The 109764-nt window shown below is 67.7% G+C and carries 105 protein-coding genes, 4 tRNA genes and 1 pseudogene (1 of these 110 only partly in view); 55 read left to right on the forward strand and 55 right to left on the reverse strand.

From position 1 onward, the window contains the following. The first annotated feature begins 124 nt into the window (after positions 1-124). Together AC3WOE_RS02500 and AC3WOE_RS02505 are read left to right on the forward strand one after the other, a co-directional pair. Positions 125-200 (forward strand) — tRNA-Glu (locus tag AC3WOE_RS02500). A gap of 136 nt (positions 201-336) precedes the next feature. Continuing rightward, positions 337-413, forward strand: a tRNA-Asp gene (locus tag AC3WOE_RS02505). Between the two features lie 52 nt (positions 414-465). On the opposite strand, the gene AC3WOE_RS02510 is transcribed toward AC3WOE_RS02505, so the two are convergent. The 3 genes from AC3WOE_RS02510 to AC3WOE_RS02520 all read right to left on the reverse strand — a co-directional run bounded on the left by AC3WOE_RS02510 (position 466) and on the right by AC3WOE_RS02520 (position 1411). After that, the gene (locus AC3WOE_RS02510) at positions 466-723 is read right to left on the reverse strand and encodes a hypothetical protein (RefSeq protein WP_492688009.1); all 258 of its coding nucleotides are present in this window, start codon (positions 721-723) and stop codon (positions 466-468) included. A gap of 171 nt (positions 724-894) precedes the next feature. Then, positions 895-985, reverse strand: a tRNA-Ser gene (locus AC3WOE_RS02515). A 51-nt stretch (positions 986-1036) separates the two neighbouring features. Continuing rightward, positions 1037-1411 carry a DUF4902 domain-containing protein gene (locus tag AC3WOE_RS02520; RefSeq protein ID WP_492688011.1) on the reverse strand — a complete coding sequence of 125 codons (375 nt, stop codon included), beginning with the start codon at positions 1409-1411 and terminating at the stop codon, positions 1037-1039. Between the two features lie 77 nt (positions 1412-1488). On the opposite strand from AC3WOE_RS02520, the gene AC3WOE_RS02525 reads away from it, so the two are divergent. After that, the gene (locus AC3WOE_RS02525; protein WP_492688013.1) at positions 1489-2205 is read left to right on the forward strand and encodes a helix-turn-helix transcriptional regulator; all 717 of its coding nucleotides are present in this window, start codon (positions 1489-1491) and stop codon (positions 2203-2205) included. A gap of 274 nt (positions 2206-2479) precedes the next feature. On the opposite strand, the gene AC3WOE_RS02530 is transcribed toward AC3WOE_RS02525, so the two are convergent. Beyond that, positions 2480-3391 (reverse strand): SPFH domain-containing protein, encoded by a 912-nt coding sequence (locus tag AC3WOE_RS02530; protein WP_492688014.1) that lies wholly within the window; start codon positions 3389-3391, stop codon positions 2480-2482. Between the two features lie 47 nt (positions 3392-3438). Beyond that, positions 3439-3867, reverse strand: coding sequence for an NfeD family protein (locus tag AC3WOE_RS02535; protein ID WP_492688015.1), 429 nt, complete (start codon positions 3865-3867; stop codon positions 3439-3441). Positions 3868-3983: 116 nt separating this feature from the next. On the opposite strand from AC3WOE_RS02535, the gene AC3WOE_RS02540 reads away from it, so the two are divergent. After that, the gene (locus AC3WOE_RS02540; RefSeq protein WP_492688016.1) at positions 3984-6251 is read left to right on the forward strand and encodes an Orn/Lys/Arg family decarboxylase; all 2268 of its coding nucleotides are present in this window, start codon (positions 3984-3986) and stop codon (positions 6249-6251) included. 9 nt (positions 6252-6260) lie between these two features. On the opposite strand, the gene AC3WOE_RS02545 is transcribed toward AC3WOE_RS02540, so the two are convergent. The 4 genes from AC3WOE_RS02545 to fabI all read right to left on the reverse strand — a co-directional run bounded on the left by AC3WOE_RS02545 (position 6261) and on the right by fabI (position 11576). Beyond that, positions 6261-7085 carry an AraC family transcriptional regulator gene (locus tag AC3WOE_RS02545; protein WP_492688017.1) on the reverse strand — a complete coding sequence of 275 codons (825 nt, stop codon included), beginning with the start codon at positions 7083-7085 and terminating at the stop codon, positions 6261-6263. Further along, on the reverse strand, positions 7085-8416 hold the full coding sequence (locus tag AC3WOE_RS02550; RefSeq protein WP_492688018.1) for a DUF1501 domain-containing protein: 1332 nt from the start codon (positions 8414-8416) through the stop codon (positions 7085-7087). The genes AC3WOE_RS02545 and AC3WOE_RS02550 overlap by 1 nt, the downstream gene beginning before the upstream one ends. 13 nt (positions 8417-8429) lie before the next feature. Next, positions 8430-10577: a DUF1800 domain-containing protein gene (locus AC3WOE_RS02555; RefSeq protein ID WP_492688020.1), complete on the reverse strand. Its 2148-nt coding sequence runs from the start codon at positions 10575-10577 to the stop codon at positions 8430-8432. A 219-nt stretch (positions 10578-10796) separates the two neighbouring features. Further along, positions 10797-11576 (reverse strand): enoyl-ACP reductase FabI, encoded by a 780-nt coding sequence (gene fabI / locus AC3WOE_RS02560; RefSeq protein ID WP_492688022.1) that lies wholly within the window; start codon positions 11574-11576, stop codon positions 10797-10799. Positions 11577-11826: 250 nt separating this feature from the next. Here fabI and rimP point away from each other — a divergent pair. The 10 genes and pseudogenes from rimP to AC3WOE_RS02610 all read left to right on the forward strand — a co-directional run. Continuing rightward, positions 11827-12333: pseudogene (gene rimP / locus AC3WOE_RS02565) on the forward strand (ribosome maturation factor RimP); the annotation flags it as partial. Between the two features lie 113 nt (positions 12334-12446). Continuing rightward, positions 12447-13925 (forward strand): transcription termination factor NusA, encoded by a 1479-nt coding sequence (gene nusA, locus AC3WOE_RS02570; protein ID WP_492688024.1) that lies wholly within the window; start codon positions 12447-12449, stop codon positions 13923-13925. A 47-nt stretch (positions 13926-13972) separates the two neighbouring features. Further along, a complete protein-coding gene (infB, locus tag AC3WOE_RS02575) occupies positions 13973-16996 on the forward strand; it encodes a translation initiation factor IF-2 (RefSeq protein ID WP_492688026.1) in 3024 nt (1007 codons plus the stop codon). Positions 16997-17058: 62 nt separating this feature from the next. Next, positions 17059-17439, forward strand: coding sequence for a 30S ribosome-binding factor RbfA (rbfA, locus tag AC3WOE_RS02580; protein ID WP_492688028.1), 381 nt, complete (start codon positions 17059-17061; stop codon positions 17437-17439). Next, positions 17432-18388, forward strand: a complete 957-nt coding sequence (truB, locus tag AC3WOE_RS02585; RefSeq protein ID WP_492688030.1) for a tRNA pseudouridine(55) synthase TruB — start codon at positions 17432-17434, stop codon at positions 18386-18388. The genes rbfA and truB overlap by 8 nt, the downstream gene beginning before the upstream one ends. A 24-nt stretch (positions 18389-18412) precedes the next feature. Further along, on the forward strand, positions 18413-20236 hold the full coding sequence (typA, locus tag AC3WOE_RS02590; protein ID WP_492688031.1) for a translational GTPase TypA: 1824 nt from the start codon (positions 18413-18415) through the stop codon (positions 20234-20236). A gap of 133 nt (positions 20237-20369) precedes the next feature. Next, positions 20370-21245, forward strand: a complete 876-nt coding sequence (locus AC3WOE_RS02595; protein WP_492688033.1) for a DMT family transporter — start codon at positions 20370-20372, stop codon at positions 21243-21245. Then, the gene (locus tag AC3WOE_RS02600; RefSeq protein WP_492688035.1) at positions 21242-22360 is read left to right on the forward strand and encodes an enoyl-CoA hydratase/isomerase family protein; all 1119 of its coding nucleotides are present in this window, start codon (positions 21242-21244) and stop codon (positions 22358-22360) included. The genes AC3WOE_RS02595 and AC3WOE_RS02600 overlap by 4 nt, the downstream gene beginning before the upstream one ends. 86 nt (positions 22361-22446) lie before the next feature. Further along, entirely contained in the window at positions 22447-23025 is a 579-nt protein-coding gene (locus tag AC3WOE_RS02605) for a lectin-like protein (protein WP_492688037.1), read from the forward strand. Between the two features lie 262 nt (positions 23026-23287). Further along, positions 23288-23788, forward strand: a complete 501-nt coding sequence (locus AC3WOE_RS02610; protein ID WP_492688039.1) for a hypothetical protein — start codon at positions 23288-23290, stop codon at positions 23786-23788. A 68-nt stretch (positions 23789-23856) separates the two neighbouring features. Here AC3WOE_RS02610 and AC3WOE_RS02615 read toward each other — a convergent pair whose 3' ends face one another. Continuing rightward, entirely contained in the window at positions 23857-24195 is a 339-nt protein-coding gene (locus tag AC3WOE_RS02615) for a pyocin activator PrtN family protein (RefSeq protein ID WP_492688041.1), read from the reverse strand. A gap of 177 nt (positions 24196-24372) precedes the next feature. On the opposite strand from AC3WOE_RS02615, the gene AC3WOE_RS02620 reads away from it, so the two are divergent. From AC3WOE_RS02620 to AC3WOE_RS02655, 8 genes are all read left to right on the forward strand, one after another. Beyond that, the gene (locus tag AC3WOE_RS02620) at positions 24373-24636 is read left to right on the forward strand and encodes a hypothetical protein (RefSeq protein WP_492688043.1); all 264 of its coding nucleotides are present in this window, start codon (positions 24373-24375) and stop codon (positions 24634-24636) included. A gap of 287 nt (positions 24637-24923) precedes the next feature. After that, positions 24924-25877 (forward strand): tRNA dihydrouridine(20/20a) synthase DusA, encoded by a 954-nt coding sequence (gene dusA / locus AC3WOE_RS02625; RefSeq protein ID WP_492688045.1) that lies wholly within the window; start codon positions 24924-24926, stop codon positions 25875-25877. A gap of 39 nt (positions 25878-25916) precedes the next feature. Continuing rightward, complete coding sequence (locus tag AC3WOE_RS02630) at positions 25917-26858, forward strand: MBL fold metallo-hydrolase (RefSeq protein WP_492688047.1); 942 nt, start codon at positions 25917-25919, stop codon at positions 26856-26858. Beyond that, positions 26833-27423: a methylated-DNA--[protein]-cysteine S-methyltransferase gene (locus AC3WOE_RS02635; RefSeq protein WP_492688049.1), complete on the forward strand. Its 591-nt coding sequence runs from the start codon at positions 26833-26835 to the stop codon at positions 27421-27423. Before AC3WOE_RS02630 ends, AC3WOE_RS02635 begins: the two co-directional genes overlap by 26 nt. A 26-nt stretch (positions 27424-27449) precedes the next feature. After that, entirely contained in the window at positions 27450-28697 is a 1248-nt protein-coding gene (locus tag AC3WOE_RS02640; RefSeq protein ID WP_492688051.1) for a DEAD/DEAH box helicase, read from the forward strand. Beyond that, on the forward strand, positions 28687-29151 hold the full coding sequence (locus AC3WOE_RS02645) for a CYTH domain-containing protein (protein ID WP_492688053.1): 465 nt from the start codon (positions 28687-28689) through the stop codon (positions 29149-29151). The genes AC3WOE_RS02640 and AC3WOE_RS02645 overlap by 11 nt, the downstream gene beginning before the upstream one ends. 87 nt (positions 29152-29238) lie before the next feature. Beyond that, positions 29239-29709, forward strand: a complete 471-nt coding sequence (locus tag AC3WOE_RS02650; protein WP_492688055.1) for a hypothetical protein — start codon at positions 29239-29241, stop codon at positions 29707-29709. Positions 29710-29798: 89 nt separating this feature from the next. Then, positions 29799-31874 (forward strand): TonB-dependent receptor, encoded by a 2076-nt coding sequence (locus tag AC3WOE_RS02655; protein WP_492688057.1) that lies wholly within the window; start codon positions 29799-29801, stop codon positions 31872-31874. A gap of 4 nt (positions 31875-31878) precedes the next feature. Here AC3WOE_RS02655 and AC3WOE_RS02660 read toward each other — a convergent pair whose 3' ends face one another. Both AC3WOE_RS02660 and AC3WOE_RS02665 read right to left on the reverse strand, forming a co-directional pair. Beyond that, complete coding sequence (locus AC3WOE_RS02660) at positions 31879-32850, reverse strand: recombination-associated protein RdgC (protein ID WP_492688058.1); 972 nt, start codon at positions 32848-32850, stop codon at positions 31879-31881. 80 nt (positions 32851-32930) lie between these two features. Further along, positions 32931-33581, reverse strand: a complete 651-nt coding sequence (locus tag AC3WOE_RS02665) for a DsbA family oxidoreductase (protein WP_492688059.1) — start codon at positions 33579-33581, stop codon at positions 32931-32933. A gap of 88 nt (positions 33582-33669) precedes the next feature. Between AC3WOE_RS02665 and yghU the strand changes: the two genes are divergently transcribed. Further along, entirely contained in the window at positions 33670-34533 is an 864-nt protein-coding gene (yghU, locus tag AC3WOE_RS02670) for a glutathione-dependent disulfide-bond oxidoreductase (protein ID WP_492688061.1), read from the forward strand. A gap of 50 nt (positions 34534-34583) precedes the next feature. Here yghU and AC3WOE_RS02675 read toward each other — a convergent pair whose 3' ends face one another. From AC3WOE_RS02675 to AC3WOE_RS02725, 11 genes are all read right to left on the reverse strand, one after another. Next, entirely contained in the window at positions 34584-35000 is a 417-nt protein-coding gene (locus tag AC3WOE_RS02675) for a ribosomal maturation YjgA family protein (protein ID WP_492688062.1), read from the reverse strand. A gap of 9 nt (positions 35001-35009) precedes the next feature. Next, positions 35010-35408: a VOC family protein gene (locus AC3WOE_RS02680; RefSeq protein WP_492688064.1), complete on the reverse strand. Its 399-nt coding sequence runs from the start codon at positions 35406-35408 to the stop codon at positions 35010-35012. 101 nt (positions 35409-35509) lie between these two features. Further along, positions 35510-36490 (reverse strand): succinylglutamate desuccinylase/aspartoacylase family protein, encoded by a 981-nt coding sequence (locus tag AC3WOE_RS02685; protein WP_492688066.1) that lies wholly within the window; start codon positions 36488-36490, stop codon positions 35510-35512. Then, positions 36487-37323 (reverse strand): PIG-L deacetylase family protein, encoded by an 837-nt coding sequence (locus tag AC3WOE_RS02690; protein WP_492688068.1) that lies wholly within the window; start codon positions 37321-37323, stop codon positions 36487-36489. Before AC3WOE_RS02690 ends, AC3WOE_RS02685 begins: the two co-directional genes overlap by 4 nt. 9 nt (positions 37324-37332) lie before the next feature. Further along, the gene (locus AC3WOE_RS02695) at positions 37333-38220 is read right to left on the reverse strand and encodes a DMT family transporter (protein WP_492688069.1); all 888 of its coding nucleotides are present in this window, start codon (positions 38218-38220) and stop codon (positions 37333-37335) included. Next, positions 38220-39401: an esterase-like activity of phytase family protein gene (locus AC3WOE_RS02700; protein WP_492688070.1), complete on the reverse strand. Its 1182-nt coding sequence runs from the start codon at positions 39399-39401 to the stop codon at positions 38220-38222. Before AC3WOE_RS02700 ends, AC3WOE_RS02695 begins: the two co-directional genes overlap by 1 nt. A gap of 61 nt (positions 39402-39462) precedes the next feature. Continuing rightward, entirely contained in the window at positions 39463-40779 is a 1317-nt protein-coding gene (gene aptA, locus AC3WOE_RS02705) for an omega-aminotransferase AptA (RefSeq protein WP_492688072.1), read from the reverse strand. 36 nt (positions 40780-40815) lie between these two features. Continuing rightward, a complete protein-coding gene (locus AC3WOE_RS02710) occupies positions 40816-41733 on the reverse strand; it encodes a DMT family transporter (RefSeq protein WP_492688073.1) in 918 nt (305 codons plus the stop codon). After that, the gene (locus tag AC3WOE_RS02715) at positions 41730-43859 is read right to left on the reverse strand and encodes a prolyl oligopeptidase family serine peptidase (protein ID WP_492688075.1); all 2130 of its coding nucleotides are present in this window, start codon (positions 43857-43859) and stop codon (positions 41730-41732) included. Before AC3WOE_RS02715 ends, AC3WOE_RS02710 begins: the two co-directional genes overlap by 4 nt. Next, on the reverse strand, positions 43856-44665 hold the full coding sequence (locus AC3WOE_RS02720; protein WP_492688077.1) for a ferritin-like domain-containing protein: 810 nt from the start codon (positions 44663-44665) through the stop codon (positions 43856-43858). The genes AC3WOE_RS02715 and AC3WOE_RS02720 overlap by 4 nt, the downstream gene beginning before the upstream one ends. A 19-nt stretch (positions 44666-44684) precedes the next feature. Beyond that, positions 44685-45566 (reverse strand): hypothetical protein, encoded by an 882-nt coding sequence (locus AC3WOE_RS02725; RefSeq protein ID WP_492688078.1) that lies wholly within the window; start codon positions 45564-45566, stop codon positions 44685-44687. 81 nt (positions 45567-45647) lie between these two features. Here AC3WOE_RS02725 and AC3WOE_RS02730 point away from each other — a divergent pair, with 81 nt between their 5' ends. From AC3WOE_RS02730 to AC3WOE_RS02745, 4 genes are all read left to right on the forward strand, one after another. Beyond that, entirely contained in the window at positions 45648-46172 is a 525-nt protein-coding gene (locus AC3WOE_RS02730; protein WP_492688080.1) for a gamma carbonic anhydrase family protein, read from the forward strand. Next, positions 46169-47125: an Hsp33 family molecular chaperone HslO gene (gene hslO, locus AC3WOE_RS02735; RefSeq protein WP_492688082.1), complete on the forward strand. Its 957-nt coding sequence runs from the start codon at positions 46169-46171 to the stop codon at positions 47123-47125. Before AC3WOE_RS02730 ends, hslO begins: the two co-directional genes overlap by 4 nt. A gap of 118 nt (positions 47126-47243) precedes the next feature. Next, complete coding sequence (locus tag AC3WOE_RS02740) at positions 47244-50744, forward strand: acyl carrier protein (RefSeq protein WP_492688083.1); 3501 nt, start codon at positions 47244-47246, stop codon at positions 50742-50744. A 178-nt stretch (positions 50745-50922) separates the two neighbouring features. Further along, a complete protein-coding gene (locus AC3WOE_RS02745; RefSeq protein ID WP_492688085.1) occupies positions 50923-51393 on the forward strand; it encodes a hypothetical protein in 471 nt (156 codons plus the stop codon). Between the two features lie 6 nt (positions 51394-51399). Here AC3WOE_RS02745 and AC3WOE_RS02750 read toward each other — a convergent pair whose 3' ends face one another. The 13 genes from AC3WOE_RS02750 to AC3WOE_RS02810 all read right to left on the reverse strand — a co-directional run bounded on the left by AC3WOE_RS02750 (position 51400) and on the right by AC3WOE_RS02810 (position 66259). After that, positions 51400-51918, reverse strand: coding sequence for an AAA family ATPase (locus tag AC3WOE_RS02750; RefSeq protein WP_492688087.1), 519 nt, complete (start codon positions 51916-51918; stop codon positions 51400-51402). After that, complete coding sequence (gene pnuC, locus AC3WOE_RS02755) at positions 51915-52526, reverse strand: nicotinamide riboside transporter PnuC (protein WP_492688089.1); 612 nt, start codon at positions 52524-52526, stop codon at positions 51915-51917. Before pnuC ends, AC3WOE_RS02750 begins: the two co-directional genes overlap by 4 nt. Beyond that, complete coding sequence (locus tag AC3WOE_RS02760; protein WP_492688090.1) at positions 52526-52810, reverse strand: septum formation initiator family protein; 285 nt, start codon at positions 52808-52810, stop codon at positions 52526-52528. The genes pnuC and AC3WOE_RS02760 overlap by 1 nt, the downstream gene beginning before the upstream one ends. A 3-nt stretch (positions 52811-52813) precedes the next feature. Beyond that, on the reverse strand, positions 52814-54100 hold the full coding sequence (gene eno, locus AC3WOE_RS02765) for a phosphopyruvate hydratase (RefSeq protein WP_492688091.1): 1287 nt from the start codon (positions 54098-54100) through the stop codon (positions 52814-52816). A 94-nt stretch (positions 54101-54194) separates the two neighbouring features. Further along, positions 54195-55466 (reverse strand): DUF3999 family protein, encoded by a 1272-nt coding sequence (locus AC3WOE_RS02770; RefSeq protein WP_492688093.1) that lies wholly within the window; start codon positions 55464-55466, stop codon positions 54195-54197. Beyond that, entirely contained in the window at positions 55444-58125 is a 2682-nt protein-coding gene (locus tag AC3WOE_RS02775; RefSeq protein WP_492688095.1) for a DUF2339 domain-containing protein, read from the reverse strand. The genes AC3WOE_RS02770 and AC3WOE_RS02775 overlap by 23 nt, the downstream gene beginning before the upstream one ends. A 4-nt stretch (positions 58126-58129) precedes the next feature. Beyond that, on the reverse strand, positions 58130-58417 hold the full coding sequence (locus tag AC3WOE_RS02780) for a DUF1330 domain-containing protein (protein WP_492688097.1): 288 nt from the start codon (positions 58415-58417) through the stop codon (positions 58130-58132). Between the two features lie 5 nt (positions 58418-58422). Continuing rightward, on the reverse strand, positions 58423-59280 hold the full coding sequence (gene kdsA, locus AC3WOE_RS02785) for a 3-deoxy-8-phosphooctulonate synthase (RefSeq protein WP_492688098.1): 858 nt from the start codon (positions 59278-59280) through the stop codon (positions 58423-58425). Between the two features lie 2 nt (positions 59281-59282). Beyond that, positions 59283-60926, reverse strand: a complete 1644-nt coding sequence (gene pyrG, locus AC3WOE_RS02790) for a CTP synthase (RefSeq protein WP_492688099.1) — start codon at positions 60924-60926, stop codon at positions 59283-59285. 58 nt (positions 60927-60984) lie between these two features. After that, a complete protein-coding gene (locus tag AC3WOE_RS02795) occupies positions 60985-61791 on the reverse strand; it encodes an alpha/beta fold hydrolase (protein ID WP_492688101.1) in 807 nt (268 codons plus the stop codon). Beyond that, positions 61788-64358 (reverse strand): DNA mismatch repair protein MutS, encoded by a 2571-nt coding sequence (gene mutS, locus AC3WOE_RS02800; RefSeq protein ID WP_492688103.1) that lies wholly within the window; start codon positions 64356-64358, stop codon positions 61788-61790. Before mutS ends, AC3WOE_RS02795 begins: the two co-directional genes overlap by 4 nt. Positions 64359-64380: 22 nt before the next feature. After that, the gene (locus AC3WOE_RS02805; protein WP_492688105.1) at positions 64381-65346 is read right to left on the reverse strand and encodes a Bug family tripartite tricarboxylate transporter substrate binding protein; all 966 of its coding nucleotides are present in this window, start codon (positions 65344-65346) and stop codon (positions 64381-64383) included. Then, the gene (locus tag AC3WOE_RS02810; protein WP_492688106.1) at positions 65339-66259 is read right to left on the reverse strand and encodes a LysR family transcriptional regulator; all 921 of its coding nucleotides are present in this window, start codon (positions 66257-66259) and stop codon (positions 65339-65341) included. The genes AC3WOE_RS02805 and AC3WOE_RS02810 overlap by 8 nt, the downstream gene beginning before the upstream one ends. Before the next feature lie 81 nt (positions 66260-66340). On the opposite strand from AC3WOE_RS02810, the gene AC3WOE_RS02815 reads away from it, so the two are divergent. After that, positions 66341-67675, forward strand: a complete 1335-nt coding sequence (locus AC3WOE_RS02815; protein WP_492688107.1) for a hypothetical protein — start codon at positions 66341-66343, stop codon at positions 67673-67675. Between the two features lie 114 nt (positions 67676-67789). On the opposite strand, the gene AC3WOE_RS02820 is transcribed toward AC3WOE_RS02815, so the two are convergent. Both AC3WOE_RS02820 and AC3WOE_RS02825 read right to left on the reverse strand, forming a co-directional pair. Beyond that, the gene (locus AC3WOE_RS02820) at positions 67790-68104 is read right to left on the reverse strand and encodes an energy transducer TonB (RefSeq protein WP_492688109.1); all 315 of its coding nucleotides are present in this window, start codon (positions 68102-68104) and stop codon (positions 67790-67792) included. 226 nt (positions 68105-68330) lie between these two features. Further along, positions 68331-69263 carry an inositol monophosphatase family protein gene (locus tag AC3WOE_RS02825; protein WP_492688111.1) on the reverse strand — a complete coding sequence of 311 codons (933 nt, stop codon included), beginning with the start codon at positions 69261-69263 and terminating at the stop codon, positions 68331-68333. A gap of 108 nt (positions 69264-69371) precedes the next feature. Between AC3WOE_RS02825 and AC3WOE_RS02830 the strand changes: the two genes are divergently transcribed. The 3 genes from AC3WOE_RS02830 to AC3WOE_RS02840 all read left to right on the forward strand — a co-directional run bounded on the left by AC3WOE_RS02830 (position 69372) and on the right by AC3WOE_RS02840 (position 74306). Then, positions 69372-70118 (forward strand): RNA methyltransferase, encoded by a 747-nt coding sequence (locus AC3WOE_RS02830; RefSeq protein WP_492688113.1) that lies wholly within the window; start codon positions 69372-69374, stop codon positions 70116-70118. A 10-nt stretch (positions 70119-70128) separates the two neighbouring features. Continuing rightward, entirely contained in the window at positions 70129-70905 is a 777-nt protein-coding gene (gene cysE / locus AC3WOE_RS02835; RefSeq protein ID WP_492688115.1) for a serine O-acetyltransferase, read from the forward strand. Between the two features lie 191 nt (positions 70906-71096). After that, complete coding sequence (locus AC3WOE_RS02840; RefSeq protein WP_492688116.1) at positions 71097-74306, forward strand: two-component regulator propeller domain-containing protein; 3210 nt, start codon at positions 71097-71099, stop codon at positions 74304-74306. Here the strand turns inward: AC3WOE_RS02840 and mog are convergent. Next, a complete protein-coding gene (gene mog, locus AC3WOE_RS02845; RefSeq protein ID WP_492688118.1) occupies positions 74303-74887 on the reverse strand; it encodes a molybdopterin adenylyltransferase in 585 nt (194 codons plus the stop codon). The two genes, AC3WOE_RS02840 and mog, sit on opposite strands and share 4 nt — an antisense overlap. Continuing rightward, on the reverse strand, positions 74880-75440 hold the full coding sequence (gene yjgA / locus AC3WOE_RS02850; protein ID WP_492688120.1) for a ribosome biogenesis factor YjgA: 561 nt from the start codon (positions 75438-75440) through the stop codon (positions 74880-74882). Before yjgA ends, mog begins: the two co-directional genes overlap by 8 nt. Before the next feature lie 58 nt (positions 75441-75498). Between yjgA and pmbA the strand changes: the two genes are divergently transcribed. Continuing rightward, positions 75499-76866 (forward strand): metalloprotease PmbA, encoded by a 1368-nt coding sequence (gene pmbA, locus AC3WOE_RS02855; protein WP_492688121.1) that lies wholly within the window; start codon positions 75499-75501, stop codon positions 76864-76866. A 108-nt stretch (positions 76867-76974) separates the two neighbouring features. Next, positions 76975-78057: a TRAP transporter substrate-binding protein gene (locus AC3WOE_RS02860; protein ID WP_492688123.1), complete on the forward strand. Its 1083-nt coding sequence runs from the start codon at positions 76975-76977 to the stop codon at positions 78055-78057. Between the two features lie 60 nt (positions 78058-78117). Here AC3WOE_RS02860 and AC3WOE_RS02865 read toward each other — a convergent pair whose 3' ends face one another. From AC3WOE_RS02865 to AC3WOE_RS02890, 6 genes are all read right to left on the reverse strand, one after another. Further along, positions 78118-79680 (reverse strand): TRAP transporter large permease, encoded by a 1563-nt coding sequence (locus tag AC3WOE_RS02865; protein ID WP_492688471.1) that lies wholly within the window; start codon positions 79678-79680, stop codon positions 78118-78120. Next, entirely contained in the window at positions 79680-80288 is a 609-nt protein-coding gene (locus AC3WOE_RS02870; protein ID WP_492688125.1) for a TRAP transporter small permease subunit, read from the reverse strand. Before AC3WOE_RS02870 ends, AC3WOE_RS02865 begins: the two co-directional genes overlap by 1 nt. A gap of 365 nt (positions 80289-80653) precedes the next feature. After that, positions 80654-80998, reverse strand: a complete 345-nt coding sequence (locus AC3WOE_RS02875) for a protein tyrosine phosphatase family protein (protein WP_492688126.1) — start codon at positions 80996-80998, stop codon at positions 80654-80656. Positions 80999-81007: 9 nt separating this feature from the next. Beyond that, positions 81008-81454: a GatB/YqeY domain-containing protein gene (locus AC3WOE_RS02880; protein ID WP_492688127.1), complete on the reverse strand. Its 447-nt coding sequence runs from the start codon at positions 81452-81454 to the stop codon at positions 81008-81010. Positions 81455-81562: 108 nt separating this feature from the next. After that, positions 81563-81775, reverse strand: a complete 213-nt coding sequence (gene rpsU / locus AC3WOE_RS02885; protein WP_012346814.1) for a 30S ribosomal protein S21 — start codon at positions 81773-81775, stop codon at positions 81563-81565. 153 nt (positions 81776-81928) lie between these two features. Beyond that, complete coding sequence (locus AC3WOE_RS02890; protein WP_492688129.1) at positions 81929-83149, reverse strand: BaiN/RdsA family NAD(P)/FAD-dependent oxidoreductase; 1221 nt, start codon at positions 83147-83149, stop codon at positions 81929-81931. A 215-nt stretch (positions 83150-83364) separates the two neighbouring features. On the opposite strand from AC3WOE_RS02890, the gene AC3WOE_RS02895 reads away from it, so the two are divergent. Further along, complete coding sequence (locus tag AC3WOE_RS02895; RefSeq protein WP_492688131.1) at positions 83365-84378, forward strand: GGDEF domain-containing protein; 1014 nt, start codon at positions 83365-83367, stop codon at positions 84376-84378. On the opposite strand, the gene AC3WOE_RS02900 is transcribed toward AC3WOE_RS02895, so the two are convergent. From AC3WOE_RS02900 to AC3WOE_RS02935, 8 genes are all read right to left on the reverse strand, one after another. Further along, the gene (locus AC3WOE_RS02900) at positions 84375-85187 is read right to left on the reverse strand and encodes a sulfite exporter TauE/SafE family protein (protein ID WP_492688133.1); all 813 of its coding nucleotides are present in this window, start codon (positions 85185-85187) and stop codon (positions 84375-84377) included. The genes AC3WOE_RS02895 and AC3WOE_RS02900 overlap by 4 nt on opposite strands. Then, on the reverse strand, positions 85184-85642 hold the full coding sequence (locus AC3WOE_RS02905) for an EVE domain-containing protein (protein ID WP_492688134.1): 459 nt from the start codon (positions 85640-85642) through the stop codon (positions 85184-85186). Before AC3WOE_RS02905 ends, AC3WOE_RS02900 begins: the two co-directional genes overlap by 4 nt. Positions 85643-85872: 230 nt before the next feature. Then, on the reverse strand, positions 85873-86172 hold the full coding sequence (locus tag AC3WOE_RS02910; RefSeq protein WP_492688136.1) for a cell division protein ZapA: 300 nt from the start codon (positions 86170-86172) through the stop codon (positions 85873-85875). Then, positions 86169-86378 (reverse strand): hypothetical protein, encoded by a 210-nt coding sequence (locus tag AC3WOE_RS02915; protein WP_025563979.1) that lies wholly within the window; start codon positions 86376-86378, stop codon positions 86169-86171. Before AC3WOE_RS02915 ends, AC3WOE_RS02910 begins: the two co-directional genes overlap by 4 nt. Positions 86379-86391: 13 nt before the next feature. After that, entirely contained in the window at positions 86392-87036 is a 645-nt protein-coding gene (gene nth, locus AC3WOE_RS02920; RefSeq protein ID WP_492688138.1) for an endonuclease III, read from the reverse strand. Positions 87037-87047: 11 nt separating this feature from the next. Continuing rightward, positions 87048-87692 carry an electron transport complex subunit RsxB gene (gene rsxB / locus AC3WOE_RS02925; RefSeq protein WP_492688139.1) on the reverse strand — a complete coding sequence of 215 codons (645 nt, stop codon included), beginning with the start codon at positions 87690-87692 and terminating at the stop codon, positions 87048-87050. Continuing rightward, positions 87689-89020 carry a polyhydroxyalkanoate depolymerase gene (locus AC3WOE_RS02930; RefSeq protein WP_492688140.1) on the reverse strand — a complete coding sequence of 444 codons (1332 nt, stop codon included), beginning with the start codon at positions 89018-89020 and terminating at the stop codon, positions 87689-87691. Before AC3WOE_RS02930 ends, rsxB begins: the two co-directional genes overlap by 4 nt. A 306-nt stretch (positions 89021-89326) precedes the next feature. Then, positions 89327-90517, reverse strand: a complete 1191-nt coding sequence (locus AC3WOE_RS02935) for an amino acid aminotransferase (protein WP_492688142.1) — start codon at positions 90515-90517, stop codon at positions 89327-89329. Between the two features lie 113 nt (positions 90518-90630). Here AC3WOE_RS02935 and uvrB point away from each other — a divergent pair, with 113 nt between their 5' ends. From uvrB to tsaD, 9 genes are all read left to right on the forward strand, one after another. Next, complete coding sequence (gene uvrB, locus AC3WOE_RS02940) at positions 90631-92760, forward strand: excinuclease ABC subunit UvrB (RefSeq protein ID WP_492688144.1); 2130 nt, start codon at positions 90631-90633, stop codon at positions 92758-92760. Positions 92761-92946: 186 nt separating this feature from the next. Beyond that, positions 92947-93492 carry a Fe-S cluster assembly transcriptional regulator IscR gene (iscR, locus tag AC3WOE_RS02945; RefSeq protein ID WP_394488015.1) on the forward strand — a complete coding sequence of 182 codons (546 nt, stop codon included), beginning with the start codon at positions 92947-92949 and terminating at the stop codon, positions 93490-93492. A gap of 34 nt (positions 93493-93526) precedes the next feature. Then, positions 93527-94747: an IscS subfamily cysteine desulfurase gene (locus tag AC3WOE_RS02950; RefSeq protein WP_492688146.1), complete on the forward strand. Its 1221-nt coding sequence runs from the start codon at positions 93527-93529 to the stop codon at positions 94745-94747. A 20-nt stretch (positions 94748-94767) separates the two neighbouring features. Beyond that, positions 94768-95157 carry a Fe-S cluster assembly scaffold IscU gene (iscU, locus tag AC3WOE_RS02955; protein WP_492688148.1) on the forward strand — a complete coding sequence of 130 codons (390 nt, stop codon included), beginning with the start codon at positions 94768-94770 and terminating at the stop codon, positions 95155-95157. A 1-nt stretch (position 95158) separates the two neighbouring features. Continuing rightward, on the forward strand, positions 95159-95482 hold the full coding sequence (iscA, locus tag AC3WOE_RS02960; protein WP_310270377.1) for an iron-sulfur cluster assembly protein IscA: 324 nt from the start codon (positions 95159-95161) through the stop codon (positions 95480-95482). 63 nt (positions 95483-95545) lie between these two features. Continuing rightward, positions 95546-96064: a Fe-S protein assembly co-chaperone HscB gene (gene hscB, locus AC3WOE_RS02965; protein ID WP_492688150.1), complete on the forward strand. Its 519-nt coding sequence runs from the start codon at positions 95546-95548 to the stop codon at positions 96062-96064. Positions 96065-96066: 2 nt separating this feature from the next. After that, positions 96067-97911: a Fe-S protein assembly chaperone HscA gene (gene hscA / locus AC3WOE_RS02970; RefSeq protein ID WP_492688152.1), complete on the forward strand. Its 1845-nt coding sequence runs from the start codon at positions 96067-96069 to the stop codon at positions 97909-97911. Between the two features lie 9 nt (positions 97912-97920). After that, complete coding sequence (gene fdx, locus AC3WOE_RS02975) at positions 97921-98259, forward strand: ISC system 2Fe-2S type ferredoxin (protein WP_056876582.1); 339 nt, start codon at positions 97921-97923, stop codon at positions 98257-98259. A gap of 92 nt (positions 98260-98351) precedes the next feature. Next, positions 98352-99383, forward strand: coding sequence for a tRNA (adenosine(37)-N6)-threonylcarbamoyltransferase complex transferase subunit TsaD (gene tsaD / locus AC3WOE_RS02980; RefSeq protein WP_492688153.1), 1032 nt, complete (start codon positions 98352-98354; stop codon positions 99381-99383). Here the strand turns inward: tsaD and AC3WOE_RS02985 are convergent. Continuing rightward, positions 99380-99769: an Hsp20/alpha crystallin family protein gene (locus tag AC3WOE_RS02985; RefSeq protein WP_492688154.1), complete on the reverse strand. Its 390-nt coding sequence runs from the start codon at positions 99767-99769 to the stop codon at positions 99380-99382. The two genes, tsaD and AC3WOE_RS02985, sit on opposite strands and share 4 nt — an antisense overlap. Positions 99770-100155: 386 nt before the next feature. Here AC3WOE_RS02985 and rpsO point away from each other — a divergent pair, with 386 nt between their 5' ends. From rpsO to nuoF, 12 genes are all read left to right on the forward strand, one after another. Continuing rightward, entirely contained in the window at positions 100156-100422 is a 267-nt protein-coding gene (gene rpsO, locus AC3WOE_RS02990; protein ID WP_057299620.1) for a 30S ribosomal protein S15, read from the forward strand. A gap of 202 nt (positions 100423-100624) precedes the next feature. Further along, positions 100625-102787: a polyribonucleotide nucleotidyltransferase gene (gene pnp, locus AC3WOE_RS02995; RefSeq protein ID WP_492688155.1), complete on the forward strand. Its 2163-nt coding sequence runs from the start codon at positions 100625-100627 to the stop codon at positions 102785-102787. A gap of 11 nt (positions 102788-102798) precedes the next feature. Then, a complete protein-coding gene (locus AC3WOE_RS03000) occupies positions 102799-103785 on the forward strand; it encodes an NAD(P)H-quinone oxidoreductase (RefSeq protein ID WP_492688156.1) in 987 nt (328 codons plus the stop codon). A gap of 10 nt (positions 103786-103795) precedes the next feature. Further along, positions 103796-104539 carry a triose-phosphate isomerase gene (gene tpiA, locus AC3WOE_RS03005; RefSeq protein ID WP_492688157.1) on the forward strand — a complete coding sequence of 248 codons (744 nt, stop codon included), beginning with the start codon at positions 103796-103798 and terminating at the stop codon, positions 104537-104539. A 57-nt stretch (positions 104540-104596) separates the two neighbouring features. Next, complete coding sequence (gene secG / locus AC3WOE_RS03010; RefSeq protein ID WP_492688159.1) at positions 104597-104968, forward strand: preprotein translocase subunit SecG; 372 nt, start codon at positions 104597-104599, stop codon at positions 104966-104968. 112 nt (positions 104969-105080) lie between these two features. Then, positions 105081-105165: transfer RNA gene (locus tag AC3WOE_RS03015), tRNA-Leu, on the forward strand. A 186-nt stretch (positions 105166-105351) separates the two neighbouring features. Then, positions 105352-105711: an NADH-quinone oxidoreductase subunit A gene (locus AC3WOE_RS03020; RefSeq protein ID WP_492688472.1), complete on the forward strand. Its 360-nt coding sequence runs from the start codon at positions 105352-105354 to the stop codon at positions 105709-105711. A gap of 33 nt (positions 105712-105744) precedes the next feature. Continuing rightward, positions 105745-106221 (forward strand): NuoB/complex I 20 kDa subunit family protein, encoded by a 477-nt coding sequence (locus AC3WOE_RS03025; protein WP_046113908.1) that lies wholly within the window; start codon positions 105745-105747, stop codon positions 106219-106221. Between the two features lie 20 nt (positions 106222-106241). Next, entirely contained in the window at positions 106242-106838 is a 597-nt protein-coding gene (locus AC3WOE_RS03030) for an NADH-quinone oxidoreductase subunit C (RefSeq protein ID WP_492688161.1), read from the forward strand. A gap of 3 nt (positions 106839-106841) precedes the next feature. Further along, a complete protein-coding gene (locus tag AC3WOE_RS03035; RefSeq protein ID WP_492688162.1) occupies positions 106842-108098 on the forward strand; it encodes an NADH-quinone oxidoreductase subunit D in 1257 nt (418 codons plus the stop codon). Between the two features lie 10 nt (positions 108099-108108). Then, the gene (locus AC3WOE_RS03040) at positions 108109-108621 is read left to right on the forward strand and encodes an NADH-quinone oxidoreductase subunit NuoE family protein (RefSeq protein ID WP_492688164.1); all 513 of its coding nucleotides are present in this window, start codon (positions 108109-108111) and stop codon (positions 108619-108621) included. 8 nt (positions 108622-108629) lie between these two features. Further along, positions 108630-109764, forward strand: the 5' portion of a protein-coding gene (gene nuoF / locus AC3WOE_RS03045; RefSeq protein WP_492688166.1) for an NADH-quinone oxidoreductase subunit NuoF. It continues 206 nt past the right edge of the window; the window shows 1135 of its 1341 coding nt (coding positions 1-1135); its start codon is at positions 108630-108632; the stop codon falls past the right edge of the window.

Below are 109764 nucleotides of genomic sequence, written 5' to 3' on the forward strand. Positions count from 1 at the left end.
GGGTATAGCTCAGCTGGGAGAGCGCTTGCATGGCATGCAAGAGGTCAGCGGTTCGATCCCGCTTACCTCCACCAAATATTCTTTGAATATTTAGTGGTTCGCAGCAGTAGGTTTGAAAAGTTCAGTCCCCTTCGTCTAGAGGCCTAGGACACCACCCTTTCACGGTGATTACAGGGGTTCGAATCCCCTAGGGGACGCCAAAGTTGCTTTGGCAATCTCGTTGTCAGACGAGAATGCTTTTGGCAATCCCGTCGCAAGACGGAAAACCTGTCGCAAGACGGGCGAGTTTGATGAGCTTGGATATTGTCGAAAGACGGTATCGAATTCATCCCACGCGGAGTGGTAGTTCAGTTGGTTAGAATACCGGCCTGTCACGCCGGGGGTCGCGGGTTCGAGCCCCGTCCACTCCGCCAAAAATAATAAAGCGCCGAAACCATCAGGTTTCGGCGCTTTTTCTTTGTCTGTTCAGGAAACGAGGCCGCGTGCGGGGGCAGGTGCTGTGCCGGCGTCGTCATTGCCGCCGTTGCCGTGGGCCTGAGGGGCCGCGGGAGCTTGCCGCTGCTCGGTCGGAGCGGCGGCCTTGGGGGCTTCGGTCGTGCCGCGTTTGCCGCTGACAACCAGGCGAGCCAGCTTGACGACTTCGCTGGCTCCAGCGGGCAGGCTGCCAACCAGCAGACCTAGCGTCAGGCTGAGGCACCACCATCCCTTTTTCACTCTTGGCATCTCCGACTCCATCCTCGCATTGGGCAAGGCGCGGATTGAAGTGTTGAACAAGCCCGGGTAGCGGGCCAGCGCGGCGCGACGAACTGCGCTTTCCGTGGGGTGAACTGCGACCGAGGGTCGCTCAATGCCGGGCCCGGAAAGCAAAACGGGCCCAGAGGGCCCGATCGTGCTTGGCGGAGAGGGCGGGATTCGAACCCGCGGTGGGCTATTAACCCACACACGCTTTCCAGGCGTGCGACTTAAACCGCTCATCCACCTCTCCTGCAAGCCCGCCATCATAACGCATTGGCGAGCGCTGCGGAGAGTCAATCGGTCAGTTCGCGCTGCGCCAGTCGAGCGCGCCGCGCCAGTCGAGTTGGTGCACGACGTTGTTGAGGTGCAGCATGCGCCGCGAGCGGGCGAGTTCATGGCCGGTGCCGTCGATCAGCGCGACGTTGCACAGGATGTTCATCGGGTCGAAGAGGGCCACGACGTCGGGCTGGATCTCGGTCCACTCCCAGGCGATCTGGATGGCTTCGCCATCGGCCAGCGCTGCCCAGACCTCCTGTCCGCTTCTCAGCCCGGAGCGTGCATCATGCACTCTGACACTGCTGCCGACTTGTCGCAGGTCATGAGTCACCTTTTCAAACTCGTTTACAGTCTTAACGACCGTATCGCAGGCCATCAGTTGCCATGCTGCCATCTGCATTCGGATCTCCCCGTCATTGGATGGCTCGCAGTTTGCGTTCGTCGACGCTGTGCTGCTCCTACCAACCCTAGTAGCGCATGAACCTCCAGCGGTACGAACAAGTCAGTCAAGCGGCAGATTTCGCATCTTTCAGGCAAGGACTGATCGATGCTGCGCACGACTTGGGCTTCGGGTTGATCTCAGGTGTCATGGTCATTGAGCGACCAACGCCGGGCGCCAAGAAGCAGTACGTTCCGATTGGCAATACGCCAGCTGAGTTCCTGGCCGCGTCCGGCGATCTGGAGAACGTGAAGCGGGATCCCGTACATCGCCACGTGGCACGGGCTCACACGCCCTTGATCTATGACCAGAGGCTTTATGCCGACGCGGACGCCGGCGATCTCTGGGAAATGCAAGCACCTTACGGCTACCGTACCGGGATAGCCGTCAGTGTGTTGATGCCGACCTATCGGCGGTTCCTGTTGGGCGTTGATCGTGATGAGGCTTTGCCTCGCGACCCCAAAAAGCTGAATCGCATGGTTGCCGACCTGCAGTTGCTCGCAATCCATGCACAAGACGCTGCTGGACGCGTCCTTGTACCGCGCACCGGTCGATCCGACGCGCCTCAGCTGAAGCCGCGCCAGCTTGAAATTCTGAAGCTGACGATGGAAGGTAAGAGTGCCTGGGTTGTCGGCAGCCTTCTCGGCATCAGCGAGAACACTGTCAACTACCACATGAAGCAGCTGTTCGAGCAACTGGACGTGTCGAGCAAGGGCCATGCGGTATTGAAGGCCATGGAGCTTGGCCTCTTGTAGTGCCCGAGGCGCGCCCTACAAGGGTTTGTAGTTCCCCGCGTTCTTGCCGTCCTACAAACTCCGCCCCATCTTGAATTCGGCCCAGGTGGCCAGATGGAGCGGAACATGTGGAACCTGATTGCTGAAATCTTCGGTTTGCCCTACACCGGCAGCTAAAGCCCGTAGGAAGTAGGAAAAGCGACACCTCCATCGCTTTCGTTCGGCGCCCCCCGAACGTCTTGCGCCCGCGACCGCCCTGACTAGGGGCCCTCGCGGGCTTTTTTGTATTCAAAGGTCAGGGTCGCGCGCCGCCCTTGAGCAGCGCCATCGCCGTGCCAATCAGGCCTCCGACCTCGCTCATGTTGCCCGGCACGATCATGGTGTTGGTCTTCTGCGCGAGCTGGGCATAGGCCTCGACGGCCTTCTCAGCGACCTTGAGCTGCACGGCCTGGTCGCCACCCGGCTGCTGAATGGCTGCGGCGATCTTGCGGATGGCGTCCGAGGTGGCGTCGGCCACCGCCGTGATGGCCGCCGCCTCGCCCTGGGCCTTGTTGATCTCGGCCTGTTTCTGGCCTTCCGACTTGGCGATGGCCGCCTCGCGCTCGCCGGTGGCGATATTGATCTGCTCCTGGCGGCGCCCCTCGGAGGCCGCGATCAGGGCGCGCTTCTCGCGTTCTGCCGTGATCTGGGCCTGCATGGAGTGCAGGATGGCCGGTGGCGGCGTCAGGTCCTTGATCTCGTAGCGCAGCACCTTGACGCCCCAGTTCAGCGCCGCCTCGTCCAGGGCCTCGACGACGGAGGTGTTGATGAGGGCGCGCTCCTCGAAGGTGCGGTCCAGCTCCATGCGGCCGATGACGGAGCGCAGCGTCGTCTGGGCGAGTTGGGTGATGGCCACGACATAGTTGCTGGCACCGTAGCTGGCGCGCATCGGGTCGGTGACCTGGAAGTAGAGGATGCCGTCGACAGTCAGCTGGGTGTTGTCCTTGGTGATGCAGACCTGGCTGGGCACGTCCAGAGGAATCTCCTTCAGCGAGTGGCGGTAGGCCAGGCGATCGACAAAGGGCACCAGGAAGTTCAGGCCCGGCGTCAACGTGGCGTGATAGCGGCCCAGTCGCTCGACGACCCAGGCATGCTGCTGGGGCACGACCTTGATCGAGCGGACCACGAAGATGGCGGCGATGACGAGGATGACGAGTGCGATTTCCATGAGGCCTCTCAGGCGGAGTTCTGCAGAAACATGGGAGGAGATGACGCTCAGCGGTCCAGCAGCAGGCAACTGCCTTCCATGGCGCGGATGATGTGCCGGCCGCTCTGGGCAGGCGGGTTGCCGATGAAGCGGGCCTGCCAGGCCGCGCCACGGTACTGGACCTGGGTCCGCCCTTCGGATGACCAGGTGTCCACCTGCACGCTCTGGCCGATGTCGAGGTTGACGTCGGGGTTGCTGGCGGCCGGCGCCGCCTCGGGCGCCTTGTCGCGACGCCGGTGAAGCACGAAAACGGCCGCTCCGCCCACGACGGCCGAGGCCAGCATCTGCCCCGCGGGGCCCAGATTCAGATGAGCCGCCACCGCGCCGGCCGCGGCTCCCACCGCCAGCATCAGCAGATAGAACGTCCCGCTGGCCAGTTCGGCCGCCACCAGCACACCCGCTGCAATCCACCAGACGGTGGCCCAGTTCCAATCCATCTCGCCTCCCAAGGCTGTGGTATCGATCCAGTTTAGACCCGCGACATGGGTGAGACACGCTGCGGCCCTACACTTCGCCGCTTCGTTTTTTTGATGCCCGCCCGCTGGAGGCCGCCATGATCCGTTTCCATTTCCCCGTTGTCATCATTGACGAGGATTACCGTTCAGAAAATACCTCGGGACTGGGCATCCGCGCGCTGGCCGAGGCCATCCAGAAAGAAGGCATGGAAGTCCTGGGCGTGACGAGCTACGGCGACCTGTCGCAGTTCGCCCAGCAGCAAAGCCGCGCTTCCGCCTTCATCCTGTCCATCGACGACGAGGAGTTCACCTCCGGTCCCGACCTGGATCCGGCCGTGCTGAATCTGCGCAAGTTCATCCAGGAGATCCGCAACCGCAACCCGGACATCCCGATCTACGTCTACGGCGAGACGCGCACCAGCCAGCACTTGCCCAATGACGTGCTGCGCGAACTGCACGGCTTCATCCACATGTTCGAGGACACGCCGGAGTTCGTGGCCCGCCACATCATCCGCGAGGCCAAGAGCTATCTCGACGGCCTGGCGCCGCCTTTCTTCAAGGCGCTGATGGACTACGCCCAGGACGGTTCCTACTCCTGGCATTGCCCCGGCCATTCCGGCGGCGTGGCCTTTCTCAAGAGTCCGGTCGGCCAGATGTTCCACCAGTTCTTCGGCGAGAACATGCTGCGCGCCGACGTCTGCAATGCCGTGGAAGAACTCGGCCAGCTGCTGGATCACACCGGCCCGGTCGCCGCGTCGGAGAAGAATGCCGCGCGCATCTTCAATGCCGACCATTGCTTCTTCGTCACCAACGGCACCAGCACGTCCAACAAGATGGTCTGGCACCACACGGTGGCGCCGGGCGACGTCGTCGTCATCGACCGCAACTGCCACAAGAGCAATCTGCACGCCATCATCATGTGCGGCGCGATCCCGGTGTTCCTGACGCCGACGCGCAACCACTACGGCATCATCGGCCCCATCCCCGAGAGCGAGTTCAGCCCGGAGACCATCCGCGCCAAGATCGCCGCCAACCCGCTGCTGGCCCACATTGACCCGGACACGGTCAAGCCTTCCATCGTCACGCTGACGCAGAGCACCTACGACGGCGTGCTCTACAACACCGAGACCATCAAGAAGAAGCTGGACGGCTACATCCCGACGCTGCATTTCGACGAGGCCTGGTTGCCGCACGCGGCCTTCCACGACTTCTATGGCCAGTTCCACGCGATGGGCAAGAACCGCCCGCGCCCCAAGGAGGCCATGGTCTACGCGACCCAGTCCACGCACAAGCTGCTGGCCGGCATCTCGCAGGCCTCGCAGGTGCTTGTGCAGGACTCGCAGAGCGTCAAGCTCGACAAGCACCTCTTCAACGAGGCGTACTTGATGCACACCAGCACCAGCCCGCAGTACTCCATCATCGCGAGCTGCGACGTGGCCGCGGCCATGATGGAACCTCCGGGTGGCACGGCGCTGGTGGAAGAAAGCATCCGCGAATCGCTGGACTTCCGCCGCGCCATGCGCAAGGTGGATGGCGAGTATGGCGACGACTGGTGGTTCAAGGTCTGGGGGCCGGACTTCCTGCGTGCCGAGGAAGGCAGCGAGCCGATGTCGGCCGACTGGATGCTGCATGCCGACGAGGACTGGCATGGCTTCGGCGGCCTGGCCGAAGGCTTCAACATGCTGGACCCGATCAAGTCCACCATCATCACGCCCGGGCTGGACATGGAAGGCCGCTTTGCCTCCACCGGCATCCCGGCGTCCGTCGTCACCAAGTTCCTGGTCGAGCACGGCGTGGTGGTCGAGAAGACGGGTCTGTACTCCTTCTTCATCATGTTCACCATCGGCATCACCAAGGGCCGCTGGAACACGCTGCTGACCGCGCTGCAGCAGTTCAAGGACGACTACGACAAGAACGCGCCGCTGTGGCGAATCCTGCCGGAGTTCTGCGCCCAGTTCCCCAAGTACGAGCGCATGGGGCTGCGCGACCTCTGCCAGAGCATCCACCAGGCCTATGCCGAGGGCGACATTGCGCGCCTGACGACGGACATGTACTTGTCCAACCTGCAGCCGGCCATGACGCCGACGGACGCCTACGCCCACATCGCCCAGCGCAAGACCGAGCGCGTCGGCATCGACGATCTCGAAGGCCGCATCACGACCTCGCTGCTGACGCCTTACCCGCCCGGCATCCCGCTGCTGATTCCTGGCGAGCGCTTCAACAAGAAGATCTGCGACTACCTGAAGTTCACGCGCAGCTTCAACGCCAAGTTCCCGGGCTTTGCGACCGATGTGCACGGCCTCGTGCACGAGGTGGACGAAGAGACCGGCCGCGGTCGCTACTACGTGGACTGCGTGAAGGCCTGATCGGCAGGCCTAGGCTGAGGCGAGGGCGTCGCCGAGACGCCAGGGCAGGCCCTCGTGACGGGCCAGGTCGCGGCGTACGCCGGCCGGGCTCAGGCCCGTCAGAGCGCGGAACTCACGCACCATGTGGGCGCCATGGCTGAAGCCGCATTGCGTTGCCACGTCGGCCAGCGCCGCGCCATCGGCGAGGCGACGCAGCCCCTCGTGCAGGCGTTCGATGCGCAGCAGCGCCTTGGGTGACAGCCCCAGGGCGTCGCCGACGCGGCGCTGCAGCTGGCGGGCACTTGACGTGGCCTCGTCGGCCCAGTCATTGACGCTCAGGGCTGCGGCGGGTACGCGTGGCGGCGGTTGCCAGGCGCGGCGCGCCTGGGCCTTTTCCACCCAGCAATGCAACTGCTGCTCGATGATCCAGACCTGGGCCGCGGTGCTGTGGGCGCGCCGCAGTTGCGACAGCAACAGCTCGGCCTTTGGCCAGCCTATGACTTCGGCCGCCGGTCCGCGTCGGTTGACCCATTCCGCGGCCGGCAGGTCGAACAGCCAGCTCAGCACGCCGGGGCGCAGCAGCACCGTCGTGATGGCCGGGTCGTTCGCGTACACACGCCGCGCAGGAACGAGGCGAGGGCCGGCCAGCTCCAGGTCGGCCAGCGAAAGCCCCGAGTCGCCGTCGACCCAGTCGCCGCGGTGCAGCACGGTGAGGGCACCCTGCACGTTGGCGGGAAAGCATTGCACTGCGGGCAATGCCGGCCCGTCAGCACTTGGCCGCCTCACTGCGATGGCTTGCACATAGGCTGTCAGCGTCGGACTGGGCGGCAGCAGTTGCGTGCGGCTCGAGGGCATCAGCTCATGAATCCCAGGTCCTGTGGCGAGAAGGCGGCCAGCGCCGGGAAGGCCGTGTTGAGGGCCGTCGCGTCGAGGCCGAACCAGCGTGCCAGTGTCGCGCCGAACTGCTCCAGCGAGGTGCTGGGTATGAGGGCGCCACGGCTGCCGGAATCGTCCGCGCCGCCCAGGGCCGGATAGGGGAAGCGGCCGTAGACCTGGCCGCCCTTGACGGCGCCGCCGAGGATGAGGTGATGGTTGCCCCAGCCGTGGTCGGTGCCGGAGCCGCTGGGCTGCAGGGAGCGGCCGAATTCGCTCTGCGTGAAGCTGGTGACCATCTGCGAGACGCCGAGCTCGACGGTGGCGTTGTAGAAGGCGCCCATGGCGTCGCCCAACTGGCGCAGCAGGTCCCATTGCTGCCAGCTCTGGCCGCTGTGGGTGTCGAAGCCGCCGAGCTGCACGAAGAAGACCTGGCGCTTGACGCCGACGGTGTTGCGCAGCGCGATGACACGGGCGACCTGCTGCAGTTGCTGGCCCAGATCGGTGCCGGGAAAGACGGTGCTCACGGTGCCGGCGCCGCTGCTGCGCAGCAGCATGCCCAGACTGAGCGCGTCGCGCCTGACCTGGTTGGCGGCCTGGATCAGCTTGACGCCGCCGTCCAGAGCCAGGATCTCGCTCAGAGCCTGGCTGCGTGCGGCCGTTGCGGACGCCGGCCAGGTGCTCATGCCGCTGACATCGAGGTTGAAGCCCGGCACCAGGCTGGCGCTGGGCACCTGGGCGCCGTTGGAGAACAGCGCGCCGCCGGCCATGGAGACCGCGGCGGGGAAGCGTGAAGTGCCGTTGCGCGCGACGAGGGCATCGGCCGTGCGCCCGCCCCAGCCGGTGCCGCCGCCGCTGCCGTTGCCGGCCTGGGTCTGCTGCATCTGGTCGGAATGGGAGAACAGGTTGGCTGGCAGGGTCGCCGCGCCGGCCAAGATCTGGGCGCGCGTCGTCGGTGCCAGCAGCGGGCCGACGTTGGCGATGGCCGCCAGCCTGCCCTGGGCCCACAGCGGATGGACGGTCTGCAGGCCGGAGTTCAGCGCATAGGCCACGCCATCGGTCGTGGTGATGGGCAGCAGGGCTGTGTTCTGGTCGGGCAGGGCCAGGCCGCCGCGCAGGTTCTTGTAGGCCGCGTAGGCGGCCGCGCCCTGCGGCACCAGCACGTTGTGGCCGTCGCAGCCACCGGCGAGGAAGACGCAGACCAGGGCGCGGTAGTCCTCGGTCGTCTGCGCATGGCTGGAGAAGGCCGGTGCAGCCGTGAGGGCGCAGGCGGCACGCAGCAGGGCGCGGCGGGTGGTGTTGTGGGCGGTCATGGCGCGTCCTTCCTCAATGTTGGATGGCGTGCTGGCCGGACAGCAGCGTCAGATAGAGAGCCACCTGCACGCGCTGCGTGGCGTCGTACTGGGCATTGATGGCGTTGGCCAGGCTTTGGCGCATGGCTGCCGGCATGCGGCCCCACAGCAGGGCCTGATCGACGGCGTTGATCAGGGCCGTCGTGTCGTTGGCCACCGCGGTGAAGGGCTGGAGATTGATGCGCATATTCCCGCCCGGCTGGGTCAGCAAGGCCCACAGGAAGTTGCCGCGCAGCGTGGCCTCGGTCGGCGTGTAGATCTGGAACTCGGGCGCGTTCAGCGTCGTCTGCGGCAGGCGGAAGACCTGCGAGTAGTGGCCGAAAACCGAGGGCGGCGTCAGCGGCGTCTGGCCGGTGCGGCCGATCTCCCAGCTGAGCTGGTTGCCGGGCTGGAAACCACCGTTCAGCGCTCGCAGGGTGGCCGCGATGTGCTGCATCGGGTCGCGCAGCCGGCCGTCGTTGGTGCCGGCCGTGTCGTTGCGGGCTTCGGCATCGAGCAGGATGGCGCGCACGACGGCCTTCAGGTCACCGCGCACGCCGCTGCCGTTGTTGGTGAACACGGCGGCGACGCGCTGCACATAGGCCGGGCTGGGGTTGCTCTTGACGAGCTGGCGGATCAGCCGCAGCGACACGAAGGGCGGCGTGTTGGGATGCTGGAAGAGGCAGTCCAGCGTCGCCTTCAGGTCGGCATCGGTGCCCTGGCTGGCGGCCAGGCTGCAGCCGAGGAAGCTCTTGGCGCGCTGGTCATGGTTGACCTCGCGCAGCACCATCGGACCGCTGAAGTTCTCCCAGTTGTTGCTGCCGGTGCCGACATAGGTCCAGCCCGTCAGCGCCAGGGCCACCTGCTGGATGGTCGACTGGTCATAGGTCGGGATGGTGCGACCGGACAGGTCCAGCTGCGGCGTGCCGTCGGCGTTCAGCTTCACGAGGCCGATGGTGAAGAGCTGCATCAGCTCGCGGGCGAAGTTCTCGTTGGCCGCCGAGCCGCCCAGCGGCTTGTTGCTGTTGGCGAGGTCCAGGTATTTGCCCATCTGCGGGCTGCGCGCGACTTCCTCCAGCAGCGTGCGGTAGTTGCCGAAGGCGTTCTTGCTCAGCGTGCGCAGATGCGGCGCGATTTCCTCGGCATAGATGTTCTTGTTGGCCGAGATGACGATGACCTGGGCCAGCGCATAGGCCACGCGCTGGCGCAGCTGGTCGGGGGCGTCGGTCAGCCGGTTTAGCATCTGGGCCGCCACCGTCGACGTGCTGCCGTCGGTGGGCGTCGCGACGGCCGTCTCGGCCATGGCGAACTGCTCGGCCAGCCATGCGTCCTGGCCCAGGCTCTGCACGCGGGCGACGGCGCCGGCGTTGGGGCCGAAGCTGGCCTGCTCCAGGAAACGCGCGGCGGCCAGATTCGCCGTGCCTTGGCCGGGGCCGGGGACCGGTGAAGGCGCCGGTGCCGGAGCGGGCGAGGGGGCCGGACTGGGCGATGGAGAGGGCGACGGCGCAGGCGTGGGCGCTGGAGCCGGCGCCGCGGTGGAGATGGACAGATTGACGATGTCCGAGCCTATGGTGCCCAGGCCCGTCGCCCAGACCTGCACCGGCTGCGTCTTGCCCAGCCAGGTGCTGGGAGCGGTCGCCGAGGCCAGCAGCTGCGTGGCCGAAACGCGAGTGACGGTCGCGCTCAGGTCGCCGATCTTCACGGCCACATTGGTCGGGAAGGCGGCGCCGTTCAACTTGAGCGTGAAGGCGCCGGCGGGCACCGCCGCCGGGCTGATGCTCCACAGCCGCGGCTGGACCTGGGTGATGCTCAGCGTGATGCTGCCGGATTTGGCCGGGTAGGCCGTGCTGGTGGCCGCGACGGTGACGTCACTCTGCATCGGCACCGTGGCGGGCGCCGTGTACAGGCCGCGGTCGCTGACCGTGCCGATGGTGGTGTTGCCGCCGGCAATGCCGTTGACCGTCCAGGTGACGGTGTTGGGCGACAGCGGCACATAGGCCGTCAGCTGCCGGGTGGTGGCGATGGGCAGGTTGCCGCTGCTGTAGACCGTGATGGTCTGGGCGAGCAGAGGGCCGGCGCCCAGTCCGCCGGCGACGGCCAGCGCGGCGATGCGGACAAGACGTGGCGGGAGAGGGCAGGGCATGGCGTCGCTCCGAAAGAAGGCGACTTTCCGGCGCAAAGCTCATGCCATGCCTGGCGGGCCTCAAAACTGACGTCGTGCGTCGGTTATGAGGCTTGGGGCCCCGATCGAACTGACGATTTCTGTTCGTTGCTGACCAAGGATGTCAGTCTTGTAAGGACTTGCGTGGCTGATTTGTGCAAATGTCACGAGTTGTGCGTGACCTGGTCAGCCCGCGCAAGCTCACTCCATGGCCATCGCGGTATGGCTGAAACCACCGTCGACATAGGTGATTTCGGCGCTGATGCCGGCCGCAAGGTCGGACAGCAGGAAGGCGGCGGTGTTGCCGACGTCCTCGATGGTCACGTTGCGACGGATGGGTGCCTGGGCCGCGAACTGGCCCAGCAGCTTGCCGAAGTCCTTGATGCCCGAGGCCGCCAGCGTCTTGATCGGGCCGGCCGAGATGCCGTTGACCCGCACGCCCTTGGAGCCCATCGCCTGCGCCAGGTAGCGCACGCTGGCTTCCAGGCTGGCCTTGGCCAGGCCCATGGTGTTGTAGTTGGGCACGACGCGGATGGCGCCCAGGTAGCTCAGCGTCAGCAGGGCGGCGCCCTCGCGCAGGCGCGGTGCCGCCAGCTTGGCCATGGCCGGGAAGCTGTAGGCCGAGATGTCGTGGGCGATGCGGAAGTTCTCGCGCGTCATGCCCTCGAGGAAATTGCCGGCAATCGCCTCGCGCGGCGCGAAACCGATGGAATGGACGAAACCGTCGAACTCCGGCCAGGCCTCGCCCAACTGGTTGAACAAGGCTTCCATCTGCTCGTCGCTGGTCACGTCGCAGTCGAAAACCAGCTGGGAGCCGAATTCGGCGGCGAACTCGGTGATGCGGTCCTTGAAGCGCTCGCCTTGATAGCTGAAAGCCAGCTCGGCGCCTTCGCGGTGGCAGGCACGGGCAATGCCGTAGGCGATGGAGCGGTTGGACAGCACGCCCGTGATCAACAGCCGCTTGCCGGCGAGAAAGCCCATTCTTGTCTCCTGTGAGGTCTCAAACAGCCTCAGATTCTGGCATGCGCAGGGCGTAGCAGCTTGCCGGCACGGGACTTGCACAGTACAATCCGAGCTTCACCAGACTTGAGGGAACTCTGAAAAGAGGCTCTCAACGAGCACCGGACGACATCCCCCGGTGCGCGATATCAGGTGAACGAGTGGGCGGATTCATCCAGCCCATTTTTTTTGCTTTTTCGATTTTCTCTCGCTAGACCCCCGCATACCCCGAATGAGTTGGCAAACCGCTGTGGAAACGACCGTGACCGGACTCGGTTACGAACTCGTGGACTGCGATCGCAGTGCCAGTGGTGGGACTGTGCGCGTCACGATCGACAAGCTGCCGGCGCAGGCCGACGCCGGCGAGTTGATCACGGTGGACGATTGCGAGAAGGTCACGCGCCAGTTGCAGTATGTGCTGGAAGTCGAAGCGTTTGAATACAGCCGGCTCGAGGTGTCCTCGCCGGGTCTGGACCGCCCGCTGCGCCATGCTGCGCACTTTGCGCGCTTCGCCGGCCGGGAAATCGACATCACGCTGAAGATGCCCTTCCAGGGGCGGAAGAAATACCGCGGCGTCGTCAGTTCGCAGCCGGACAGCGCGGACGACCAGGCCTGGCGCCTGGTTTTCGACGACGGCGAGGCCGAGCAGGCGTTGGACTTCACCCTCGACGAGGTGCGTGAAGCCCGCCTGGTGCCGACATTCAGTTTCAAGGGGCGCGGCGGTGAGCCGGCGCCCGATCGAAAGCCCGGCCAGCGGGGCGTCATCAAGCCGAAGAAAGCTTCGGCCAAGAAACAAGCGGGCGAGCCTCAGGCGGCGCCCGGCCAAGACAAGGTTGACGGAGGTCTCAAGCAATGAACCGCGAAATGTTGATGCTGGTGGACGCGATCTCGCGCGAGAAGAGCGTGGAGCGCGATGTCGTGTTCGGTGCGGTCGAAGCCGCGCTGGCCTCGGCCACCAAGAAGATTTACGGCGGTGAGGCCGACATCCGCGTCAGCGTGGACCGTGACTCTGGCGAGTACGAGACCTTCCGCCGCTGGCATGTGGTGCCGAACGAGGCCGGCCTGCAGAACGCCGACGCCGAAATCCTGCTGTTCGAAGCGCAGGAACAGATCGCTGACATCGAGGTGGACGACCACATCGAGGAGCCCGTCGAGTCCGTGCCCATCGGCCGTATCGGCGCGCAGGCCGCCAAGCAGGTCATCCTGCAGAAGATCCGCGACGCCGAGCGCGAGCAGCTGCTGAACGACTTCATGTCGCGCGGCGAGAAGATCTTCGTCGGCACCGTCAAGCGCCTGGACAAGGGCGACATCATTGTCGAGAGCGGCCGGGTGGAAGGCCGCCTGAAGCGCAGCGAGATGATCTCGAAAGAGAACCTGCGCACCGGTGACCGTGTGCGCGCCGTCATCCTCGGCGTGGACCCGACCCAGCGCGGCCCGCAGATCATGCTGTCGCGCTCGGCGCCTGAGTTCATGAAGGAACTCTTCGCCCAGGAAGTGCCGGAAATCGAGCAGGGTCTGCTGGAGATCAAGAGCTGCGCCCGCGACAGCGGCAGCCGCGCCAAGATCGCCGTCGTCAGCCACGACCGCCGCGTCGACCCCATCGGCACCTGCGTCGGCGTGCGCGGTTCGCGCGTCAATGGCGTGACGACCGAACTGGCCGGCGAGCGCGTGGACATCGTGCTGTGGAGCGAAGACCCCGCCCAGTTCGTCATCGGCGCCCTGGCCCCGGCCAATGTGCAGTCCATCGTCGTGGATGAAGAGCGCCACGCCATGGACGTCGTCGTCGACGAGGAAAATCTCGCCATCGCCATCGGCCGTGGTGGCCAGAACGTGCGCCTGGCGTCCGAGCTGACCGGCTGGCGCATCAACATCATGTCGGCCGAGGAATCGGCCGCCAAGCACGAGCTGGAAGCCGAAAGCGTCCGCAAGCTCTTCGTCGAGAAGCTCGACGTCGATGCCGAAGTCGCCGACATCCTGATCGCCGAGGGTTTCACCAGCCTGGAAGAAGTCGCCTACGTCCCGATGCAGGAAATGCTCGAGATCGAAGCCTTCGACGAAGACACCGTCACCGAGCTGCGCACCCGTGCCAAGGATGCGCTGCTGACGATGGAAATCGCCAAGGAAGAGAAGGTCGAGGAGGTCTCGCAGGACCTGCGTGACCTCGAGGGCGTTTCGCCCGAGCTGCTGAGCAAGCTCGCCGAAGGCGGCATCAACACCCGTGACGACCTGGCCGATCTGGCCGTCGATGAATTGGTCGAGCTGACCGGCCAGGATGAGGCCGCTGCGCGCGCTCTGATCATGAAGGCCCGCGAACATTGGTTCAACGCCTGATCAACAACACGCCGCGCCGCACCGAAAGTAATTTGAAGGATCCCCACATGGCCGTGACTACCGTCGCCCAATTTGCCGCCGAGCTGAACAAGCCGGCGGGCACGCTGCTGGAGCAGCTGCAAGCCGCGGGCGTCAAGAAGTCTTCCGTTGACGACTCGCTGAGCGAGACCGACAAGGAAAGCCTGCTCGACCACCTGCGTACCTCCCATGGCACTGCCGGTGGTGAGCGCAAGAAGATCACCCTCGTCAAGAAGTCGACGACCGAGATCAAGCAGGCTGATGCCTCTGGCAAGGCTCGCACCATCCAGGTCGAAGTGCGCAAGAAGCGCACCTTCGTCAAGCGTGACGACGCCTCCGACGAGTCCTCCGCCGGCGCTGAGGAAGCCGATCTGGCCCGCCGCGAGGAAGAGGCCCAGGCCCAGGCCGCCGCATTGCGCGCCCAGGAAGAGGAACTCGCCGCCAAGGTCAAGGCCCGCGAGGAAGCCGAACGCACCGCCCGGGAAGCCGCCGCCAAGGCTGCAGCCGAAGCCGCTGCCGCTGAAGCTGCCGCGAAGGCTGCTGCCGAAGCCGCTGCCGCTGAAGCTGCCAAGGTCGAAGCCAAATCCGAAGACAAGGCCGACGACCAGGCTGAGGCCCGCGCACGCAACGCTGCTGCTGCCGCCGCCGAAGCCGCTGCCATCAACAAGGCCGCCTCCAAGCGGGGTGCCAAGGCTGCTGCGCCCGCGCCGGCTCCGGAACCCGAAGTCGTCGCCCCGCCGCCGCCCGCACCCGCTCCCGAAGTGGTCGCTCCGCCGCCGCCGGCCCCCGAGGCCGCCAAGCCGGCGCTGCGCGTCGTCAAGGCCGTCGATGCCGCTGCCGAAGAGAAGCAGAAGCAGGACGACCTGGCTCGCCGCCGCAAGGCCGCCGAGGACGAGGCCGCCAAGATCCGCGCCATGATGAATGCACCCAAGAAGGTGCTGGTCGCGGCCAAGAAGGAAGAACCCAAGCCGGTCGAAGCCGCTGCGGGCATCAAGGGCACCATCCACAAGAAGGCCGGTGCTCCTGGCGCGGCACCGGCCGCTGCAGGCGCTGGTGCAGGCGCCGGCAAGCCGGGCGACAAGAAGTCGGTCAAGTCCGAGAAGCTGTCGTCGAGCTGGGCCGATGACGCCGCCAAGAAGCGTGGCCTCAAGACCATTGGTGCCGGCCCCGCCGGCGCGAATCGCCCGGGTGGCGGTGGCAACTGGCGTGCTCCGGCGCGCGGTGGTGCCGGCGGCCGTCGAGGCGACCGTGGTGGCAATGGCCAGTCCAACTTCCAGGCACCTGCAGAAATGCAGATCCAAGAGGTGCACGTCCCCGAGACCATCTCGGTGGCCGATCTCGCCCACAAGATGTCGGTCAAGGCCGCCGAGGTCATCAAGCAGTTGATGAAGCTGGGCCAGATGGTCACCATCAACCAGCAGCTCGACCAAGAGACGGCCATGATCCTGGTCGAGGAAATGGGCCACAAGGCCTTCGCCGCCAAGCTGGACGATCCGGACGCCTTCCTCGAAGAAGAGGGCACCACCGAGCAGCAGCACGAATCGCTGTCGCGCGCCCCGGTGGTCACCGTCATGGGTCACGTCGACCACGGCAAGACCTCGCTGCTGGACTACATCCGTCGTTCGCGTGTCGCGGCTGGCGAAGCCGGCGGCATCACGCAGCACATCGGCGCCTACCACGTCGAAACGCCGCGCGGCATGATCACCTTCCTGGACACCCCGGGTCACGCGGCCTTCACGGCCATGCGTGCTCGCGGTGCCAAGGCCACCGACATCGTCATCCTGGTTTGTGCCGCGGATGACGGCGTCATGCCCCAGACCAAGGAAGCCATCCACCACGCGAAGGCCGCTGGCGTGCCCATCGTGGTCGCCATGACCAAGATCGACAAGCCCGACGCCAACGCCGAGCGCGTCAAGAGCGAGCTGGTGGCCGAGCAGGTCGTGCCGGAAGAGTTCGGTGGTGATTCGCCCTTCATCGGCGTGTCTTCCAAGACGGGCCAGGGCATCGACGATCTGCTGGAGCAGGTGCTGCTGCAGGCCGAAGTGCTGGAACTGAAGGCCCCGGTCGAATCCATGGCCAAGGGCCTGGTCATCGAAGCCAAGCTGGACAAGGGCCGCGGCCCGGTCGCCACCGTCCTGGTGCAGAGCGGCACGCTCAAGCGCGGCGACGTCGTGCTGGCCGGCTCCACCTTCGGCCGCGTGCGCGCCATGCTGGACGAAGACGGCAAGGCCACCAACGAGGCTGGCCCGTCCATCCCCGTCGAGATCCAGGGCCTGACCGAAGTGCCGCAGGCCGGTGACGAGTTCATGGTGCTGGGCGACGAACGCCGTGCCCGTGAAGTGGCCACCTTCCGCCAGGGCAAGTACCGCGACGTCAAGCTGGCCAAGCAGCAGGCCGCCAAGCTCGAGAACATGTTCAGCGAAATGGGTGCCGGCGACGTGCAGACCCTGCCGCTGATTATCAAGAGCGACGTGCAGGGCTCGCAGGAAGCGCTGGCCGCCTCGCTGCTCAAGCTCAGCAATGCCGAGGTCAAGGTGCAGATCGTCCACGCGGCGGTCGGCGGCATCAGCGAAAGCGACATCAACCTCGCCATCGCCTCCAAGGCCGTCATCATCGGCTTCAATGTGCGTGCCGACGCCGGCGCGCGCAAGCTGGCCGAGGGCAATGCCGTGGACCTGCGTTACTACAGCATCATCTACGACGCTGTGGACGACGTGACCAAGGCCATGTCCGGCATGCTGGCGCCCGAGCAGCGCGAAGAGGCCCTCGGTACCGCCGAGATCCGCGTCGTGTTCGTCGCTTCCAAGATCGGCACGGTGGCCGGTTCCATGGTCACCAGCGGCCTGGTCCGTCGTGGTGCCAAGTTCCGCCTGCTGCGCGACAACACCGTGGTCTACACGGGTGAAGTCGAGTCGGTGCGCCGCGAGAAGGACGACGTCCGCGAAGTCAAGGAAGGCTTCGAGTGCGGTATCAAGCTCAAGAACTACAGCGACATCAAGGAAGGTGATCAGCTCGAGTTCTTCGAAATCAAGGAAGTGGCCCGCACGCTCTGACCTCCAGACCCGAGGGTTAACCCCGCCCCTCGGGGCGGGGTTTGTTCTTTCAGGAAACCGCCATGAGACACAAACGCGCCATCCCCAACCGAGCTTTTCGCGTCGCCGACCAGATCCAGCGTGATCTGGCCGAGCTGATCCGTGAGCTGAAGGATCCGCGCATTGGCATGGCGACCATCAGCGCGGTCGAAGTCACACCCGACTACGCCCACGCCAAGGTCTTCTTCTCGGTGCTGATCGGCGATGCCGCCGAGACCCAGGTCGCGCTGAACGAGGCCGCCGGCTTCCTGCGCAACGGCCTGTTCAAGCGCCTGCAGATCCACACCGTGCCCACCTTGCATTTCCAGTTCGACCGCACCACCGAGCGCGCGGCCGAGATGACGGCGCTGATCCACAAGGCCAATGCCACGCGAGCGATCGAGGACGAGGAGCCGAATGACTGAAGCTGCGGTCGCCGCGAAGCCTCAACGGGTACGCATCCAGCGTCGCCCGCTGCACGGCGTGTTGTTGCTCGACAAGCCGCTGGGCCTGTCGAGCAACGACGCGTTGCAGAAGGCCAAATGGCTGCTGCGCGCCGAGAAGGCCGGTCACACCGGCACGCTGGACCCGCTGGCCACCGGCCTGCTGCCGCTGTGCTTCGGCGCGGCCACCAAGTTCAGCCAGGCCAGCCTGGATGCCGACAAGCGTTATCTCGCGACCCTGGCCCTGGGCATCCGCACGACAACCGGTGACGCCGAGGGTGAGGTGCTGGAGCGCCACGACGTCGACGGCATCACCCGCGAGCAGGTCGAAGCCGCCTGCGCCGCCTTCACCGGCGAGATAGCCCAGACGCCGCCGATGTACTCGGCGCTGAAGCACGAAGGCAAGGCCCTCTACGAATACGCCCGTGCCGGCGTCGAGATCGAGCGCAAGAGCCGTCGCGTGACGATTCATGCCATCGACATCGTCGCCATGCAGGCTGGCACCGTGACCCTCGACGTCCGTTGCACCAAAGGCACCTATATCCGCACGCTGGCCGAAGACATCGGCGCGAAGCTGGGCGTCGGCGCCTCGCTGGCGGCCCTGCGCCGCACGGGCTCCGGCGGCCTGACGCTGGACGGCGCCGTGACGCTCAGCGCAATCGAAGCCATGCCTGACGAGGCCCGCGCCGCGCTGCTCACGTCCCCCGATCGCCTGCTGGCCGAATCCCCCGAGCTGCGCCTGGACGCTTCGGAAGCTGCCCGCTTCCTGTCCGGCCTGCGCCGCCGCGTGAATGCGCCCGACGCCGAGCGCGTGCGCGTCTACGGCCCCGAATCGCGCGCCTTCCTCGGCAGCGCCCACATCACTTCTGGCGAACTGATCGCCGATCGCCTGTTGACCCCACCGGAGGTCCAGGCTCTGCTTTCCGCCTGATCCGGTTTTTTTCGAAGCATCACCATGACCACCCCGATCCGCAACATCGCCATCATTGCCCACGTTGACCACGGCAAGACCACCATGGTCGACCAGCTGCTGCGCCAGAGCGGCACCTTCGCCGACCATGAAAAGGTCGTCGACACCGTCATGGACAGCAACGCCATCGAACGCGAGCGCGGCATCACCATCCTGGCCAAGAACTGCGCGGTCAGCTGGGGCGGCACCCACATCAACATCGTCGACACGCCCGGACACGCGGACTTCGGCGGCGAAGTCGAACGCGCCCTGTCCATGGTGGACGGCGTCGTGCTGCTGATCGACGCCCAGGAAGGCCCGATGCCGCAGACCCGTTTCGTCACGAAGAAGGCGCTGGCCCTGGGCCTGAAGCCCATCGTCGTCGTCAACAAGGTCGACAAGCCCGGTGCCAAGCCCGACGCCGTCATCAATGCCGCCTTCGACCTGTTCGACAAGCTCGGCGCCACCGATGAGCAGCTCGACTTCCCCGTCGTCTATGCCTCGGGCATCAACGGCTGGACCTCGCTGACCGAAGGCGCGCCCGGCGAGCAGTGGGGCCCCGACATGTCGGCCCTGTTCGACACCGTGCTCAAGCATGTGCCCGCCCAGTCGGGTGACCCGGCTGCCCCGCTGCAGCTGCAGATCTCGGCCCTGGACTTCTCCACCTTCGTCGGCCGCATCGGCGTGGGCCGCATCAGCCAGGGCACCATCAAGCCCGGCATGCAGGTCGCCGTCATGGAAGGCCCGGACGGCAAGAGCGTCAACGGCCGCATCAACCAGGTGCTGACCTTCCACGGCCTGGACCGCGTGCAAGTGACCGAAGCCGGCCCCGGCAACATCGTGCTGGTCAACGGCATTGAAGAGATCGGCATCGGCGTCACCGTGACCGACCCGGCCAACCCCACGCCGCTGCCCATGCTGAAGGTGGACGAGCCGACGCTGACGATGAACTTCTGCGTCAACACCAGCCCCCTGGCCGGCCGTGAAGGCAAGTACGTCACCAGCCGCCAGATCTGGGACCGCCTGCAGAAGGAACTGCAGCACAACGTGGCCCTGCGCGTCAGCGAGACCGACGAAGACGGCATCTTCGAGGTCTGCGGCCGCGGCGAACTGCACCTGACCATCCTGCTGGAAAACATGCGCCGCGAAGGCTACGAGCTGGCCGTCTCCAAGCCGCGCGTGATGTTCAAGGACGTGGACGGCCAGAAGCAGGAACCGATGGAGCTGGTCACCGCCGACGTCGAAGAGACCCATCAGGGCGGCGTCATGCAGGCTCTGGGCCTGCGCAAGGGCGAGATGCTGAACATGGAGCCGGACGGCCATGGCCGCGTGCGCCTGGAGTACCGCATCCCCGCGCGTGGCCTGATCGGCTTCGCCAACGAGTTCATGAACCTGACCCGCGGCTCGGGCCTGATCTCGTCCATCTTCGATGGCTACGAAAACCACAAGGGCGACATCGGCGGCCGCAAGAACGGCGTGCTGATCTCCATGGACGACGGCGAGATCTTCACCTACGCCCTGGGCAAGCTGGACGACCGCGGCCGCATGTTCGTCAAGCCCAATGACCCGGTCTACGAAGGCATGATCGTCGGCATCCACAGCCGCGACAACGACCTCGTCGTCAACGCCACTCGCACCAAGCAGCTGACCAACTTCCGCGTCAGCGGCAAGGAAGATGCCATCAAGATCACGCCGCCCATCGACCTGACGCTGGAATACGGCGTGGACTTCATCGATGACGACGAGCTGGTCGAGATCACACCCAAGAGCGTGCGCCTGCGCAAGCGCCACCTGTCGGAGAACGAGCGGAAGCGTGCGTCCCGCGCCTAAGCGCGGACCACCCACTCCCGCTCGCCCTCCGCGCGTGCCGCGGTTGAACGTTTGGCTCCCCCCAGCCCCCCTCCAAGAGGGTGGCTCTAGCTAGAGATTTGCCCGCGCCCCGTTTACGGGGCGCTCTTGTTTGATGACGCACCGTTCGGCCGTTTTGCTGATGCTGCTGGTCACGCTGCTGTGGAGTTCGGCGGGCGTGGTCACGCGGCATCTGGATGCGGCGCGGGGTTTCGAGATCACCTTCTGGCGCAGCAGCTTCAATGCCCTGGCCCTGGTGGTCATCCTCGGCTTCATGCGGGGCAGGGCGCTGCTGGGCAGCCTCAAGGGGCGCGCGGTCTGGGCCTCTGGCGTCTGCTGGGCCGTCATGTTCACGGCCTTCATGGTGGCGCTGTCGCTGACGACGGTGGCCAATGTGCTGGTGACGATGTCGCTGTCGCCGCTGTTCACGGCGGTGTTCGCTCGGGTCTTTCTGCATCAGCCGGTGCCGACGCGCACCTGGTGGGCCATCGCGATTGCCGGCGCCGGCATCGCCTGGATGTTCGGCGGCCAGCTGGGTGGACCTTTGCTCGGTGTCTTCGTCGCCCTGGGCGTGCCGCTGGCGGCCGCCAGCAACTGGTGCCTGCTGCAGAAGGTGGGGCAGGGCAGCGGGACCGACATGCTGCCGGCCGTGTTGATCGGTGCGCTGATCTCCATGGCCGCCATGCTGCCGCTGGCCTGGCCGCTGCAGGCCGGTGCGCACGACCTGGAGTTGCTTGCGCTGCTCGGCGTTTTCCAGCTTGCCGTGCCCTGCCTGCTGGCGGTGCGCATCGCTCGCGAGCTGCCCAGCCATGAAATTGCGCTGCTCGGCCAGGCCGAAACCCTGCTTGGCGTGCTCTGGGCCTGGCTCTTTGCGGGCGAACACCCAGGCAGCGCGGCCCTGATCGGCGGTAGCCTCGTGCTTGCCGCGCTGATTGCCAACGAGGCCCTGGCGCCGCCCTCCGTCAAAACCGTTTCCCTGAAGAAAGCATGAGCGACCTGATGCCGACCCTCGTGTCCGATGGCCAGATCTTGGCCGAGGTCAATGGCTGCCTCGGCCTGATCACGCTGAACCGTCCGCAGGCCCTGAATGCGCTGTCGCTGGCCATGATCCGCGACATGACGACGCTGCTGCGCCACTGGGCGTCGCGCCCCGAGATCCAGGCCGTGGCCGTGCTGGGCGCGAGCCGCGGTGAAGGCAAGCCGCCGGCCTTCTGCGCCGGTGGCGACATCCGCTTCTTCCATCAGGCCGCCCATGCCGGCGACCCGGCCCTGGGCGACTTCTTCACCGAGGAATACCGCCTCAACCATCTCATCCACCACTACCCCAAGCCCTATATCGCGCTGATGGACGGCATCGTCATGGGCGGTGGCATGGGCATCAGCCAGGGCGCCAAACTGCGCGTGTTGTCCGAGCGCTCCAAGCTCGCCATGCCCGAGACCGGCATCGGCCTCTTTCCCGACGTCGGTGGCGGCTACTTCCTCGCGCAATGCCCGGGCCATGTCGGCGAATGGCTGGCCCTGACCGGTCACGCCATCGCGGCCGGTGATGCCATCGAATGGGGCCTGGGCGACGTCTACGTGCCGGCTTCGCAGTGGACGGACCTGGTCCAGGCGCTGCGGGTCAGCCCCCAGCCCAGTGCCGAGCATGTGGTGGCGACGGTCATGGAGCGCGTCGACCTCGCACCCACGGCCGACCCCAAGGCCGCCGCCGAGCGCATCGACCGCCACTTCGGCGAGCCGACGCTGGCGGGCATCCTCGACTCCCTGGCGGCGGCCAGCGACGACTGGGCACGCCAGACCCACGCCACCCTGCTGACGCGTTCGCCGACCATGATGGCGGTGACGCTGGAACTGGTGCGCCGCGGCCGCAAGCTCAGCCTGGCCGACGACCTGCGCCTGGAACGCGACCTGGTGCACCACGCCTTCCAGTCGCGCGGCGCCGCGCGCAGCGAGACTGTCGAGGGCATCCGGGCACTGGCCGTGGACAAGGATCACGCGCCGCGCTGGAACCCTGCCGCCGTGGCCGACATCGACGCAGCCGAGGTGGCCGCCTTCTTTGTCAGCCCGTGGAGCCCGGCCGACCATCCGCTGCGCGACCTGAGCTGAAGCTGTCGCCCCCCGGATCGGGGGTTGGCCGGCTACACGCGTCTCCAGACACTCGCGGAAATTTTTCACGAACCACGGAGACATTGATGCGCAAGCTGCTCACGACCGCCCTGCTGGCCGCCGGTTTCATTGGCCAGGCCGCCCAAGCCGCGCCGGTGCAGTGGACTGTTGCCTCCGGCGGCAATGACCATTACTACGAGTTCATCGACAGCAATGTCACCTGGGCCGACGCCTTCAAGGCCGCCCAGAGCATGAGCTTCATGGGCATGACGGGCTATCTGGCCACCGTCACCAGCGCCGGCGAGAACCGCTTCGCCTCGGTCACCGTGGCCGGTAGCGTGCTGGCCTGGCTGGGCGCTTCTGACGACGGCCACGAAGGCACGTTCACCTGGCGTGACGGCCCCGAGAACGGCCAGGCCCTGACCTATACCAACTGGAACCCGAACGAGCCGAACAACTGCTGCGGTGGCGAGAACTATCTGCAGACCAACTGGGCCACTCCCATGGGCTGGAACGACCATGGTGGCCCGGGCAATGCCGGCCAGGTCAACGGCTTCCTGGTCGAGTTCAGCGCCAACACGGTGCCCGAGCCCGCCAGCCTGGCTCTCGTGATGACGGCCGCTCTGGCCGGTGTCGGCGTGGCCCGCCGCCGCGGCCGCCGCTAAGCCCTCCAGCTCCAGCATTTCTCAACGCCCGCGTCGGCCCGACGCGGGCGTTGCCATTTGCGGCCCGGGATAATCGGGCCCGTGACTGCTGCCCTTTCTTCCCGGTTCTCTCCCTGGCGCCTGTCCGTCGCACCGTGATGGATGGCACCGACAAAGGATGAAAGGCCCCGTCAAATCAAGTCTTCAGGTGAAGTCGGCGCCGGTCGTGTTGCACTTCTGTTCCTCCGAGAAGCGGGCCGACGCGCACTAGAGGGAGATCCGGATGGCTGACGCTGACCCATTTCAGATGCACGAAGACAAGCTCAAGGCCGATGCGTTGATCAAGGTCAACGACCGGCTGGACACGGTGCGCACTGAGATCGCCAAAGCGACGATTTTGCTCAACAGTGGCGCTATCGTTGCTACGCTGGGTTTCATGCAGGCCTTGGCGGGCAAAGGCGTCGGCTCAGCGTTTCTTACATCTGGCATTGCCGCCTGTGCATGCTTCGCCGTGGGCTCGATAGCTGCGGTCTACAGCTTCTTCGCGCGTCACGACAGCATCTGGTGGCACAAGGCTGGCCAGATCAAGCTGGCTGCCAAAGCTGCGGGGCGCACGGAGCGGCGGCTCAACGCTTCCGTTTTTCTATTCGGCGGTGGAGTGCTGCTGGTGCTTTGGGGCGCCAACGCTGCCCTGCGGGAGCCCGCCCCATCCGCGCCGTTAATAGCGCCAGGCACGGGCTCGGCACCCGTGGCTCATGTGGCGGCCAGTTCGGCCAGCAAATAGAGGCGTCATCAACTGGCGCTGGCCAGTTGCTGGGCCTCTTTTATGGCCGCCGCGCGGGGATCGTCGAGTTACTTGGCCAAGTCGGTCAGGTGTACCCCCTTGTCGCTCTTCTGGCTGCTGGGGTCGATGCGGACCACCGGCAGCGTTATCTCCCCCAGCGTGGCCTTGCGCAGGAACTTGTCGGCGCTGAGATGTGGGAAGTAGTCGTTCGCGACGACGTCGACGGGGATGACGGCCTTGCCGTCGTACTGGGCCATCAGCAGGAACCTGAGGCCGCCTATGCGCTCCACGCCACGATCTGCCCGCCAGCGGGTCCCCTCGGCCGGCCGCTTGAGCTGGGCGATGTGCCTGTGCCTCGCGTGTGGCTTGACCGGTTGCGCGACGCCAGCGCCGACATCGCGGGTCATTGACCCGCCGCCCGCCGGACTGGCGGCAGTCTGCGCGGCAGGCGCTGACTACCCGGCTGGGGCTTCCGCGCCCCTTGGCCTGGCCCTCGACGTCGTCGCCCGTGAAGCCGCGGCAGCCGACTGCCGTGCGCGCCACGGGGGCATTGGTGAGCGCCTGGCCCAAATGTCACCCAAGCGATGCCTAGCGAAGTGAGAGCGGCTCTTGATGCACTAATTCAAACGCTGCAACAGGCCCCTGGCGTGCCTCATGAGCAGAGAGTCGAGGTTATTGAAGTGCTGGAGCAGGTCAAGGCTGAGGCAGCGAAGGAGAAACCGAACAAGCTCAAGCTCGGTGGGCTGCTGAGCGGCGTCGGCGGCACGATTCAAGCTATCGGAGCTGCGCCAGACGCATGGGCTGCTGTCACGGGCTGGGCAGACACGCTCAAGGCGTTCGTCTCTTAGCGACAAACCAGTAAGACCCGGGTGTCGATCTCGGGTGGCTTTGCTCCGGGCCATTCACGACAGCGCATTGAGACGCCCGAACTCTCGTCCGTAGCACTGCAATTGCTGATTGTGATCCGCTGGCGGTGCTACAGAAGTGGCGTCTACTCGTTCTCGGCTACGCGCGCCGCGTGCTCGCGTGGACAATAGGTGCTGTGAGCGAGCAGAGCATGAAGAGTGGAACTGAGCGAATGGAAGTTGGCGAAAATTGCCGCTACCACAATCCTTGGCGGTTGTCAATTGCGCCGATGATGGACTGGACCGATCGCCACTGCCGCTATTTCCACCGGCTCATCACCCGCCAGACCCTGCTCTACACCGAGATGGTGACGACCGGGGCGCTGCTGCATGGGGATCAACCGCGCCACCTCGACTTCAATGCCGAGGAGCATCCCGTTGCCTTGCAGCTCGGCGGCAGCGAGCCCGAGGACCTGGCCGCCTGTGCCCGGCTGGCCGAGCGCTGGGGCTATGACGAGGTCAACCTGAACTGCGGCTGCCCCAGTCCCCGCGTGCAGAAGGGGGCCTTTGGTGCCTGCCTGATGGGCGAGCCTCAACTGGTGGCCGATTGCGTCAAGGCCATGCGCGACGCGACCTCGCTGCCGGTGACCGTCAAGCACCGCATCGGCATCGACAGAAACGAGAGCTATGACTTCGTGCGCGACTTCGTCGCCACCGTCGCCGAGGCCGGCTGCGAGGTCTTCATCGTGCACGCCCGCAATGCCTGGCTGCAGGGCCTGTCGCCCAAGGAAAACCGCGAGATCCCGCCGCTGCGCTATGAACTGGTGGAGCAGCTCAAGCGCGAGTTCCCGCACTTGACCATCGCCATCAACGGCGGCCTGAAGACGCCCGACCAGATCGCCGAGCAACTCGCCGTGCTGGACGGCGTCATGATCGGCCGGGAGGCCTATCACGAGCCCTGGAGCATGGCCCAGTGGGACTCGCGCTTCTTCGGCCAGCCCGACCCGGCGGCGTCGCGCGAACAGGTCGAGGAGGCCTGGCTGGACTATCTCGAGCGCGTGCATGCCAAGGGCCGCTCCTGGGCCCATGCCATGCGCCATGCCCTGGGGCTGTGGAATGGCACGTCGGGTGCACGCCGTTGGCGCCAGGTCTGGAGCGATCACCGCCTGAAGATGCTGGCGCCGCGCGAAGTAGCGAAGCAGGCCACGGCCGCACGACTGTCGGGCGCCGCCGTCGCGGCATGACGACCGGCCGCAAGGCCGGCTTGTCGCGAACATCGGGGCATGCGCTTGCTGCTTCTCGCCCTCTTCGCCGTCTGCGGTGCCGCCCAGGCCCAGCAGATGCTGGCGCCTGGCGTCGTTCTCGTGCCCGGCGGCTTCGAGGCCGGCCGCCAGCCCGACGGCAACAGCCTGCTGCTCCAGGGCAGCGAGGGCTGGCTGCTGATCGACAGCGGCCGCCACCGGGCCCACACCGAGGCGGCGTTCAAGGCAGCGGACGGGCACGTGAGGGCGGTGCTGAACACACACTGGCATCTCGACCACCTGGGTGGCAATGCCTGGCTGCGTGCGAAACGGCCGGACCTCGAGGTCTGGGCTTCGCCCGCCGTCGCGCAGGCCTTGGCGGCTGACGGCTGGCTGAATCGCTATCGCCGCCAGCTCGCCGAGGCCCTGCCGACGGCGCCGGCCGAGCAGGCCACCGTCATGCGCGTGGACCAGGACCTGCTGAATGAGGCCGCGGCGCTGAAGCCCGACCATGAGGTGAAAACCGCATCGACGTTGAACTTGGTCGGCCGTCGACTGCAGATTGGCGTCGAGACGGCCGTCAGCGGTGGTGACCTGTGGGTGTTGGACACCGCATCGGGCACCCTGGCCGCGGGCGATCTCGTCACGCTGCCCGTGCCCTTCATGGACACCGCCTGCCCGCCGGCATGGCGTGAGGCCCTGGCGCGTGTCTCGGCCCAGCCTTTCAAGCAGGTCGTGCCCGGCCACGGCCCCGTCATGAGCCGTGCCGACTTCGAACGCTGGCGTGATGGCTTCGAAGCCCTGCTGGACTGCGCCGACCAGGGCCTGCACCCGGCCGCCTGCGCCGCCGTCTGGCGCCTGCGCGTCGACGCCTGGCTGGACGATGCCGGCCGTGCCCGCGTCAACGGCATGGTTGGCTACTATTTCAAGACCCTGCTGCAGGCTTCCACCGAACAACGTGAACGATTTTGTCGACGACCCTGACATCGGCCCGGTGCTGCCGCCGGACGAGCCGCTGTGGAGCCACGGCTTCGAGACGGCCCTGGGCCGCTGCGGCCTGGTGTGGAGCGAGCGAGGGATCGTTGCTTCATTGCTGCCCGATGCGACTGCGGCGCGGCTGAGGCGGCGCCATCCGACCGCGCAGCCAACTACCGAGCTGCCACCCCATATCGCCCATGCCGTCGCAGCCATCCGCGCCCTGCTGGCCGGCGAGGTGCGCGACTTGAGCGACATCGTTCTCGACGAGCGCGGCATCCCCGAGTTCCGCCGCCAGGTCCATGCGCTGACGCGCGCCATCCCGCCCGGCCAGACGCGCACCTACGGCGAAATCGCCAATGCCCTCGGGCAACCCGGTGCCGCCCGCGCTGTCGGCCGCGCCGAGGGCGACAACCCGTTTCCGCCCATCGTGCCCTGCCACCGCGTGATCGGGGCGGGCGGCGAACCGACGGGCTTCTCGGCGCCCGGTGGTGTCGAGACCAAGCGGCGCATGCTGCTGATCGAGGCGCGCGCGGCCGGGCAATTGGCCGGTGATCAGCAAAAGCTCTTCTGACCCGGCAGCCCCGACAATCGGGCCCTATGTCCTTTGCTTCCCTGGGCCTTGCGCCCGCCCTGCTGCGCGCCGTGCGCGAACAGGGCTATCACGCGCCCACCGCCGTGCAGGCTGCGGCGCTGCCGCCCATCCTGGCCGGTTCCGACGTGCTGGCCCTGGCCCAGACTGGCTCCGGCAAGACCGCCGCCTTCGCGCTGCCGCTGCTGCAGCGCCTGGTCGCATCGCCGCCGCGACCGGGCCCGCGTGCCCTGGTGCTGGCGCCCACCCGTGAGCTGGCGGCGCAGACGGCCGAACTGCTGCGCGAACTGGCGGCCCTGCTGATGCACCGCCCCAAGGTGGCCCTGGCCTTTGGCGGCGTCTCCATCAACCCGCAGCTGATGGCGCTGCGCGGCGGCTGCGACGTCATGGTCGCCACGCCGGGCCGCTTGCTGGACCTGCTGGACCACAACGGCCTGACGCTGCACGGCGTCGATTGCCTGGTGCTGGACGAGGCCGACCGCCTGCTCGGCCAGGGCTTTGCCGAGGAGCTGCAGCGCGTTTTGAGCCTGCTGCCGGCGCGCCGCCAGTCCCTGCTGTTCTCGGCCACCTTCCCGCCCGTCGTGCAGGCCCTGGCCGACCAGTTGCTGCGCGACCCGGTGCGCATCCAGATCGAGGAAGCGCCGCCGCGCATCAGCCAGCGCGCCATCCAGCTCGACCGCGCCCAGCGCCTGCCTGCGCTGCGCCAGCTGCTGCGCGATGCGGGCTGGGAGCGCACCCTGGTCTTTGTCGCCAGCCGCTACACGGCCGACCTGGTGTCGGACAAGCTCCACGCCCACGGCTTCAAGGCCGGCGTGCTGCATGGCGAGCTGAGCCAGGGCGCGCGCCACGATGTGCTGGCGGCGCTGAAGGCCGGCAGCGTCAAGGTGCTGGTGGCCACCGACGTGGCCGCACGCGGCCTGCATGTGGACGCGCTGGATGCCGTCGTCAACTACGAGCTGCCGCGCTCGGCCGCCGACTACACCCACCGCATCGGCCGCACCGGCCGGGCCGGAGCCGAGGGGCAGGCCGTCAGCTTCATCTGCGCGGACAGCCCCGAGAACGCCGAGAGCCATTTCCGCCTCATCGAAAAGCGCCAGGGTCAGCGCGTGCCGCGCGAGCGCCTGGCTGGCTTCGAGCCCGAGGTCGTGGCCACCGAAGCCCAGGCCACCGGCGGCATCAAGAGCACGACGCGCAAGAGCAAGAAGGACAAGCTGCGCGAGGCCGCAGCCAAGGCAGGCCAAGACCATGGGCATTGAGATCGAGCACAAATTCCTCGTCCGCGACGAGGGCTGGCGGCAGGCTGCGACGCAGCACACCCGCTTCAGTCAGGGCTATCTGAGCCGCGACCCGGCCCGCACAGTGCGCGTGCGCATTGCCGGCGAGCAAGCCTTCCTGACCATCAAGGGCGAGACCCGCGGTGCCTCGCGGGCCGAGTTCGAATACGCCATTCCCGTTGCCGACGCCCAGCAGCTGCTGGCCCTCAGCGACGGCCCCGTCGTCGAGAAGATCCGTCATCTCTGCCCTCATGAGGGCATGACCTGGGAGGTGGATGAATTCCTCGGCGCCAATGCCGGCCTCGTCGTCGCCGAGATCGAGCTGGCGGCCGAGGGCCAGGCCTTCGCCCGCCCGGCCTGGCTGGGGGCCGAGGTGACCGGCGACGCCCGCTTCGTCAACGCCAATCTGGCGGTGAAGCCCTTCACGAGCTGGTGAGGCGATGCGTCCGTTTGGGCGGCGGCTGCGTAGACAGGGCAAGCCCATGTCACACGCAGGCAATGCCCGCGACCGACCATGCACGCCGTGCCTGTTTTCCTGTCATCACTGCTGAGCAAGACCCGCGTTGGCGTGCTGATGCTGCTGATCGTCGTGCTGCCGCTGCACAGCGTGACCCAGCTCGTCGCCGGCGTGCAGGGCCATCGCCATGTGCACACGGGCTCGATGCTGTCTGGGCTCATGCAACCGCTGCAGGCCGTGTTGGATCGCCTGCATGCTGCTCAGGACCCGCGCCTGGCCGGCGTGAGCCGCCAGGCCGCCGATGGCTGGCACGAGCATGGCGGCGTGCTGCACAAGCATTCTCGGGACACGCATGACGCCGTCGATGTCGGCGATGCGGGCGACGAGGCCCAGCAGGCCGGCGCCACCGTTTTCATCGCCTGGTTGCCGACCTCCTGGAGCTGGGCGGACGGCCAGGGGGGCGAACGTCCCGCCGAGCCGGCGGTCAACTGGCGTGACCGCGTCGTCGCGCCCCCGCTGACGCCGCCCCGCGGCTGACCCTTCTCCATCCGTCTTCTTCCGATGGTGGCCTGTCCGCTTGCGACAGGCCGCGGCTGTGCGCGTCCGCGCGCCGTTCGAGAACACCCATGTCCCCACGATTCAAGCCGACCTTGTTGGCGCCCGCCTGCCTGTTTCTGGCAGCGGCGGCCCAGGGCCAATCCGAGAACGTCGCGATGCTGGAGCGCGTGCAGGTCGCCGGCCGCCACTACGACAACGCGGTCGGCAGCTCCGATGCCGCGTCCGAGGGTGTCATCCGTGCCGAGCTGCTGAAAAGTCGGCCCGCGCTGCGCCCAGGCGAGGTGCTGGAATTCGTGCCCGGCCTCATCGTCACCCAGCACTCCGGCGACGGCAAAGCCAACCAGTACTTCCTGCGCGGCTTCAACCTCGACCATGGCACCGACTTCGCCACCACCGTCAACGGCATGCCGGTCAATATGCCGACGCACGGCCACGGCCAGGGCTATTCGGACCTGAACTTCCTCATCCCCGAACTGGTCGACCGCATCGACTACCGCAAGGGGCCCTACTTCGCCCGCAACGGTGACTTCGCTGCCGCAGGCTCGGCCGATATCGCCTACCGCAACATGCTGGACGAGAGCTTTGCCGCGCTGACCCTGGGCCAGCGCCACTTCCAGCGCTTTGTCGGCGCGGGCTCCACGGCCATTGGCGCTGAGCTGAAGCTGCTGGGGGCCGTCGAGGTGCAGCACAACGACGGGCCCTGGACCCTGCCCGAGCATCTGCGCAAGAGCAATGGCGTGCTGACGCTGTCGGCCGGCACGCGGGCCGAGGGCTGGAGCGCCAGCCTGATGGGCTATGACGCCCGCTGGACGTCGACCGACCAGGTGCCCGAGCGCCTGCTGGCGGGCACGTTCAACGGCCAGCCTGGCTTCGAAAATTTTGGCCGCTTCGATGCCATCGACAAGAGCGACGGTGGCGAGACCCGGCGCAGCAGCCTGTCCGGGGAATGGCATCGCGTCACCGACAGCGAGACCACTCACGTCGCGGCCTATGCGATGGACTACCGCCTGCAGCTCTTCTCCAACTTCACGTATGCGATGGAGAGGCCCGCCGACGGCGACCAGTTCTCGCAGCAGGACCGTCGCAAGGTCTATGGCTTCACGGCCAGCCATGCCGTCGATCACCGTCTCGGAGAGCTGCCGGCTCGCAGCGAGATCGGCCTGCAACTGCGCCAGGACCGCATCCGCGTCGGCCTCTTCGATACCGTGGAGCGCCGCGTCACCGCGACGACGCGCGACGACGAGGTGCGCCAGACCCAGCTCGGCGTCTATGGTCAGACCTCGATCGAGCTGACGCCCTGGTTGCGCAGCGTCGTCGGCCTGCGCGCCGATCAGGCCCGCTTCCGGGTCGATGCGCTGACCAACGCCGCCAACGCCGGCAGCGCCTCGGCCCATCTGCTCTCACCCAAGCTGTCGTTGATTGCCGGCCCCTGGAGCAAGACCGAGTTCTTCTTCAATGCCGGCCGCGGCTTTCACAGCAACGATGCGCGCGGGACGACGGCGACGGTGGATCCCAAGACCGGCGCTGCCGTCGACAAGGTGCCGGGCCTGGTCGCGGCGCGCGGCCTGGAGCTGGGGGCGCGTACGGAGTGGGTACCGGGCCTGCAGAGTTCGCTGGCCCTGTGGAAGCTCGACTTCGACTCCGAGCTCGTCTACGTCGGCGACGCGGGTGCCACCGAGGCCAACGCGCCCAGCAAGCGCCATGGCGTCGAGTGGAACAACCGCTATGTGCCGGTGCCGTGGCTGCTGGTTGACGCCGACCTGGCGTGGACGCATGCGCGCTTTGCCAGCGGCGATCGCGTTCCGAATGCCGTCGACAAGGTGGCGTCGCTGGCCGTCACGCTGCGTGAGCTCGGGCCCTGGTCGGCCAGCCTGCACTGGCGTTATCTGGGCTCGGGTGCGCTGGTCGAGGACAACAGCGTGCGTTCGCGGTCCTCGCTGACGACCAATCTGCGCTTCAGCCGCAAGCTGTGGGGCAGCGGCGAGCTGACCTTCGATGTCTTCAACCTGGGCAACCGCAGGGTCAACGACATCGAGTATTTCTACGAATCCCAGCTGCCCGGCGAGGCCGCGCCGGTCGCCGACCGGCACGTCCATCCCGCCGAGCCACGCACGCTGCGCGTGACGCTCAAGCTCGGCTTTTGAAGGCTCACCAGGGAGCAGCTTCCTCAGCCAGCGGCTCGGTCGACAAGGCGGCCGGCGCGGCGGGGGCCGTGCCTGCGGCCGCGAAGTCATGCTCGCCGCCCAGGCCGGCGATCAGCGCCGGGATCAGGCGGCCCAGCTCGCCGGTGGCCAGGGCCAGGTCGGCGTCGAAGGCTTCGTCGCCGCTGGCTTCGGCCCGGCCCTCGAAGGCCAGGTCCAGAAAGCTGATCTTCTTGATCGTGAAGCCCTCGGTCAGCGTGAAGGCGACGCGTTCGTTCCAGCTCAGGGCCAGTCGGGTCGGCATCTTGCCGCTGGTCAGATGGGCGCGCACTTCCTCGATGTCCAGCGGGTGGCGGGCGTAGCGCACGACGGGCTTCTGCTCGTCGCTGCCCTTGAGCTCGCACTCGCGTTCGATCTGGAAGCCTTCGGGCGTCACGCCGTCTAGCAGCCAGGCGGCCATGCAGGCGGCGGGGCTCTCGGCGGTCTGCACCAGCTGCAGGCTGAGGCCGGCGCTGGCCTGGATCAGCAGCGTGACGACTTCGTCGGCGCGGCTGCTGGAGCCGGCGTCAACGAAGAGCAGGCCCTGCTTGGGCGCGATCCAGACCTGGGTGGCCGAGGTCTTGGTGAAGGCGCGCGGCAGCAGCTCGTGCGTGGCCTGTTCCTTCAGGTCCTTCTTGGCCTTCTTGCCAGGCTTGCGGCCCGTCGTGGCTTCGATGTGCTCGGCCAGCTCGTCGATGCGTTCCTGCACGACGGAGGAGGGCAGCAGGCGCTGCTCGCGCTTGAGCTTGATGAGCCAATGGCCGTCGACGACCTCGACGAGGGGGGCGTGCTCGATGCCGCGCGGCGGCGCCCAGCCGACGGCCAGGGGCTGGGTGGGGGCGCAGGCGAGGAAGGGTTCCTTGGCGAGCTGTTCCGCGAGCAGCTGGGCGTCGGCCGTCCAGCCTTCGCCGATGCGGTAGGTGATCAGGTTCTTGAACATGGGCGCTGGAGAAACGAGAAGCCCGCCAGCGGCGGGCTTCGAAAACTGAGCGCCTATTGTCTCAGGTCCGGTGGCAGCGCTTAGGCCAGCCGCGGCTCGTCCATGACCTGGCGCAGCAATTTTTCGAACACTTCGACCGACTGGCCGCCCTGGATCAGGTGGCGCTGGTTGACGATGATGGCCGGCACCGCGTGGATGCCCTGGGCATGCGCCTCGGCCTCGGCCGCGCCCACCTCGGCGTCGTACTGGCGGCTGTCCAGCACGTCCCTGGCACCCGCTTCGGGCAGGCCGGCGGCGACGGCCAGTTCCAGCAGCACGGCACGGTCGGAGACGTCGCGACCCTCCGTGAAATACGCCTTCAGCATCGCCACCTTCAGCTGGCGCTGCACGGCCCCGCCGAAAGCCTCGTCGGCCCAGTGCAGCAGGCGGTGTGCGTCACGCGTGTTGTAGATGCGGCTGCGCGCTTCCGAGCGGAAATCGAAGCCCAGGGTGGCGCCGCGTTCGCGGATGGCCTGGCGCGTGCCGGCCAGTTGGGCCGGGCTGGCACCGTACTTCTCGGCCAGATGCTCGCCGATGTCCTGGCCTTCGGGGCCCATGCCGGGGTTCAACTCGAAGGGATGGAAGTGCAGGTCCAGTTCCAGTCCGGGAATGCGCGCGGCCGCGGCTTCCAGGGAATACAGGCCGATGGCGCACCACGGGCAGACGATGTCGGAGATGAAGTCGATACGCATGCGCCGGATTGTCCCAGGCAACGCCAAGACCGCACGGCGGCCGGGTGCTTGAACAAGCGTTACCGTCGCGCCTCGAAAGGATTGCCTGATGACCGATGCCTACGCCCCGCCCAAGGTCTGGACCTGGAACAAGGACAACGGCGGCCAGTTCGCCAGCATCAACCGCCCGGTTGCCGGGTCGACGCACGACAAGGCGCTGCCCGTCGGTCGCCATCCGCTGCAGCTCTATTCACTGGCCACGCCCAATGGCGTCAAGGTGACCATTCTGCTGGAGGAGTTGCTGGCCCTGGGCCACAGCGGCGCCGAGTACGACGCCTGGCTGATCCGTATCAACCAGGGCGAGCAGTTCGGCAGCGGCTTCGTCGAGGCCAATCCCAATTCCAAGATTCCTGCCCTGGTGGACCACAGCGGACCTGAGCCGGTGCGGGTCTTCGAATCGGCTGCCATCCTGATGTACCTGTCCGAGAAGTTCGGCGGCGCCTTCATGCCGCGAGGTGCGGCCCGCGCCGAGGCCTTGAGCTGGCTGTTCTGGCAGATGGGCAGCGCGCCATTTCTGGGGGGCGGCTTCGGGCATTTCTATGCCTATGCACCGACCAAGCAGGAATACCCCATCGACCGCTATGCCATGGAGGTCAAGCGCCAGCTCGATGTGCTGGACCGGCTGCTGGCCGGGCGCTGCTATCTGGCGGGCGACGAGTACAGCCTGGCGGACATGGCCACCTGGCCCTGGTATGGCGCCCTGGTCAAGGGCCAGCTCTATGGGGCCGGTGAGTTCCTGTCGGTGCAGGAGTACACCCACGTCATCCGCTGGGCCGACGAGATTGCCCAGCGCCCGGCGGTGCAGCGCGGCCGCATGGTCAACCGCACCTGGGGGGAAGCCAACACCCAGTTGCATGAACGGCATGAGGCCAGCGACTTCGAGACCCGGACCCAGGACAAACTCGCGCCCTGATCAGCGAAGGGCATGGGATGGGATCGGATCATTGATTGCCCTCTACGGCATCACGTTCGAGCTGCCCCCTGGCGCCGACGCAGCAGCAGCTCGGCCGCCGCACCCAGGGCCACTCCGACGGTATAGGCCAGCAGGTCCAGGGCATGGAAGCCCGAGCCCAGCACCAGATGGCCGAGGGTCGTATGGCGGATCGCGTTGATCCAGTCGGCCTGGTAGAGCTGGCTGAACTCGACGGCGAACGATGTGGCCAATGCAGCGGCTGCGGTATGGGCGACGGGCCAACTGGGGCGGGCCAGTCCAAAGAGCAGCATCACCATCAGCGCCCAGAGCGCGTCACCGGGATACTTGCCGAGGGCGGCCGGCAGCAGGCCGGGATAGCGGCGCGAGGCCAGGCCGGCGGCGATGACCACCAGCACCAGCGCGGCGTAGGTAAGACGGTTGCGATGGCGCGGCGTGCGGGGCGGCATCAGGGCGGACTATCGCGAGCCGAAGCGTGCCTTGGCGGCTTCGGTGACGGGGCTGAAGAGCGCCACGAGGCTGCCTTCAGGGTCGCGCAGCTGCGCCGACTTGTTTCCCCAGGGCATCATCTTCGGCTCGTGGACCCAGCTCGCCTTGTCCTGGAGGCGCGCGTACTCCGCATCGACGTCGGCGACCATGAATTCGAGGATGGCCGTCCGATTGGCCGCCGGCTCGGCACTGCCTTCCTTGAACAAGGCGACGGTGTCGGCGCTGCCAATGGCCAGCGTCGCAGACGGCGTCACGATTTCCGCGAACACGGGCGCCAGCCATTCGGCCTTCCGGTCGGTCAGGAGTTCGTAGAAGGCGACCATGGCCTGGATGTCGGCGGCAATCAGTCGGGTGGAGGCGAATTTCATCTTCAATGCTCAGGTCGGCTGCCGGTGTGCAGCGGGCTGTGCATCTTGCGAGACCCGTGCTGACAGTCGATGTCAGCACAAGGCAACAGACCTCCGGCCGATCAACCCAGCTTTCTATCGCTAGGCCGCGCCAGATAGAACCACTCGGTGCCCGGCTGCGACTTCACGTTGGGAAAGACGATGCGGCCTTCGCTGGGTGCCAGCACGGCCTCGCCGCTGGCGCGGGTGCCGATCTTCTGGCCTTGCTCGATGGCATCGAAGCTGGCCCATTCGCGCTCGAAGCCGTCGCCCAGGTCTTCGCGATCGATGACGTCGTAGAGCTGCAGCAGCTCGGGCGCCTGCGCGGGGCGATGCGGCTCGACGGCGCTCTCGTCCAGCATGCCCAGGAAGACCAGGGTGCGCAGGATGGCCAGGCGGGCGACCGCGGGGCCGTTGGGGTCCAGGTGCTGGCCGCATTCCAGCGTGATGGCCCAGCCGCCGGTGGAGCGCATGTATTCGGTGGTGCCGACGCCGTAATGCGGATCGGAGATCAGCGCGGCGCGGCGCGAGCCGTCGTGCTCGCGCTGCTGGCGTCGCTGCAGGCCCAGGGCATAGGTGGACAGCCAGCCCTCGACGATGCGGCTCACGCCCAGGCGCGCGGCCAGGGCCGATTCGGTGGTCTCCTGCGAGAAGGGCTCCAGTTCGCCCGTGTTGTTGCGCGGGCCGATCATGGCGAAGGCCGGGCCGTTGCCCTGGAAGCTGTGCAGATCCAGGATGCCGTCATGCTGGGCGATCAGCGGGCACAGCACGCGCGCCACGCGGTCCTCGAAATCATGGGCGATGACGGGCGGGCGCAGGTTGCGGTTGAGGTTGCGGTCACCCTCGCGGCGGTTCAGCTGGTGGGCCAGCGGGTTGACGATGGGCACCAGGGTCAGGGTGCCGCGCCTGAGCACCAGCTCGCCGGCGTCCAGCTGGCGAATGATCTCGGCCATGGCTTTCGTGCCGTGGATCTCGTTGCCATGCACGGCGCCGGTGACGAGCAGGCGCGGGCCGGTCTGCAGGCCGGCGAACTGGTGGACGCGAATATGGGTCGGTGAAGTCATGGCTTGAGCAGGTCGGAAGACAGGGCCTGGCCGGCGGGGAAGACGCGGCGGGGCAAATCGGACACCGGCTGGCCGGCGCGGCAGGCGACCAGGCGGTAAAGGGTGGCGAAGGCGAAGTCGGGCACTTCCTCGCCGGCGCCCAGCACCAGCTCGCCGCCACGGCGCACGGCGTCGGCCAGGAAGGAGGGCAGACGCAGGTGATAGGGGTTGCGGGCGATCTCGCCGGTGTGACGCTCCAGCGCGGCGATCAATCGGGCCGTGTCGGCCACGTTGGTCTGCACCAGGGCGTTGGGCTGCTCCTGCGTGGACCAGAACTCGGTCAGGGCGAGCACCGTGTCCAGGCGGGCGGCGGCGATGGCTGCGACGACGACGCGGTGTACGCCGCGATGGCTGGGGTTGTCGTCCAGCGCATGCGGGGCCAGCACCAGGGCAGGGCGGTGCTCGGTGAGGATGGCGGCCAGGGCCTGCACATGCTCGTCATTCACCGAGTCGGCGCGGACGTCGGACAGGCCGTCCTCGCCGACGCGGATGCAGTCGAAGCCCAGCACCTCGCAGGCATCCACCAGCTCGGCCCAGCGGGCTTCGCGACGCTCGGGATTGCTGCCCAGGGTCACCGCGACATTGCTGATGCGCCAGCCGGCCTCCTGCTGCAGGCGCAGCGGCAGGGCGCCGACGATGCATTCGTCGTCGGGGTGGGGCGCAAAGACCAGGCAATGGCCGGGGAGGGCCTCAGGCGCAGGCGGGGTGCTGCGGTCGGGCGGGTTGCCCAGCAGGGCAGCGAAACGCTTCAGGTGCTCGCGCCAGCGGGCGAGATCGGCTTCCAGGGACGACATCCCGGCATCCTACCGAGTGCCGGCTTTGGCCGGCCATGTCGCCAGCAGCACACCCAATAAGGCCATGCCATAGGCCAGGACCTGCAAGGCGGAAATGGATTCGCCCAGCGCCAGGCCGATCAGCGCCGTGCTGATGGGCAGGAAGACCATGAAGACCCCCGCCTGGGCCGCGGGCAGCCCTTTCAGGCCGGCCATCCACAGCCAGACGGTGATGACGCTGGCCGTGGCGGCGTAATAGGCCAGCAAGGCCCAGTCCAGCACCCGCGGCGCGCTGAAATCGAAGCTCAGGGCCTGCCAGATCGCCAGTGGCGAGACCAGGGCCAGGCCCCAGAGATTGATCAGGGCGCTGATGCGCTTGGGGCCGAGGCCGGCCGTCAGCTTCTTGCCGATGACGACATAGCAGGCCTCGCAGAACACGGCGGCCAGCAGCAGCAGGGCGCCCACGGGCGTGGTGTCGGCGCCCCCCTGTTTGCCCGTTGCCACCAACGCGATGCCGCCTACCGCGCAGCCAATGCCGGCCAGCACGCGACCGCCCAGGCGCTCGCGCAGCACCACCCAGCTCAGCAGGGCCACGGCCGCCGGGATGCCGGCCATGATGACGCCCGCGACCACGGCCGAGCTCTGTCGCAGGCCGAACAGCATGCAGATGGAAAACAGGAAGTTGCCGAGGAAGGATTCGAGGAAGAGCAGCCAGCGCGAACGCGCGTCCAGCGGCGCTTCGCTGGCGGGCTTCTTCAGCCAGGGCAGCATCAGCAGGGCCGCGAAGCCGAAGCGCAGCCCGGCCAGCAGAAAGACCGGGAAGGCCGCCACCAGCAGCTTGGACAGGCCCACATAGCTACCGACCAGGCTGGTGCTGGCCGCGAGCAGCGCATAGGCGCGCCAGGGAACCGGGTGCATCAATTCAGGTTGCCATCAACCGTGAAGGCAATGAACTGCGTGAACTGGGCCGGATTGAAGTTGTTGTCCGAGACGAGGATGAGGGTGCGCTTGCCCTCGAACATCGGGCCGAAGGTGATGCCCTCGATGTTGTCCAGGGCCAGCACGCTGCCGTCGTCGTTCTTCAGCGAGGACAGGTCCAGCAGCATGGCGCGCTTGACGGGCACGACCTCGCGGCCCTTGATGCTGGGCCAGCCCGACACGTCGGTGGCGCCACGGGTGTCGATGAGATACAGCTTGATGGTGTTGCTGGTGGGCTGCTTGGTCAGCGCGGCGATGCCCGGCGTCTGCGCGCCGACGGCAAAGGCGCGCTCGATGACGATGAACTCGTGGGCCGACAGGGCCAGCATGTCAGGCACGCCGTTGGTGGCGAAGTCGCCCTGGCGCGCCGGCGGGAAGGGCACGGGGCCGACGTCGTAGATGTACTCGGCGCCGGCCTTGCCGCTGTCCAGGTCGAAGGACAGCATGCGGGCACGGCTGCCGCGGCCAACCGCCGTGGGCAGGCTGTCCTGGGCCAGGCCGTTCTCGCTCATGGTCCACAGCGTCTTGCCGTCGGGGGTGATGGCGATGCTCTCGAAGGCCAGGTTGTTGTAGACGCCGACGTCCCCGGCCGCGATGCCGCTGGCGCTGCCCGAGGGGTTGTAGTAGCTCGGCACGGGGAATTCACCGGCCGGCTTGCCTTCGATGGTCATGCGCCGGACGGTCGGGTTCTGCATGGCGTTGGAGACGCGCTGACCCTCGTTGGACCAGTAGATGAGATTGCGTTTGGTATCCAGGCGCAGGCTCTCGGGATCGACCATGTTGCGGCCGAAGGGCTGGCCGTCGAGGTCGAGGATGGTCGTCACGTTGACCCAGGTCACGCCGGCATCGCCGGGGCTGGCGCTGCGGCGGAACTTGGACAGGTCCAGGCTCAGCTCGTAGAAGCGCGCCGGGCCGCGGTCGCTGCGGTCATCGGAGATGGCCAGGTAGCGGCCGGTCGCGGCCACGTAGTCGATGCTGGACAGGCCGCCCACCGGCGCGCCGCGAAAGTTCGGGCTGCCCTGCACGATCTGCTGGCCGAGATAGGTCAGGTTCTGGGCAAGGGCCGGCAGGGCCAGCAGCAGGGAGGCTGCGGCGGCGGCGCAGCGGGCAATCAACTTCATCAACTCAATCCTTAGGCAGCGGCATCGCACCGCTGCGGGCGGCGCAGTCTAGTACACGGGTTCAGGCGGCTCGCCGGAGAGCACCACGCAGCGTGTCGACGATGCGTTCGATATGGCCGCTCTCGATGATGAGCGGCGGCGACAGCGCAATCGTGTCGCCCGTCGTGCGGATCAAGAGGCCCTTGTCCCAGCAATCCAGGAAGACATTGAAGGCGCGCTTGGCGGGCTGGCCGTCCAGAGGCTTCAACTCGATGCCGCCGACCAGGCCGATATTGCGCACGTCGATGACATTGGGTTCCTCGCGCAGCGAATGCAGGGCTTTCGCAAACTCGTCCTGCATGCGCGCCGCGCGCGTCAGCAGGTCGTCGTCGGCATAGGTGTCCAGCGTGGCGATGCCGGCCGCGCAGGCCAGCGGGTGGGCCGAGTAGGTGTAGCCGTGGAAGAACTCGATCAGGTGCTCGGGCCCGGTCATGAAGGCGTCGTGGATCTTCTGCTGGGCGAAGACGGCACCCATGGGCACGCAGCCGTTGGTGATGCCCTTGGCCACCGTCATCAGGTCGGGCGTCACGCCGAAGGTCTGGGCACCGAAGGGCTTGCCGGTGCGGCCGAAGCCGGTGATGACCTCGTCGAAGATCAGCAGGATGCCGTGCCTGTCGCAGATCTCGCGCAGGCGTTGCAGATAGCCCTGGGGCGGGATCAGCACGCCGGTGGAGCCGGCCACGGGCTCGACGATGACGGCGGCGATGGTCGACGCGTCGTGCAGGGCCACCAGGCGCTCGAGGTCGTCGGCGAACTCGGCGCCGTGCTGCGGAATGCCGACCGAGAAGGCGTTGCGCGCCGGATCATGCGTGTGGCGGATATGGTCGACGCCGGCCAGCAGGCTGCCGAACATCTTGCGGTTGGCCACCATGCCGCCCACCGAGATGCCGCCGAAGTTGACGCCGTGGTAGCCGCGCTCGCGGCCGATCAGGCGCGTGCGGGCGCCCTCGCCGCGCACGCGGTGGTAGGCGATGGCCATCTTCAGCGCCGTCTCGACGGACTCGGAGCCGGAGTTGGTGAAGAAGATACGGTTCAGGCCCTGCGGCGTGATCTGGGCCAGGCGCTCGGCCAGTTCGAAGGCCTTGGGATGGCCCATCTGGAAGGGCGGCGCGAAGTCCAGCTCGGCGGCCTGGTCCTGGATGGACTGGACGATCTTGCTGCGGTTGTGGCCGGCGTTGACGCACCACAGGCCGGCGATGCCGTCGAGGATCTCGCGACCCTTGTCGTCGCGGAAATACATGCCGTCGGCCTTCGTCAGCAGGCGCGGCGCCTGCTTGAACTGCCGGTTGGCAGTGAAGGGCATCCAGTAGGCGTCAAGCTTGGAAACGTCTGCGCTCATGCGGGGCTCCTCGGCAAGGGATCCCAAAGTCTAGAGTCAATTTGACGGAGTGGTCAGAATCTGACGTCGTTTCAGGGTTCCCACCAAAGGCATCAACTGCACGAGCAGGATGCCGCCGAGCATCAGACCGCAGCCGATCAGGCCGGCGGTGTTGAGGCGCTCGCCCAGCATCAGATAGCCGCAGGCGGCAGCGAACAGGGTCTCGGCCGACAGGATGATGGCCGCGTCCGCGGCCTGGGCGTAGCGCTGGGCCACCACCTGGGCCGTGAAGGCCACGCCCACCGACAGCACGCCGGTGTAGGCGATGGGCCCCGCGGCGGCCTCGAGGCCGGCCCAGCGCAGCGGCTCCATGGCGAAGGCAGCGATCAGTGACAGCCCGCCGCAGATGGCGAACTGGCCGCTGGCGACGAGGAAGGGCGCGCCCATGCGGTCGGCCCAGCGGCCCACCATCAGCACGTGCACGGCCCAGGGAATGGCCGAGCCGGCCACCCAGAGGTCGCCCAGGCCGATGTTGAGTTCATGCGCGCCCGACAGCAGGAAGGCACCCACCAGGCAGCCCGCCGCCGCCGGCCAGACCGACCAGTGCGCGATCTGGCCGAGCATCAGCCAGGCCAGCACCGGCACCAGGGGCACGTAGACGGCGGTCAGGAAGCCGGCATTGGTCACGCTGGTGAACTGGATGCCGACCTGCTGCATGACGGCGCCCAGGGTCATCAGCCCGCCCAGGCCGGCGATATGCCAGCCGTCCAGGCGCGACAGTGGCCGGCCTTCGCGGCCCAGGCGGCGCCACTCCAGCACGGCCAGCGGCAGCACGACAAGGGCACCGATCAGGAAGCGCACGCCGGTGAAGAGCAGGGGGCCGATATCGGCCATGCCCTTGTTCTGGGCGACGAAGGCCGAGCCCCAGATCAGCGCGACCAGGGTGAGCAGCAGATTGGCCTGGATGCGGCTCATGGAGGCGGCGCGGTTGCCGTCTGCCCGGTTTGCCACAGGATGAAGGCGTAGGTATCCGCCGCTTCGGCATCCTGCTGGGCGCGGGTGGAGCCCATGCCGTGGCCGGCATCGAAGTCCACGCGCAGCAGCACCGGCTTGCCACTGGCGGTGGCCGCCTGCAGCCGCGCCGCCATCTTGGCCGGGTGGAAGGGCGCCACGCGCGGGTCCGTCACGCCGGTGGTGAGCAGCACGGCAGGGTAGCGAGTGCCGTCGACGACATGCTGGTAGCTGTCGATGCCCTTCAGCGAGCGATAGCCGCTCTCCTCGCGGATGGCGCCCCATTCGGGCTCCTCGCCATAGCCATTGGGCTCGGCCACATAGCGCAGCGGGTTGTGCCAGCCGACGCCGGAGACGACGGCGGCGAACAGGTCGGGGCGCTCCGTCAGGGCCATGCCCACCGTGACGCCGCCGGCCGAGCGGCCGCCGATGACGAGGCGTTGGGCCGAGGTGTCGCCCTTGGCGATCATGTCCTCGGTGACAGCGATCAGGTCGCGCCAGGTGTTGGGCTTGTTCTCCAGCTGGCCGGCGCGGTGCCAGTCGCGGCCGTACTCGCCACCGCCGCGCACATGGGCATAGCCGACGATGGCGCCGGCGTCGATCAGCGCCAGGCTGCGGCCTGCGAAGCTGGGGGTGTAAGCCGGCGCGCCATAGCTGCCATAGGCCTGCATGAAAGCTGGCGCGCTGCCGTCGTGCTTGAGGTCCTTGCGGTAGATGAGGCTGTAGGGGATGCGGGTGCCGTCCTTGGCCGTGGCGAAGCGACGCTCGGTCGTGTAGGCACTGGTATCGATGGTGGGGCGGGGCGTGAGGCCGGTGTCGGCCAGCTTGCCGCTGCGGTCGACCGACCAGACGCCGGTCGGTGTCAGCCAGCCCGACAGCGTGACCAGCGCGCCGTCCTGGGCGGCGTCGGCGTCCACCTGCGCCAGGGTGCCGTCGAAGGGCAGGGCGATGGTCTCCAGCTTGCCGGCCACCAGGCGCTGCAGCCGGCCCAGGCCACCGTCCATCGCGCGCAGGTAGAGGCCGTCGCGCGCCCGGACCATGTTCTGGAGCACCAGCGTCGACTCGGCCACGGCCTCGCGTGCATGGGCGAGGTCGGGCTGGCGTGCGGACGTGACCAGCACGCGGCCGCGCGGGTGGCCCTGGTTGGCCAGCAGATAGAGCCGGTCGCCGTCGAGCTCGACGTCGGTGACCTCATCGGCGAAGTCGGCCACGGGCTGCCAGCGCACCTTGCCGCGCAGCACATCGGCCAGCGGCGCGACGAGCACGCGGCGTTCGCGGCGCACGTCGGCCAGCAGCAGCACCGCGCGGTCGCTGCCCCGCGCCGTCAGCAGGTAGGGCGCCTGGATGTCGTCGAACTTCAGCCGGGGGTCGAGGCCGCGGGCAACGAGCACCGGGTCGCTGTCCACCGGCGTGCCGATGCGGTGGAAGCGCGCGCGCGAGTCGAGGTAGCGCTGCGGCGTATCCAGCTTGCCGGTCAGCTGGTTGTAGAAGAAGCCGCTGCCGTCGGGCAGCCACTGCGTCTCGGCGTTCTGCGTATTGGGAATGCGCTCGGGCAGCACCTTGCCGGTGGCCACCTCCAGGATCTGCAGCGTCGAATCTTCGCTGCCGTCCTTGGACAGGCCGTAGGCCAGCCGGCTGCCATCGGGCGATGCGCGCCAGAAGTCGAGGGAGACATGGCTGCCCGCCGTGTCCAGCGCCGTGGGATCGACGAGCACGCGGTCCTGCCCGTTTTCGCGCACGAACAGCTTGAAGTTGTTGCTGCCCACGGGGCGCTGCTGGAAGAACAGCCGCTTGCCGGCCCGCTGCAGCGCCGACGTGGCGACCACGTCGCCCGACAGCTGCTGGATGCGCTTGAGCAAGGCCGGCCGGGCCGGCAACGCGTCGATGACGCCGCGGGTGTGGGCGTTCTGGCCCTTCAGGAAGGGCAGCCAGTCGGCGTCCTTGTCGTTCTCCATCCAGCGGTAGCGGTCCACGACGGTCTCGCCGAAATAGCGGTCCTCGACCGGAGCGACACGCGCGACCGGCGGAGCCGCAGCGGCCAGCGTCGTGGCGGCCAGCAGGCCGGCCAGGCAGGAAATCACGAGTCTCATGGGCGGTGTTCCGGAATGGGGGGCGCGGCGGATTCTGTCAGCGCGGCCAGTTCCGCCTCGTCGAAGCCGGCGGCGCGGCGGGCTTCGAGGTTGAAGGGAGCGCGCAGCCTGGGCGCCTGGTGGCGGGTGGCCAGCTCGGCATAGGTGGCGATAGGGTCCAGCCCGCGCTGCTCGCACACGAAGCGGTACCAGCGGTTGCCGGCGGCGACGTGGCCGATCTCGTCACGCAGGATGATGTCGAGAATGGCGCCCGCACGGTGGTCGCCGGCGCCGACCAGCTTGCGCTTGACGGCCGGCGACGCGTCCAGGCCACGCGCCTCCAGCGTGCGCGGGACGAGCGCAATGCGGGCCAGCAGGTCGTGCCGGGTGCGCTCGGCCATGTCCCACAGCGCGTTGTGGGCGTCGAAGTCGCCGTAGTCGAAGCCCAGGGTCAGCAGATGATCGCGCAACAGCGTGAAGTGCAGGGCCTCCTCGGCGGCGATGCGCAGCCAGTCGCGGTAGAAGTCGGCCGGCATGCCGGCAAAGCGCCAGCAGACGTCCAGGGCCAGGTTGATGGCGTTGAACTCGATGTGGGCGATGGAATGGACCAGGGCCGCGATGCCGGCCGGCGTGCGCATCGACGGGCCCTTGAGCTTGATGTGCTCGACGAGCCGGGGCCGGGCCGGGCGGCCGGGGATGCCGGGCGGCTCGGCCAGAACAACGTCGGGATCGAGAGGCGCAGCTTCGTCCAGCGCCCTGGCCGCGGCCGCCTTGGCGAGCGGGTCGGCCAGGCAGAGGATCTCGAGGGCGCGGGCACGGATTTCCATGCCCTGGATTATCCCGGCGCTAGCTCTTAAGCCGGGCGGACACCAGCGGATGCCAGAGTCTGTCGTCCTGCAGCGGCGTGTCGGCCGGCAGGTCGGGATTGCGCAGCTTCAACCAGCGCCTGTCGTTGAGTGCGGCGCGTTGCAGCTGCGGGCCCAGCCATTGCTCGAACAGGGCGACGAAGCTGCCGTCGGCCAGCACCAGTTCCCAGGCCTTGCGCAGGCGCGCCGCCAGCTCGGGCTGGGCGGGGCTGACGAAGAAGTAGAGCGGCGCCGCATAGGCGATCAGCCAGCCGTCCAGCACACACAGGCCTGGCAGGGCGTCGACGAGGGGGAAGACCTCGATGGCGCCGAGGGCGAACAGGTCGATGCGCTCGCGTTCCAGCAACAGCGGGAAGCTGTCGCGTTTGGCAATCGGCTGGACCGCCCAGCCGTTGGCCTTGAGGATCTGGGTGTCGGGCCAGCTTTCGACCTGGGCCAGGCGCAGCCGGCGCGCCTGCTCGAGGTCGGCAACGCGTTGCAATTCGGCGCGACGCCGCTTCAGCGCGATGGGCAGGCGGATGCCCATCAGGCCGCGGTAGAGACAGACACGCACGGCCAGCGCCTGGGTCTCGTGCTCGCTGGTCGTGATGGAGGAGGCAATGTCCAGCTCGCCTGAGGCGAGCTGCAGGAAGGCCCGGCTCTGCGTCATCGCGGGGGCGGCCTCGAGCCGGTAGGGGCCGTGGCTGGCGCTGGTCTTGTCCAGCAGCAGGCGCAGCACCGCGAGCTCGTAGTTGGGCACGCCTTCGGGCAGTTGCACCAGGGAGTGGCGCACCACGACCCCGGACGACGGCGCGGCCTGGCCCAGGGCCGGCCACAACCCCAGGGCGGACAGACAGCGCCTGCGAAGACGGTTGACCGACATGCGGTCCAGCCTAGCAGCAGCCCCCTTCTAAAATCGAGGTTTTGCGCGCCTTGGCGGCCGCAGCGTGCGGGAGTCCATGAAATGGCCATCTATCAGCTGGGCGAGTGGCGGCCCGACGTCGACGACAGTGCCTGGGTGGCCGACAGCGCCGAGGTCATCGGCCGCGTGACCCTGGAGGCCGACACCAGCGTCTGGTTCAACGCGGTGCTGCGCGGCGACAGCGACACGCTGACCATAGGCGCGGGCAGCAACATCCAGGACGGCTCGGTGCTGCATGCCGACCACGGTTTTCCGCTGGTGCTGGGCCGCAACGTGACCGTCGGCCACCAGGTCATGTTGCATGGCTGCACCATCGGTGACGAAAGCCTCATCGGCATCGGGGCCGTGGTCTTGAATGGCGCCCGTATCGGCCGCAACTGCATCGTCGGCGCCGGGGCCCTGGTCACCGAGGGCAAGGAGTTCCCGGACGGCTCGCTGATCGTCGGCGCGCCGGCCAAGGTGGTGCGCGAACTCAGCGAGGCCCAGATCGCCGGGCTCAGGGCCAGCGCCACCCACTATGTCAACAACGGCCGCCGCTATGCGGCCGACCTGAAAAGAATCCGATGAGTGAATTGCACAAGTTCCTGTTCGACGGCCTGCCGGTGCGCGGCATGCTGGTGCGCCTGACCGAAGGCTGGCAGGAGCTGCTGTCGCGCCGCGAGGCCGGCCAGGAATACCCGCCCGAACTGCGCGATCTGCTGGGCGAGATGAGCGCCGCGGGCGTGCTGATGCAGGCCAACATCAAGTTCAACGGCGCCCTGGTGCTGCAGATCTTCGGCGACGGCCCCGTCAAGCTGGCCGTGACCGAGGTCCAGCCCGACCTGTCCTTCCGCTCCACGGCCAAGTGCGTCGGCGCGGTCGAGGCCGGTGCGACCCTGGAGGCCATGGTCAATGTCCACGGCCAGGGGCGCTGCGCCATCACGCTGGACCCCAAGGACAAATTCCCCGGCCAGCAGCCCTACCAGGGCGTGGTGCCCCTGCATGGCGACCAGCGCGAGCCGCTGCAGAAGGTCAGCGAGGTGCTGGAGCACTACATGCTGCAGTCCGAGCAGCTCGACACCAAGCTGGTGCTGGCGGCCAACGGCGACATCGCGGCGGGCCTGCTGATCCAGCGCCTGCCGGTCGAGGGCGAGGGCAACCTGGAAGGCAAGCGCAACGAGGACGACATCGGACTGTCCGATGCCTTCAACCGCATCAGCATCCTGGCCGGCACGCTGACTTCCGAGGAGTTGCTGACGCTGGACGCCGACACCATCCTGCGCCGCCTGTTCTGGGAGGAGACGGTGACCCGCTTCGAGCCCCAGCAGCCGCGTTTCGCCTGCACCTGCTCGCGCGAGCGCGTCGGCCAGATGCTGCGTGGCCTGGGTCGCGACGAGGTCGACAGCGTGCTGGCCGAGCGCGGCGACGTCGAGATCGGCTGCGATTTCTGCGGCCGTCACTACCGCTTCGACGCGGTGGACGTGGGGGCGCTGTTCGATGAGCGCAGCCATCCGTCCGGCGGCTCCGCCACGATGCAATGAGGGGTCCCCCCGGGCATCCCGACTTCTGAGGATGTCCGCCGGCCTAGTGATTGACGCCGCCCCGCTGAGCTGAGACTTTCGCCCCCTGGCCCGTTCCTGCAAGGGCCGGGAGCGAAGGATGGCGGATTCCAAGGGTGGGGTGCTGGGCAGTTTCCCGTGGGCCAGCGTGGCCGTGCTGATGGCCTTCATCGCCAGCACGCAGCTGGTGCCGCATGCCTTCGACGCGCTGCGCCCGGCCGAGAAGGCGCGCGCCCAGGCGCCGCTGGACCCCGACCTGGAAATCAACGCCCGGCTGTGGGAAGACCCTTTCGCGGCCTTGCGCCGCTACGAGGTGGAGCGCTCCGACCGTTGCGAACGCCAGCACAAGGCCGCGCAGCCGGTGGACGCCGACTGCGGCAGCGCAATGCCCAAGCTGCGCGATCCGCGCAACCTGCTGTCGCGGCTGGACGCCGACCAGAACAAGCGCATCGACGACACGCTGATCGTGCTGGCCCTGATGCCCGGCGCCGATTTCGTCGGCGCCGAGGAGGCGCGCCGGCGCATCCGCTACGCGACGCTGGCCGGCCTGCTGGCCCAGGACTATGTGCCTGACAACGCCGAGCGCCTGAGCCTGCTGGAGTTCAAGCTGCTGGACGCCGGCACCGAGGGCAGGGCGAAGGCAGGGGCGGCCGGGGCGAGCCAGGGGGCCGGCTACATGGTGCCCTACGAGCTGCTGTCGCTGCGGCGCGAGAACAGCGACGAGCCGCCGTCCCGCTACGCCCAGGTCGCGCTGCTGTGGGTGGATGAGACCGCACTGCCGCTGCGCAAGCTGGATGCCGTCGCGCGGCTGACCGAGCAGCTGATGGGCAAGGAGGCTCGCAAGCGGGCCCAGGTGCGCTTTGCCGAAGACCACCCCGACGCGCTGCCGCGCCTGGCCGTCATCGGCCCCTCGTCCACCGATGCCCTGCGCACCGCGCTGCGCGACCTGCGCTGCGCCGCCGACTTGAACAATGCCGACGGCATCGCCGCCGGTGGCGTGGGTCGCAGCGAGGCCGCCCGCTGCGCGCGCCGTGGCGAGGACATCCATGCGAAACAGGTGCTCCCCGACGACTTGCTGGACGGCTACCGGCTGCTGTCCCGCGCCGAGTTCTACAACCCTTCGTCGACGGCGCCAGAGCGCATGCTGCCCGAGCTGCAGCAGTACACCCGCGACGTGACAGGCGTGGACGACGGCCTGGACGCCTTCCTGACCCAGCACTTCAGCCGCCTGACCGGCAGCAAGGGCAAGCCGCCACCGGTGCGCATGGTGCGCACGGTGGGCAGCGATGCCGACCTGATCGAGAACCTGGTCAAGGAGGTGCGTCTGCGCCTGCCGCAGAAGCACCGTCGCATCGTCGTCGTGGCCGAACGCGATTCCATCTACGCCCAGGCCCTGGTCGAGCAGTTGCGCGACTGCCTGCCGCCGGCCCTGCAGGACAGCCTGAAGGTCATCTACTTCTTCCGCGGCATCGACGGGGTCACCACCAAGGAGGCCAGCGCCGCCGCGGCCCTTGCGACGGCCGCGGCCAAGGCGCCGCCGCTGGAGTGGCCCGAAAGCCGCGACCAGCTCGACTATCTGCGCCGGCTGAGTGCCGAGCTCAAGCGCAGCGAGGCCATCGAAGACAGCCTGCCCATCGGCGCCATCGGCATCTTCGCCAACGACGTGCACGACAAGCTGCTGGTGCTGCAGGCCCTGCACGAGACCTTCTCGGACCGCATGTTCTTCACGACGGACATGGATGCGCGCTATCTGCACCCGCGCACCCAGGCCTTCACGCGCAACCTGGTCGTGGCCAGCAGCCTGCCGCTGTCCTTCTACCCGCCCAAGCCCGGCGAGGTCGACCTGCAGGCCGGCACGCCGCCGCTGCGCGACATCTACCAGACCAGCACCTATGCCGCCGCCCGCCGCGCCGGCTGCCGCAGCGAGGCCTGCAAGGCCGCCGAGGCCCGGGCGCTGGAGCCGGTGCTGAAGAACACCTCGGTCTACGAGATCGGTCGCTCGGAAAGCGTGCCGCTGGCCGGCTATGCGCTGCTGGAGAGGCCGCACCAGGCGGCGCCGGGACGCATCTTCGTCGCGCTGCTGATGGCGGCGCTGATCGGCTGCATGCTGTTCGCCTGGCCGTCCACACCCTCCATGCGCCAGGCGCGCCGGGTGTTGCTGGGCGCCAGCGGGGGCCCGCCGCGCACCATGGACCTGACGGCCATCGCGCTGGTGACCCTGCATGCGGTGCTGCTGTCCTATGCCATGGCCAGCCTCATCGAATTCGTGCTGCCCGGGCGCTTGAACTTCAGCCACGCCCGCCTGCTGGCTGCATTGGCGGCCGGCGGCGCCCTGCTGCTGGGGCTCACGGCCTGGAAGGCCGGCGAGCGGCGGCGCCTGGTGGCCGTGCTGGCCGTACTGCTGCTGGGCATTGCCGGTGCGTGGATGTGGGTGGCCTGGCCGCATGGCGGCTGGTTGCCGGGCAAGGTCCCCTGCCTGACCTGCGAGCCCACGGCCTGGCTGGAAGGCGTGAGCGCCTGGCCCTCCCATCTCATCCACCTGCTGGCGTTGTTCACGCTGCTGTGGACGCTGGACTGGACCTGGGCCGCGACCCAGGAACAGCTCAAGCGCGACTCCTTCTGGCTCAAGCTGGCGGCGCCCCAGCCGCATCGCCTGCGCGAGTTGCTGGGCGGCTGGTTCGCCCATGCCAGCGTGATGTTCTGGAAGCCCGGGGTGGGCTTCAGCTGCGACTTCAAGCAGCTGTGGTTGGAGTACGGCGAGCGCGGCGAGGCCACGCCCCGCCTGATCCGCACGCTGTTCTGGTATCTGCTGACGCTGGCCGTCATGCTGCTGCTGTTCTTCGGCATCAACGACGGCCAGATCCCCGAGGTGCCGGCGCGCGGGCGCGAGCACCGCAGCCTGGTGCGCGTGACCCTGTATGCGGCCATGCTGCTGCTGCCCCTGCTCATCGTGGCGGTGGCCGACGCGACCGTGCTGCTGACGCGCTTCGTGCGCCACCTGAACGCCGGCCGCAGCTACTACCCGCCCGACACCATCGCGCAGTTCGCCAACGCGCTGGGCGACGAGCACAAGGCGCTGTGGGCCCAGCGCTTCTGCGCCAAGCCGGAGGACCGCACCAAGGACGGTGCCGGCTTCACCATGCACACCCTGCTGGACGACTGGATCGACGTGCAGGTGGTGGCCCGGCGCAGCGCGCCCATCGCGCGGCTGGTCATCGGGCCTTTCGTCGTGCTGGCCTTGCTGGTGGTGGCACGCAGCAGGCTGTTCGACAACTGGGCGCTGACGCCGGCCATCGCCGTGGGCGTGAGCTTCTACATCGCGGTGCTGATCGGCCTGACCTTCCTGCTCAAGCAGGCGGCCGAGAACACGCGCCGTCGCGCGCTGGAATCCATGCAGGCCGACCTGCGCTGGATGGCAGGCAGCGGCGCGCCGCTGACCGGCCTGGTGGAGCCCTTCAAACGGCTCATCACCCAGGTCGAGAACGAGCAGCACGGCGCCTTCGCCTCCTTCTTCGACCAGCCCCTGCTGAAGGCCATCCTCGTGCCCCTGGGCGGCGCGGGCGGCACCCAGCTGTTCGACTATCTGCTGCTGGGGCGCTAGCGCACCCGGCCGCCGGCGAATTCAAGCCCTAGAACCGTCGGCCGGGGGCGGGAGCGTCCCCCGTCCTGACGATGGTGTTTGAGGTCAGATGGACTAGCTTGTTAGGAGGGGCCACCTCGTGATCGGGGCCGCCGGGCGCCCCGGCATCGCCGTCCCATGCCGGTCACTGGAGTGAAGCATGACCTCCGAGCAACGACTACTCGCCCTCATCGGCAAGCGCCTGCCTGCCATCTTCGACGTCATCCCGCGCGGACCTCAGGGCCTGGCCTTGCAGGACCGGGTCAGCGCCGTGGCCCTGAATCCTCAGCCCCTGCCGCCCGCACCGGCTGAAATGGTCGGCGCCGCGCTGGCCCAGGAATTCGCCCGCATGGCCTTTGTCAGCGACAGGCTGGGCCTGAACTGGAAGACCATGAGCCAGGACCTGGACGATTGGTGCCCGACGCAGCCGCGCAAGATCAAGTTCCCGGTCGGCTGGCCGCCGGTGCCCGAGCCCGATCCGCATCCCAACTGGTTCGCCGAACTGCATCTGGGCTTCGCGGCCAAGCTGTCGGCCATCTCGGCCGACTACGCCGGCACGCCGCTGGCGGCGACGCTGGACCGCGCCGTCAACCGCTCCATCGACGCGCTGTCGCAGCTGCGCGCCCAGTGAGGCGGTTCAGCCGCCCAAGCTGTCGACGGCCCGCACGGCCCGAGCCAGCCGTTCGGCCTGCACCTCGCCGTGGATATCGAGCCAGGGCAGGCCATGGCTCGACAGGGCCGCACGCAGGCGGGCGTCGAAACGCGCCCGCACCTCGGGCCCGTCCCGCAGGAAGCCATCGGCCTCCCACGGCAGGTCCGGTGCGCAGAGCAGGGTCAGATCGCTGCGGCGCTGGAAGGCGAGGGCGTCCTGCAGCAATGCGTCGTCATTGAAGTAGTGTTGGCTGCACAGGGCGGTGATCAGCGGCGTGGTGTCGCAGATCACCAGTTCGTGCTCGCGTGCCGCTGCCTCGATGCGGGCAGCCTGCTCGGCGGCGATGTGCGCCTGTTCATGCTGCTGCGGCGTGCGGCCGTGGGTGGCACACCATTCGCGCAGGTATTCGGTGACGAGGCCGGCGTTGAAGTGCCTGGCCAAGGCGGGCGCCAGCGTGGACTTGCCGGTGCATTCCGCACCGAGCAAGGTCACCAGGCGGGTCAAGCCTTTCTCCAGGCGCGCCAGCCGATGACGCTCAGGGGGATGAAGCCGGCGTAGAGGATGACCGTCAGCCAATAGCCCTTGAGGCCGAACAGCACGACGCTGACCGCGTTGACGACGATCCAGGTCGGCCAGTTCTCTTCGTATTTGCGCGCCAGCAGCCATTGGCCGAGCAGGCTGGCGACGGTGGGGAAGGCGTCCCAGTAGGGCAGGGGGCTGTCGGTCGCCTTGGACAGGAAGACGCCGAGCAGGGGCCAGGCGGCCAGCGTCAGCAGCAAGGGTTTGACGAGGCCCTGGCGGCCGAGGCGGCGCACCGTCAGCGTCTGGCCTTCGCGCGTGCGGCCGAAGCGCCATTGCCACCAGCCCCACAGGGCCAACGCGGCGAAGACGAGCTGCAGCGAGGCTTCGCCATAGAGCTTGCCGTCCCAGAACAGCGCGAAATACATCAGCGAGCTGACGAGGGCCAGCGGCCAGGCCAGCAGGTGGACGCGCATATTGCAGACCACCATCCAGACGGCCAGCACGAAAGCCACCAGCTCCAGCCAGGAGATGGGGCTGCCGAAAGCAGTGAAGGCGGGCGCGATGAGCGCCGCCCAGAGCGCGGCCAGCATCAGCGTTTGGCTGAGGAGGCCGCGAGCGGCACGAAGACTTCGTCCGACTTGATCATGCCGAGGTCGAAGCGGGCCTTCTCCTCGACCATTTCCAGGCCCTCGCGCAGATCACGCAGTTCGGCCTGCAACTGGGCATTGCGGGCCCGGGCCGTGTCGTTGTCGGCCTGGGCCTGGCTCAGCTCCGAGCGGAGCTGAGCGACGTGCGGAATGCTGCCCCGGCCCACCCAGAGCTGGGCTTGGATGGCGATCAGGAAGACCGCCAGGACCGCGGCAAGAACCTTCAAGATTTACTTGAGGTTGTAGAAGGCGGCACGGCCGGGGTAGACAGCGACGTCGCCCAGGTCTTCTTCGATGCGCAGCAGCTGGTTGTACTTGGCCATGCGGTCCGAGCGCGACAGCGAACCGGTCTTGATCTGGCCGGCGTTCAGGCCGACGGCGATGTCGGAGATGGTGCTGTCTTCGGTCTCGCCCGAGCGGTGCGAGATGACGGCCGTGTAGCCGGCGCGCTTGGCCATCTCGATGGCGGCGAAGGTTTCGGTCAGCGTGCCGATCTGGTTGATCTTGATCAGGATGGAGTTGGCGATGCCCTTGGCAATGCCTTCCTGCAGGATCTTGGTGTTGGTGACGAACAGGTCGTCGCCGACGATCTGCACGTTCTTGCCCAGGCGATCGGTCAGCAGCTTCCAGCCGTCCCAGTCGCCTTCGGCCATGCCGTCTTCGATGGAGATGATGGGGTATTTGTCGACCCAGGTGGCCAGCATGTCGGTCCACTCGGCCGCGGTCAGCTGGATGCCGCCTTCGCCTTCGAGCACGTACTTGCCATCCTTGTAGAACTCGCTGGCGGCGCAGTCCAGACCGATGGCGATCTGGTCGCCGGCGCGGTAGCCGGCCTTGTCGATGGCCTGCAGGATCAGCTGGATGGCGGCCTCATGGCTCTCGACGCTGGGGGCGAAGCCGCCCTCGTCGCCGACGGCGGTGGAGATGTGCTTGTCGTGCAGGATCTTCTTCAGCGCGTGGAAGACCTCGGCGCCCCAGCGCAGGGCCTCGCGGAACGACGGCGCGCCCACGGGGATGATCATCAGCTCTTGCAGGTCGAGCGAGTTGTTGGCGTGGGCACCGCCGTTGATGACGTTCATCATCGGCACGGGCAGCTGGTTGCCGTTCATGCCGCCGAAGTAGCGGTACAGCGGCAGGCCGGACTCTTCGGCGGCGGCACGGGCCACGGCCATGGAGACGGCCAGCATGGCGTTGGCGCCCAGGCGGCTCTTGTTCTCGGTGCCGTCCAGGTCGATCAGGGTCTTGTCCAGGAAAGCCTGCTCGGAGGCGTCCAGACCCAGCACGGCCTCGGAGATCTCGGTGTTGATGTGCTCGACGGCCTTCAGCACGCCCTTGCCCAGGTAGCGGGCCTTGTCGCCGTCGCGCAGCTCGATGGCTTCACGCGAACCGGTGGATGCACCCGAGGGCACGGCCGCGCGGCCCATGACGCCGGACTCTAGCAGCACGTCGCATTCGACGGTGGGGTTGCCGCGGCTGTCGAGGATTTCTCGGCCGACGATGTCAACGATGGCGCTCATTCAATGTCTCCAGGAAGTGAAATTCGGGCGGGCGAAAGTGTGCCAAGCGGGCGTTACCGTGTCACAACAAGCGGCCTTGCGTCGGGGCGAGAGTTTAAGTGCTGGTCGATGCCGGCCCTTGGCGCCACAGACGCCAGGTGGCCCCGGCCAGCAGCAGCACGCCCAGGCCCAGCACGCCCCACAGCAGCAAGCGGCGCGGCGGCAGCGTCGCTTCGGCGCTTGCGGCGATGGGCTGGGCCGTGAAAGCGCCGAGCTGAGACTTGCCGAGTCGCGATTGCTCGCGGACCCAGTCGGGCACCACGTCACTCAGCGGACGCGGGCCGGTGTCGGGGCCGGCCGACCCCACCTGCAGCGCGAAGGGCGCTTCTCCCTGCGCCGCCCAGACGACGCGGGTCACGCGCACCGTCCAGTCCAGGCGCAGGCTGCCCGCTGGCGGCAGGGCGGTGCCGCTGGGCGGCAGCAGGCGCAGCTCGCTGGCGCCCAGCCCCAGGGGCAGGGCGGGTGCGGTGTCGGCTGGCGCGTTGCCACGGTCGACGCGGTAGAAGACGCTGCGGGCGACGGTCTGCCAGGGCGACTTGGCGTTGGCGCGGGTCTGCACCTGCACCGGCAGCACCCAGGTGCCCTGGTTGCCGGCCAGGGTCAGGCTCAGCAGCGGCTGCGAACCGCCGAGGGGAATCACCCAGCCGCCGTCGGCATCGGGTGCGGGCAGGGCGGCGGTACGGGTGGCCTGCTGCGGCGCGACGCCGGCGGGCTGGGTCAGCAGCGTGGCGGCCTCGGGTTGCACGGCGCGGTTGGCGTCTTCCCAGACCAGGCGCAGATAGCGCGAGGGGCGGCCCGGGAAGTTCACCAGGGGCTGGGCCAGCGGCGCGCCCTCGGTCGTCTTGAGACCCAGCAGCTGTCCCGTGCCCAGCCATTGCCAGGACTGCAGGTCGGCGCTGGTTTCCAGCCGGTAACCAGCCTGGAAGGGCACGGCGGCCTCGGGCCAGCGGATGCGCAATTGGCGTGGCTCCGCGGGCCAGGTGGTGGGCTCGCCCAGATCCAGCAGCCAGCCGGCGGGCAGGCGGTTGGGCGGCGCGGAGGCAGCCGTCGCCGGCGCGGGCGGCAGTGGGGCCAGCTTGAGCTCCCGCTCCGCTGAAACCAGCTGGCCGTCGGGCAACAGCGCGAAGGGCACGCGGCGGCCCTGGGCGTCCAGCAGCTGCCAGTCGTGCAGATCGCTGCCGGCGCCGTGCTGCCAGACCTCGGCCGTGGCGTCCAACGTCAGGAAGGGCGCGGCCTGGATGATCTGCACCGGCGCGCGATACGGCACGGCAGCGGCCGAGGTGGCCGCCAGCAGCAGCACCAGCTCAAACAGGCTTTTCTTTTTCATCGTGTGAAGAGCCAGGCAGAGGCGCGACATAGCCGATGACCAGCATCAACACGCCCACGCCGATGAAGGAGACGATGCGCAGCACCGTGCCGCTGCCCGACAGGTCGAAGAGCATCAGTTTGAGCACGACCGCACCCAGCAGCACGGCGCCGGCCAGCCAGGGCATGCGCTGCTGGCGGCGCGTGCCCATCAGCATCAGCACCAGGGCCAACGTGCTCCACAGCAGGGCCAGGCCGGTCTGCACGCCGCGCGACTCCAGCCAGCCATCGACGTGATACGGCACGCCGCCCCAGTGATGGAAGCTGCGGATCAGCATGCCGTTGAGCCACAGGAAGGCCAGGCCGGCGGGCGCGGCCCACAGCAGCTGCGGCAGCTTCAACTCGGCGGCGGCCGCGCTGCGCAGCCAGGCGGCGATGGCGAGCAGGGCGCCGGCAATGCCGAGGTCGAGGGGATTCAACAAGGGGATATAGGGCAGGGGATCGGCCCGGCCCGGGCTGGCCCAGTTGGCGATCAGCACCCAGGCCGCCAGCGCCAAGCACAGCACGCCGGCGCCCGTCTGCGCATAGGCAGGCGGTGCCAGGCGGAGCGGCCAGGCTTGTTTCAAGGGGACATGCCGTTGCTGGCGCAGCACCGCGGCCAGCAGCAGGGCGGGCGCCAGCAGCCAGCCCAGCCAGCCCCAGGCACTGCCCGCGTCGCCCAGATCGGCCGTCCAGTGCCGGCCCTGCAAGGCACCGAGCAGGGCCAGGGCCAGCAGGCTGCCGGCGTGGGTGGCGTGGCGCAGGGGATCGGGCCAGTGCGGTGCCGTGCGTTGCAGCACCCAGGCCTGGACGGCCCAGGCCAGCGGCAGGGCCCAGAGCCCGCCGGCGGACAGCGGCGCGCCATGCAGTGCCGCGCCGAGGGCACCGAGCAGGGCCCAGGCCGGCAGCAGCAGTGCCGTCGGCCAGGCTACCGTGGGCCAGCGCCACAGCGCCTGCAGGCCGAGCAGGATGGCACTGCCGGCGGCGATCAGCACGATGCGGATGGCCCATTCATGGCGCTCCGGCACCCAGGCCGACATCACCACGCCCGCCGCCACGGCCAGCCACAGCGTGCCCCAGCCCACCAGCGCGAAGGCGCCGACGGCATGCCCGGGACGGCGCTCGTCGAGGCCGAACAGGCGGGCGCTGACCAGGCCGGAGGCGGCGATCAGCAGCGCGTTCAGCAACTGCGTCGGCGCCAGCGCGCCGGCGAAGCCCTCGGACAACGACTTCGTCAGCGTCAGGCCGCCCAGGGCCAGCAGCGCCAGGCCGCTGACCAGCACGCGGTCGCGGCGCTGGCGCAGGCCCAGCCAGACGGCGCCCAGGCCCTCCAGCGCCCAGGCGCCTGCCGTCGCTTCGGCACTGAGGGCGAATGGGATGACCAGCGTGCCGAAGACGGCGCCCAGGGCCAGCAAGGCCTCGAAGATGCGGGCATGGGCGTTGCGCTTGCGGGCCCAGGCGGCCAGGCCGACGTAGAACGCGCCGATCAACAGGGCGGCCAGCGCGATGGCCATGGAGTCCGGCCGCAGCAGCAGGTATTGCATGGCGGCGCCCAGGGCCGGCATGCCGAAGAGCAGCGTCGACTGCAGCCACAGCTCGGGCTCCTGGGCCCTGCGGCCCGGCATCAGCAGCACGGCGGTGAAGAGCCCCCAGTAGGCGATCAGCCAGGCCTGGGCCATGGGGTAGTCGGCCGGCGTGTAGCTCCGCGCTGCCCAGGCACCGGCGACCAGGGCCGTGAAGCCGAAGGCGATCAGGTTGAGGCGCGGCCAGTGCCTGAACCAGGCCACCAGGGCCACGCCGAGGCCGAGCACGAAGTAGTAGGCCAGCAGCATGGCGATGGCGCCGCTGCCGGTGGACAGCAGCAGCGGCGTCGCATAGCCTCCAAGGGCGGCCACGACGGCCAGGGCCTGGGCGTCCTGGCGCACGGCCAGCAAAGCCGCCAGCAGCGAGACGGCCAGCATCAGCACGAAGACCAGGGCCAGGGGCTCCAGGCCGGCCAGCTTGACCGCGGCGAACAGGGTCAGATAGACGACGCCCACGCCGCCACCCTGCAGCAGCAGGCCGTAGGCGCGTGAGCGGATGCGCAGCCGCCAACCGACCACCAGCAGCGCCGCGCCGGTGGCGCCGATGCCGGCCAGGCGCACTTCCAGCGGCACGGTGATGTTCTCCGCCGCGAAACGGGCCAGAAAGACCAGCCCGAGGAAGAGCATGGCCAGGCCGACCTTGACGATGGTGTTGGCCGCCGCCAGGCGCTGGGCCCAGGCGGGCATGGGAATGGGGCGGCGCGGCGCGGGTGGAGGCGGCGCTTTCGGCTTGGCGGCCGGAGCGGCGATGGGTGCTTCGACGGCGAGCGGCAGTGGCACGGTGGCCACTTCAGCCGGCTCTGGCGCGCTCATTGGCGCTTGCGCGGGCGCAAAGACGGGTGTCGCCGCCGACACCGGCGATGCCATGGGCTGGGGCGCCGCAGTCGCAGGTGCGGGCGCACCGGTCTTGAGCCGCTCTTCGAGGCTGGCGACGCGCTGGCCCAGTTGAATCTGGCGCCAGCCCAGCCAGCCGATGACGGCGCCCATCAAGGCGCCGCTCCAGTGTTCCGACGCCAGACCGCCGAACAGCGCGCCCAGCAGCAGTGCGACGATGGCCACGAGGCTAGACGCCTTCGATCAGCACCATGCGCATGACGGCGATGCCCTCGCGGGCCTGCCGTGCCGCGCCGTACTCGGGGGAGTCGTAGAAGGCCTGGGCCGCTTCGGGCGTGGGGAACTTCAGCAGCACGACGCGCTCCGGCGTCCAGTCGCCTTCCAGCACCGTCACCTTGCCGCCGCGCACCAGCACCTCGGCGCCGTGCTCCTTCATGGCCAGCGTCGAGAGACGCCGGTAGTCCTCGTATTGCGTGGGGTTGGTGACCTTGACGTTGGCGAGGATGTAGGCGGCCATGGTTCTCAGCAGGAGAAATCGTTCTCGAGAAGAGGTTGCTTCTTGACGACGCGATCCAGCGCAACGAGTTGCTCCAGCAGCGTCTTCATGTGTTTTAGCGGTACGGCATTGGGGCCGTCGCTGAAGGCCTCGGCCGGGTTGGGGTGGGTCTCCATGAAGAGGCCCGCCACGCCGACGCCGACGCCGGCACGGGCCAGCACCGGCACCATCTCGCGGGCACCGCCGCTGGAGCCGCCGAGGCCGCCGGGCTTCTGCACCGAGTGGGTGACGTCGAAGACCACGGGCGCGCCGGAGTTGCGCATCTCGGCCAGGCTGGTCATGTCGGCGACGAGGTTGTTGTAGCCGAAGCTGACGCCACGTTCGCAGGCCAGGAAGCTGTCCTCGGGCAGGCCCTTTTCCGCAGCAGCGGCTCGGGCCTTGTCGATGACGTTTTTCATGTCCCAGGGCGCGAGGAACTGGCCCTTCTTGATGTTGACCGGCTTGCCCGACTGAGCCACCGCACGGATGAAGTCGGTCTGGCGGCACAGGAAGGCCGGCGTCTGCAGCACGTCGACGACGCTGGCGACCTCGGCCACCTGCGAGTTGTCGTGCACATCGGTCAGCACCGGCAGGCCGGTCTGGCGGCGCACCTCGTCGAGGATCTTCAGGCCGGCTTCCATGCCGAGGCCGCGCTTGGTGGTGCCGGAGGAGCGATTCGCCTTGTCGAAGCTGCCCTTGTAGATCAGCGGGATGCCCAGGCTGGTGCAGGCTTCCTTCAGCAGGCCGGCCACGTCGAGCGACATCTGCAGGCTCTCGATGGAGCAGGTGCCGGCGATCAGGAAAAACGGCTTGTCGAGGCCGACGTCGAATCCGCAGAGCTTCATGGTCAGGCTGCCTTATCTGCCGAATGCTTGTGGTTCAGCGCGGCCTTGATGAAGGCCGTGAACAGCGGGTGGCCGCCCCAGGGCGTGGACTTGAACTCGGGGTGGAACTGCACGCCGACGAACCAGGGGTGGACCTCGCGCGGCAGCTCGACCATTTCGGTCAACTTCTCGCGCTGGGTGATGGCCGAGATGACGAGGCCGGCCTGGGTCAGGCGGTCCAGATAATGCTCGTTGGCCTCGTAGCGGTGGCGGTGGCGCTCGTTGACGACCGGGCCGTAGATGTCATGGGCCAGGGTGCCGGACTTGACGTCGGAGCTCTGGGCGCCCAGGCGCATGGTGCCGCCGAGGTCGCTCTTCTCGTCGCGCTTCTGGATGCTGCCGTCGGCGTCCTGCCACTCGTCGATCAGCGCGATGACGGGGTGGGGCGTCGCGGGATCGAACTCGGTGGAATTGGCGTTCGCCAGGCCGGCCATGTGGCGGGCGTACTCGATGGTCGCGACCTGCATGCCCAGGCAGATGCCCAGGTAGGGCAGCTTGTGCTCGCGGGCGTACTGGGCGGCCAGGATCTTGCCTTCCACGCCGCGCTTGCCGAAGCCGCCGGGCACCAGGATGGCGTCGAACTTGCCGAGCTCAGCGATGGTTTCGGGCGTCAGCGTCTCGCTGTCGACGTATTCGATCTTGACGCCGGCATGGTTGTGGATGCCGGCATGGCGCAGCGCCTCGTTGAGCGACTTGTACGAGTCCGACAGGTCGGTGTACTTGCCGCACATGGCGATGGTGACTTCTTCCTTGGGGTTCTCGACTTCGTAGACGAGGTTGTCCCAGCGCTTCAGGTCGGTGCTCTTGGTGTTGAGCTGCAGCTTGGTGCAGATCAGCTGGTCCAGGCCCTGCTCGTGCAGCACGCGCGGCACCTTGTAGATGGTGTTGACGTCCCACATCGAGATCACGCCGTACTCGGGCACGTTCGTGAACAGCGAGATCTTCTCGCGCTCGTCGTCGGGGATGCGGCGGTCGGCGCGGCACAGCAGCGCGTCGGGCTGGATGCCGATCTCGCGCAGCTTCTGCACCGTGTGTTGCGTCGGCTTGGTCTTCAACTCGCCAGCAGCGGCGATCCAGGGCACATAGGTCAGGTGCACGAAGGCCGTGTTGGTCGGGCCGGCGCGCAGGCTCATCTGACGCACGGCCTCGAGGAAGGGCAGGGACTCGATGTCGCCCACCGTGCCGCCGATCTCGACGATGGCCACGTCGACGCCCTCGGCGCCGCGCTTGATGTATTCCTGGATCTCGTTGGTGATGTGCGGGATGACCTGCACCGTCTTGCCGAGATAGTCGCCGCGGCGTTCCTTCTCCAGCACCGTCTTGTAGATCTGGCCGGTGGTGAAGTTGTTGGCCTTCTTCATGCGCGTCGTGATGAAGCGCTCGTAGTGGCCCAGGTCGAGGTCGGTTTCGGCGCCGTCGTCGGTGACGAAGACTTCACCGTGCTGGAAAGGCGACATCGTGCCGGGGTCGACGTTGATGTAGGGGTCCAGCTTGATCAGGGTGACTTTGAGGCCGCGCGATTCGAGGATGGCAGCCAGGGAGGCCGACGCGATGCCCTTGCCCAGGGAGGACACCACACCGCCGGTGACGAAGACGTATTTGGTCATGTCTTGCAGCAGGCCAGAACAGCCTGCTGAGGTGGAAATTGCGATTGTACGAGACCTCTCAGGACCCCTTCAGCAACTCCAGCACCAAGTCGGCCGTCTCGTCCGGTTTCTCGAAGGGGAAGAGGTGCGAGCCCTCCATCCAGCGCCAGTTCTCGCCCGCCAGTTTCTTGGACGCCGCAGCGCCCGCCTGGCGCAGTTCCGCGGAGCGCGTGCCGCCGACGAAAGCCACCGGGCATTGCGGCGGGCGCAAGCGCAGCAGCAGGGGCAGGTGATGGGGCAGGGTGCGGTAGACGTGGGCTTCGACCTCGCGCCGGAAGCGCAGCTGCACCTGGCCGTCTTCGGCCTCCTCGAAGCCGGCGTCGATGTAGTCGGCCAGCACGCGCGGGTCCCAGCGGGCGAAGAGCTTCTTGGCCGCGAAATGCGCGTGCACGGCTTCGCGGTCCGGCCAGACATGGCGGCGCTCGCGGGCGATCTTGGACGGGCCGTAGCGGTGGATCAGACCGGTCGTCTTGGCCATGGCGACCGCGGCGGCCTTCATGCCGGTGACGACGGGCGAATCCAGCATGACCAGCTGGCTCACCAACTCGGGCCGGCGGCAGGTCGCCATCAGGCTCAGCATGCCGCCCAGGGAATGGCCGACCAGTGCGACCTGGCCCTTGGGCCTCACCTCGGTGTCGATGAAGTCCAGCAACTGGTCGCGCAATTTGCGCCAGTCGCCGGTGACCGGGAAGCGCGGGTCGTGGCCGAAACGGTCCAGGGCTTCGACGCGCCAGCCGGCCTGGCGCCAGCGCTCGAACAGCACCCGGTAGCAGCCCGCGGGGTAGCTGTTGGCGTGGGAGAAGACGAGGGTCTTGGGGGTCTTCATGCCTTGGCCAGCTTCTTCAGCTGGTACAGCGCTTCCAGGGCCTCGCGCGGCGACAGGGCGTCCGGGTCCACCTTGTCCAGGGCCTGCACCAGCTCGCTCGGCTCCGGCAACGGCGGCGGCGCGGGCGGCGCGGCGAAGAGGTCGAACTGGTCGTCGGCGGCGTTCTGGCGTGCTTCCAGCGCCTCCAGCGTCGCGCGGGCCTGGCGCACCAGGCTGGCAGGCATGCCGGCCAGCTTGGCGACCTGCACGCCATAGCTGCGGCTGGCCGGGCCGGCCTGCAGCTCGTGCAGGAAGACGATGTCCTCGCCACTCTCCACCGCCGACACGTGCCAGTTCTGCGCCATCGAATGCTTGGCCGGGAACTCGGTCAGCTCGAAATAGTGGGTGGCGAACAGCGTGAAGGCGCGGGTCTTGTCGTGCAGATGGCTGGCGATGGCCGAGGCCAGGGCCAGGCCGTCGAAGGTGGACGTGCCGCGGCCGATTTCGTCCATCAGCACCAGGGACTGGTCGGTCGCTGAATGCAGGATGGCCGCGCCCTCGGTCATCTCCAGCATGAAGGTGGACTGGGCGTTGGCGAGGTCGTCGGCCGCACCGATGCGGGTGTGGATGGCGTCCATGGGCCCCAGGCGGCAACTGGTGGCGGGCACATAGCTGCCGATGGCGGCCAGCAGCGCGATCAGCGCCACCTGGCGCATGAAGGTGCTCTTGCCGCCCATGTTCGGCCCGGTGATGACCAGCATGCGGGTGCGGGCGTCGAGCTTGCAGTCGTTGGGCATGAATTCGGCACCACCGGTCTCGGCCAGGCGCGCCTGCACGACGGGGTGCCGGCCGGCCTCGATCTCGAGACAGGGTTGGCCGACGAACTCGGGCCGACACCAGTTCAGCGTGATGGCGCGCTCGGCCAGCGCGGCGAGTGCATCCAACCCGGCCAACGTGCGGCCCAGGGCGGTCAGCGGCTCCAGGCGGCTGATGAGGGCGTCGATGACCTGCTCGTAGAGCAGCTTCTCACGCGCCAGCGCCCGCTCGTTGGCCGACAGGGCCTTGTCCTCGAAGGCCTTCAGCTCCGGCGTGATGTAGCGCTCGGCGTTCTTCAGCGTCTGGCGGCGCTGGTAGTCCATCGGCACCTTGTCGACCTGGCCCTGCGTGACCTCGATGTAGAAGCCATGCACGCGGTTGAACTGCACGCGCAGATTGGCGATGCCGGTGCGGGCGCGTTCGCGGGTTTCCAGATCCAGCAGGAAGCCGTCGCAGTTCTGCTGGATGCCGCGCAGTTCGTCCAGGTCGACGTCGAAGCCGTCGGCGATGACGCCGCCGTCGCGCGCCAGCACGGCGGGCTCCAGAGCAATGGCGCGCTCCAGCAGTTCCAGGATGTCGGTCGGCGGGTTCAGGCTGGCGTCACGCAAGGCCGCGGGTGTGGTGGCGCGCAGCTGCGGCAGGGCCTGCAGCGTGGCGCGCAGGCCGGTCAGCTCGCGCGGTCGCACCTGTCGCAGCGCGATGCGGGCGGAGATGCGCTCGACGTCGCTGACCGACTTCAGCGCCTCACGCAGCGGCTCGAAGCCTTCCGCGTGCAGGGCGGCGATGGCATCGTGGCGGGCCATCGCTTCGCCGCGTTCGCGCTTGGGATGCAGCAACCACTGGCGCAGCATGCGGCTGCCCATGCCGCTCTTGCAGCTGTCGATCAGCGAGAAGAGGGTGGGGCTGGACTCGCCGCGCAGCGTCTGGGTCAGTTCCAGGTTGCGCTGGGTGGCGGGCGGCAGGTCCATCAGGTCGCTGGCACGCTGCACGCGCAGCGAGCGCACGTGAGCGAGGGCACGACCCTGGGTGTGTTCGGCAAAGGCGAGCAGTGCACTGCCGGCCGCATGGGCCAACGTCAGCTCGTGGGCGTTGAAGCCCTGCAGATTGGCCACGCCCAGCTGTTCGCTGAGCTTGCGTTGGCCGAGGGCGCCGTCGAACTGCCAGCCAGGTCGGTTGGTGACCGGGAAGCGCGCCTTCATGACGCCGGCCGGTTGGGCCTCGCGGTTGACCAGGATCTCGGCCGGCATCAGCCGCGCCAGCCAGCCCGGCAGCTCGACGTCGCTGCATTCGGCCAGGCCGATCTCGCCCTGGGTCAGCGACAGCCAGGCGAGGCCATGGCGGCGGCCATGGCCGCTGACGCTCAGCAGCACGGCGTCCTGCTTGTCGGCCAGCAGTTCGGAGTCGGTGATGGTGCCCGGCGTGACGACGCGCACCACCTTGCGCTCCACCGGCCCCTTGCTGGCGCCAACCTCGCCAACCTGCTCGGCAATCGCCACCGCCTCGCCCAGCTTGATCAGCTTGGCGAGATAGCTTTCCAGCGCATGCACCGGCACGCCGGCCATGACGACGGGCTGGCCGGCGCTCTGGCCGCGCTGGGTCAGCGTGATGTCCAGCAGCGCATTGCATTTGCGCGCGTCGTCGTAGAAGACTTCGTAGAAATCGCCCATCCGGTACAGCAGCAGCGTGTCCGGGAAGTCCGCCTTCAGGCCCAGGTACTGGGCCATCATGGGCGTATGGGGCGCGAGGTCGGGGGCGGCGGTATCGGTTTTCATGGGGCCGCGCATTATCTCGGTCCTAGTCGGCCGGCACCCGCAACGCCCTCTCCCTCTCCTTGGCAATGCGCGCCGCAAAGTCGGCGGCGCTGCCGCCGGTCGGCAGATTGCTGACGTCGAGGATGCGGGCGCGGATCTCGGGCCGGCGCAGGGCCTCGTTGAGGGTGGCGTTGATGAGCCGCAGCCTTTCTTCCGGCACGCCGCGTGGAGCGAACAAGCCGAAGGTGGACGACAGATTGGCTTCCGGGAAGCCCAGCTCGGCCAGGGTTGGCACCTCGGGCAGCACCGGCAGCCGCGACGGTGAGCCGGTGGCCAGGGCCTTCAGCTGGCCCTGGCGCACGAACTGCAATTGCTGGGCGGCGACGTTGGACGACAGCAGCTCGAACTGGCCGCTCAGTGCGTCGGTGAGCTGCTGGCCGCCGCCCTTGTAGGGGATGTGGGTGATGTCCACGCCGGCCGCGGCGCGGATCTGGGCCAGCACCATATGTCCGACAGTCGCGTGGCCCGAGGTGGCCCAGCGCAGCCGCCCCGGTGCTGCGCGGGCGGCGGCGAGCATGGCCGCGAAGGTCGATGGCTTGAAGGAGGGATGGGCCAGCACCAGCACCGGCGTGTCCATGATGCTGATCACGGGCGCCACGTCGCGCAGCAGGGCCTCGCTGCCGCGGCTGGCGGGCATGGACGCCGAGGCGGCCGGCGCGAAGACCAGGGGCGAGATGGCGCTAAAGGCCAGGGTGTAGCCGTCGGGCGCGGCATGAGTCAGCCATTCCAGCGCGGTCAGGCCGCCGGCACCGGCGCGGTTCTCCACGACGACGGGCACCTTGAGGCGCGCGCCCATGAACTGGGCCAGGCCGCGGGCCGTGTCGTCGCTGACGCCGCCGGGTGGGTAGGCCACGACGAGGTGGATGGGCCGCGTCGGCCAATGCTCTTCCGCGATGGCTTCAACGCAAAGCGCAGCGCCGGCAAGCGCCAGCAATTCGCGTCTACGCACCGCGGTATTCCTGGGCGATGCGCCGCGCCAGGGCGATGAAGGTGGCTGTCGGGCCTTCCTGGTCGTGGCCGCGGAAGGCCAGGGTCAGTGGCGCTTCGAGCTGGGCATGCTTCTCCAGAGGCCGGCAGACGACGGAATGGGCATGCATGCCGCGCATGGATGCCGGCACGACCGAGATGCCAGCTCCGGCGGCGACCAGGTTCATGTTCATCATCATGCGGTCGACCTCGATGAAGCTGCGCGGCCGCACGCCGTGGCGCTCGCACAGGGCCAGCAGGTTGGCATAGAGGCCCGGCGCGCCGGGGCGGCGCACGAGGATGAGGTCCTCGTTCTCCAGTTCGGCCAGCGGCACGGGCGTGGTGGTTGCGCGCGGCAGCGCGGCCAGGCGATGGTCCAGCGGCAGGGCCAGCAGGGCCGGCTCGGTCAGCAGGGTCTCGAAGCTGACGCCCTCGGGTTGGGCGACCGGTACCCGCAGCAGGCCGCAGTGCAGCCGGCTCTTGGCGATGGCATCGATGAGGCCGGCGGCGTTGTCCTCGGTCATCGTCAATGCGATGCCGGGCTGCTCGCTGCGGCAGGCGCGCAACACCGCCGGGGTGAAGGCATGCGCCGCGGCGGAGCTGGTAAACCCGATGGTCAGCACGCCATGCTGACCGCTGGCAAGACGCGCCATGCGGTCGCGCATGTCGCCGAAATCGCGCATCAGCCGCTTGGCTTCCTCGAGGAACTGGCGGCCGCCGTCGGTCAGGCTGACGCCCTTGGGATGGCGGTGCAGCAGCACGATGCCCAGCTCCTGCTCCAGCGCCTTGATCTGCTGGCTCAGCGGCGGCTGCTGCATGCCCAGCAGGGCCGCGGCGCGCGTCATGTGGCCGGTCTCGGCGACGGTCACGAAATAGCGCAGATGCCGCAGCTCCATGGTTTCTCCATATTCATTTCGTCTTGAAATGTCCGTTGGAGTTTATTTGACGCTATGGAGGCTCGTCGCTAAGGTGACGCAATGAATACAACGACGACGTGGATGGCCGCCGGCTGGCTCGCCTGTGCGACGAGTGCCTCAGCGGCGGCGCCTGAGGTGACCGCCGAGGTCGCGCCTGCGACGACCGGCTGCCCGGTCAACGTCGGCGAAGCCACGACCTGTCTGGCCGGCCGGGACAGCGCCGGCGCCTTCTATCTGATCGCCATGCCCAAGGCCTGGAATGGCGATCTCGTCCTGCACGCCCATGGCGGACCCTTCCTCGGCGCGCCGACGGCCAAGCGCGTCGCGGAGGATCTGGAGCGCTGGTCCATCATGCCGCGCCTAGGCTATGCCTGGGCGGCGTCCAGCTACCGCCAGGGTGGTGTCGCCGTGAGTGCGGCGGCCGAGGACACCGAGAGGCTGCGCCAGCTCTTCGTCGCCAAGGTGGCCAAGCCCCAACATGTCTGGTTGCACGGCCAGTCCTGGGGCGCCAGCGTGGCGGCCAAGGGGGCCGAGCTCTTCGCCGCCGGCAAGCCCTACGACGCCGTGCTGCTGACCTCGGGCGTGCTGGGCGGGGGCACGCGCAGCTACGACTTCCGCCTCGACCTGCGCGTCGTCTACCAATACCTCTGCCGCAACCACCCGCTGCCGAGCGAGCCGCAGTACCCGTTGAACACGGGCTTGCCGGCCGATTCCAGGCTGACGCAGGCGGAACTGGCCAGGCGAGTGGATGACTGCCTCGGTCTCGACAAGCCGGCGGCGCAGCGCGCGGCCGGGCAGGCGGCCAAACTCAAGACCCTCGTCGACGTCATCCGCATTCCGGAACGCAGCATCACCTCGCATCTGAACTGGGCCACCTGGCACTTCCAGGACATCGCGCTGAAACGGACGGGTGGTGCCAGCCCCTTCGGCAATGCGGGCGTGAGCTACTCGGGTTCAGGCGATGACGCGGCGCTCAATGCCGGCGTGCTGCGCTACACGGCCGATCCCAAGGCGGTGGCGACGCTGGCGGCCGACGCCGACCTGGGCGGGCGCATCCCGGTGCCGGTATTGACGGCGCATGCCATCCACGACCCGACCGCCATGGTCGAGCTGCAGGACAACTTCGGCCGCACCATGGCCGCGGCCGGGCGCGGGGACGCGCTGGTGCAGACCTACACCAGCGATCGCGACCACAGCTATCTCAGCGACCCGACCTATGCCGCGCTGATGGAGGCCCTGGTGGCCTGGGCGACGCAGGGCAGGAAGCCGACGCCTGAGGGTGTGGCTGCGGGCTGCGAGAAGGCGAGGGCAGTGCTGGGGGCGACGTGCCGGTTTGAGCCGGGGTACGTGCCCAAGCCGCTCGACACGCGGGTGCCGCCGCGGGCGAAGCCGTAAAAAACAAAAGGCCCGCGATGCGGGCCTCGGTCGCTGCTCATGCCAGCCGGTAAGCATGCCGGCTGTCCTGAACGAGCCGTCAGACAGGCCGCAGGGCCTGTCTTCGGCGCTCGTTCAGTCCTCCGACTTGAACACCAGCTTGACTTCGTGGGTCTGCGGAGCGCCCGTGCCTTCGAACTTCCACTGGCTCAGGGCTTCGGTGGCGGCGCGGTCGAACACGCGCTTGGGTTCGGCTTCCACGACTTCGACGTTGGAGACCTTGCCGTCGCCGGCGATGGTCATCTTGGCGCGCACGCTGCCGGCGCTGATGTTCTTCTTGACGGCTTCGCTGGGGTACTCGGGGGCGACCTTCTTCAGGACCTTGGCATCGGCATTGGCCAGGGAAGCAGCGGCGACGAGGGCGAGGGCGACAGCGGAACGGGCAAACATCAGTAGCGTCTTTCAGTCTGGTTGAACGGTGTGAATGAAGCGGCTTGTGACCGCGTTGCAGCACGCATTCTGGCCAGTCGGGCCCCCACAGGTAAGGGGTGTGGCCGTGCAGAAGTCACGCACGGATGGTCGGGTTAGCCCGTAGGGAGCGCTAACGCCAACTCCGTCACGGCGATCCAATGAAAAAGCCCTCGCGAGAGGGCTTGTTTCGGCGAGTGCTCGGGGCTCAGACCGGCGCTTCGCCGCTGTCGTCCTTCTTGATGCGCACCGGAGCACGCTTCTTCGGCGCCGGGGCGGCCGGCACCTGCTCCACCACCGGCGCGGCCGGCGCTGCGGCGTCTTCTTCCTTGATGACGCGTGTGTAGGGCGCCAGCATGGTGACGAGCTGGGCGTAGATCTTGGGGTTGCCGGCCACGACTTCGCGCTGGTGCAGGAAGTCGGCCTCGCCGGTGAAGTTGCCGACCAGGCCACCGGCCTCGGAGACGATCAGCGAGCCCGCTGCCAGGTCCCAGGGCTGCAGGCCGGTCTCGAAGAAGGCGTCGTAGTAGCCGGCGGCCACGTAGCAGAGGTCCAGGGCGGCGGCGCCCGGGCGGCGCAGGCCGGCGCAGTGCTGCATGACCTCTTCGAACATCTTCACGTAGCGCTTGAAGTTGTCGCCGCGGCGGAAGGGGAAGCCGGTGCCGATCAGCGCGTCGCTCATGCGGGTGCGCTTGGACACGCGCAGACGCTTGTCATTCAGGAAGGCGCCGCGGCCCTTGGTGGCGTAGAAGAGATCGTTGCGGGTCGGGTCGTAGACGACGGCCTGCTCGATCTTGCCGCGGAACGCCAGCGCGATGGACACGCAGTAGACCGGCAGGCCGTGGATGAAGTTGGTGGTGCCGTCCAGCGGATCGATGATCCAGACGTAGTCGGAATGCTTGTTGCCGTGACTGCGGCCCGACTCTTCGGCGAGGATGCCGTGGTCCGGGTAGGCGCCCAGCAGCGTCTCGATGATCACCCCTTCCGCGGCGTGGTCGACCTCGGTGACGAAGTCGTTCGGGCTCTTGGTGTTGATGCGCAGAGCTTCGAGGTCCAGCGAGGCGCGGTTGATGAGGGCGCCAGCCGCACGAGCCGCCTTGATGGCGACATTGAGCATGGGGTGATGGGACGTTTGCAGCATGCGTGGCACTCGCTGGGAAGAAGGGGCTGACAGGGGGAAAGAGCGGCGGGGCGCCCTAAGACGCCCCGGATAATCGCCAGATTCTAGCTGCAGCCCCCGTAGTAACCCGTGGAATCCACACGCTTCGTTCTGATCAACACCAGCCATGCCGGCAACGTCGGCGCCACGGCGCGGGCGATGAAGGTGATGGGCTTCAAGGACCTGGTGCTGGTGGCGCCGCGTTTTGCCGACGTGCTCTGCCACGAGGAGGCCGTGGCCATGGCCAGCGGCGCGGCCGACATCCTGGCCCGGGCCCGCGTCGTCGAGACCCTGACGGAGGCCCTGGACGGCGTGGACTTCGCCTGCGCCACCGCCATGACGCCGCGCGACTTCGGTCCGCCGACGCGCGAGCCGCGGCCCCTGTTTGCCGAGCTTGCTGCCCGCGAGGCTGCGCCGCGCCTGGCCCTGGTGTTCGGCTCCGAGCGCTACGGCATGAGCAACGAGGACGTCTACCGCTGCCATGCCGTGCTCAGCATCCCCACCCATCCTGACTACGGTTCGCTCAATCTCGCCCAGGCCGTGCAGCTGCTGGCCTACGACCTGCGCCAGGCGGCGGGTGGCTTCGACGTGCAGGCCCGCACGCCCGACCCCGAACGGGCCGATGCACGTGCCGTGCAGGGCCTGCTCGATCACCTGCAGGCCGCGCTGACCGACATCGGCTTCCTGGACCCGGCGGCACCGCGCAAGCTGATGCCGCGCCTCAACCAGCTCTTCAACCGGGCCGGCCTGACGAACGAGGAAGTCCACATCCTGCGCGGCATCGCCCGCCAGATGCAGAAGACCTCAGCGCCAGCAGGCCCAAGCCAGGGCTCCTAGACTCCGCGTCATGTTCCAACGCCTGCGCGAAGACATCGCCCTCATCCTCGAACGCGATCCGGCGGCCCGGTCGACGTGGGAGGTGCTGACCTGTTACCCGGGCCTGCACGCGTTGATGTTCCACCGCCGCGCCCACTGGTTCTGGCAGCGCGGCTTCAAGTGGCTCGGCCGCTGGATCTCGCACTGGGGCCGGTTCTTCACCGGCATCGAGATCCACCCGGGCGCGCGCATCGGCCGCAAGGTCTTCATCGACCACGGCATGGGCATCGTCATCGGCGAGATGGCCGAGATCGGCGAGGGCTGCACCATCTACCAGGGCGTGACGCTGGGCGGCACCTCGCTGGTCAAGGGCGCCAAGCGGCATCCGACGCTGGGCCCGGGCGTCATCGTCGGCGCCAATGCCAGCGTGCTCGGCGGCTTCACGGTGGGTGCCGGGGCGCGCATCGGCTCGGGCGCCGTCGTCACCAAGCCGGTGCCTGCGGGCGCCACGGCCGTCGGCAACCCGGCCCGCATCATCGAGGCAGCCAGCGAGCAGGCCCGTGAGGAGGCTGCCGCCAAGATGGGCTTCTCGGCCTATGGCGTGACCCAGGGCGACGACCCGGTCGCCATGGCCATGCGCGGTCTCATCGACAGTGCCTCCGGCCATGAGCACCAGATCGCGCTGCTGTGGAACGCGGTCTGCAAGCTGTCGACCCAGGCTGGCCGGCCGGTGGGCGATTGCGTGCCCGACGATGCCCAGCGCGACGAGGCCTTCGACGCGGCCGAGATGAATCGCCTGGTCAAATAGACCGGGCTGGCGTCCATGCCGCCGAGATAGGCCGTCAGGACCGCGCAGCTTTGCCGCCGGCCGCTTCCGGCTTGCCTCAGAATGGCGGGATCGGGGCCGGGCGGCCCGCTCTCTTCGTCACGGCGGCTGTGCTTCTGCGTAAGTCAAGACTGCGGCTTTCTCATGCCTGGCGCCTGGCGCTGGGCCTGGCGATGGCCGCCTGGCTGGCGACGGCCGGGGCCGCGTCGCCGGCGCCCAAGCGCTGGTCCAGCCTGGCCGACATCAGCTTCCAGCACCTGACCCAGGAGCAGGGCCTGCCCAATGCCATCGCCACGGCCATGGCCGAGGACGGCCAGGGTTTCCTGTGGGTGGGCACGCTCGGCGGCCTGGCGCGCTGGGACGGCTACCGCTTCAAGGTCTACAAGGCCGATGTCCAGCGCCCCGGCGCGCTGCCGGACAACTACGTGCAGTCCCTGCACGGCGATGCCAAGGGGCGGCTGTGGGTGGGCACGAGCGCAGCGGGCCTCTTCAGGCATGACCCGGCGATGGACCGTTTCGTCGCCATTCCCGTGGGCGGGAAGGCGGGGCTCAGCCATGTCAGCGTGCGCCAGATCGCCGACGACGGCGCTGACGGGCTGTGGGTCGTCACCGACGGCGGCCTGGACCATCTGGACCCCGACAGCGGGCGCATCGAACACGCGAGCGCCGCGGGCGGCTGGGCGGAAAGCGCGGGTCGTCAGGTCTGGACCCTGCTGCGCGATCGGCGTGGCCAGCTCTGGATAGGCAGCGCTGCCGGCCTGTTCCGTCGCCCCGCGGCGGGAGGGCCGCTGCAGGCCGTGCCCCTGGCGGCGGGCCGGATCGTCCAGCCCTTGGCCCTGGCCCAGGACAGCAGTGGCCGCCTTTGGGTGGGCGGCGTGCACGAGGGCGTCTTCGTGCTGGGAGACGAGGGCGAGGCGCCGGCGGTCGAGGTGAAGGAAGCCGGCGTTGCGGGCAAGGCCGATGTGCTGGGCAACAGCCAGATCACCAGCCTGCTCGAGGTGCAGCCCGGCGAGATGTGGGTGGCGACCCTGGGCCAGGGCCTGGTGTCCTTCGATATCGAGCGTGGCGACAGCCGGCGCATCCGCCATGTGTCGGCCTGGCCGGTCAGCCTGGCGGACAACGCGCTGCGCACCCTCTACCGTGACCGCGCCGGCCTGGTGTGGGCGGCGTCGAATCGGGGCCTGAGCCGCTACGACCCGCGCCAGGGCGGGGTGCTGACGCGGCTGGGCATCAGCCCGGAGAACGAGGATGTGCTGGATGCGCGCTTCATCAGCGCCGAGATCAGCTGGATCCTGCCCATGCCCGAAGGCCGGCTCTGGCTGGCCACGCACAAGAGCGGCATCGACATCCTCGACGCCACCGGCACGCGGGTTGGCGCCGTGCGGCCCGATGCGAGCAAGCCCGACACCGCGCTGCCCTCCGACATCGTGCTCGGCATGGCGCGCGTGGCGGACGGCAGCGTCTTCATCGCCACCAAGCGCGGCCTCTATCGCTCCGACGCCCAGGGGCAGCACCTGCGCCGCGTCAGCTTCACGGGCCGCGACCCGGCCGCCTCCACCTGGGCCTTGCTGGCCGATGGCGGCACGCTGTGGATAGGCGGCCAGTTCGATGGCCTGTGGCGGCTGGACCTGGCCAGCGGGCGCGGCGTGGCGGTCGTGCCGGCCGCGCCGGGCCTGACCGACCGGCGCATCATGGTGATGGCCCGCGGCTCGGCTGGCGAACTCTGGGTCGGCACGCGCAACGGCCTGAACCGTGTCGATCCGCTCAGCGGCGCCGTCGAGCAATACCCCGCCGGGCCGACGCTGGCGCACGGCCTGTCGGCCGGCTTCGTCACGGCCTTGATGCTGGATGGCGAAGGCCGGCTCTGGGTCGGCAGCTATGGCGGCGGCATCGATGTGTTGCCGGCGCCCGGCCGGAGCGACGCGCTGCTGCGCGTCGGCGTGCCCCAGGGCCTGCCCGACGGCACCGTCAATGCGCTGCTGCAGGACGGCGACGGCCGTGTCTGGGCCAGCACCGACGACGGCCTGGCGCGCATCGATCCGGCCCGCATGACGGTGAAGGCCCTGCGCCGCGCCGAGGGCGTCATCTTCCCGACCTACTGGACCGGCGCCGCGGCGCGCACCGAGCGCGGCGAGCTGCTCTTCGGTGGTGCCGGCGGCATGACGGTGGTGCTGCCCGGGAAGCTGCAGTCCTGGAGCTTCAAGCCCGAGGTGCTGGTGGCCGACGTGCAGATCGGTGGGCGCTCGGTGGGCCTGGTGCCGGGCTCCGGCGCCTTGCTCGACGTGCCGGCGGATGCCAACAGCCTGGCGGTGGAATTCGCCTCCACCGACTTCTCGGCGCCCGAGCGCAACCGCTATGCCTTCAAGCTCGAGGGCTATGACGCCGAATGGATGGCGGCCGATGCGGCGCGGCGCCTGGCGGCCTATACCAATCTGCCGCCGGGGGACTACCGGCTGCGGCTGCGCGCCTCCAACCGTGACGGGCAGTGGAGTGAACGTGAGCTGGTGCTGCCCGTGACCGTCAGGCCGAACTGGTACGAGACCTGGTGGTTCCGCGTCGCCCTGGCACTGCTGCTGGTTCTGCTGGTGCTGCTGACGGTGGCGGCGCGCACGCGGCTGCTGCGCCATCGCCAGCTGGAGCTCGAGCATCGGGTGCGCGAGCGCACGGCGGCGCTGCGGGCCCTGCACGAGGAGCTCAAGGAAAAGTCCGAGCAGCTGCAGCGCAGCAGCGTCACCGACCCGCTGACCGGCCTGCACAACCGCCGTTTCCTGAGCGAGCACATCGAGCAGGACCTGGCCGCCAATCTGCGCCGTTCGCAGGAGACGCGGGCCGCGGGCGGCCAGCCGCTGGACACCGACAGCGTCTTCCTGCTGCTGGACATCGACGCCTTCAAGCGCATCAACGATCGCTATGGCCATGCTTCGGGTGACGCCGTGCTGGTGCAGTTCGGCGCGCGGCTGCGGGCCGTCATGCGCGAGTCGGACTACCTGGTGCGCTGGGGCGGCGAAGAGTTCCTGGCCGTGGCGCGCGACACCGACCGCGCCCAGGCCGCGGAGATGGCCGAACGCATGCGCGCGGCCATCGCCGACAAGCCCTTCCTGCTGGAGGACGGCGGCGAGCTGGAGGTGACCTGCTCCATCGGCTTTGCCTGCGTGCCCTTCGAGCTGGAGCGGCCGGTCGCGCGCAGCTGGCAGCAGGTCATCAACCTGGCCGACCTCGGGCTCTATGCCGCCAAGGGTTCGGGCCGCAATGCCTGGGTGGGCGTGCATACCGCCTCCGGCAGGGGCGCGAGAGGCGAGCGCGTGGTGGGGGGCTTCGGCCTGAGCAGCAACCGCAACCTGGACGAGGTGGCCGCGGCGCTGGCCGAGCCCGTGGACGGTTAGGCCCTGGCGGGACGCTGGGCGCTCTTGGGCCTGAAGGCCTTGCAGACCTCGTCGCGGGTCTCGAGGTAGGGGCCGCCGATCAGGTCGATGCAATAGGGCACGGCGGCGAAGATGCCGCTGGCCTTTTCGTGGCCGGCCAGCGTCTCGGCAATCGCCTTGGGCTGGCCGGGCAGGTTGATGATCAGCGCCCTGCCGCGGATGACGGCGACCTGGCGCGACAGGATGGCCGTGGGCACGAAGTGCAGCGAGATCTGGCGCATCTGTTCGCCAAAGCCCGGCATGACGCGATCGGCCACGGCCAGCGTCGCCTCGGGCGTCACGTCGCGCGGCGCGGGCCCGGTGCCGCCGGTCGTCAGCACCAGGTCGCAGTGCTCGGCGTCGACAAGGTCGACCAGGGCTTGCGAGATGCCGGCCTGCTCGTCGGGGATGAGGCGGGGCACGAACTCGATGGGGTTGTGCAGGGCGCTGGTCAGCCAGTCCTTCAACGCCGGCAGGCCCTTGTCTTCGTAGACGCCGGTCGACGCGCGGTCACTGATGGAGACGATGCCAATTCGGACAGGCTCAGGGGCGACCTCAGTCATCGGCGTCCTCGTCGGCGGGCTCCGGTGCTTCGGGAGCCTCGGACGCCTTGATGAACTGGAACAGCTCGCGGAAGGCGCGACCGCTGCGCTTCTCGGGCGCATTGGCCGCGTCCTTGCGCGCGGCACGAACGAGGTTGCGCAGCTGCTGGATGTCGACGTCCGCGTGTTCGCTGATGAACTCCTGCAGCGCGTCGTCGCTGGCCAGCAGGCGTTCGCGCCAGCGCTCGGACTGGTGCAGCTTGAGGCTGTCCTGGGCATGGCCGAGCTTGAAGGCGGCGACGGCCTCGCGCACCGGCTCCGGGTCGATCTTGCGCATCAGCTTGCCGATGTACTGCATCTGGCGGCGCTTGCCTTCGAAGTTGGTGATCTTCTTGGCGGCCTTCAGCGCGTCGTACAGGATCTCGGGCAGGGCCAGAGGCTCCCAGCGCGACTCGGGCAGGGCCAGCAGGTCGTCGCCGAGCTTCTGCAGCGCGGTCATGTCGCGCTTGAGCTGGGACTTGCTGGGGCGGTCGAAGTCGTCGTCGTCTTCGAATTCGGGGGTGTGTTCTTGCATTGGGGGCCGTGATCAGGCGAGTCCTATGATTGTCGCCCACCCGATTTGTCCCGCATTCATGTCCCAAGCCCAAGCCGGTTTCGCCTACAGCCCCGAACAGTTCCAGCAGTGGATCGAAGACGCGCTCGCCGAGGCGAAGAAACTGGGCGCCAGCGATGCCGGCGCCGAGGTGTCGGAGGGCTGCGGCCTGTCGGTGTCGGCACGCCTGGGCCAGCTGGAAAACGTCGAACGCAACCGCGACAAGTCCCTGGGCATCTCGGTCTACCTCGGTCGGCGCCGTGGCAATGCCAGCACTTCCGACTTCTCGCCCCAGGCCATCCGTGACACGGTGCGTGCAGCCTATGACATCGCCCGCTTCACGGCGGAAGACGAGTTCGCCGGCCTGCCGGACGAAGCCGACCTGGCCCTCGATGCCGCGGCGCGGCCCGAGCTGGATCTTTTCCACCCCTGGGCCGTCGATGCGGCGCAGGCCGCCGAGATCGCCTTGCGTTGCGAGGCCGCGGCCCTCGGCGTGGACAAGCGCATCACCAACAGCGAGGGCGCGGCGGTGTCGGCCCAGCAGTCGCATTTCTGGATGGGCAACACGCGTGGTTTCCGTGGCGGCTATGCCAGCTCGCGCCATTCGCTGTCCGTTGCGCCCATCGCCGGCCGCGGCAATGACATGCAGCGCGACGCCTGGTACAGCTCCATGCGCGACGCCGCCGACCTGGCCTCGGCCGAGGCCGTGGGCCGCTATGCCTCGGAGCGAGCGCTGTCGCGCCTGAAGGCGCGCAAGGTGGCCACGGCCGAAGTGCCGGTGCTGTTCGAGAGCACGGTGGCCATCGGTCTGCTGGGCGGCCTGGTGCAGGCGACCAGCGGCGGTGCGCTGTATCGCCGCACCAGCTTCCTGCTCGACAGCCTGGGCCAGCCCGTCACGGCGTCGCATGTCGACATCGCCGAGGACCCGCATGTGCGCAAGGGCAAGGGCAGCTCGCCCTTCGACGATGAGGGTGTCGTCACGCGCTCACGCTCGGTCGTGGAAGGCGGCGTGCTGCAGGGCTATTTCCTGTCCAGCTATTCGGCCCGCAAGCTGGGCATGAAGACGACCGGTCATGCCGGTGGCTCGCACAACCTGCGCATGAGCAGCCGCGCGACGGCGCCCGGCGACGACCTGCCCACCATGATCCGCCGCCTCGGCCGCGGCCTGCTCGTCACCGAGCTGATGGGGCAGGGCGTCAATTACGTGACCGGCGATTACTCGCGCGGCGCCAGCGGCTACTGGGTCGAGAACGGCGAGATCGCCTACCCGGTGCACGAGGTGACCATCGCCGGCAACCTCAAGGACATGCTGCAGAACATCGTCGGCATCGGCGCCGACGAGTACACGATGGGGACGAAAACCATCGGCTCCGTGCTCGTCATGGGCATGAAACTGGCCGGCAACTGAGACGTCAGCGCCGGGGTAAATCCCGGCCGGCGCCGGCGCCGCGATTCCTAGAATCGCGCGGCACTAAACCTCTCTTCGCCAATCCGAAAACAGGAGACTTCAATGACCATGGAACGTCGTTCCTTCGTGCGCCACGCCGGCCTGGCCGGCGTGCTGGCGGCAGGTGCCGCCCCGGCCGTCGTGCATGCCCAGGCCCAGGTGCGCTGGCGCCTCGCGTCGAGCTTCCCGAAGTCGCTGGACACCATCTTCGGTGCCGCCGACGTGTTCGCGAAGAAGGTCTCGGAGATGACCAGCGGCAAGTTCCAGATCTCCGTGCATGCCGGCGGTGAGATCGTGCCGGCCCTGCAGGTGGTGGATGCGGTGCAGGGCGGCACCGTCGAGATCGCGCACACGGCGCCCTACTACTTCTTCGGCAAGGACGAGACCTTCGCGCTGGGCTGCGCCATCCCCTTCGGCCTGAACAGCCGCCAGATGACGGCCTGGATGGTGGAAGGCAACGGCATGAAGCTGATGCGCGAGTTCTACCGCAACTACAACATCGTCAATTTCCTGGGTGGCAACACCGGCGCGCAGATGGGCGGCTGGTATCGCAAGGAGATCAAGAGCATCGGCGACATGAAGGGCCTGAAGATCCGCATTGGCGGCTTCGCGGGCCGGGTCATGGAGCGCATGGGCGCCGTGCCCCAGCAGATCGCCGGCGGCGAGATCTACTCCGCGCTGGAAAAGGGCACCATCGATGCGGCCGAATGGGTCGGTCCCTACGACGATCTGAAGCTGGGCTTCAACAAGGTCGCGCCCAACTACTACTACCCCGGCTGGTGGGAAGGCGGCCCGCAGCTGGACTTCTTCATCAACACCAAGGCTTATGACAGCCTGTCGGCCGAATACAAGGCGGTTGTCGAGGCCGCATCGGCCATGGCTCATATCGACATGCAGGCCAAGTACGACGCCAAGAACCCCGGTGCGCTGAAGCAGCTGGTGGGCTCGGGCACCAAGCTGTTCCGTTTCCCCAAGGACACCATGGACGCGGCCTTCAAGGAATCCATGGCCATCTACGCCGAGCTGTCGGCCAAGAACCCGAACTGGAAGAAGGTCTACGAGGACTATTCCAACTTCCGCCGCGACCAGAACTTGTGGTTCCGCTTCGCGGAAGCCGGCTTCGACGACTTCATGCAGGCGCAGAAGCTTTAACTGGCGCGCAAAGGACAAAGCCCCGCATCGCGGGGCTCTTTTCATGGGCGCTGGTGGCGCCTATTTCTTGGCGGCTTCTTCCAGCGCGCGGCGCACGGCGTCGCCATCGTCGGTGGGGGCGCTGGCGGCGGAGGCCGCCGGCTCGGGCGCGAACAGCTTGCTGGCGTCGTCGGCGCTCATCTCGTTGGACTTGTCGTGGCCACCGTCCATCTGCTGCAGCAGCTCCGAGGCCTGGTTCAGGTCCACCGCCTTCTCCTTGTCGAGGAAGGCCGTCACCGTCTGCGGGAAGAAGATGACGATGGCGACCAGGATGAGCTGCATGAGCACCCAGGGGATGGAGCCCAGGTAGATGTCGTTGGACTCGACCTTCCTCGGGATGGAGCCGTTCTTGAACAGGGTGTCGGCGATGCCGCGCAGATAGAACAGCGCGAAGCCGAAGGGCGGGTGCATGAAGCTGGTCTGCATGTTCACGCACAGCATGACGCCGAACCAGACCAGATCGATGCCCATCTTGTCGGCCACCGGGCCGAGCAGCGGCAGGATGATGAAGGCGATCTCGAAGAAGTCGAGGAAGAAGGCCAGGAAGAAGATGAAGAGGTTGACGACGATGAGGAAGCCGATCTGGCCGCCCGGCAGGTCGCTCAGCATGTGTTCGATCCAGCGGCCGCCCTCAACGCCCTGGAACACCAGCGAGAAGGTGCGGGAGCCAATCAGGATGAACACCACCATGGCGGTGATGCGCATGGTGTTCAGCATGGTCTCCTTGATCAGCGGCCAGTTCAGGCGCCGGTGCAGGGCCGCCAGCACGAAGGCGCCGACCGCGCCCATGGCGCCGGCTTCCGTCGGCGTGCAGATGGCGGTGTCGATGCCGGGCAGACCGCCCATGGAGCCCAGCACGGCGAAGATCAGCACGGCCGAGGGGATGATGCCGCGCAGGCACTTGGCCCACAGCGCCCAGCCCTGCAGCGTGCGGGCTTCCTTGGGTACGCCCGGCACGTGGTCGGGCTTCACGCGGCTCAGGATGAAGGTGTAGAGGGCGAAGATCAGCACTTGCAGGATGGACGGGCCCCAGGCGCCCTTGTACATATCGCCCACTGAACGGCCCAACTGATCGGCGAGCACGACCAGCACGAGGGACGGCGGCACCAGCTGCGTGATGGTCCCCGACGCGGCCAGCACGCCGGTCGCGTAGCGCATGTTGTAGCCGTAGCGCATCATGACCGGCAGCGAGATCATGGCCATGGCGATGACCTGGCCGGCCACGGTGCCGGTGATGGCGCCGAGGATGAAGCCGACGATGATGACCGAGTAGCCCAGGCCACCACGCACCGGGCCGAAGAGCTGGCCCATGGAGTCCAGCATGTCCTCGGCAAGGCCGCACTTCTCCAGCAGCGAGCCCATCAGCGTGAAGAAGGGGATGGCCAGCAGCAGGTCGTTGGACAGGATGCCGAAGACGTTCTGCGGCAGGGCGCTCATGAACTCCGGCGGAAACCAGCCCTGGCTGACGGCGAAGAAGCCGCAGGCCAGGCCGAGGGCCGCCAGCGAGAAGGCGACAGGAAAACCGATCAGCATGATCACGATCAGCCCCGCGAACATCAGCGGCGGGAAATGCTCCATCGAGATCATTGCAGCGGCCTCTCGTAATGCGTATCCATCTCGAACTTGTGGGCCAGCCAGGCCACGCGCTTGATGATTTCGGCCAGGCCCTGCAGCGTGACGAGGGCGAAGCCCAACGGCAGCACCAGGGCCGCCGGCCAGCGGATCAGGCCGCCGGCATTGCTCGACAGCTCACCCGAGGTCAGCAGCTTGGTGGCGTAGGCCATGAAGCCCATGCTGGCGATCGAATCGCCGGGTGCCATGCCGGTGCTGAGCTTGACGACGAAGAAGCCCCAGGACAGCCAGGCCAGATAGACCATGACCGGCATCAGGAAGACGACCAGGCCGAACAGGTCCACATAGACCTTGCCGTGGCCCGTGAGCCGGCTGTAGACCAGGTCCACGCGCACATGCTCGTTGAGCCGCAGCACCTGCGCCGCGCCCAGCATCACGCAGGCGGCGAACAGATACCACTGGATCTCGAGGAAGGAGTTGGAGCTGTAGTCCAGGCTGTAACGGACGACGGCATTGGCGGCACTGATGAAGCAGGACAGCAGCACGGCCCAGGCGGCAAGCTTGCCGAAGCGGTCGTTGAGACTGTCGATGCGCTGCGCGAGGGAGAGCAGGGCGTTCATGGGGCGAGACGGCAGAAATGCAAAGCGGTCGCCAATGTAGCGACCGCTTGAGGGGCGACGGCTTCGTTCAGCCGTCGTCAAGGGTAAGCCCCGAGGCAAGGGCCAGTTCGCACCGCGGCAATGGGTCGCGTTGTGGCCAGAAGGGCCGCAGGCACGACAGCAGACCGCAAGCTGGGTGTCGACCCAGCGAGGATCTGCAACACAGCCTGCGGCCTTTCTGGCCACAACCCTTCGGGAAGGCCCGCCGCAAGGGGCCACTCGTTGTTGCAGCCCTGGCCCGCACACGAGTGCGGGCGGCGCGCCGCGTCTAGATTGGCCCCTTGCGGCGGGCCTTCGCGACCCGTTGCCGCGGCGCGAACTGACCCTTAGCCGAGTTGCTGGGCCTGCATGAAGAGGCGGGTCGAACGTGCGCCGGAGCGGCAGAAGACCAGCAGCGGGCGCGGCAGTTCGGCCAACAGATCGGCGAAGGCGGCGATCTCTTCCGGCGACTGGTAGCCGCCGGCGACCGGCAGATGGCGGTATTCAAGACCCGCAGCCTCGGCGGCGGCCTGGATGGCGGCCGAGGTCGGCTGGTCGGGCCCGTGCTCGAAGTCGGGGCGGTTGTTGATGACGGCCTTGAAGCCCATGGCCGCGGCTTCGGCCATGGCTTCGGGCGTCATCTGCGGCGCGGCGCAGATGTCGGGGGCAATCGCTTGCATGGGCAGGCTCATGGCGACTCCTTACCTGGCCAGCGCGGCCTTGACCGCGGCCGACACGGCGCTCATCTCGGCGCTGTTGCCCAGGGCGGCCTTGGCGGCGGCCATGACCTTGCCCATGTCGCCGGGACCGCTGGCACCGAGCTCGGCCACGATGGCCTTGACCTTCTCGGCCACCGCCTCGGCCGACAGCCGCTCGGGCAGGTAGACCTGCAGCACGGCCAGCTCGGCGGTTTCCTTGGCGACGAGATCGTCACGGCCGGCGGCAGCGAACTGGCTGATCGAGTCCTTGCGCTGCTTGATCAGCTTGTCGACGATGGCGACAAGGGCGGCGTCGTCCACGACCACGCGCTCGTCCACTTCCTTCTGCTTGACGGCGGCCAGCAGGCCACGGATGGTCAGCAGGCGGTCGCTTTCCTTGGCGCGCATCGCGGCCTTCATGTCTTCGGTGATGCGGTCTTTGAGGCTCATGGGGAGATCCGGTTCAAAAAGACAAAAACCCGCAACAGCGTCCTGTAGCGGGTTTTGGAGTTCACCGGAGCTGTCGCGAAACAAGGCTCCGGGTCGCGTCAGAGACGATCAGTACAGCTTCTTGGGCAGCTGCATGCTGCGCACGCGCTTGTAGTGGCGCTTGACGGCGGCAGCCTTCTTGCGCTTGCGCTCGGCAGTGGGCTTCTCGTAGAACTCGCGGGCGCGGAGTTCGGTCAGCAGGCCCAGCTTTTCGATGGTGCGCTTGAAGCGACGCAGGGCGACGTCGAACGGCTCGTTTTCCTTGACGCGGATGGTGGTCATGTATTTCCTTCAGATTGCGCTCGGTGTTCGCGGCTGAGTTCAGCAGCAGGTTCCGGATTGCTGCATCGCTTGAGATGCCTGCGAATCGACGCGCGGGTTTGCCAGCAAAGCCGAGGATTGTAGCCGGGAAATCAAGGACTTGCCAAGATTCGCTCAGGCAGGCGTTGAGGAGGCGGCCATGGCCTCGGCGCAGGCAGCCGCGCTGGCCCAGGCCCACTGGAAGTTGTAGCCCCCCAGCCAGCCGGTCACGTCGACGACTTCACCAATGAAATACAGGCCGGGAACGCGCTTGCTTTCCAGCGTCTGGGAGCTGAGATCTTTCGTGCTGACGCCGCCGCGCATGACCTCGGCCTTGCGCCAGCCCTCGTCGCCGCTGGGCATCAACTGCCAGTCGTGCACGCTGCGGCCCAGGCGCTGCAAGTCGGCGTCGCGGCATTCCGGCAGCGGCTTTGCCGCATCCAGTCCCGAGCGCTCCAGCCACGCGGCCGCCAGGCGCTGCGGCAGGCGCGAACCGAATTCATTGCCGAGCTGGCGGCGTGAAAGCGTCTTGCTGGCGACCAGTTCCTGGTCCAGCTGCAGCTCCGGCGCCAGGTTGATCTGCAGCGGTTGGTCGCCGGCCGTGCGGTAGCTGGAGATCTGCAGGATGGCCGGGCCGCTGAGGCCGCGGTGGGTGAACAGCAGATCTTCCAGGAAGCGCATGCGCGCCTTGCCGCTGCCGACGCTCACCGCCACCGGCAGCGACAGGCCGGCCAGGGCCGCGAACGGCGCCCAGGCGTCGGGGTCGAAGGTCAGCGGCACCAGGGCCGGGCGGGGGTCCACGATGGCGTGCTCGAAGCGCTTGGCCAGGCGCAGGCCCCAGTCACTGGCACCGATCTTGGGTACGGGCAGGCCCCCTGTGGCGACGACGACACGCGCTGTGCTGACAGGACCCTGGCTGGTCTCCAGTTCGAATCCGCCCTCCGGCACAGGCCTCACGTCGGCCACCGTGCAGGGTTGCCAGCGCGTGACGCCACCGGCTTCGCACTCCTGGACCAGCATCTGGATGATCTGCTCGCTGGAGTCGTCGCAGAACAGTTGGCCCTTGTGCTTCTCGTGGAAGGCGATGCCGTGGCGCTGCACCAGCTTGATGAAGTCCTGGGGCGTGTAGCGGGCCAGGGCCGAGCGGCAGAACGCGGGGTTCTCGGACAGGAAATTGGTCGGTCCGGCCTCACGATTCGTGAAATTGCACCGGCCGCCTCCCGAGATACGAATTTTTTCGGCCAGCTTGGGCGCGTGGTCGATCAGCAGCACCTTGAGGCCGCGCTGGCCGGCCAGGCCCGCGCAGAACAGGCCTGCCGCCCCGGCGCCCACCACCACCGCATCGAATCCCCGCATAGACCTCCCTTGAATCGGGCGGCATTGTCGTGGGTGAGGGCGCCGAAACTCGTTAGGATTCAGTTCAGCTAGCAAACGGGCCTTCTAGGGGGGAGGCCCGATTCATGGGGTGGCGCGGCCTTGCTGGCGCTGCTTTTGCCCCACTACAGTCCCCCGAACACCCTTGGCAAGCGCGGTTTCATGCCGCGATTGCACGATCGCATCAAAACGATTTCATGGACATGACCGCTGACCAGACCGCGATGCAGCCGCCACCCGGCAGCCTGGCGCATTGGCTGGCGGGGCATGCCGAACTGGGCAGCGAAGCCCTGGTCGGCCTGGTGTCCCTGATCGAGCCCCTGGGCAGTCAGGCGGCGATCAAGGCCATGGCCACGGGTCGCTATGTGTTCGCGACCACCGGCCTGGCGCAGATGTTCGAGCGCGAGGCCGTCGTCGGCCACACGGATGCCGAGCTGCTGAAGGCCGACGAGACGACGGCGCTGCGGCGCGTCGAGCAGACGGTGATGGCCCAGCGCCACCCCGTCGTCAGCGAGCACAAGCTGGAAATCAACAGCCGCCGTCGCGAGTTCAGCGTCACCCGGCTGGCCCTGGGTTCCGACTTCCTGCTGTCGGTCTGGCACGAGCGCACCGAGGAGCGCCACCGCGAGGCGCATCTGCAGCGCGCCCTGGCGCAGATCGAGCAGCAGCAGTCCGCCATCGAGCAGATCCGCCGCGAGCTGCAGCAGGGTTCGGGCCGTGACGACGTCTCGGGCCTCTATATGCGGGCCCAGTTCGATGACCAGTTGCTGCGCGAGATCGACCTCTCGGCGCGCGAGCATCGCGAGTTCGCCCTCGTCATCATTGCGCTGGATGCTTCGTCGGCCATCGCCGCCCTGGGCGACGACGCCCAGCAGCGCCTGCTGGAAGGTATAGGCCGCATGCTGCGCGCCAACACGCGTGCGATGGACTCGGCCTGTCGCATCGGCCAGCAGCGCTTTGCCGTGCTGCTGTCCGGCGTCGGCCTGGCCACGGCCCATGCCCGCATGGAGCAGTTGCGTCGCCAGTGCGCGGCCCAGATCGTCGTGCTGAACGGCCAGGACCTGGGCCTGTCCATCTCCATGGGCGTGTCCAGCTTCCCGCACACGGCCTCGCGCCAGGAAGAGCTGATGGCTGCCAGCGAGGCCGCCGTCCACGAAGCCCAGCGCCGCGGTGGCAACCAGGTCGTGTTGGCGTCCATCGCCTTCGGCTAAAGCGCCGAGATCCCCTTCCAGAGCATGTAGGCCGCGAGCGCGAACAGCAGCGTCGCGAAGGCCTTCTTCAACTGCGCCATATTCATCGCGTGGGCGGCGCGGGCGCCCAGCGGTGCCATCGTCACGCTGGCCACGGCAATCAGCGCCAGCGCAGGCAGGTAGAGATAACCGAAGCTGCCGGGCAGGGCGGGCTCCAGGCCCCATCCACCCATGACATAGCCCAGCGTGTTGGCCACGGCGATGGGGAAGCCCAGGGCGGCGCTGGTGGCCACCGCGAAGTGCACCGGCACATTGCACCAGACCATGAAGGGCACGCTGACAAAGCCGCCACCGGCGCCCACCAGACCCGACAGCATGCCGATGCCGGCACCGGCGCCGAACTGCCCGGCCGGCCCGGGCATCTGGCGGCTGGGCGCGGGCCGCTTGTTGCGCAGCATCTGCCAGCCCGAGAAACTGACGAAGGCGCCGAAGACCAGGGCCAGCGAGGCGCCTTTCAGCAAGGCGAACAGGCCGGCACCGGCCAGCAGCCCGCCGGCGAGGATGCCTGGCGCCAGGCTTTTGACGAGGTCCCAGCGCACCGCGCCGCGCCTGTGATGGGCGCGAACGCTGGACAGCGAGGTGAACATGATGGTCGCCATCGACGTCGCAATCGCCATCTTGACCGCCAGGCTCGGAGTCACACCGCGCTGGCCGAGGATGAAGGTCAGGATGGGCACCATCAGCATGCCGCCGCCGATGCCGAGCAGGCCCGCGAGGAAGCCGGCTGCGAGGCCGAGAGCCAGCAGCTCGATGACGAGGCTGGGCGTCATTTGCCGTGCAGACGCTTCAGCACGGCCTTCCATTCGTCCGGCGTGACCGGCGTGATGGACAGCCGGCTGCCGCGCTCCAGCACGCGCATGGAGGCCAGCTCGGGCGCCTCGCGCATTTCCTTCAGGCTCAGCAGCCGCGTCGTCTCGCGCCAGCGCACATCGACGTGCACCCAGCGCGGTGCTTCGCGCTTGGACTTGGAGTCGTAGTAGTGGCTGGCCGGGTCGAACTGCGTGGCGTCCGGATAGGCCGCGCTGCTGACCTCGGCAAGGCCGGCGATGCCGGGCTCGGGGCAGGACGAGTGATAGAAGAGCACGCCATCGCCCAGCTGCATGTCGTCGCGCATGAAGTTGCGCGCCTGGTAGTTGCGCACACCCGTCCAGGGCAGCGTGCCGGCCTTTTGCAGATCGAGGACGGAGGCCTCGTCGGGCTCGGACTTCATCAGCCAGTAGTTCATGGGCTGATGCTAAGTGAGGGGCGCGGGAAAAGAGGTGTCCACCGCAATCCTGGGGGCCGAGATCCTGAACACCCAGGGGTAATCAGGTGGGCGAGGTCAACCGGACTTCGGGTTCATCTGACGCGAGACGATCACGCCCGTCCGGCATTTTCCAAGCCCTTGCTCATAGAGCATCGGATGAAGGAAATAAAGCCCCAGAGGAAAGCGATGGACGAAGCGGATTCTACGACTCAGAGCAGTTGCCCATCGTGTCCGAGCGCTTCATCCAGTCGCTGGATGAGGGCATCCAGGTCGGGACTTGCAAGCGATGTTGCCGCAGGTGCACCGCGCGGCGCCTCGGCCAGCTGGTAGGCCAGGTTCAGCGCGGCCAGCACCGCGATGCGCTCGCGCGCCTTGACCTTGCCGGCATCACGGATGGCGCTCATCTCGCGGTCCACCTGGGCGACGGCCGAGGTCAGAGCGGCCTCGCCGCCTTCGGGGCAGCCGAGCAGATAGCTCTGGCCCATGATGGTGACTTCCATCTGCTTCATGCGTCTTCCTTGGGCGTCTCGACGGGCAGGCGCTCCAGCAGCGCATCGACTCGGGCGCGGGCGGCGTTCAGGCGCGAGCGCAGGCTGTCGCGCTCCTGGGTCAGGGCCGCCACCTGCTCGAGCAGCAGGGTGTTGGTGCGGGTGAGTTCGTCGTGGCGCAGCAGCAGGCGTTCGACGCGTTCGGTGAGATCGCTCAGTTGGGCCATGGCGTGTGGTGGTTCAGGCGGCGACGGATTTTAGGTTCCGGCCGTAATCGCACTCGTTGATGACGGCGCAAACATTGCACAGCGGCTTGCGGGCCTGGCAGACATAGCGGCCGTGCAGGATCAGCCAGTGGTGGGCGTCGACGAGATAGTCCGTCGGCACGCGGTTCAGCAGGCCGAGCTCGACGGCCAGCGGCGTCTTGCCGGGCGCCAGGCCCGTGCGGTTGCTGACGCGGAAGATGTGGGTGTCGACGGCCATGGTGGGTTCGCCGAAAGCCACGTTGAGCACGACATTGGCCGTCTTGCGGCCGACGCCGGGCAGAGCTTCGAGGTCGGTGCGCGAGCGCGGCACCTCGCCGCCATGCAGGTCGATGAGCATGCGGCAGGTCTGCAGCAGGTGCTTGGCCTTGCTGCGGTACAGGCCGATGGTCTTGATATGGCTCTCCAGGCCCTCGACGCCCAGCGCGAGGATCTGGGCCGGCGTGTTGGCGACGGCGAAGAGGCGCCTGGTGGCCTTGTTGACGCCGACGTCGGTGGCCTGGGCGGACAGCAGCACGGCCGTCAGCAGTTCGAAGACGCTGGAGAACTCCAGTTCCGTCTGGGGCGCCGGGTTGGCGGCTTTCAGCGTGGCGAAGAAGCGTTCGATCTGCGCGGCGTTCATGCCGCGCATTGTCAGCCCCGTTTGGCTCTTGCCCGGGCGAGAGCGGCTGCTATCGCAGCGCGCTTGCGATCGAGTTGAACGGGATCGGTGATGGCCGACGCCGCTGGCAAATCCGCCAGTTTGGCCTCGGCCTTGGCGGCCAGGCGCGCCTCGTTCTCCTCGGCCTCGCGGTGGCGGCGGAACTGGCGGAAGGCGTAGCGCTCGCGGGCCTCGTCGGCCTGCGGCTGGCTCCAGGCGGCCCAGCCGGTGGTCGTCGTGACCTCGGGCATGGCAATGCAGTCCACCGGGCAGGCCGGCACGCAGAGCTCGCAACCCGTGCACTGGGCCGTGACGACCACATGCATGGCCTTGGGTGCACCGACGATGCAGTCCGCCGGGCAGGCCTTGATGCACAGCGTGCAGCCTATGCACCAGGCTTCGTCGATGACGGCGACGCCGCGCGTGGCTTCGATGCCATTGGCGGGGTTCAGCGGCAGAGCAGGGCGGCCGGTGATGGCTGAGAGTCTCGCCACGCCCTCGGTGCCGCCCGGCGGGCATTGGTTGATCTCGGCCTCACCCGCGGCGACGGCGTCGGCGTAGCGGCGGCAGTCCGGGTAGCCGCAGCGGGTGCATTGGGTCTGCGGCAGTGCGGCGTCGATCAGCTCCGCGAGGCTCACGCTTTGCGGCTGCGGGCGGCGCGCTTGGGCGCAGGCTTGGCCGTGGCCTTGACCGGGGTGGCCTTGGCGGTCTTCTTCAGCGGCGCGGCTTCGTACTTGGCGATGAAGGCCTGCACCTCGGGGTAGACCTTCTCGCGCCAGCGGCGGCCCGAGAAGATGCCGTAGTGGCCGGCGCCGATGGCGTCGTAGTGATACTGGTGCTGCTTGGGCACGCCGGAGCACAGGTCATGGGCGGCCTTGGTCTGGCCGGCGCCGGAGATGTCGTCCAGCTCGCCTTCGACCGTCAGCAGGGCCGTGGTCTTGATGTCCTGCGGGCGCACGAAGGCACCGTCGACCGCCCAAGTGCCGTTGACCAGGGCGAAGTCCTGGAACACCGTCTTGATGGTGTCGAGGTAGTACTCGGCCGGCATGTCCAGCACGGCGTTGTACTCGTCGTAGAACTTGCGGTGGGCTTCGGCGCTGTCGTCGTCGCCGCGCACCAGGTCCAGGAAGTAGTCGTAGTGCGAGGACAGGTGGCGGTCCGGGTTCATCGCGACGAAGCCGGTGTGCTGCAGGAAGCCCGGGTAGACCTCGCGGCCGGCGCCGGGGAAATTGCTCGGCACGCGGTAGATGACGTTGTTCTCGAACCAGCTGAAGCTGCGGTTCATGGCCAGGTTGTTGACGGCCGTCGGGCTCTTGCGGGCGTCGATGGGGCCGCCCATCATCGTCATGCTGCGCGGCGTGGCTTCGCCGGCGGAGGCCATCAGCGAGATGGCGGCCAGCACCGGCACGGTGGGCTGGCAGACCGACATCACATGGCAGTCCGCACCGCCGACGTGGCGGATGAACTCCTGCACGTAGTGGATGTAGTCGTCCAGGTGGAAGGCGCCGACGTCCAGCGGCACCATGCGGGCATCGGTCCAGTCGGTGATGTAGACCTTGTGGTCCTTCAGCAGCTGCTTGACGGTCTCGCGCAGCAGCGTGGCGTGGTGGCCGGACAGGGGCGCGACGACGAGGACGGTCGGCTGGTCCTTCATCTTGGACAGCACGTCCAGGTCGTCGGTGTAGCGCTTGAAGCGCAGCAGGCGGCAGAAGGGCTTCTCCAGCGCCACCAGCTCCTGCACGGCGACGTCGGTGCCGTCGACCTCGACCGACTTGATGTCGAACTCGGGCTTCTCGTAGTCCTTGGCCAGGCGGTGCATCAGGTCCAGACCGGCGGACAGACGCTGGGCCATGGGCGTGTGCGCAAACGGCGACAGCGGATGGCTGTAAAGCTTGGCCGACGCGGCTGCGAACTCCGAGAAGGGGCTGAGCAGGGCGCGCTGGGTTTCGAAGAACTGATACAGCATGGGCAAACCTTGGTCGAGCGGAGGCTAAATGGCCTGGGAATGCCTGGATGGTGCCAGAAAACGGTTTCACCATTGTGCGCCGCAACATCGGATTGGCGGTCAAACCGCCAATCCTGCGCACTTCAAAGGTGCGTTGGCGGATTCAATGGCCCGAAATAGACGTGTTCCGGGCCGAGCGCTGGGCCGCTTCCGAGCCGGCCCGCCTGCTGACGTTTGCGGCCCAATGCCGCAAACGTCGGCGTCCCCGTGGGGGACCGGCCAGCCGCACCACGTTCAGCGGAGCACGGCTGGACGAGGGGCTCCGTTTCAGCCCTTGATGACGGCCGCCATGGCGGCGGCCACGGTGGGCAGATTGCCCTCATTCAGGGCGGCGACGCAGATGCGGCCCGAGTCCACGCCATAGACGCCGAACTCATTGCGCAAGCGCTGCATCTGGGCGGCGCTCAGGCCCGAGTAGCTGAACATGCCCAGCTGTTCGGTCACGAAGCCCAGATCCAGGGTCACGCCCGCAGCCTTCAGCGCGGCCACCAGGGCCGAGCGCATGGCCTTGATGCGCACGCGCATGCCGGCCAGTTCCTCCTCCCACAGGGCGCGCAGCTTGTCGTCGGACAGCACCTGGGCCACGACCTGGGCGCCATGCGTCGGCGGGTTGGAGTAGTTGGTGCGGATCATGATCTTCAGCTGCGACAGCACGCGCACTGCCTCGTCGTCGCTGCTGCAGACCACGCTCAGCGCGCCGCAGCGCTCGCCGTACAGCGAGAAGCTCTTGGAGAAGCTGGTCGACACGAAGAAGCCGACGCCGGCCGCCATGAACTGGCGCACGGCTTCGCCGTCTTCCTTCAGGCCGAAGCCGAAGCCCTGGTAGGCCATGTCCAGGAAGGGCGTCAGGCCCTTGGCCTTGACGGCGGCGACGACCTGGGCCCACTGGGCGGCCGTGATGTCGTAGCCGGTAGGGTTGTGGCAGCAGGCGTGCAGCACGACGACGGTGCCGCTGGGTGCGGCATTCAGCGCGGCCAGCATGCCGTCGAAGTTGATGCCCTTGTTGGCGGCGTCGTAGTAGGGGTAGGTTTCGACGGTGAAGCCGGCCTGGGTGAACAGGGCGCGGTGGTTTTCCCAGCTCGGGTCGGAGATCAGCACCTTGGAGCCGGGGTTGAGCTGCTTCAGGAAGTCGGCGCCGATCTTCAGCGCGCCGGTGCCGCCGATGGCCTGCACGGTGGCGACGTTCTTCAGCTCGCTGCCGAAGACCAGCTTCTGCACGGCCTTGTCATAGGCGGCGATGCCGTCGATGGGCAGATAGCCGCGCGGCTTGGGCGCGGCGGCCATGGCGGCTTCCGCTTCGCGGACGCATTTCAGCAGCGGCAGCTTGCCGTTCTCGTCGTAGTAGACGCCGACGCCGAGGTTGACCTTGCCCGGGCGGGTGTCGGCGTTGAACTGCTCGTTCAGGCCGAGGATGGGATCACGTGGGGCAAGGGCGACGTCGGCGAACAAAGAAGACATGAGGATTCCTGAAAAGGCGTTGTCAGCAGGGGCAGGTTGAAAAACAAGGGTCTGCGCTAACCTGCCTGGTTTCGCAGCGCAGCAATTTTGCCGCCGAACCCAGGGAATTCCCCATGCAAGAAGCCTTGAACGCCATGCCCGGCCCCGAAAGTGACTCGGAGGAACGCAAGGGCGAGTTCGTCAGCTTCGAAGGCTCACCGTTCCAGCTGTTCCAGCCTTTCCCTCCGGCGGGGGATCAGCCGACGGCCATCGCCCAACTGGTGGAGGGCATCAACGACGGCCTCAGCTACCAGACCCTGCTGGGCGTCACGGGCTCGGGCAAGACCTTCACGATGGCCAATGTCATCGCCCGCCTGGGCCGCCCGGCCATCATCTTTGCGCCCAACAAGACGCTGGCGGCCCAGCTCTACAGCGAGTTCCGGGACTTCTTTCCCAACAACGCGGTCGAGTACTTCGTCAGCTACTACGACTACTACCAGCCCGAAGCCTATGTGCCGCAGCGCGACCTCTTCATCGAGAAGGACAGCGCCATCAACGAGCACATCGAGCAACTGCGCCTGTCCTGCACCAAGAGCCTGCTGGAGCGGCGCGACGTGGTCATCGTGGCCTCGGTGTCGGCCATCTACGGCATCGGCAACCCCAGCGACTACCACCAGATGGTGATGACGCTGCGGGTGGGCGACAAGATGGGCCAGCGCGATGTCATCGCCCATCTCATCCGCATGCAGTACACGCGCAACGAGATGGAATTCACCCGCGGCCACTTCCGCGTGCGCGGCGACACCATCGACGTCTTCCCGGCCGAGCACTCGGAACTGGCCATCCGCATCGAGCTCTTCGACGACGAGGTGGAGGCGCTGTCGCTGTTCGACCCGCTGACCGGCCAGGTGCGCCAGAAGATCCCGCGTTTCACCGTCTATCCCAGCAGCCATTACGTGACGCCGCGGGAGCGCGTGCTGGCGGCTGCCGATGCCATCAAGCAGGAGTTGCGCGAGCGCGTCGACTTCTTCGTCAAGGAGGGCAAGCTGGTCGAGGCCCAGCGCGTCGAGCAGCGCACCCGCTTCGACCTGGAGATGCTGCAGGAGGTCGGCCACTGCAAGGGCATCGAGAACTACACGCGCCACCTGTCCGGCGCCGAGCCGGGCGATCCGCCGCCGACGCTGGTGGACTACCTGCCCAAGGACGCCATCATGTTCCTGGACGAGAGCCACGTGCTGATCGGCCAGTTCGGCGGCATGTACAACGGCGACCGGGCCCGCAAGACGACGCTGGTCGAGTATGGCTTTCGCCTGCCGTCGGCCCTGGACAACCGGCCGCTCAAGTTCGCCGAGTTCGAACGCAAGATGCGCCAGGCCGTCTTCGTGTCGGCCACGCCGGCGCAGTACGAGCAGGACAACGCCGGCCAGGTTGTGGAGCAGGTGGTGAGGCCCACGGGTCTGGTCGACCCCATCGTCGAGGTGCGGCCGGCCACCCACCAGGTGGACGACGTGCTGCAGGAGATCCGCCTGCGCGTCGAGGCGGGCGAGCGCGTGCTGATCACAACGCTGACCAAGCGCATGGCCGAGCAGCTGACCGACTACCTCAGCGACAACGGCGTCAAGGTGCGCTATCTGCACTCGGACGTGGACACCGTGGAACGCGTGGAGATCCTGCGCGACCTGCGTCTGGGCGCCTTCGACGTGCTGGTGGGCATCAACCTGCTGCGCGAAGGCCTGGACATCCCCGAGGTGTCGCTCGTGGCCATCCTGGACGCCGACAAGGAAGGTTTCCTGCGCGCCGAGCGCAGCCTGATCCAGACCATCGGCCGGGCGGCCCGCAACCTGAACGGCAAGGCCATCCTGTACGCGGACAGGATCACCGAGTCCATGCGCAAGGCCATCGGCGAGACCGAACGTCGCCGCGCCAAGCAGATGGCCTTCAACGCGGAGCATGGCATCACGCCGCGCAGCGTGCAAAAGCGCATCAAGGACCTCATCGACGGCGTCTACTCCGAAGAAGCGGGCCGCGACGACGCGAAATTGCTGGCCGCCGCCAAGGTCGAGGACTTGTCGGAGAAGGATCTGGCCAAACGTATCGCCCAGCTCGAAAAGCAGATGCTGGAGCATGCGCGCAACCTGGAATTCGAACAGGCGGCGCGCCTGCGCGACCAACTGGCCCAACTGCGCGAGCAGGCCTTCGGCGCGCGCGTCCACGACAACATCGTCCCCCTGGACAGCGCCCGCAAGGCCGGCTCGCCCCGCTGACCTGCTGCGTTGCAACAAAAAACCCGCTGAAACCTAGGGCTACCCAGTAACCCTGGGACGTGGCCGATTAGTCGAGTAAAATCATCGGAAATGATTCGCTCGGCTATTGTCCTGGGCGTCCCGGGTTAACCCGAAATCATTTGTCCTGGACAAAACCTGTTCAGGCGCCTCGCAAAGGAGTTTTTTATGCGTCTCACCACCAAAGGCCGGTTTGCAGTCACCGCAATGTTGGACCTGGCGCTGCGCGAGAATACGGGTCCGGTCGCCCTGGCGGCGATCAGCCAACGGCAGCAGATTTCGCTCTCCTACCTGGAGCAGCTCTTCGGCAAGCTGCGCCGCCATGAACTGGTGGAAAGCACCCGTGGCCCGGGTGGCGGTTATTCGCTGGGTCGCAAGGCCGAGGACATCACCGTCGCCGACATCATCGTCGCCGTGGACGAGGCGCTGGACGCCACCGGCTGCGGCGGCAAGGAAAACTGCATGGGCGAGGACAGCGGCCGCTGCATCACCCATGAACTCTGGACCAATCTGAACGCCAAGATGATCGAGTACCTCGATTCCGTCTCCCTGCGCAAGCTCGCCGACGAGCAGCTCGCCAAGGGCTTCGAGGTCGAGGCGGCCCCGGTCAAGCGCGCCATCTCGTCGCAGCCGGTGCTCAAGCCCATCCGCGTGACGGCGCCGAACTCGGTCTTTGCCCTGGGTGGCAATCTCAGCGGCGCGTTCAGCAAGTAAGTCTTTCAGAAGAGCTCAAAGAAGAAGTCGTTCCATGGACATGACCCCGCACTTCCCGATCTACCTCGACTACGGCGCGACGACGCCGTGCGATCCCCGTGTGGTGGACGCGATGATTCCCTGGTTGCGCGAGCATTTCGGCAACCCGGCATCGCGCAGCCACGCCTGGGGCTGGGAGGCGGAAGAGGCGGTCGAGAAGGCGCGTGTGCAGGTCGCCGAGCTGATCGGCGCCGACCCGCGCGAGATTGTCTGGACGTCCGGCGCCACCGAGTCCAACAACCTGGCGCTGAAGGGCGCCGCCCAGTTCTACAAGACCCGCGGCAAGCACCTGATCACGGTGAAGACCGAGCACAAGGCCGTGCTCGACACCATGCGCGAGCTGGAGCGCCAGGGCTTCGACGTGACCTACCTCGACGTGCTGGAGAACGGCCTCGTCGACCTGGAAGCCTTCAAGGCCGCCCTGCGCCCGGACACCATCCTGGCCTCGGTCATGTACGTCAACAACGAGATCGGCGTCATCCAGGACGTCGTCGCGCTGGGCAATCTGTGCCGCGAGCGCGGTGTCATCTTCCACGTCGACGCGGCCCAGGCCACCGGCAAGGTCGAGATCGACATGGCCCAGCTGCCCATCGACCTGATGAGCCTGGCCTCGCACAAGAGCTACGGCCCCAAGGGCATTGGCGCCCTCTACGTGCGCCGCAAGCCGCGCGTGCGCCTGGAGGCCCAGATGCACGGCGGTGGCCACGAGCGCGGCATGCGCTCGGGCACGCTGCCGGTGCACCAGATCGTCGGCATGGGCGAGGCCTTCCGCATCGCCCGCGAGGAGATGGGTGCCGAGAACGAGCGCATCCGTGCCCTGCACAACAAGCTGATCCAGGGCCTGTCCGGCATCGAGCAGACCTTCATCAACGGCGACCTCGAGCGCCGTGTGCCGCACAACCTGAACATCTCGTTCAACTACGTCGAGGGCGAGTCCCTGATCATGGGCGTCAAGGGCTTGGCGGTGTCGTCCGGCTCGGCCTGCACCTCGGCCAGCCTGGAGCCCAGCTATGTGCTGCGCGCTCTCGGCCGCAGCGACGAACTGGCCCACAGCTCGCTGCGCATGACCATCGGCCGTTTCACGACCGAGGAAGAGATCGACTATGCGATCAGCGTGCTGACCGACCGCGTCGCCAAGCTGCGTGAACTGTCCCCCCTGTGGGATATGTACAAAGATGGCGTCGACCTGTCGACCATCCAGTGGGCGGCGCACTGATCGCGAATTAGGAGAACACCATGGCATACAGCGAAAAGGTCGTTGACCACTACGAGAACCCCCGCAACGTCGGCAAGTTCGAAAACGGTGACGAGGACGTCGGCACCGGCATGGTCGGCGCCCCGGCCTGCGGCGACGTGATGAAGCTGCAGATCAAGGTCAACCCGGCGACGGGCCTCATCGAGGACGCCAAGTTCAAGACCTACGGCTGCGGCTCGGCCATCGCCTCCAGCTCCCTGGTGACCGAATGGGTCAAGGGCAAGAGCCTGGACGAGGCCCTGACCATCAAGAACACGCAGATCGCCGAAGAGCTGGCCCTGCCGCCGGTCAAGATCCACTGCTCCATCCTGGCCGAGGACGCCATCAAGGCCGCCGTGGACGACTACCGCGCCAAGCACGCCGCCAACTGACATGTCCGTCACGCTGACCGAAGCCGCGGCCCGCCACGTCAAGCGCTACATCGCCAAGCGCGGCAAGGGCGTGGGCGTGCGCCTGGGCGTCAAGACCACCGGCTGCTCGGGCCTGGCCTACAAGCTGGAGTACGCCGATGAGGTGGCGCCCGAGGACGTCATCTTCGAAGGCCATGAGGTCAAGATCCTCATCGACCCCAAGAGCCTGCCCTATCTCGACGGCACCGAGCTGGACTTCGTCCGCGAAGGCCTGAACGAAGGCTTCAAGTTCCGCAACCCGCGCGAGAAGGACCGCTGCGGCTGCGGCGAGTCTTTCCGTGTCTGACCGACCCTGAGTTCTTGCTGAGCGCGGCACCGGCCGCGCTTTTTGCTTTTTCACCGCCGCACCATGCGCCTGACCGACAACGACTTCCAGCTCTTCGGCCTGCCTGAAACGCAGGCCCAGGCGCGCGCCGACATCGACGCGCGTTGGAAGGCGCTGCAGGCCGAGGTCCACCCCGACCGCTTCGCCGCGGAAGGCGCCGCCGCCCAGCGCGTGGCCATGCAATGGGCCATGCGCGTCAACGAGGCCTACCAGCGCCTGAAAGACCCGCTGGCCCGTGCCGCCTATCTCTGCGAGCTGCGTGGCGCCCCCGTGCAGGCCGAGAACAACACGGCCATGCCGCCGGCCTTCCTGATGCAGCAGATGGAATGGCGCGAGGCCCTGGACGAGGCCGGCGATGAAGCCGCCCTCGAGGCGCTGGACGAAGACGCGCTGCGCGCCGAGTCCGCCGCGCTGGAGCAGGCACGCCGCCTGCTCGACGAGGCCGGCGACGCCCCGGCCGCCGCATCCCAGGTCCGCGCGCTGATGTTCATCCAGCGTTTCCGCGCCGATATCGACCAGCGCCTCGCCGCGCTCGACGCCTGACCATGGCTCTCCTCCAGATCTCCGAACCCGGCGCCTCGCCGGACCCGCACCAGCGCCGCATCGCCGTCGGCATCGACCTGGGCACGACGCATTCCCTCGTCGCCGCCGTGCGCCACGGCGTGGCCGAATGTCTGCCCGACGAGCAGGGCAGGGTGATCCTGCCGTCCGCCGTGCGCTACCTGCCCGAAGGCCGCCGCCAGATCGGCGCCGACGCGCTGGCGGCCCAGGCCGAAGACCCCGAGAACACCATCGTCTCGGTCAAGCGCTTCATGGGCCGCAGCCTGGCCGACGTGGCCAGCCGCGAGCATCTGCCCTACCAGTTCGAAGACCGGCCCGGCATGCTGGCCATCGCCACGCGCGACGGCGTGAAGAGCCCGGTCGAGGTGTCGGCCGAGATCCTGGCCACGCTGCGCTTCCGCGCCGAGGACAGCTTCCTGGACGATCTGTTCGGTGCCGTCATCACCGTGCCGGCCTATTTCGACGACGCCCAGCGCCAGGCCACCAAGGACGCCGCCGAGCTGGCCGGCCTCAAGGTGCTGCGCCTCATCAACGAGCCCACGGCCGCGGCCATCGCCTATGGCCTGGACAACGCCAGCGAAGGCCTCTATGCCGTCTACGACCTGGGCGGTGGCACCTTCGACATCTCGCTGCTGCGGCTGACGCGCGGCGTCTTCGAGGTGGTTGCGACGGGTGGCGACGCGGCCCTGGGTGGCGACGACTTCGACCGCGCGCTGGCTGGCTGGGCGTTGGGCGGCCGTGCCGTCGAATCGGCCCACGACAAGCGCGCTGTCCTGGTTGCCGCCCGTGCGGCCAAGGAAGCGCTGTCGGATGCGGATTCGACCGAACTCGTCGCCGCGCTGGATGCCGGCGAGTTGCGCGTCACCGTCACCCGTGCCCAATTCGAAGAGCTGGCCCAGCCGCTGATCGCCAAGACGCTGTCGTCGGTCAAGCGCGTGCTGCGCGACGCCAAGGTCAAGGCCGCGGACGTGCAAGGCGCTGTCATGGTCGGCGGCTCCACGCGCATGCCCGTCGTGCGCCGTGCGGTGAGCGAGCTGTTCGGCCGCGAGGTGCTGACCAATCTGAACCCCGACGAGGTCGTCGCCCTGGGCGCCGCCATCCAGGCCAACCAGCTGGCCGGCAATGCCGCCGACGGCGAGATCCTGCTGCTGGACGTGATCCCGCTGTCCCTGGGCCTCGAGACCATGGGTGGTCTGGTCGAGCGCGTCATCGAGCGCAACTCGACGATTCCCGTCGCCAAGGCCCAGGACTTCACGACCTTCAAGGACGGCCAGACGGCTCTTGCCCTGCACATCGTGCAGGGCGAGCGCGAACTGGTCTCCGAATGCCGGTCGCTCGCGCGCTTCGAGTTGCGTGGCATCCCGCCCATGGTGGCCGGCGCGGCGCGCATCCGTGTCAGCTTCCAGGTCGATGCCGACGGCCTGCTCAGCGTCTCCGCCGAGGAACTGACCTCGGGCGTGCAGGCTGCCATCACCGTCAAGCCGAGCTACGGCCTGGGCGACGACGAGATCGCCAACATGCTGAAGGACGGTTTTGCCAGCGCCGAGGGCGACATGGCCGCTCGCAAGCTGCGTGAGGCCAAGGTCGAAGCCGAGCGCATGATCCTGGCGACGCGCAGCGCGTTGGCGGTCGACGGTGACCTGCTGCCCGAAGGCGAGCGAGAGGCCCTGGAGGCGCGCCTGTCGGCTTTGGCGGCCCTGGAGGGCGATGCCGATGCCATCGATGGCGCCGTCAAGGCCCTGGCCGAAGCGACCGAAGGCTTTGCCGCCGAGCGCATGAACCGCTCCATCGCCCGTGCGCTGACCGGCCGCAAGGTCTCGGCCCTTTAAGAGAACACCATGCCCGTCATCAAGATCCTTCCGCACGCCGAGTACTGCCCCGACGGCGCCAGCATCACGGCCGCCCCCGGCACGTCGATCTGCGAAGCCCTGCTGGACAACGACATCCATATCGAGCACGCCTGCGACCAGGTCTGCGCCTGCACGACCTGCCACGTCATCGTGCGCGAGGGCGGCCGGTCGTTGTCCGAGATGGAAGAGGACGAGGAAGACATGCTGGACCGCGCCTGGGGCCTCGAGCCCGACTCGCGCCTGTCCTGTCAGGCCCTGCTGCGCCAGCAGGACGTCACGGTCGAGATTCCCAAGTATTCCATCAACCACGCCAAGGAAGGCAAGTGACTGCCGAGTCAACGACGGGCCGTTCCCGAGTTGACTCAGCCCCCGCGGGGGGCAGCGGCGAGCCTTTGTCGCCGCGTGGGGGCTCTATTCCTTTGCGCATTCTTGGCTTCGAGTCGTCCTGCGACGAGACCGGGGTGGCGCTTGTCGAGGTGGACGGCGACAAGCCGCCGCGCCTCGTGGCTCAGGCCCTGCACAGCCAGATCAGCATGCACCAGGCCTATGGTGGCGTGGTGCCGGAGCTGGCCTCGCGTGACCATGTGCGGCGGGTGCTGCCGCTGACGCGCGAGGTGTTGTCGCAGGCCGGTCTGGCCCTGCATGACGTCGATCTGGTGGCCTACACCCAGGGCCCGGGCCTCGCGGGCGCGCTGCTCGTGGGCGCGGGTGTGGCCGTGTCGCTGGCCGCCGCGCTGGATGTGCCGGCGCTGCCGGTCCACCACCTCGAAGGGCATTTGCTGTCGCCCTTCCTGTCGGCCGACCCGCCCGAGTTCCCCTTCGTCGCGCTGCTGGTCAGCGGCGGCCACACGCAGTTGATGCGCGTGGACGACGTGGGTTCCTACGAGATCCTCGGCGAGACCATCGACGACGCGGCCGGCGAGGCCTTCGACAAGAGTGCCAAGCTGCTGGGCCTGCCTTACCCCGGCGGCCCGCATCTGGCGCGCATGGCCGAGTTCGGCAACCCCGAAGCCTTCGAGTTGCCGCGCCCGCTGCTGCACAGCGGCAAGCCGGACTTCAGCTTTGCCGGCCTGAAGACGGCGGTGCTGACCCAGGTGAAGAAGATCGGCGACTCCCCCTGCGAGCAGACCAGGGCCGACCTGGCCGCGTCGACGCAGGCGGCCATCGTCGAGGTGCTGGTGAAGAAGTCGCTGATGGCGCTGAAGGAAACGGGGCTGAAACGCCTCGTCGTCGCCGGTGGCGTGGGCGCCAACGCCAAATTGCGCGAGCAGCTCAACGCCGCCTGCGGCAAGCGGAGCGTGCGAGTGCACTACCCCGAGCTGTCGCTGTGCACCGACAACGGCGCCATGATCGCGATGGCCGCCGCGCTGCGGGTGCAGCGCGGCATGGCCCAACCCAGGCAGGACGGCGGTTTCGAGGTCCGTCCGCGCTGGGATCTCTCTGCGGCTTAGTTGACAGTCAGCTGGCCGCCGTTCTCGGCGACGCGCTTGACCAGGTTCAGCGTCAGCACGCCGTTCTCGAAGCGGGCCTGCGACTGGGTCTGGTCGATCTCGACCGGCAGCGAGAAGCTGCGGGCATAGCTGGCGGCACGGCGCTCGCGGTAGAGCAGGCGGGAACCATCGGTCGGCTCGGCGGCTTCGGCGCTGGCGGTCTCGATGTGCACGCGACGGCCTTCGACGCGGACCTTGACGGCTTCCTTGGCGACGCCGGGCATGTCGACGGTGACGGCATAGGCCTTGTCGTCTTCGCTGATGTCCAGGGCCGGGGTGCGGGCGACGTCGGCGTCGAATTGGCGCAGGGCACGGGCGACTTGGCGGGGGGGGGTCAGGTAGAACATGGGGAATCAACTCCGTTGGTTTGCGCTGCTGAACCAGTCGGGAGCAGCACCCGATGAACCCGAGATAGGGCGGCCAAAAAGCGCTTCAAGGGGCTTTTTCATGCCGAGGTTGAGAAGTCACGCATTTGCGGGGCAGGGCGGTTTTGCCCCTTGAAAGCGCCGCTGGCTGGCCTTATGTCCGCCCGCTTGGCCTGCCGCGGTTTGGGCTGTCTCTGGCTTTGGGCTAGAATCCGCGAGTTCTGCGTACTGGACATCCTGTACACAGAGCAACAGCACGGCTCGGGGCGGTTTCCCCCGTGTCCGCAAGTCAACCCCCGGAAACCGTCTGCGGCAGCAACAGCAGTTGTGCTCGCCCGGCCGGACTTCCGAAACCTTTTGGAAAACAAATGTCCATCGCCGAAAAGAAGGCCGAGATCGTCAAGGCCAATGCCCGCAGCGCCAACGACACCGGTAGCCCCGAAGTCCAGGTCGCCCTGCTGACCGCCCGCATCAACGACCTGACCCCCCACTTCAAGACCCACGCCAAGGACCACCACGGTCGCCGCGGTCTGCTGAAGATGGTCAACACCCGCAAGAGCCTGCTGGCCTACCTGAAGCGCGTTGACTCCAGCCGTTACGTCGCGCTGATCGCCAAGCTGGGCCTGCGCAAGTAATTCGCCCCATCCGACACGGAGCCTGTCTGGTCCTCAAGCCCAGTACAGGCTCTTTGTCCATCTGCCGGAACCGAGCTGACGTGGTGTCGGATCATTCCAAGACGGTTTGCTGAACCGCCCTGGAATGGCATCTGGACCAAACCCAGCCTCGTTCCCGGTCCCCCGGACGCCCGATGGCGTTCACCACAACCAGGAGATGAGCATGTCCATTTTCAACAAGGTCACGAAGTCCTTCCAATGGGGCCGCCACAACGTCGTGATGGAAACGGGTGAAGTCGCCCGCCAGTCCACCGGCGCCGTCCTCGTCAACATCGAAGGCACCGTCGTGCTGGCCACCGTGGTCGCCAAGACCGAGGCCAAGGCCGGCCAGGACTTCTTCCCGCTGACCGTCGACTACCTCGAGAAGACCTATGCCGCCGGCAAGATCCCCGGCAGCTTCTTCAAGCGTGAAGGCCGCCCGAGCGAGCACGAGACCCTGACCAGCCGCCTGATCGACCGCCCGATCCGCCCGCTGTTCCCCGAAGGCTTCTTCAACGAAGTCCAGGTCGTCATCCACGTGGTGAGCCTGAACCCCGAAGTGCAGGCCGACATCGCCGCCATGATCGGCACGTCCGCCGCCCTGGCCATCTCGGGCATTCCGTTCAACGGCCCCATCGGCGCCGCCCGCGTGGGCTATGTCAATGGCGAGTACCTGCTGAACCCCAGCAAGTCCGAACTGGTCAACAGCCAGATGGACCTGGTCGTCGCCGGCACGCAAAGCGCCGTGCTGATGGTCGAGTCCGAGGCTTCGGGCCTGTCGGAAGAAGTCATGCTGGCCGCCGTCGTCTACGGCCACGAGCAGGGCAATGTGGCCATCGCCGCCATCAACGACCTGGTGCGTGACGCCGGCAAGCCGGCCTGGACCTGGACCGCGCCCGCCAAGGACGAGGCCTTCATCGCCAAGGTCAACGGCCTGGCCGAAGGCCCGCTGCGCGAGGCCTACCAGATCCGCTCCAAGCAGGCCCGTACGCAGGCTTGCCGCGTCGCCACCGCCAATGTCTTCGCCGCGCTGAGCGCCGAAGGCGTGTCCTTCGACAAGGTCGAAGTCGAAGGCCTGCTGTTCGAGATCGAAGCCCGCATCGTGCGCAGCCAGATCCTGGCCGGCGAGCCGCGCATCGATGGCCGCGACACCCGCACCGTGCGCCCCATCGAAATCCGCAACGGCATCCTGCCGCGCACCCACGGCTCGGCCCTGTTCACCCGGGGTGAAACCCAGGCCCTGGTCATCGCGACCCTGGGCACGGACCGCGACGCCCAGCGCATCGACGCGCTGGACGGCGAGTTCGAAGACCGCTTCATGATGCACTACAACATGCCCCCCTTCGCCACTGGCGAGACGGGTCGTGTGGGCAGCCCCAAGCGCCGCGAAATCGGCCACGGTCGCCTGGCCAAGCGCGCGCTGATCGCCGCGCTGCCCAGCAAGGAAGACTTCCCCTACTCGCTGCGCGTCGTCTCGGAAATCACCGAGTCCAACGGTTCCTCGTCGATGGCTTCCGTCTGCGGCGGCTGCCTGGCACTGATGGACGCCGGCGTGCCGATGAAGGCCCACGTGGCCGGCATCGCCATGGGCCTGATCAAGGACGCCAACCGCTTCGCCGTGCTGACCGACATCCTGGGTGACGAAGATCACCTGGGCGACATGGACTTCAAGGTGGCCGGCACGACGACCGGCATCACGGCCCTGCAGATGGACATCAAGATCCAGGGCATCACCAAGGAAATCATGCAGGTCGCCCTGGCTCAGGCCAAGGAAGCCCGCCTGCACATCCTGGGCAAGATGACCGAAGCCATGGGCAGCGCCAACACCGAGGTGTCGCAGTTCGCGCCGCGCCTGTACACGATGAAGATCAACCCGGAGAAGATCCGTGACGTCATCGGCAAGGGCGGCTCCACCATCCGCGCGCTGACCGAAGAGACCGGCACGACCATCGACATCGGCGAAGACGGCACCATCACCATCGCCTCGACGGACGCCGAGAAGGCCGAGATGGCCAAGAAGCGTATCGCCGAGATCACGGCCGAAGTCGAAGTCGGCAAGGTCTACGAAGGCCCGATCACCAAGATCCTGGACTTCGGTGCCCTCGTCAACCTGCTGCCCGGCAAGGACGGCCTGTTGCACATCAGCCAGATCGCCCACCAGCGCGTCGAGAAGGTGACCGACTTCCTGCAGGAAGGCCAGATCGTCAAGGTCAAGGTCCTCGAGACCGACGAGAAGGGCCGCATCAAGCTGTCCATGAAGGCGCTGCTGGACCGTCCGGAGCGCGAGCCCCGCGAAGCCGCCCCGGCTCCGGCTGCTGACGACAGCACGCCGCACGCCGCGGAGTAATCGCTCGAGCGATGAAGGCCATCGCGATCACCCGCCCCGGCGGGCCCGAGGTGCTGGAGCTGGCCGACAGGCCGGATCCGGTCGCGGGCCCGGGTGAGTGCCTGATCCGCGTTGCAGCTTCGGGCATCAACCGCCCGGACGTGCTGCAGCGCAAGGGCGCCTACCCGCCGCCACCGGGCGCGAGCGAGCTGCCTGGGCTGGAGGTCGCCGGCGAGATCGTCGCCGGTGATGCTCAGGCCCTGGCCGCGAATGGCTTCAAGCTCGGCGACAAGGTCTGTGCACTGGTCAACGGCGGCGGCTATGCCGAGCTGTGCACGGTGCCGGTCGGCCAATGCCTGCCGGTGCCCAAGGGCTGGACGTCGACGCAGGCGGCCACGCTGCCGGAAACCTGCTTCACCGTCTGGGCCAATGTGTTCGACCGCGCCGGCCTGAAGGGCGGCGAGACGCTGCTGATCCACGGTGGCTCCAGCGGCATCGGCGTGACGGCCATCCAGATGGCCAAGGCGCTGGGTGCCCGCGTGCTGGTGACGGTGGGCAGCGCCGACAAGGCCGAGGCCTGCGAGGCCCTGGGCGCCGACATGGCGATCAACTATCGTGAACAGGATTTCGTCGCTGAAACCAAGGCCGCCACCGGCGGACGCGGTGTCGACGTGATCCTCGACATGGTGGCTGGCGACTACATCGGTCGTGGCGTGCAGGCGCTGGCCGAGGATGGTCGCCTGGCGCTGATCGCGGTTCAGGGCGGTGTGAAGTCCGAGATCGATGCCGGCCTCGTGCTGCGCAAGCGTCTGACCATCACCGGCTCGACGCTGCGTCCGCGCTCGGCGGCCTTCAAGGCTCAATTGGCCAAATCGCTGCGTGACAAGGTCTGGCCACTGATCGAGGCCGGGCGCATCAAGCCCGTCATTTACCGCGAGCTGCCCGCGGCCCAAGCGGCCGAGGCGCACGCGCTGATGGAATCCAACCAGCACATCGGCAAGATCGTGCTGACCTGGTGAAGGAGTGGAGATGAGAAGAAAACTCGTCGTGGGCAACTGGAAGATGCATGGCAGCCGCGCGGCCAATGCCCAATTGCTCGCCGGCCTCAAGGAAGCCGGTCCCTGGAACGCCGACGTCGCCGTCTGCGTGCCTTTCCTCTACATCGCCGAGACCGCCCTGGCGCTGACCGGCAATGCGATCGCCTACGGTTCGCAGGACTGCTCCTCGCACGAGCAGGGCGCCTACACCGGCGAGGTGTCCAGCGCGATGCTGGCCGACGTCGGCTGCCGCTACGCCATCGTGGGTCATTCGGAGCGCCGCGCCTATCACGCGGAGAGCGACCAGCTCGTCGCCGACAAGGCCAAGGCCGCACTGGCCCATGGCGTGACGCCCATCGTCTGCGTCGGCGAGACGCGTGCCGAGCGCGAGGCGGGCCAGACCGAGGCCGTCGTCAAGCGCCAGCTCGCCGCCGTCATCCACACGCTGGGTCACTGCACGGGCGAGATGGTCGTGGCCTATGAGCCCGTCTGGGCCATAGGTACCGGCCTGACCGCCACGCCGGCCGAGGCGCAGGCCGTGCATGCCGTGCTGCGTGCGCAGCTGCATGCGGCAACGGACAAGTCGGATGCCATGCGCATCCTCTATGGTGGCAGCGTCAAGGCCGACAACGCGGCCGAGCTGTTCTCGCAGCCCGATATCGATGGCGGCCTGATCGGCGGCGCGTCGTTGAAGGTGGCGGACTTCGCCGCCATCTGCCGCGCGGCAGCCCACTGAGTTTTCCCGGCGCCCCGATGAAGCGGGCGTCACAAGAGTTTTGATGGAGTGTTTGGAATGCAGGTCTTTGCAAATCTGGTGTTGATCGTTCAGCTGCTGTCCGCCCTGGCGATCATTGGTCTGGTGCTGGTGCAGCACGGCAAGGGTGCCGATATGGGCGCCTCCTTCGGCAGCGGTGCCTCGGGCAGCCTGTTCGGCGCCACCGGCAGCGCCAACTTCCTGTCGCGCAGCACGGCCGTCGCCGCGACGCTGTTCTTCGGCTGCACGCTGGGCCTGGCCTTCCTGTCCAACAGCCGCCCCGCCGCGTCGACAACCGACAGCGTGCTGGACCGCGCCGCCGTCGTGGCGCCGGCCCCGGCTGCTTCGGGCGCTGCCGCCATCCCGGGTGCCGTCGTGGCGCCGGTTGCAGCCTCCGCGGCTTCGAACTAAGCCCGAGTAAAAACCTCGCCTCTTCATCGGGAGACCCCTAACTTCCGGTATAGAATGCGAGGCTGTCTGGCAACGAAATCCCTCCTAGTTGCCGGGCATATTTGTAGTACCTGCCGTCGTGGTGAAATTGGTAGACACGCTATCTTGAGGGGGTAGTGGCGAAAGCTGTGCGAGTTCGAGTCTCGCCGACGGCACCAGAACATTGAAGCGGCCTGTCGCCGCGGTCCCCCGAGTCATTCGGGCTGATCGAGGCAAGGTTTTGGCGGGCGCGATCCGCGAGCGACATCATTCGATCTCGCTGGTGGCGCGCCTGTTTGCTTTTGTGGTCGGCTTGTGCAGCGACTGCGTTGACGAAGACGTTGAGTCGACCCGAGAAGGCGCAAATGAATCTCGAACAATACCTGCCCGTCATCCTCTTCATCTTGGTCGGCGCAGTTGTCGGGATCGCACCCCAGGTGCTCGGCGCGCTGCTCGGTCCCAACCGGCCGGATCAGGCCAAGAACTCTCCCTACGAATGCGGCTTCGAGGCCTTTGAAGACGCGCGCATGAAATTCGATGTGCGCTACTACCTCGTCGCCATCCTGTTCATTCTTTTCGACCTGGAAATCGCCTTCCTGTTTCCCTGGGCCGTGGCCCTCAAGGAAATCGGCGCGGCGGGCTTCTGGGCGATGATGATCTTCCTCGGCATTCTGGTCGTGGGCTTTGCCTACGAATGGAAAAAGGGCGCCCTGGACTGGGAATAAGCGCCACGCCAAACACGCTGCTGGGAATTCGAAATGGGTATTGAAGGCGTCCTGAAAGAGGGCTTTGTCACCACCTCGGTCGACAAGCTCATCAACTGGTCCAAGACCGGCTCGCTGTGGCCAATGACGTTCGGCCTGGCCTGTTGCGCCGTCGAGATGATGCACGCGGGTGCCGCGCGCTACGACATCGACCGCTTCGGCATGCTGTTCCGTCCGAGCCCGCGCCAGTCCGACCTGATGATCGTGGCCGGCACGCTGTGCAACAAGATGGCCCCGGCCCTGCGCAAGGTCTACGACCAGATGGCCGAGCCGCGTTGGGTGCTGTCCATGGGCAGTTGCGCCAACGGCGGTGGCTACTACCACTACAGCTACTCGGTCGTGCGCGGCTGCGACCGCATCGTGCCGGTCGACGTCTACGTGCCCGGCTGCCCGCCGACGGCCGAGGCCCTGCTGTACGGCATCCTGCAGCTGCAGGCCAAGATTCGTCGCGAAAACACCATTGCCCGATGACAGCCGCTGAGCACCACGGTATGAGCCCGAACCTCGAAACCCTGGCCCAGCAGATTGGCGCCATCCTCGGCGAGCGCGTCGTCGAGCTCAAGAACGCCCTGGGCGAACTGACGCTGACCGTGCGCGCGGCCGACTACCTCGACATCGCCACCACGCTGCGCGACCACCCCGAGCTGAAGCTGGAGCAGCTGATCGACCTCTGCGGCGTCGACTACAGCAGCTATGGCGACGGCGCCTGGGAAGGCCAGCGCTATGCCGTCGTCAGCCACCTGCTGTCGGTCACGAAGAACTGGCGCCTGCGCCTGAAGGTCTTCGCTACCGATGACGACTTCCCCTGCGTGGCCTCGGTCACCCCGGTGTGGAGCTCGGCCAACTGGTTCGAGCGCGAGGCCTTCGACATGTATGGCGTCATCTTCGACGGCCACGACGACCTGCGCCGCATCCTGACCGACTACGGTTTCATCGGCCACCCGATGCGCAAGGACTTCCCGGTGTCGGGTCATGTCGAGATGCGCTACGACGCCGAGCAGAAGCGCGTCATCTACCAACCGGTCACGATCGAGCCGCGTGAAATCACGCCGCGCATCATTCGTGAAGACAAGTACGGTGGTCTGTAAGCCATGGCCGAAATCAAGAACTACACGCTGAACTTCGGCCCCCAGCACCCGGCCGCCCACGGCGTGCTGCGTCTGGTGCTGGAGCTGGACGGCGAAGTCATCCAGCGCGCCGACCCCCATATCGGCCTGCTGCACCGCGCCACCGAGAAGCTGGCCGAGAGCAAGACCTTCATCCAGTCGCTGCCCTATATGGACCGCCTCGACTATGTGTCGATGATGTCCAACGAGCACGCCTACTGCCTGGCCATCGAGAAGATGCTGGGTCTGGAAGTGCCCATCCGCGCCCAGTACATCCGCGTGATGTTCGGCGAGCTGACCCGCATCCTGAACCACCTGCTGTGGCTGGGCTGCCATGGCCTGGACTGCGGTGCGATGAACATCCTCATCTACTGCTTCCGCGAGCGTGAGGACATCTTCGACATGTACGAGGCGGTGTCGGGTGCGCGCATGCACGCGGCCTACTTCCGTCCGGGCGGCGTCTACCGCGACCTGCCTGACAGCATGCCGCAGTACCAGGTCAGCAAGATCCGCAATGCCAAGGCCATCGCCCAGCTCAACGAGAACCGTTCGGGCTCGCTGCTGGACTTCATCGAGGACTTCGCCAAGCGCCTGCCGAAGAACATCGACGACTACGAGACCCTGCTGACCGACAACCGCATCTGGAAGCAGCGCACCGTCGGCATCGGCGTCGTGTCGCCCGAGCGTGCCCTCAACCTGGGCTTCACCGGCGCCATGCTGCGCGGTTCGGGCATTGCCTGGGACCTGCGCAAGACCCAGCCCTACGACGTCTACGACAAGATGGACTTCGACGTGCCCGTCGGCACCAATGGCGACACCTATGACCGCTACGTCGTGCGCGTCGAGGAAATGCGCCAGTCCAACCGCATCGTCCAGCAGTGCGTGCAGTGGCTGAAGGCCAACCCCGGTCTGCCGGTCATCACCGACAACCACAAGGTGGCGCCGCCGGCCCGCGTGGACATGAAGTCCAACATGGAAGAGCTGATCCACCACTTCAAGCTCTTCACCGAAGGCTTTCACGTGCCCGAAGGCGAGGCCTATGCGGCCGTCGAACACCCCAAGGGCGAGTTCGGCATCTACATGGTCAGCGACGGCGCCAACAAGCCCTACCGCCTCAAGATCCGCGCGCCGGGCTTCCCCCACCTCGCCGCGCTGGACGAGATGGGCCGCGGCCACATGATCGCGGACGCCGTGGCCATCATCGGCACGATGGACATCGTGTTCGGCGAAATCGATCGTTGACAGGCAAGCGATGACGAGCAGCACCGACTACACCCTGAGCGACGCGACCCGCGCTCGCTTCGACCGCGAGGTCGCCAAGTACCCCTACGAGATGCGCCAGTCTGCCGTCATGGCCTGCCTGGCCATCGTGCAACAGGAAGAGGGCTTCGTGTCCCGCGCCGCGGAAGACGCGATCGCCGCCCACCTCGGCATGCCGACCATCGCGGTCTACGAGGTGACGACCTTCTACAACATGTACAACCAGAAGCCGGTTGGCAAGTTCAAGCTGAACGTCTGCGCCAACCTGCCCTGCCAGCTGCGCGACGGCCAGAACGCGCTGGACCATCTGTGCAGCAAGCTCGGCATCGAGCAGGGCGGCACGACGGCCGATGGCCTCTTCACCGTGCAGAAGAGCGAGTGCCTGGGCGCCTGCGCCGACTCGCCGGTGATGCTGGTCAACGACCGCCAGATGTGCAGCTTCATGACCAACGACCGCCTGGATGAGCTGGTGGACGTGCTGCGTGCCGAAGCTGGCAAGGCCTGAGGAAGACGATGCTGGACCTCTCCAAATTCCAAAGCACCGGCGCCGAGACCTGCTTCCACGGCCGCCACATCACGCCGCAGATTTACGCGGACCTGGACGGCAAGAACTGGTCGATCAAGGACTACGAAGCCCGTGGCGGCTACGCGGCCCTGCGCAAGATCCTGGGCAAGGACGGTGGCGAAGGCCTGACGCCCGACCAGGTCATCGCTGAAGTCAAGACCTCGGCCCTGCGCGGCCGGGGCGGCGCCGGCTTCCCGACCGGCCTGAAGTGGAGCTTCATGCCCCGCCAGTTCCCGGGCCAGAAATACCTCGTCTGCAACAGCGACGAAGGCGAGCCGGGCACCTGCAAGGACCGCGACCTGCTGATGTTCAACCCGCATCAGGTCATCGAGGGCATGGCCATCGCGGCCTACGCGATGGGCATCAAGGTCGGCTACAACTACATCCACGGCGAGATCTTCGAGGTCTACGAGCGCTTCGAAGCGGCCCTGGAAGAAGCCCGCGCCGCCGGCTACCTCGGCGACAAGATCATGGGTTCGGACTACAGCTTCCAGCTGCATGGCCACCATGGCTTCGGTGCCTACATCTGCGGCGAGGAAACGGCCCTGCTGGAGTCGCTGGAAGGCAAGAAGGGCCAGCCGCGCTTCAAGCCGCCGTTCCCGGCCAGCTTCGGCCTTTACGGCAAGCCGACCACCATCAACAACACCGAGACCTTCGCGGCGGTGCCCTGGATCATCCGCAACGGCGGCCAGGCCTACCTCGAGATCGGCAAGCCCAACAACGGCGGCACCAAGCTGTTCTCGGTGTCCGGCGACGTGGAGCGTCCGGGCAATTACGAGATCCCGCTGGGCACGCCGTTCTCGGTGCTGCTGGAGCTCGCCGGTGGCGTGCGCAAGGGCCGCAAGCTGAAGGCGGTCATCCCCGGCGGCTCGTCCGCCCCGGTGCTGACGGCCGAAGTGATGATGCAGTGCACGATGGACTATGACTCCATCGCCAAGGCTGGCTCCATGCTGGGCTCGGGCGCCGTCATCGTCATGGACGACACGCGCTGCGCCGTGCAGAGCCTGCTGCGCCTGTCCTACTTCTACGCCCACGAGTCCTGCGGCCAGTGCACGCCCTGCCGCGAAGGCACGGGCTGGATGC

It is taken from the genome of Roseateles sp. FW305-36, from assembly GCF_058787015.1.

What these genes read in the sequence shown, in the direction of transcription:
- AC3WOE_RS02510 (WP_492688009.1), bottom strand. Translation starts at nt 723, where the DNA reads ATGCCAAGAGTGAAAAAGGGATGGTGGTGCCTCAGCCTGACGCTAGGT.
- AC3WOE_RS02520 (WP_492688011.1), bottom strand. Translation starts at nt 1,411, where the DNA reads ATGCAGATGGCAGCATGGCAACTGATGGCCTGCGATACGGTCGTTAAG.
- AC3WOE_RS02525 (WP_492688013.1), top strand. Translation starts at nt 1,489, where the DNA reads ATGAACCTCCAGCGGTACGAACAAGTCAGTCAAGCGGCAGATTTCGCA.
- AC3WOE_RS02530 (WP_492688014.1), bottom strand. Translation starts at nt 3,391, where the DNA reads ATGGAAATCGCACTCGTCATCCTCGTCATCGCCGCCATCTTCGTGGTC.
- AC3WOE_RS02535 (WP_492688015.1), bottom strand. Translation starts at nt 3,867, where the DNA reads ATGGATTGGAACTGGGCCACCGTCTGGTGGATTGCAGCGGGTGTGCTG.
- AC3WOE_RS02540 (WP_492688016.1), top strand. Translation starts at nt 3,984, where the DNA reads ATGATCCGTTTCCATTTCCCCGTTGTCATCATTGACGAGGATTACCGT.
- AC3WOE_RS02545 (WP_492688017.1), bottom strand. Translation starts at nt 7,085, where the DNA reads ATGCCCTCGAGCCGCACGCAACTGCTGCCGCCCAGTCCGACGCTGACA.
- AC3WOE_RS02550 (WP_492688018.1), bottom strand. Translation starts at nt 8,416, where the DNA reads ATGACCGCCCACAACACCACCCGCCGCGCCCTGCTGCGTGCCGCCTGC.
- AC3WOE_RS02555 (WP_492688020.1), bottom strand. Translation starts at nt 10,577, where the DNA reads ATGCCCTGCCCTCTCCCGCCACGTCTTGTCCGCATCGCCGCGCTGGCC.
- fabI (WP_492688022.1), bottom strand. Translation starts at nt 11,576, where the DNA reads ATGGGCTTTCTCGCCGGCAAGCGGCTGTTGATCACGGGCGTGCTGTCC.
- nusA (WP_492688024.1), top strand. Translation starts at nt 12,447, where the DNA reads ATGAACCGCGAAATGTTGATGCTGGTGGACGCGATCTCGCGCGAGAAG.
- infB (WP_492688026.1), top strand. Translation starts at nt 13,973, where the DNA reads ATGGCCGTGACTACCGTCGCCCAATTTGCCGCCGAGCTGAACAAGCCG.
- rbfA (WP_492688028.1), top strand. Translation starts at nt 17,059, where the DNA reads ATGAGACACAAACGCGCCATCCCCAACCGAGCTTTTCGCGTCGCCGAC.
- truB (WP_492688030.1), top strand. Translation starts at nt 17,432, where the DNA reads ATGACTGAAGCTGCGGTCGCCGCGAAGCCTCAACGGGTACGCATCCAG.
- typA (WP_492688031.1), top strand. Translation starts at nt 18,413, where the DNA reads ATGACCACCCCGATCCGCAACATCGCCATCATTGCCCACGTTGACCAC.
- AC3WOE_RS02595 (WP_492688033.1), top strand. Translation starts at nt 20,370, where the DNA reads ATGACGCACCGTTCGGCCGTTTTGCTGATGCTGCTGGTCACGCTGCTG.
- AC3WOE_RS02600 (WP_492688035.1), top strand. Translation starts at nt 21,242, where the DNA reads ATGAGCGACCTGATGCCGACCCTCGTGTCCGATGGCCAGATCTTGGCC.
- AC3WOE_RS02605 (WP_492688037.1), top strand. Translation starts at nt 22,447, where the DNA reads ATGCGCAAGCTGCTCACGACCGCCCTGCTGGCCGCCGGTTTCATTGGC.
- AC3WOE_RS02610 (WP_492688039.1), top strand. Translation starts at nt 23,288, where the DNA reads ATGGCTGACGCTGACCCATTTCAGATGCACGAAGACAAGCTCAAGGCC.
- AC3WOE_RS02615 (WP_492688041.1), bottom strand. Translation starts at nt 24,195, where the DNA reads ATGACCCGCGATGTCGGCGCTGGCGTCGCGCAACCGGTCAAGCCACAC.
- AC3WOE_RS02620 (WP_492688043.1), top strand. Translation starts at nt 24,373, where the DNA reads ATGCCTAGCGAAGTGAGAGCGGCTCTTGATGCACTAATTCAAACGCTG.
- dusA (WP_492688045.1), top strand. Translation starts at nt 24,924, where the DNA reads ATGATGGACTGGACCGATCGCCACTGCCGCTATTTCCACCGGCTCATC.
- AC3WOE_RS02630 (WP_492688047.1), top strand. Translation starts at nt 25,917, where the DNA reads ATGCGCTTGCTGCTTCTCGCCCTCTTCGCCGTCTGCGGTGCCGCCCAG.
- AC3WOE_RS02640 (WP_492688051.1), top strand. Translation starts at nt 27,450, where the DNA reads ATGTCCTTTGCTTCCCTGGGCCTTGCGCCCGCCCTGCTGCGCGCCGTG.
- AC3WOE_RS02645 (WP_492688053.1), top strand. Translation starts at nt 28,687, where the DNA reads ATGGGCATTGAGATCGAGCACAAATTCCTCGTCCGCGACGAGGGCTGG.
- AC3WOE_RS02655 (WP_492688057.1), top strand. Translation starts at nt 29,799, where the DNA reads ATGTCCCCACGATTCAAGCCGACCTTGTTGGCGCCCGCCTGCCTGTTT.
- AC3WOE_RS02660 (WP_492688058.1), bottom strand. Translation starts at nt 32,850, where the DNA reads ATGTTCAAGAACCTGATCACCTACCGCATCGGCGAAGGCTGGACGGCC.
- AC3WOE_RS02665 (WP_492688059.1), bottom strand. Translation starts at nt 33,581, where the DNA reads ATGCGTATCGACTTCATCTCCGACATCGTCTGCCCGTGGTGCGCCATC.
- yghU (WP_492688061.1), top strand. Translation starts at nt 33,670, where the DNA reads ATGACCGATGCCTACGCCCCGCCCAAGGTCTGGACCTGGAACAAGGAC.
- AC3WOE_RS02675 (WP_492688062.1), bottom strand. Translation starts at nt 35,000, where the DNA reads ATGCCGCCCCGCACGCCGCGCCATCGCAACCGTCTTACCTACGCCGCG.
- AC3WOE_RS02680 (WP_492688064.1), bottom strand. Translation starts at nt 35,408, where the DNA reads ATGAAATTCGCCTCCACCCGACTGATTGCCGCCGACATCCAGGCCATG.
- AC3WOE_RS02685 (WP_492688066.1), bottom strand. Translation starts at nt 36,490, where the DNA reads ATGACTTCACCGACCCATATTCGCGTCCACCAGTTCGCCGGCCTGCAG.
- AC3WOE_RS02690 (WP_492688068.1), bottom strand. Translation starts at nt 37,323, where the DNA reads ATGTCGTCCCTGGAAGCCGATCTCGCCCGCTGGCGCGAGCACCTGAAG.
- AC3WOE_RS02695 (WP_492688069.1), bottom strand. Translation starts at nt 38,220, where the DNA reads ATGCACCCGGTTCCCTGGCGCGCCTATGCGCTGCTCGCGGCCAGCACC.
- AC3WOE_RS02700 (WP_492688070.1), bottom strand. Translation starts at nt 39,401, where the DNA reads ATGAAGTTGATTGCCCGCTGCGCCGCCGCCGCAGCCTCCCTGCTGCTG.
- aptA (WP_492688072.1), bottom strand. Translation starts at nt 40,779, where the DNA reads ATGAGCGCAGACGTTTCCAAGCTTGACGCCTACTGGATGCCCTTCACT.
- AC3WOE_RS02710 (WP_492688073.1), bottom strand. Translation starts at nt 41,733, where the DNA reads ATGAGCCGCATCCAGGCCAATCTGCTGCTCACCCTGGTCGCGCTGATC.
- AC3WOE_RS02715 (WP_492688075.1), bottom strand. Translation starts at nt 43,859, where the DNA reads ATGAGACTCGTGATTTCCTGCCTGGCCGGCCTGCTGGCCGCCACGACG.
- AC3WOE_RS02720 (WP_492688077.1), bottom strand. Translation starts at nt 44,665, where the DNA reads ATGGAAATCCGTGCCCGCGCCCTCGAGATCCTCTGCCTGGCCGACCCG.
- AC3WOE_RS02725 (WP_492688078.1), bottom strand. Translation starts at nt 45,566, where the DNA reads ATGTCGGTCAACCGTCTTCGCAGGCGCTGTCTGTCCGCCCTGGGGTTG.
- AC3WOE_RS02730 (WP_492688080.1), top strand. Translation starts at nt 45,648, where the DNA reads ATGGCCATCTATCAGCTGGGCGAGTGGCGGCCCGACGTCGACGACAGT.
- hslO (WP_492688082.1), top strand. Translation starts at nt 46,169, where the DNA reads ATGAGTGAATTGCACAAGTTCCTGTTCGACGGCCTGCCGGTGCGCGGC.
- AC3WOE_RS02740 (WP_492688083.1), top strand. Translation starts at nt 47,244, where the DNA reads ATGGCGGATTCCAAGGGTGGGGTGCTGGGCAGTTTCCCGTGGGCCAGC.
- AC3WOE_RS02745 (WP_492688085.1), top strand. Translation starts at nt 50,923, where the DNA reads ATGACCTCCGAGCAACGACTACTCGCCCTCATCGGCAAGCGCCTGCCT.
- pnuC (WP_492688089.1), bottom strand. Translation starts at nt 52,526, where the DNA reads ATGCTGGCCGCGCTCTGGGCGGCGCTCATCGCGCCCGCCTTCACTGCT.
- eno (WP_492688091.1), bottom strand. Translation starts at nt 54,100, where the DNA reads ATGAGCGCCATCGTTGACATCGTCGGCCGAGAAATCCTCGACAGCCGC.
- AC3WOE_RS02770 (WP_492688093.1), bottom strand. Translation starts at nt 55,466, where the DNA reads ATGAAAAAGAAAAGCCTGTTTGAGCTGGTGCTGCTGCTGGCGGCCACC.
- AC3WOE_RS02780 (WP_492688097.1), bottom strand. Translation starts at nt 58,417, where the DNA reads ATGGCCGCCTACATCCTCGCCAACGTCAAGGTCACCAACCCCACGCAA.
- kdsA (WP_492688098.1), bottom strand. Translation starts at nt 59,280, where the DNA reads ATGAAGCTCTGCGGATTCGACGTCGGCCTCGACAAGCCGTTTTTCCTG.
- pyrG (WP_492688099.1), bottom strand. Translation starts at nt 60,926, where the DNA reads ATGACCAAATACGTCTTCGTCACCGGCGGTGTGGTGTCCTCCCTGGGC.
- AC3WOE_RS02795 (WP_492688101.1), bottom strand. Translation starts at nt 61,791, where the DNA reads ATGAAGACCCCCAAGACCCTCGTCTTCTCCCACGCCAACAGCTACCCC.
- mutS (WP_492688103.1), bottom strand. Translation starts at nt 64,358, where the DNA reads ATGAAAACCGATACCGCCGCCCCCGACCTCGCGCCCCATACGCCCATG.
- AC3WOE_RS02810 (WP_492688106.1), bottom strand. Translation starts at nt 66,259, where the DNA reads ATGGAGCTGCGGCATCTGCGCTATTTCGTGACCGTCGCCGAGACCGGC.
- AC3WOE_RS02815 (WP_492688107.1), top strand. Translation starts at nt 66,341, where the DNA reads ATGAATACAACGACGACGTGGATGGCCGCCGGCTGGCTCGCCTGTGCG.
- AC3WOE_RS02820 (WP_492688109.1), bottom strand. Translation starts at nt 68,104, where the DNA reads ATGTTTGCCCGTTCCGCTGTCGCCCTCGCCCTCGTCGCCGCTGCTTCC.
- AC3WOE_RS02825 (WP_492688111.1), bottom strand. Translation starts at nt 69,263, where the DNA reads ATGCTGCAAACGTCCCATCACCCCATGCTCAATGTCGCCATCAAGGCG.
- cysE (WP_492688115.1), top strand. Translation starts at nt 70,129, where the DNA reads ATGTTCCAACGCCTGCGCGAAGACATCGCCCTCATCCTCGAACGCGAT.
- AC3WOE_RS02840 (WP_492688116.1), top strand. Translation starts at nt 71,097, where the DNA reads ATGGCCGCCTGGCTGGCGACGGCCGGGGCCGCGTCGCCGGCGCCCAAG.
- mog (WP_492688118.1), bottom strand. Translation starts at nt 74,887, where the DNA reads ATGACTGAGGTCGCCCCTGAGCCTGTCCGAATTGGCATCGTCTCCATC.
- yjgA (WP_492688120.1), bottom strand. Translation starts at nt 75,440, where the DNA reads ATGCAAGAACACACCCCCGAATTCGAAGACGACGACGACTTCGACCGC.
- pmbA (WP_492688121.1), top strand. Translation starts at nt 75,499, where the DNA reads ATGTCCCAAGCCCAAGCCGGTTTCGCCTACAGCCCCGAACAGTTCCAG.
- AC3WOE_RS02860 (WP_492688123.1), top strand. Translation starts at nt 76,975, where the DNA reads ATGGAACGTCGTTCCTTCGTGCGCCACGCCGGCCTGGCCGGCGTGCTG.
- AC3WOE_RS02870 (WP_492688125.1), bottom strand. Translation starts at nt 80,288, where the DNA reads ATGAACGCCCTGCTCTCCCTCGCGCAGCGCATCGACAGTCTCAACGAC.
- AC3WOE_RS02875 (WP_492688126.1), bottom strand. Translation starts at nt 80,998, where the DNA reads ATGAGCCTGCCCATGCAAGCGATTGCCCCCGACATCTGCGCCGCGCCG.
- AC3WOE_RS02880 (WP_492688127.1), bottom strand. Translation starts at nt 81,454, where the DNA reads ATGAGCCTCAAAGACCGCATCACCGAAGACATGAAGGCCGCGATGCGC.
- rpsU (WP_012346814.1), bottom strand. Translation starts at nt 81,775, where the DNA reads ATGACCACCATCCGCGTCAAGGAAAACGAGCCGTTCGACGTCGCCCTG.
- AC3WOE_RS02890 (WP_492688129.1), bottom strand. Translation starts at nt 83,149, where the DNA reads ATGCGGGGATTCGATGCGGTGGTGGTGGGCGCCGGGGCGGCAGGCCTG.
- AC3WOE_RS02895 (WP_492688131.1), top strand. Translation starts at nt 83,365, where the DNA reads ATGGACATGACCGCTGACCAGACCGCGATGCAGCCGCCACCCGGCAGC.
- AC3WOE_RS02900 (WP_492688133.1), bottom strand. Translation starts at nt 85,187, where the DNA reads ATGACGCCCAGCCTCGTCATCGAGCTGCTGGCTCTCGGCCTCGCAGCC.
- AC3WOE_RS02905 (WP_492688134.1), bottom strand. Translation starts at nt 85,642, where the DNA reads ATGAACTACTGGCTGATGAAGTCCGAGCCCGACGAGGCCTCCGTCCTC.
- AC3WOE_RS02910 (WP_492688136.1), bottom strand. Translation starts at nt 86,172, where the DNA reads ATGAAGCAGATGGAAGTCACCATCATGGGCCAGAGCTATCTGCTCGGC.
- AC3WOE_RS02915 (WP_025563979.1), bottom strand. Translation starts at nt 86,378, where the DNA reads ATGGCCCAACTGAGCGATCTCACCGAACGCGTCGAACGCCTGCTGCTG.
- nth (WP_492688138.1), bottom strand. Translation starts at nt 87,036, where the DNA reads ATGAACGCCGCGCAGATCGAACGCTTCTTCGCCACGCTGAAAGCCGCC.
- AC3WOE_RS02930 (WP_492688140.1), bottom strand. Translation starts at nt 89,020, where the DNA reads ATGCTGTATCAGTTCTTCGAAACCCAGCGCGCCCTGCTCAGCCCCTTC.
- AC3WOE_RS02935 (WP_492688142.1), bottom strand. Translation starts at nt 90,517, where the DNA reads ATGTCTTCTTTGTTCGCCGACGTCGCCCTTGCCCCACGTGATCCCATC.
- uvrB (WP_492688144.1), top strand. Translation starts at nt 90,631, where the DNA reads ATGCAAGAAGCCTTGAACGCCATGCCCGGCCCCGAAAGTGACTCGGAG.
- iscR (WP_394488015.1), top strand. Translation starts at nt 92,947, where the DNA reads ATGCGTCTCACCACCAAAGGCCGGTTTGCAGTCACCGCAATGTTGGAC.
- AC3WOE_RS02950 (WP_492688146.1), top strand. Translation starts at nt 93,527, where the DNA reads ATGGACATGACCCCGCACTTCCCGATCTACCTCGACTACGGCGCGACG.
- iscU (WP_492688148.1), top strand. Translation starts at nt 94,768, where the DNA reads ATGGCATACAGCGAAAAGGTCGTTGACCACTACGAGAACCCCCGCAAC.
- iscA (WP_310270377.1), top strand. Translation starts at nt 95,159, where the DNA reads ATGTCCGTCACGCTGACCGAAGCCGCGGCCCGCCACGTCAAGCGCTAC.
- hscB (WP_492688150.1), top strand. Translation starts at nt 95,546, where the DNA reads ATGCGCCTGACCGACAACGACTTCCAGCTCTTCGGCCTGCCTGAAACG.
- hscA (WP_492688152.1), top strand. Translation starts at nt 96,067, where the DNA reads ATGGCTCTCCTCCAGATCTCCGAACCCGGCGCCTCGCCGGACCCGCAC.
- fdx (WP_056876582.1), top strand. Translation starts at nt 97,921, where the DNA reads ATGCCCGTCATCAAGATCCTTCCGCACGCCGAGTACTGCCCCGACGGC.
- AC3WOE_RS02985 (WP_492688154.1), bottom strand. Translation starts at nt 99,769, where the DNA reads ATGTTCTACCTGACCCCCCCCCGCCAAGTCGCCCGTGCCCTGCGCCAA.
- rpsO (WP_057299620.1), top strand. Translation starts at nt 100,156, where the DNA reads ATGTCCATCGCCGAAAAGAAGGCCGAGATCGTCAAGGCCAATGCCCGC.
- pnp (WP_492688155.1), top strand. Translation starts at nt 100,625, where the DNA reads ATGTCCATTTTCAACAAGGTCACGAAGTCCTTCCAATGGGGCCGCCAC.
- AC3WOE_RS03000 (WP_492688156.1), top strand. Translation starts at nt 102,799, where the DNA reads ATGAAGGCCATCGCGATCACCCGCCCCGGCGGGCCCGAGGTGCTGGAG.
- tpiA (WP_492688157.1), top strand. Translation starts at nt 103,796, where the DNA reads ATGAGAAGAAAACTCGTCGTGGGCAACTGGAAGATGCATGGCAGCCGC.
- secG (WP_492688159.1), top strand. Translation starts at nt 104,597, where the DNA reads ATGCAGGTCTTTGCAAATCTGGTGTTGATCGTTCAGCTGCTGTCCGCC.
- AC3WOE_RS03020 (WP_492688472.1), top strand. Translation starts at nt 105,352, where the DNA reads ATGAATCTCGAACAATACCTGCCCGTCATCCTCTTCATCTTGGTCGGC.
- AC3WOE_RS03025 (WP_046113908.1), top strand. Translation starts at nt 105,745, where the DNA reads ATGGGTATTGAAGGCGTCCTGAAAGAGGGCTTTGTCACCACCTCGGTC.
- AC3WOE_RS03030 (WP_492688161.1), top strand. Translation starts at nt 106,242, where the DNA reads ATGAGCCCGAACCTCGAAACCCTGGCCCAGCAGATTGGCGCCATCCTC.
- AC3WOE_RS03035 (WP_492688162.1), top strand. Translation starts at nt 106,842, where the DNA reads ATGGCCGAAATCAAGAACTACACGCTGAACTTCGGCCCCCAGCACCCG.
- AC3WOE_RS03040 (WP_492688164.1), top strand. Translation starts at nt 108,109, where the DNA reads ATGACGAGCAGCACCGACTACACCCTGAGCGACGCGACCCGCGCTCGC.